This window comes from Methanococcoides vulcani, assembly GCF_900111645.1.
Taxonomy (GTDB): domain Archaea; phylum Halobacteriota; class Methanosarcinia; order Methanosarcinales; family Methanosarcinaceae; genus Methanococcoides; species Methanococcoides vulcani.
The window spans coordinates 115344-230686 of the sequence record NZ_FOHQ01000002.1 but is presented as its reverse complement, the minus strand read 5'-3'; the positions used below and the strand labels follow the sequence as shown (position 1 = coordinate 230686).

Sequence of the window (115343 nt, the reverse complement as noted above, 5' to 3'; positions counted from 1 at the left end):
GAAACCAATGCGGACCCCGGGAATTGCAAAATCCTTGGTCAGCGAGCGAAGTATGAACAGATGATCATTGTTGTCAATCGTATCAGCAATGCTCTGGGACGGATCATCGGCAAGTTCAATGAAAGCCTCATCAACGAAAAGAAGTGTGTGATTCAATGCACACCTTTCTGCAAGGTCCAGAAGGTCTTCTCTCTTGCGTAATTCACCGGTCGGGTTGTTTGGGTTGCACACAAAGAGGATCTTTGCACTTTCAAGAACATCGTCCGAAAGTCCCATGACCTCTTCCTGTTTTATGTAGCGCACATCTGCCCCTGCAACTTTGGATTGCTGCTCATATTCCCCGAAAGTGGGGTGGGGTATGAGCACAATATCGTCATGTTCCAGCACCGCTTCTGCTACGAGCCTTATGATCTCGCAGGAACCATTGCCCGGAACAATATTATCAACAGAAAGTCCGTTGCCCAGAAAATTGACCGCTGCAGAACGATATTCCAGATAGCGATTATCCGGATACTGGCCAAATCTTTGCGCTGCCCGTTCCATGACATCATCGAGGTCAAGACCGCCTGAAGGATGATCAAAGGGGCTTCCCAGAGGATTAAGGCTGGCGCTCATGTCCAGCATCTCCGATTCCGGAATGCCATAACGGCCAGCCATCTCGCGTATAAGGCCACCGTGAGCAGGACAGGCTAGTTCTACAACATGATCTTTAAGAGGGATTTGTTTTTTGTACGACACGCTTATCGAATAATGTAAAGAACAGCAAATATATTAAGTTATTCAATTTAGGTTTCTTTAAGGGAATCTGAGATTGAATTAAAACCGATGCCGTAACCAACAAATTTCTGAAGTAAACCAGAGGAAATAAGAACAAAGATAATCAGTTTGGTTTGATTCAAATACAGTAGACGTTCATCTCAACAACATTTCTTCACATTTGTGAAGACTTTCCACGGAATCGACACTGATAGCGATCTCAGGAATATCAACAAGGTAATCAGTATCTTTCTGTTCTACATCTATAGTTACTGAATCAAGGATATTGATCCCCACAGGAACAAGCATTTCACCCTTTTTGTTGAAAACGGTACCCGGCCTCAACCCAAGTTCACGATACAGACCAATGGGAGCATACACCGACATGGCAGGGAAGCCAACTTTATCATAGGCTTTTACCATCATATCTATATGTTCCGATGTTACCAGCGGGAGATCCGGCATCAACACCATCACAGGACCGGTGCTCCCGGAATCCCTTACGGCATTTACCATATCACCCACATAATTGTCGCCAGAGGTCCTGAGAATTAAGACCCTGCCCTGGTAGGTATCTTTCACACATCGTTCAGTGTCCGGGGAATAGGGAGACACCTGAACAAATACCCGGTCGATATGCATTGCACCAAGAAGGGAATCAAGAAGATAATTGATAAGTGGCCTATCCAGGAGCATGACACATGCTTTCTCCTCCATACCTAACCTCTGCGTCAGGCCACCTGCCATAATGATAGCATCCATTTCAATTCTCCATATTACAGGTGATCGGAAAATATGCTCTGATCAGAGAGCATGAAAACCGATCAAAGATTGGGAACAATTACTCTTTCCCAGGCTACTTTCAGGTTATCCTCGGTCTCAATATCACGCATGAGGATCTTCAGAACATCCTGTACAACTTCTTTCCTGTGGATTATAGTACAACCCTCACAGCTCCAGACCTTGCCGCCAGTGGTACTGTCTATCCAGCGCCCTCCTGTGCGGGAATCCTCACATGGATAGAACGGACAGAAGCAGAAAGTGCAGTCCTGACCCGGGAAGTGGCATGGATAATACTCACAGGTATTTCTGGATGCAGGTTCACCGGATGCCGCACACTCGATGGTCTGCTTTAATTTCTCCTCGGCATACTCTTTTCCAGACTCGGTCAGAACATCACCAATGGCCTGGATCAGAAGATCGGTCTCATCCCGGGTGCGAACTGCGATCCTTATGTAATCATTATCCAGCAGATAGAAAGAACTGCAATCCCTCACAAGGATACCATGGGATGCAAGCCGTTCTGTAAGCTCCACTGAATCCATCAGAAGTTGACTGATGTCAACAAGAACATAGTTCACAGTGCTTGGAAGGGGTTTAAAACCATAGATGCCAGAAAGACGCTCTACAAGATAGTCCCGCTCCTGCTCAATGAAACTGCGGGATAGTGCAAGGTATTTACTGTAACATCCGCCCTCCATCTCCAGAAGGGACGTACCAACAACATCAGGAACAGAACCAAGGTTCCATGAAAGTCTTGCAGTATTCAATGCAAGCGCCATCTTCTCAGATGCAACACCAAATCCCAGACGGATGCCCGGTATTGCAAAGTTCTTGGTGAGAGAACGAAGTACAAAGACATGATCATTTGTCGCAGCCACATCAGCCACGCTCTGGGAAGGGTCAGCAAGTTCGATGAAAGCTTCGTCGACGAACAGAAGAGTACCGTTTGCCTCACAACGCTTTGCAAGGTCAAGGATATCATCTCTGGGTATCAATTTGCCCGTAGGGTTGTTAGGATTGCAGACAAAGAGGATCTTTACGTCATCCAATGCCTCATCGGAGATATCCATCAGGCCTTCGTGCTCAAAATAACGGATGTTCGCACCCATTATCCTGCACTGCTGCTCATACTCATCAAAAGTTGGCTGTGGTATCCCCACAGTATCATTTGTATCAAGCATACATTCTGCAACAAGACGAATGGTCTCGCATGAACCATTACCGGGAACTATGTTCACGGCATTTATGCCATCACCCAAAAAGGATGCTGCAGCCTCCTTGTACTGGAGATAACGGTTATCAGGATAGTGATACATCCCCGGCTTCGAAGCGGCAAAGAGAGAAGACAGGTCAAGACCGTATTCCGGATGATCGAATGGGCTGCCTAAAGGGTTCAGGCTTGCGCTCATATCTATGATATCCGACTCAGATATCCCGTATTCCTGCGATGCCTTTCGCACAAGACCACCATGCGATGCAGGCACAAGATCTATGATATGTTTTTTGAGAGGTAAGCTTCTTTCAGCTTCCAGATTCATCGTCACATTAATCGTGCTATGATATGAACAAAAGCTATATTAATTTATGTAAATTTTTCTTTAGAAACTTCGACCTTACATTTCCGACCAGTTTCTTTTCCGAAGAGAAACGGCATCTATAGCAAGCCTACATCCAGATCCTAAAATTGACCAACTGCAAGTGTTCACAGATATGATTTGCAGAAAAAACAATTAATCCGAAATTCTTAAATATAGAACCCATCAATGAGAGTGTATCAGTGGTGTCACTGGATGTTATATCCACCAAATGTTCATCACGAATATGTAAGGAAAGCCAGAGTATCCATAAACATTTATCATACACAACATGGAGACTTGATCATGTAGATCGAACGGACTCTAAATCCGTTCAGCCGGGTTAGATTCCCGGAGTTTCCGCCAGATGGACATGGCTTTCCATTAAAACATATAGCGCCATGATGTGACAGACATCGGGTGTAAGTAAAGGATGATGATAATATGAAGTACTTCGCAATAGGAGCATAGGCCTATGGAAAAGCAATTACTGGATGTTCTGGTCGGGCTCAACGGAGTCTGGCTATCGCGAAGCGGATTACTTCATGGGATAAGAGACTTTGAGGTCACAAGGAATCACATCCATATTGAAACCGAGTGCGGGGCACGGTTTACAGTAAGGAATTCCAGATCCAGTCGTTCTGCAAGATCGCTCAGGAACAATAAGTACCGCAAGCCTTGCAAGCGTTGTCGTCCAAGTGACGAACAGATCGATCGTTTTGTCAAAAAGACCTTCAAAGAGAGAGGACAGACCGTTAGTGTGTTCTCCTCAAAGAAGCCGACTCCCAGGAAGCCAAAACAAGCTGTTGTTAAATCCGTTTCAGTTTCTACACCAACTCCGACAGATGCAAGTGAAGCAGCCCCTGCCACACCTGACAACAAAGGAGCAAAAGATAACAACAAACCGGAAGTGAAATATTCACCATCCCAGATCGAGAGGCTGAAGACATTGATGGCGCCTGATGACAAGATACCGGTGCAGGGCGAATTGCCGGAGTTCAAGGATCTTGAAAAGGAACTGATCCAAAGACGGCGCAAAGACCTCATATCGATGTATGAAGAGGACAGGGAAGATCGTCTTGGTAAGCTTGAAAGGACGATAACCGAGTTCTTCGTAGAAAGAGGTTTCCTTGAGATCAAATCCCCGATAATGATACCATTCGAGTATGTTGAAAGAATGGGGATCGATAAGGACGATCATCTCTACAAACAGATATTCCGTGTGGGAGACAACATGTGCCTGCGACCAATGCTGGCACCCTGCCTGTACAATTACCTGCGCAAGCTGGACAAAGTACTTCCAGACCCCATCAGGATATTCGAGATAGGACCATGCTACCGCAAGGAATCCGATGGCAGCAGACACCTGGAAGAGTTCACGATGTTGAACTTCTGCCAGATGGGATCCAACTGCACAAGGGAGAACCTTGAAGGGATCATCAGCGAGTTCCTCGAGCATCTGGGTATAGAGTATAAGATCGAGGCAGATGACTGCATGGTCTATGGAGATACCATCGACATTATGCATGGTGACCTGGAACTTTCCTCAGCAGTTGTCGGACCTATCCCGCTTGACAGGGAATGGGGTGTTGACAAACCATGGATCGGAGCAGGTTTCGGATTGGAAAGGTTGCTTAAGGTAAAGCACGACTACACCAACATACGCCGTGCAAGCAGGTCCGAACTGTACTACAATGGGATCAATACTAATCTGTGAGGTGAACATCTTGTTTAAGAACATGGATAATGAAGACCTTGACAACTATGCAGAGCAGATCATAGACGGGTCACAATTGTCCGATGATGATATCAGGAGCCTTCTTGAGACTGAAAGCCCTGATGAAATTGAAAAACTGCACTATGTGGCACGACACATCCGAGACAATTTCTTCGGAAATAAGGTGTTCATGTACAGCTTTGTGTACTTTTCTACATACTGCAAGAACAAATGCACATTCTGTTATTACAACAATGCCAACAAAATTGACAGATACCGTCTTAGCGTAGAGGACATCAGGAAGATCTGCCAGGTGATCAAGACCGAAAATGTACACATGGTCGACCTCACAATGGGAGAAGACCCATACTTCCACAACAAACCTGAACGACTGGCAGAATTTGTCAGGACCGTAAAGGAAGAAGTCGGAAAACCTATCATGATCTCCCCAGGAGTTGTTGACAACGATACCCTTGAAATGCTCAAGGACAACGGTGCCAACTTCCTTGCCCTGTATCAGGAAACCTATGACATGGAACTGTACAAGCAATTAAGGGTCGAGCAATCATTTGAAGGCAGGATCAATTCAAGGAACCATGCTAAAAAGATCGGCTATTGTGTTGAGGATGGTATCCTAACAGAAGTGGAACCGGATATTGAGTCCACGATCATATCATTGAGAGGATTAGCAACATCAAATCCAGATATGGTACGTGTGATGACATTCCTCCCGCAACAGGGAACGCCGCTGGAAGGAAAGGAAGTAAGGGACAGCTCATCAGAACTGAAGATCATCTCCATACTGCGCCTGCTCTACCCGGACAAGCTTATTCCGGCATCACTTGACCTTGAAGGGATCGATGGAATGGTCCACAGGTTAAATGCAGGAGCAAACGTCGTCACATCCATAATATCTTCCAATTCATCTCTTGAAGGTGTCGTGAACTACGACAGGGAACATGCCGAGAGGGACAGGGATGTTAAGAGCGTTATCGCCAGACTGAAGACAATGGGTATGGAACCCGCTGAACAAAGTGAGTTCGAGAAGTTGTTGGGGCGATAGGATGACGACGATCTGTTTAATAGGAGGCAAGCTTCAGGGATTCGAAGTGAGCTATCTTGCCAGGAAAGCGGGGATGAATGTTGTTCTGATAGACCGGAACGAGAAGCCCCTTATCCGCAATGTTGTTGACGGATTCTTCTGTTTTGACGTAATTCAGGAACCGGAAAGGTTTATCGGCATCTCAAGGAATGTCGATGCCATAATACCGGTAAATGAGAACCTTAATACCCTGAACTTCATAAGGAATATCAGCTGCAAGCTGGATTGTCCCGTTCTTTTTGATTTTGATGCATACCACATCAGCATGGACAAAAACAGGTCAAAGGAATATTTTGTATCCATAGGAGTACCAACTCCGGATGACAGACCATCCCAACCACCATATTTTGTCAAACCGCCATGTGAAAGCAGCAGCATCGGAACCAGTATCATTTACGATGACAGTGGACTTGAAGGGATCGACCCTACCATGATGATCGAAGAATATCTGGAAGGTGATGTTGTATCACTGGAGATCATCGGTGATGGTAAGCATTTTGCTGTGGTGAAGGAAACAAAGGTGCATATCGATGACACCTACGATTGTCATATGATAACGCCTATCGACCATGACCCGGAATTCAGGCAGATATCACACAGTCTTGCCGCGAATCTCAACCTGAAAGGGATCATGGATGTAGAGGCGATCGCTTCCGACAGGGGACTTAAAGTTCTCGAGATCGATGCCCGGTTCCCAAGCCAGACACCAACGGCGGTATACCATTCAAGTGGTATCAATCTTGTAGAAATGCTGATGCAGGCATTCACTGAAGGTGTAACTGAGATCGAAAAGGCACCTGAAAAAGGATACTGTATCTTTGAGCACTTATTGCTGAAAGATGGTGAACTTGTGCCCGTTGGAGAACACGTCCTGTCCATGGGAGACAGCTATGACCTGTTCCATGAGGAGAACGGACTTGAAATATTCAGGTCCGATGGGAAGGACACTGTATTCACCCTCATCTCAAGGGGCATCGATGAAAATGCAGCACAGATCGCACGTAACAGAGCAATTGCATATATCGGACAACATTATGGATTTTAAGAGGTAATCATTATGGCACTATTGACACCTGAAGACCTGGAAGACCTGTTGAACAAACTCAACATGAACAATAACATCATCAAAGAAGCCACCGGGATGGATATCGCACAGATATGCGAGGCCGTCTATGGTACTACCCCCGACTCCCGGAAGGTGGGGATCGTACCCATCACGTCCGGCAACGGTATCATCGGGAATTTCTCATCATCCCTGCTTGCAATAACCGAATATTTCGGACTTGAAGGTTTTATTACTGAGCATCCCGACATAACAGGATACCATCAGGCAGTAGCAAATGGTGCAGACATCATACTGATGGCAGATGACCACATCTTCGTTGCCCACAACCTGAGGAACGGTAAGATAGCAACCAACCATGTATGCACCGGCGTGATCTATTCGGAGATAGCTTCAAGATATAAGCACACCGATTCGAAGGATGTACTGGTGATAGGTCTTGGACGTGTAGGTTATGCCGGTGCGTCACACCTTGTAGAGAAGGGATTCAACGTATATGCATGCGATCCGAACACCGATTTCATGAACAAGGCAATAGAAGAACTTGGTGTGAAAGCCTTTGATATTGAGAGCCCGAGGAAGTTCTCGATGGTCTTTGAGGCAACACCCAATGCGAATACCATATCAGAAGGAATGATCGCAGAACGCTGTCTTGTATCAACCCCCGGCATCCCATGCGCCCTGCCGGATGAACTTGTCGAGAAGTATGACATCGACCTTGTAATGGAACCACTGGTAATTGGAGTAGCAGCAATGCTTTATTCAGTTTTATAAGATTAAAGTAAAAAAATATACGGTGTTTTGGCAGGAAGAAATGTTTGCTGAAACCATAACAAAAATCACCAAAATAAATCCATAATACTTGTCCAATGCGACTATTGCAAGTGATTTTTACCAAACAAAAAGGTATATATATTGCAAATACATAGCGTATGTACCTTTTTAGTGATTATAAAGGATCTAGTATAAAGGAGAATGTAAATGTCCGAATACACACCAAAGGAAAGATTAATCCGCGTAATGAATGGAGAGAAAGTCGACAGGATGCCAGCTGTCTGTGTCACACAGACCGGAACTGTAGACCAGATGGAAGCAGTAAACACCTTCTGGCCAGAAGCAAACTATGATGCTGCACAGCTTGCTGCACTTGCAGAAGCTGGACACACAGTTGTCGGATTCGAAGCGATCCGTGTCCCATTCGACATCACCGCAGAAGCAGAGTTCTTCGGCTGTGAAATCAAGGACGGTACAAAGGTACAGCAACCATCCGTCATCAAACACGTTGTAAACAGCCTGGATGACCTCAAGCCGTTCGAAGGATACGATGTCACAGACTCAAGCAAGAGAACCTCCGTCGTCCTCGAATCAATCAAGATCCTCGCTGACAAGTATGGAGAAGAGCTCCCAATCATCGGAAGTATGATCGGTCCTTTCTCACTTGCACAGCACATCACCGGCGACTCCTGGTTCATGGACATCATGACAAAGGAGGAATACGGTCTTGCGATAATGGATTTCACAACCGAATTCTCAATCAAATACGCACTCGCACAGGTCGACAGTGGAGCAAGTGTATTCTCCATCATTGACCCAACCGCAAGCTACTCACTTATCGGTGCAGACTTCTACGCAAAGTTCGTAGTACCATTCCACCAGAAGCTCATTGACGCACTCCACGAGCGTGGTGTACCAGCTGTACTCCACATCTGTGGTGACACAACCGAAGGTCTTGCACTCATGGAGACCTGTGGTGTAGACGCGATCAGTGTCGACCAGAACGTTAACGCAGCAACCGCTGTCAGCAAGGTAGAGAAGGCACTCATCGTCGGTAACCTCGACCCAGTCAACTGCCTCTGGAACACAGACGTAGCAAACGTCAAAGCAGAGTCCGAGAGAGTACTCAAGGAACTCGATGGCAAGGGACTTCTCTCACCTGGCTGTGGTATCGTAAGCCAGACCCCAACCGAGAACCTTCAGGCAATGATCGAAGCTGCAAAGAACTGGACATACTAATTGTCCAATTCTTTTTTCTTTAATTTCTTTTTTTAATTCATTTATGATCTGAACTTCATTCTGTCCTGGTTTTATCCCGTTCTGATTATTCTGTCCGGATTTTATTCTGTTCTGAACTTCACCCTGAGCTTATCCAGCATTCATTCCATTTTTATCTGCACCCTTCAAAATCAAAAAGGGACCATCTTCGGCATCCAGTCGGAACTAAAGAGCTTAAATGATCAAGATCAGAGGAAAAGTGCCAACACACTGAGGATGCCAAGACCAATGCAAAAGTAAGAGAAATCAACTATTTTTGCAACCTTAAGGAAAACATCTATTGTAATAAGCCCGAAAACGAACGAGAAGAACAGAGCTACCAGAGAATAGATGTCAAGTGTAACTGCACCCATAAGACCGATACCGATCTCCGCTGCCAGGACAGCCGGGATGCTCATTAGAAAGCTCAGTTTTATGGCATCTTCCGTATCGAACTTGCGCAGGAGGAGAGCAGACATTGTGATACCGGAACGACTAATACCCGGTACTGCTGCAAATCCCTGCAGGATACCCGTGATGAAAGAATCCGGATTACCAGGGATACTTTTTTTGTGACGCCACGTGACGCAGTCCTCTGAAGGACACCGGTCACGATCAGCATGACACCAATAAGAGCTGTTGCTGATGCACCACTTATCTCAGAATGGTCCGTTGCGAGCAGCACCAGAGGCAAGCCGACAATACCCGTAAGCATCGTAGAAATTATGAGGAAACTTATGATGGGGTCGCGTTGACCACCTGAAGAAAAGGTTTGAAAATAGCCAGGAAGCCCTGAAAGGATCTCAAACACATCCTTTTTGAAATATACCGTTGCTGCCAGCAAAGTTCCCAGATGCAGCCATATGGAAATAGGAATAGCTTCAGAAAGTGTTTTCCCAAAAAAATTGATCATTACAAGGGAGGTCATACCTTCACTGCTTATGGGCAGCCATTCCGCTGTCCCCTGAACAATACCAAGAACAACGGCTTCAAAGAAGGATAGCATACGTGTATATTATGAAACTTAACTACATAAATTCGTTGGCACCCTATTGAAGCTCTCGAAGATTAAAATGTACAAAAGAGAGTAAATATATCAATGTTTCCCATTAATTTTAAATACTTCATCGTATATGAGCATAATAAATCAAAATTGAACATATACGAGAGGTAAAAAAGATGAAAGTATGCGTACCTTCTGCAAAAAATGGTGGATTGGAAGATAATGTAGGACAGCACTTTGGAATGGTTCCGGTCTATACTGTACTGGATACAGAGACAGATGAAGTTATGATCGTAGAGAACACAAGCCAGCACAACGGAGGCGTTGGACTGCCACCGGAACTACTATCAGAGGCAGGTGTCAATATTATGCTTTGCGGAGGACTTGGACAAAAGGCTGTAACCATGTTCTCAAATTTTGATATAGAGGTCTTTGTCGGAGCACAGGGAACTGTGGAAACAGCCATTTTCGACTGGAAAGCAGGCAACCTTGCAAGCCCAAACAGTGAAAACGTCTGCCAGGACCATGGACATGACCACGACCACAATCAGCATTAATTGATATCATGAAGATCGCCATAGCAAGCGGAAAAGGCGGTACCGGCAAAACTACCGTAGCTGTGAACCTTGCCCTTTCCATTCAGGACGCACAGCTCATAGACTGTGATGTTGAAGAACCGAACTGCAACCTGTTCCTCAAAAAGGAACTTGAGCAGGTCACAGAAGTAACGTCCATGATCCCTGAAATTGTGGAAGAGAACTGCACATATTGTAAAAAATGTTCTGACTTCTGCCGTTTCAACGCAATTGCTACCCTCCCGAACAAGATCCTGACGTTCCCAACATTATGCCACAGCTGCGGAGGATGCATAATGGTCTGTCCCGAAGGAGCCATACAAAAGCATGAGACCATTACAGGGATCATCAGGAAAACTTCTGCAGACGATGAGAACGGGCCTGAACTCTACGAAGGATTACTGGACATAGGGCAGACAATGGCCTCACCTGTGATCAGTGAGCTCAAGAAGAACATAGACCCGGGCAGGACAGCCATCATTGACGCACCGCCGGGCACCGCATGCCCGGTCCTGACAACACTTGAGGATGTTGACTACTGTATCCTTGTTACAGAACCCACTCCTTTTGGATTGCATGACCTGAAACTGGCAGTGGAAGTAGTTCGAACACTTGAGATCCCACATGGGATCGTCATCAATCGAAGCGGTAGCGGTGATGATAGTGTTGAAGAATATTGCATGAACGAAGGTATCGAGATACTGATGAATATACCCCACGACACAAAGATCGCGCAGTTGTATTCGGAAGGGATACCATTTGTGCAGGAAATGGGACAGTGGAAAGAGAAGTTCATACATATCTACAGCTCGATCCAGGACAGATATGGCAGGGAGATAGAAGCATGAAACAGCTTGTCATCATCAGCGGCAAAGGAGGAACAGGGAAGACCACCATCACTGCTGCAATTGCATCAATGGCAGAGAATGCCATAATTGCGGACTGTGATGTGGATGCACCGAACCTGCATCTGGTCCTGGAGCCTGAGATAACAGAGGCCTCCGACTTCCACGGGATGGAAATCGCACATATCGATACTGAAAGATGTACCGGATGCAACATATGTATCGAGAATTGTAATTTTGATGCCATCTATACTGACCATTCCATAAACAGCTGCAAATGCGAAGGTTGCGGGGTCTGTGAATATGTATGCCCTGAAAATGCCATCAAAATGATAAACAACCCATCCGGAAGTGTCTTTGATTCCATGACCAGGTATGGTCCAATGGTACATGCAGAGCTCATGATCGGAGAAGAAGCAAGCGGCAAACTGGTCACTGCAGTAAAAGAACATGCATCGTCACTTGCCGGTGAGAACGGAGCCGAACTGATAATATGTGACGGACCACCCGGAACCGGATGCCCCGTAATAGCAGCCATTACCGGTGCAGACCTTGCCCTCATTGTCACAGAACCAAGCCTATCAGGGATACACGACCTGGAAAGGATAATACAGGTAACTGACCACTTCAGGATACCGGCTATCGTCTGTATTAACAAATATAGCATCAATGAAGAGAACACAAAGCAGATCGAGATCTCCTGTAAGGAAAACGGCATCATCGTAGCAGGAAAGTTACCATATGACACGATCCCGAACAAAGCGATGATCGGAAAAAAGACCGTCATTGAATATGCAGACAATGAGTTCTCAGAAAACCTCAGGGAAATCTGGAAAACTGTAAGGTCAGAGCTCTGTGAAAGTCCATGATCCAGAAAATAAATTAACTTTTAAGAGGTGAAGGCCATGAAATGTGCATCCTGTGATACAAAAAGGTGCAGGCAGGGAAAAGACTGTACTCCGGCAGAAGTACAGGCAGAATACAGGTCAGAAGACCTCGAGATGATGAAGGTAGCTTCAAAGATAGAGGCGAACTTCTACATGGAGAAGACAAGGCTTGAAGAGCTGATCCTTTTTGCAAAAGAGATGGGATATCGTAAGCTTGGGGTTGCTTTTTGTGTGGGACTGGAGAATGAGGCCAGGACCTTCTGCAGGATACTTGAGAAGGATTTTATCGTAGAGTCCGTATGCTGCAAGATCTGTGGCGTGGACAAGGAAGAATATGGACTTGACAAGATCAGGGATGGCAGGGAAACTACCTGCAATCCTATTGCCCAGGCAATGATGCTTAACAGGGCGGAGACCGACCTTAACATCATAGTCGGACTCTGCATGGGCCATGACATAATGTTCAACAAGTATTCTGAGGCTCCTGTTACGACGTTCATTGTAAAGGACAGGGTCCTTGCACACAATCCTGCAGGAGCACTCTATTCCGGATATTACCTGAAGAACCGTTTCGGCATGGAGAAGATGTGATGAATGTCACGATCGTCTATGACAACGAAGCTAAAGAAGGACTCCAGAAAGGCTGGGGGTTCTCCTGTTATATACAAACCGAAGATAGCAAAATAATGTTCGATACCGGCTGGGACGGATGTGCCTTAAAGCAAAATCTTTCAGCACTTAATATCCCTATCGAGGATATTGATATTCTTGTACTTTCACACCAGCACTGGGACCATATAGGCGGTGTTCCGGAAATACTGAATGCTAACAATAACCTTGATGTTTACGTCCCTGCATCATTTTCTGAAAAACTTAAAAATGAGATAGCCACCCATTCAACTTTGCACGAGGTCACCGAAAAATGCAGGATATGCAACAACGTCTTTTCTACAGGTGAACTTGGGAATAACCCGAAGGAACAGTCACTAATTCTTGAAACGGACAATGGGATATACGTAATTACAGGCTGTGCACACCCGGGTCTGGAAACAATAATCGGAACAGCAGCATCCACAGGAGATGTACGTGGCATCATCGGAGGATTACATGATAGCCAGGAATACGATCTGCTGGATGGACTGGAATTCATTGGTGCCGGACACTGCACATCGAATATTGAGACCATCAGAACAAGATTCCCGAATACTTTTGTACCTATTGCAGCAGGATCCCGTTTCAAGTTCTGAGTTGCTCGATCGCATACTTCCGGATGACTGAAAACGTACACAATGCAGAAGTATATCAAACAATGAGAACATATTCTTCCGGAGAAAAGGTGAGAATATGAAAATTGCTATACCCAGCACGGAAAAAGGTGGATTGGACGATGATATCGAACTTCATTTCGGAAAAGCTGCGACATACACGATCTATGACAGCGAAACAGAAGAAATTGAGATCATTGAGAACACAAGTGTCCATGTGGGAGGAAAGGGGCTTCCACATGAACTGCTGGTGAAAGTTGGAGTAGATGTAGTTCTCTGTTCAGGGGTCGGCCAGAGGATCGTTGACCTGCTGAACAAGAATAACATCGACATCTTTGTAGGCGCTGATGGCACGGTACAGGATGCCATCGATTCCTGGAAAGCAGGGGACCTCTACCGACCGAAGAGCATAAACCTGAGCAAGGATCGCGGATTCGGACTGACGCAGCATAGCCTTTGAAGGTTATGCAACTTTTTTATTCATCCTTCTTGCCTTTCCCGGAAGATATCCATGGAATGCACATAACGGGCAATCAGGACCAAATCCTGCAGCATTGTAACCGGTCATCCCGCCGGAAACATTGTAAACATCACTGAAGCCTTTCTGTTGCAGTATGCTTGCACCCATGCTCGAGCGATGCCTGCTTCCGCAGATGACCACGGTCTTTGCATCGGGATCAAGTTCCTTATACGAATCCCTGAGCTTGTGTACCGGGATGATAATGGCGTTTTGTATATGACCGCCAAGAAGGTATGAACTATGAGCGATTCCACTTGTAAATATCTGCTGAACGATCAAATTTAGGACATCCCATACTGTTTGAGCCATCTATTAAGCAAATTGTTATGCCAACTGCTAAATGTTGAATGCTAAATGCTAAAAGTGATGGCAATATCGCAAAGACTTCAAAAATACTATAAGGGGTCATGAGATATATTATTAATATAAAGTGATCGAACACAAAATTCCTATACCACTTCGGAGGACTGCGTTGTGCTAACTTTTGACCTTGGGCTGGACTCTGCATTATACGACTTTCTGACAAAAGCTATCCTGTCTCTGTTGATAGGGATACTGATAGGTATAGAAAGGGAGCATCGGCGTAAGGATCAGGAGATCTTCGCAGGTGTGCGCACGTTTGCAATAGTATGTCTTATCGGTATGCTTGCAACCTATGTTGCAGAGGTGATGGACATCGCCATATTGCAGATCACCACAGCACTGGTTGCAGCTTCCTGTTTTGTGCTCGTGTACAGGATATACACAGCCAGCGGGAAACTTGGAATGACAAGTTCCATTGCACTGTTCTCAACTTACCTGCTTGGGGTCCTGGTAGCCACAGGACGTTACCTCTTTGCGATAATCATAGCTGTGCTCATTACTTTACTGCTAATTGAGAAAAAACCGCTTCACTCCTTTGCACAACATCTCTCAGATGACGAAATAATCAATGCGGTCCAGTTCCTTGTGGTCGCTTTCATTCTTTATCCGCTGATGCCGGAAGAGCCTGTAATGGGAGTTCTGAACCTGAAATCAGCCATACTTATCGTGGTACTGGTCATGTTCATCGGTTTTGTCAGCTACATCTCCCTTAAGACAGATGGGACCCGTGGAGGAATATCATATTCCGGGCTTTTTGGCGGGTTCATAAGCAGTGAGGCAACCACCGTTGCGCTTGCAACCATGTCAAAGAACAGGTCCAGCCTGATGGATGCACTGTACATCGGGATACTGATGTCAAACGTCTCAATGATAATCAGCAACACCCTGATCGCATTGATAGTCGACCCCAGTGCAAGTACCATGCTGATGATGCTGCCTCCACAAATAGCAATGCTCATACTGACACTTGCCATCGTCATTATCCGAAGGAAAGAAAATGATGTTATGACCGAACCACTGGAGATCGGTTCACCATTTGCATTAAAACCTGCTTTCAGGTTCGGTGCGATCTTCACCATCCTGCTGGTCATCACCAGTATTTCAAGCGAATTCCTTGGTACTGCCGGGGTCTATGCATCGGCACTTGGAGGACTTGTCAGCAGTTCAGCTGTAACTGCATCCGTTGCTGCACTGGCTTTCACAGGGAACGTATCATATACGGTAGCTGCACAGACAGCAGTGATAGCAGGGGTCATCAGCACGCTCAACAAGCTGGTCCTTATAAGGGTATCCGGATCAAAGGAACTCTACTGCCGCTCAAGGAATACAATGTTACTGATAGCTATCGTGGGGATATCCACTTTATACCTGTGGAGCCGCTACGCCAATCATACCGGATTCTAAAGATAAGCGAAAGACTATATGCATTGGATGTGAACACCTTTCAAAACATCCCCTCATGAAGTGATATTAATGAATACACAGTACCGACCTCTTTTGCCACTGAAGAACTGGTGTTCCATGGCAATGAGAGCAATTCAGAAGGAAAAGCCCTTTATTTCCCTGTGCATCAGAGAAAGATACTGATCGATGCTGAAAGTCACCCTGATGAATATTTTTCATGCTATCCCAAAGAGCATATCCCCGACAGCACTGAAGTGATCTACATTGGAACACTATATGGTGTGCCATGTTACTGTTTTGAAACGGAGGAAGAGCTTGTTGAAGGCAATATGCAGTACTTTGGCCTTCATGACCTATATGGTACAATTGATGAGGAAATGCTCGGTATTGCTTCCCGGGCAGTTCAAATGGCTGATCTTTACCGCACTCACCGATACTGCGGGTTATGTGGAGGAAGTACCCACTACGTCCCGGAAGAGACCGGAATGCAATGCCATAATTGTGACCACATTGCATACCCGCGGATAAGCCCTGCTGTCATAGTGCTGATAGAGAGGGAAGATCACATTCTTATGACGCGATCAAAGCATTTCCCGGATGGTGTCTATGGGCTTGTGGCAGGCTTTGTGGAAGCCGGGGAAACCATCGAGCACGCAGCCCACAGGGAAATTAAGGAAGAGGTCGGCGTTTTCGTAAAGGACCTGAACTATTTTGCAAGCCAGCCCTGGCCATTCCCATCCTCGCTGATGTTAGGATTTACAGCGAACTTTGCAGAAGGGAAGATCGATGTCGACGTGAATGAAATAGAGGATGCCTGCTGGTTCCATGTGGATGACATTCCGAAGCTTCCGGGAAAGAAGAGCATCTCATGTGCCCTCATAGACCATTTCATAGACAAACACGGAAATTGTGAATGAAACTGGTGGATCTTTGGTACCCACGCAAATTTTAAATAAATCTTTGCATAATCCTCCATATGGATGATATAACAGGGTTGGAACTTTCGCCAAGGAAGATCGAATACCTGAAATACCTTTTTGAAAGGAGCGACAATGTACGCACCACCGAGATATCCAACCACATGAACGTGGACCCTTCCACCATTACCAAAGCAATCAATGAGCTTGCTTCATCAGGATATGTGAACCATGTTCCGTACAGGGGTTTCAGTCTTACGGAAAAAGGAAAGGATTATGCACATTTCCTGTTGAGAAGGCACAGGATACTGAGCCTGATGCTTAACCATTACGGGCTCACTGCAGAGGAATCATGTGCAGAGGTTGCAAGGTTTGAAGGTTATGTGTCAAAAAAGGCCATAAATGCCATTTGCGATTCAATGGGACATCCGGCTTTCGGGGTTTGCGGCAGGATCGAACATGACAGCTGTAACCTTAAACATGAACACCACGAAGAGAAGGAAGAATGAGCTTCATTCGCCTGTTTCCAGGATCTCTTTTACCTTCTGAAGCACCAATACTGCATCTTCCCTTTTTACATCTGAGGCATTGTTCCTGCAATATTCCAGCAGAGGCTCCCGGTCTTCCAGAAGTCCTCCCTCAACTGCTTTTTTGATTATACCAAGGTAGCTTCTTTGAGGATAGTGGATGCTCTTTGTTATCCTGATAAGACCTTCGCAGGTCCCACTATCAATAATGCCTTCATCGAGGGCTGCCCGGAAGGTCTCCCTTATGTTCACAAGCGGTGTTGAGACCTGTTCAAAGGTCTCGGGATTGGTTGTCACTGCAACCTCATCATCCGCTTCGATGATACCATCCCTGTACCAGCCATAGATCCTGCCTACACCGGTCATGCCATGACTGTCAAGCTCAGAAGCACGCAACGCACCCATACTGCATCCGCCAACTACCTTGATGCCCTTTTTAATCGCGCGGATTATCTCCTTGTGGGCTACTGCAGCCCTGTCAAAGAAAACACCATCGATGATGCCAATTACGTCATAACCCTGGCCGGCCACCTTATCGACGTCGCCTCTTGCCACAGGTGGCAGGTAAACGGCATCGAGGATAGCTTTTGAATCCTCGTGGCTGATACTCGTACCTGCAAAGATAACTGCTCTCATGGGATCACTTTCGTTTGCCGAACCTTCTTTTCCAGGGTTTCTCGGCAGATGCTGATTGTTTGCGCCCTTGTCTCACCCGATGGCCAACACGTTCACGGTCAAGTGTGTACTGCTCGAATCCGGGAACTATGACCCTTACGACCGGGACACCTACGCTCTTGCGGGAAAGATCGACCACAATGGTACTGTCCGTGATCTTGCGTAGTTCATCGAGCACAGCATCGATGTTCTCTGCAGGAGTTGACCTGGAGATATCATTCAATTGTCCGGTTGTGATGGTCTCTGCCCCGTCATACCAGAAATTGTTCATTCTCTTCATACGCTCATACCCGATCTGCCTGACAAAAGATTCCCTGTCAGTGTCCTCACGAGCACCGTGGATCTGCACGACCCTTGACTGGGCAGCCTCGGTGATGGCCCTTCTTATTGCGATCTCAGGTTTCAGGTGGGAACCTGCACCCATTACAAGCAAAGCAGGATCTTTCAGGTCCAGGTCATCTGTTGCTGCCACAACAGAGGTAATACCCGTATCGTGTGGAAGCAGCCATAGTTTGAGCTGTACTCCGTTAGATGCGAATTTCTTCATCAGCTCATAATTGGTACCATCATCTTCGGTAAGGACAATTTCCCTGCCCGGATTCCTGTTGAATTCGGCAATGCTCAGTGCATCACGCTCGATGACCTCCAGCAAACCGTGCAATATTGCTTCCTCTATGACATTTCCCGATGCAAGCCCGTTGGTATTGCTTCTGAAAAGCCTTGCGGACATGCCCGGGGAATCGTATGGATGATATACTGCATTTGAAGGGACATAGATCTCCTTCTCGCGTAAAAGGTCCCAGCCTTGAGTCCACTCCACCAGGCTTTCCGGAGGCAATGGTTCAGGTAGAAGAAGGCTATGCGGATCAAGAAGTTCATAGTCCTTCGCGGCATTTTCAACAGACTCAACGAACTCTTCTGCGACCACATCCTCGACAATATCAGCATTTACGCCTACACGCTCTGCAAGACATCTCTCAAAGCTTTCCATCATGGCCGAGATCCTTGCCTGTGACTCGGTAGAACCTTTACCGGAGTAGATAGAAATAGCACCTTCGGCAGCTGATGGCCTGATGGCAGAGAATACCGGAATGCCTATCCGGTCCAGATCGGTGATACTGGCTATCCTTGTAACCCCTATCTCTTTCAGGTGGGGTTTCGTGTTACCAAGAGTTGTCTCCTCGTCAAGAACTCGCTGCGTACCATCCATATACTGTAATGATCGGTCGATTGGGATATGGGACATGTTAATCGGAACTCTTTTGCAACTTATATTTCTTGCGACAAAACCGAGAAAGATGTTAGTCGAAAGGATTATATATTATAGAAACATGATGTTGTGTTTAAGCCCATTTTACAGGCTAAATTTTTAAGAACTCAATTGAAGAGACAGGAGGAAATATATGATGAGAAATATCACGAAAATAAGTGATGAATATAGACGGTGTGAAGAAGACGGGACATACCATTCAGTCGTAAGTGGCCAGACCACTGAAAATCTGGATGCTGAAGAACTGGAACTTTACAAGTTCATTCTCGGCGGAATGCTGGCAAAATAACGCCTGCAAAACATATTTTTAGCTATCTTGCGTAAGGAAGTGTATGTATGATATTCATTCCGTACGCAAAGATTTCCCCGTCCTTGATGAAGTGATCTATCTGGACAATGGCGCTACAACCCAGACGCCTGTCCCGGCAGTCAATGCCATGAACGATTACTTCTTCAAATACGCAGCAAATCATGGTCGTGGAGCTCACAGGCTCGCCAGGCAAACTACCGATAATTACGAGGATGCAAGGGATAAAGTTGCAGAGTTCCTGAACACCACTCCTGAAAGCACCGTCCTGACCAAAAATGCAACTGAAAGTATCAACATGGTCGCCCTTGGTATTCAATGGGAAGCAGGCGACCACGTTGTGACAACTCTTGTGGAGCATCACTCAAACTTCCTACCCTGGATGAGATTAAAAGAAAAAGGCGTAGAGGTCACCATCGTAGGATCCGACAGAGAAGGACGTGTGAACCCGAAAGATGTTGATGCTGCAATTACTGACAGAACAAAACTCGTTTCTGTCAACCACGTATCCAATGTTTTCGGCTCGATAAGAGATGTTGAGAAAATAACACAGATCGCACAGAAAGGCGGTGCAATGGTGCTAGTGGACGGATCCCAGTCGGCAGGACATATGCCAGTGGATATCAAAAAGATAGGATGCGACTTCTTTGCCACACCCGGGCACAAGGGACTGCTTGGCCCTCAGGGAACAGGAATACTCTGCATCAAAGATCCGGATGCCCTTGAACCGACCTACGTTGGCGGAGGCACTGTCCATGCTGTCACTACAGAAGGCTATGAGCTGGAACCTTCCCCTTCAAAGTTCGAAGCAGGCACCCCGAACATCCCGGGAGTTATCGGCCTTGGCAGAGCCGTTGAGTACGTACAGGAGATAGGTGTGGAGGATATCGAGAAACACGAGAAGGAACTAACCACAGATGCTGCAAAACGTCTTTCTGAGATCGAAGGCGTGGAGGTATACGGGCCAAAGGACAGGACGGTCGTCCCGTTCAATGTGGAAGGTATGAACCCGCACGATGTTGCCATGATACTGGACGAGACCAGGAAGATCTGTGTTCGCAGCGGTTACCACTGTGCAATGCCGTCCGTTGACATGCTGGGAGTTGAGGGCACTGTGCGGGCATCCTTTGCATTATATAATACAGAAGAAGAGGTTGATTCACTGATAGAGGGTGTCGAGCAGATAACAATGCTCGCATGATCTTTTTTTATTGAAGCTATACAAGGGGACGATCGTCTCTACAATTTAGCTAAAAGGGTCGAGAAAAAGATAAAAGAAGAAAGAAAAAAAGCAAGAAGATAATGGAAATTATTCCATCATCAATTTTGTGAGACTTGATCTTGCTTCTGCGATCTCTTTCATGGAAAGGGAGATATCAAATTCCCTTCCTTTGATATGTAAGTCCTCTCCGCCAACATTACCGATGACGGAATATGGGATATCACCAAGCATTTCGACAACCTTATCTTTCTCAGAGGTTACAAGGATAGCCCTTGCATGGGATTCTGAGAACAGGACATCATCAGGTCTGAGATCTTCACTGACATCTGAGATATCGATGTTTGCACCTATTTCGTTGCACATCTCAGCAAGAGCTGCGGCAAGTCCGCCGGCAGACACGTCATGAGCTGCTACGACATTTCCACTTCTGATGATATTTATGATGGAGTCCACTATATTGGGAGCGTCTTCACGTACCTTTGGCGCACGACCATTGCTCCTGAGTCCTTTTATGTTATAATATTCCGAACCGCCCAGTTCATCAAAGGTGCTTCCCACGAGGATCACAGAGCTACCCTCTCCTGCAAAGAAGGAACCAGGGACGGTCTCAATGTCATCGGTTATTCCGATAAGACCGATGGAGGGAGTTGGTACGATAGCTGTGCCGTATTCACCACTCTCATTGTAGAGGGAGACATTACCTCCGACAACCGGAATGGATAGATCCCTTGCAGCATCACCGAGACCAAGGATGGCCTGCTTGAACTGCCAGTAGATGTCCGGCCTTTCGGGGTTACCGAAGTTGAGGCAATCCACAAGGGCTATACCCTGTGCACCTTTTACAGCAAGGTTCATGCTGTTCTCAACGAGGGTTCCTTTTCCGCCTTCATACGGGTCAAGAAGGGTGTGTCCCGGATTGCAACCACAGGACATTGCAAGGCCCTTGCCGTCTGCAATGCGAAGGACCGCTGCATCTGAGCCGGGTTTGTCCACGGTACGGATCTGGACCTCATGGTCGTACTGCCTGTATATCCAGTCCTTTGATGCAATGTTATGAGATGAAAGAATGTCCAGTACTGCCTGTTTCAGGTCAGCTGGAAGTTCTGGCTTATCCCCTATGTCACGCTCCTGAGGAGCTGTTGAGGGGCGCTCAAAGGTCGGTGCACCTTCTGTGAGAAGCTTGACAGGCATATCTGCGACAACCTCGCCTTCGAACTCGACGGTGTAATAGAGACGCTCTGTAAGCTCACCGATCATGCTGGCGTGAAGGTCATACTTCTTTGCGATGTCGAGGACCTCATCCACATTCTCAGGTGCAACTTCAAAGAGGATACGTTCCTGGGACTCGGAGATCATGATCTCATAAGGGGTCATTCCGGACTCGCGAAGTATTACTTTGTCAGCTATCAGGCGCATTCCAAGATCGCCTTTGGATGCCATTTCAGAGCTGGCACCTGCAAGACCTGCGGCACCAAGGTCCCTGCATGAAAGCACATGCCCGGTACCTATTGTTTCAAGTGTTGCTTCGATCAGGAGCTTTTCAGTGAAAGGATCACCGATCTGGATGCTTGGACGGTCTTCTGCTTCTGCAGCTTCTGAAAGGTCACGGGAAGCAAATGAAGCACCACCAAGACCATCGCGTCCTGTGGTGGAACCCACAAGGACCAGTTTGCTGCCTGCCTTCTGTGCACAGGCGGTCACGATGTTCTCCTCGCGGGCCAGTCCGACACAGACAACGTTGACAAGCGGATTTCCGCTGTATGTCTCGTCAAAATATGCCTCTCCCCCGACAACAGGAACTCCGATACAGTTACCGTATCCTGCAATACCTTCCACGATATGTTCAAAGAGGTAGAGGTTCTTCGGTGTGTCCAGCGGACCGAAATAAAGAGGATCCATCAGTGCAATAGGTCTGGCACCCATGGAAATGATATCACGCACAATACCACCGACACCTGTTGCGGAGCCGTTGTAAGGGTCCACATATGAAGGATGGTTGTGGCTTTCCATACCAATGGCAAGTACCCAGCCATCACCAAAACGGATAATTGCGGCATCATCACCGGGTCCGATGATCACACGGTCGCCAACAGTGGTAAAGGTCTTCAGCAAAGGAGCACTGGAACGGTAGGAGCAATGCTCGCTCCATAGGTTCAAAAAGCATCCCTGTTCAACAAGGTTTGGTTCTCTGCCCATCTCTTCTGTTATGATCTTCAGGTCATTTTCCGGTAACATTTGTGCGCCTCATTATATAAGGAGTATGATTTAGGCTTAAATAAACCATAGATTAGATAAAGATTTCCAAAGGTAATAGGAGTTCACGATCCATCGAACATAACCTGATCACCGATCGAAAGATCATAACGGGAAATTGTGCCGGCGGGAAGCTCTATGATGTACTTTACCTTTTCACCGGAGTCCCCCAGGCCTACCCATGGTCGAAGATAAGTAGTCTTCACGATCCTTTTTTCATCATCCAGGAAAAGAACGTCCAGAGGGAAAGGAACAAAGAGCATGTGCAGGGAGATCTTCTTCGGGGAAGATAGCACAAAGATCATAGCATAGCTATCCGGAACAGAGCTTCTGAACATCAGGCCCTTTGCCTGACTGAACATGCTTTTGGCATATTCAACATCCGATGCAATGACATCACCATTAGATATTAATAACATTGTGAATTACATCTAATATCTGTTTATTGTTTATATAAATAGTATACAGGTGAGTAAATGATCGGAGGAAATACCAGAAGATGAGTTCAGAAATGTGCCCGGTTTGCGGTTTGCCATCAGAGCTATGTATATGCGAAGAAGTGGCAAAGGAGCAACAGCGAATTACAGTGAAAGTGAACAGAAGACGATACGGTAAAGAAGTTACAGTTGTGGAAGGATTCGATGCAAACGAGATCGACCTACATGAGCTATCCACATACCTAAAATCAAAGTTCGCATGTGGCGGAACTGTAAAAGGAAGTGCCGTTGAACTACAGGGCAACCATCTGACCCGTATGAAGGAAGTCCTTGTCCAGAAAGGTTTCTCTCCGGAACAGATCAAAGACTGACCAATTGATATGCACATTGTGCATCGCCAACTCATTTAACTTTTCGAATACAGAACATGGCCATACAGAATTGCCATGTTTCCTTTTTTAAATTTGAAGGTATCTGCACATACGGCTGAAATGCTCAAACTTGAACGACCTGACGAAAAGAACATATAGGACGAAAAAAGGAAATATAATAATGAAACCTACCTGCGAGATAATGGTACAGAAAGTATTGCCTGCCATACGTGCCGAGCTTGCACGTTCCATGATGGTCGATCATGGATGCACCCAACAGCAAGTCGCAGACATATTAGGCCTTTCAAGAGCAGCCGTCTCCCAGTACGTCAGTGCAAAACGAGGAGCAGAGGTTGGATTTTCAGAAGAGACCATCGAAGAGATCAGGACGTTTGCCACAAAACTTGTGAACGGATCATCTGACAAGGTATTAACCGAAGGGATGTGCAATGTATGCAAGTTCGTACAGCGTTCAGGTTGGTTATACAAGAACGTACCCGGAGCAGAATACTGTATCCTTTGCAAAAGTGACGAGGAAGATTGAGCAAAAGCCTTTGTATAAAATGTAAGGGAAAAGGACTTTGCGGGCGACCTTTATGTCCGATCCTTGAAAAATTCAGGTCAACCGAGAATACCACAGCGGCGATCTCGACAGACGGTTCTATTTTTGGTGCATCCCCACCAGCTGTTTTTGTGGGAAGATACGGCTATCCACAAGTTACGGCCGGCCCGATGATACCACCCCAGGTGGATGCAAAGGATGCAATGATGCTTGAAGACCCCAAGCAATGGCTATCCATGGATATCCAGGATGTGATATCCGCCCGCTGCCAGCTTGTCAGGGCAAACACGACCATCAATGTGAAAGATGCGATGAAGCCAGACAGATTGCTGGAAAGATCACAGGAGCTGGCCCTTTCCAGATCACCGGTAGACACAGAGGCATGGTTCACTAAACCCCTTCAACAGAAACTGAAGTTTGACAGTGTCCTGACACCCATGGGACCATCAGGAGCGGTAAAGGACTTCGATATAGCAGAGAACCCGAAGGTCCCGAAGAAGGTCGACTACCTGGCATATGACACCGATGCGCTTGCAAAGGATGTCGTATGCGAACTTTTCAGGAGCGATATACCTACCGAACACATCACCAGACTGCTTTCCATCGGTCTTCTGGGGCAGCAGCGCAAACTTGTGCCCACCCGATGGGCTATAACCGCAACCGATGATATGGCAGGAAAGGACATCATCGACCACGTACGGGACATGCCACTGGTAAGTGAGATATCCGTGTTCAGCGGCGGATGTTTCGGGAACTATTTTGAGATAATGCTCGTTCCACGGGTGTTCTCCTTCGAGCTTCTGGAGATCTGGATGAAACGGTCGGTCTGGTCAGGCGGATCCTCCTGGATAGGGCAGGATATGGAAGATATCAATGGAAAGAAAGGATATTCGAACCTTGCAGGAGGTTACTATGCAGCACGCATCGCTGCCCTGGAATATCTGGAAGACGCTGGCAGGCAGGCATCGGTGTTCATGATAAGGGAGATCACACCTGAGTACTGGGCACCACTGGGTGTCTGGGTCGTGCGGGAAGCTGCCCGAAATGCAATGTCATCCATTCCACGTACCTTTGAAACGATAGAGGAGGCGCTTGATGATATGGCGACGCGTGTCCGTACACCTGCACAGGAATGGAAAGCTAAGACCAAAATGCTTTCAGACGTCCGTTTCCAGAGAACACTGGACTCTTTTTTGTAAGCTTCCCGCAAGACATTAAAATGGTATGATACAATTGGGCATTATGTCTGAGAACCAAGACAATATGTCACCACAGGAACTGGCAGATTTCCTGCTTAACAAAGTACGTCTTCTGTGCAGGGAAAGGCAGCATGAGCAAGCGCTGGATGTTGTGGAACAGGCTATCGAACACGCCCCGGACCCCACAGTGGCCTGGCTCATCAAAGGACAGATACTCTTCGGGCTTCACCTTTTTGATGAAGCAATTGAAGCTGCCGAAGAGGCTCTGAAGCTGGGTGACGATGCGGAAGTGCTCAAACTGAAAGGCAATGTCCTTGCTACTAAAGGAGAGCTTGAAAGTGCACTTGAGACCTTCAATAAGCTTGCCGAGGTCGCTACTGATGATGCTGATACATATTTCTTAAGAGGCAGCATCCTCGCGGAAATGGGAAATACGGATGAAGCACTTGCAAACTTTGAACATGCCATTGAGCTTAAGCCCGACATGGGGCATGCATGGTACAACAATGCAATGGTGCTTTTCAACTTAGAGAGATATGGTGCAGCGATCGGTGCATTGGATTCTGCAATAGACCTGATGGAAGATGCCACTGAACCGATATTCATAAAAGGAGTGGCACATCGAAGGCTCGGACAATCAAAGGATGCACTTGAATGTTTCCTTACAGCTGCCGAGATATGGGAGATGAAAGCACTCGTTACCAATAGTCCGGATGCATATCTTGATGCTCTGAATGCAGTAGAGAGTGCCATTGAGATCGATGTGACCAACGTGGACCTCTGGAGACAGAGAGGTAAGTTACTATATAGGCTTGGACACAAAGAGGAAGCAAAGGATATACTTGCCAATGCCGCTGAACTTTGCGTACAGGAAGACAACATCGCCGATGCACTGAAAACCTATGAGCTCCTGCTTGAGCTTGAGCCGGATAATGAAGAGGCCCAAAAGGCAAGGGAAGAGATCACTTCCATCGCATGAACAAAAAAATGGATATTGATACATTTATCACAGATGCAAACTTAACGGCTCGAAGACTAAGATCAGGAAGAGGATTATGATAGAATTATTTAACCCTATTGTGGTTTTATTAGTGCTGGCCGGCCTTTACATGGCCTGGAACATAGGTGCCAATGACCTTGCTAATGCCATGGGAACGTCTGTTGGAAGTGGAGCGCTCTCGATCAAACAGGTCATCATCGTAGCAGCTGTCTTTGAGTTTGTCGGAGCGGTTTTCTTTGGAAAGAAGGTCACATCCACCATTGCAAAAGGAATTGTGCCTATTGATGCCATAAAGGCAATCGACCCGAACCTTGTGGCGATAGGGATGCTTGCAGCAATTCTAGCCGCGGGATTCTGGATCACATTTGCTACATTTTATAACCTACCAGTATCGACAACACATTCGATCGTAGGGGCAGTCCTTGGTTTTGGAATTGTTGCCGTATACCAGGACATTATTTTACTCTCAGACATCAACTGGGCCGTGCTTACAAAGATCGTAGGCAGCTGGCTGGTCTCCCCTATACTGGGAGCCGTACTCGCATATCTGATATTTTCTGTTATCCGGGTAACGCTATTGCAAAAAGCGGAGAACCCATATCACATCGAGAAGAAGTTCGTGTACCTGCAGATCGGAACTGCCTGTTTCATTGCGTTCGCACATGGTTCTAACGATGTCGCAAACGCCGTGGGACCGCTTTACGCAGGCCTTAATGCACTTAACCTTGCAGAAGCAACGGTACCGATATGGGTGCTTATTGTTGGTGGTATCGGAATGGTGATCGGACTTGCAACATGGGGATACCGTGTGATCGAGACCATTGGTACAAAGATAACCGAACTTACCCCTACAAGGGGATTCTCTGCAGAATTTGCAACTGCATCCGTTGTCGTTCTTCACAGCTATAGTTCCCTGCCCATCTCCACCACCCATACCCTTGTGGGTTCAGTAATTGGTGTTGGACTTGCAGGAGGTCTTGCTGCTGTTGATCTTAGTGTTATAGGAAAGATAGTGATGTCATGGATCATCACAGTGCCTATTGCAGCATTTACATCGGCACTTGTCTTCGTGGCATTATTGGGGGTTGGATTATGAAGAAAATGGAATACATACGTTCTGTACTTGACGTATTTGCAAGATCGCCTTTCAAACCACTGTACCTGCATGCATCCAAGGGAGTGGAGACCGTAAAGATACTGGACCAGGCAGTCAATGCATACTGCACTAACCAGCCACTTGTGGAAGAGCTAAGCCATCAGATAGACGGTATCGAACATGAGGCAGATATCATTAAGCAGACCATCCGGGCACAGCTGTCATCCTCGATCATGCTGCCTGTAAAAGCAGAGGACCTGCTCAATTTCCTTAAACCACAGGATTCCATTGCAAATGTGGCACAGGAAGCTGCTTATATGTTAACATTGAGACCCTGCGATATGCCGGATCCAATAAAGACAAACCTCTGTGAGCTATCAGCACTTACACTTGAGACAGTGGAGACATACGAGAAGCTGGTGGATTCATTAAGCGAGATCCTTGAGACGTCCTTCAGTAAACGTGAGGTCGACGAGTCTCTGGTACTGGTACCTACTATTGAAGAAATGGAGCACAGGGTAGACCTCATAGAGAAGGACCTGCTCAAAGAGATATATTCACATGAAGAAGAGCTGGGTGCTGTGGGAGTATTCCACCTTGTAGAACTTGTACGTACCATTGCGGATATCGCAGACAAGGCGGAGCATGCAGCCGACAGGATAAGGACAATGATCCTCAGACGGTGATCAGTGAAGATTACCGTCCTCGTTCAATACTTTTAACAATTCAATGACAGAATAAGCAGCCCGGGTCACACCCATGCTGCGCCTGTCAGTATCGGTCCCTGCAATGTACAGGTTCTTGACAGGGGAACGGATGTCAGCAAACTGACCATCGATGGTCACTGCTGCCTTTTCGGGTACAAGTAACTGGTCGTGGTTCATTTCCACGCGATCCTGTATAGAAGGAATGGCACTGTAGATGGTCTCATAAGCATTCTTTATTCCTTTTTTTACATCCTCATTCTCATCAAGGAAGAAAGCAAATCCAACAAGTTGTTTGTCCTTGGGAGCAAGAGACGCATCATAATTGCTGATGGGCATGGCCCAGTATGGTGTGTCCTTGAACCAGATCTCAGAGCCCATGTAATTGAACTCGTCCATGACCCTGTCAAGGCCCAGCCAGACAGTAAGGCTTTTGCTATGCACGACCCCATCCAGAAGTTCCAGATATGATGACGGCAGGTCATCCATAAGGGATGGCAAAGATGATGCAAAGCCGGTGTATACCACAAGGTCACTTTCATATATCGTGTCTGCTTCGACACCATATGCTTTCCCGTCCTTTGTAAGTATGCGTTCTACCTTGCACCCGGTCCTGATCTCCACAGATGAAGGCAGCGAATAAAGGATGGCATTCAGCAGTGATTTTAAACCCTTACGAGGATAGCCCTGGGAGAGATGAACCTTGTTCTTGGCAAGTCTTCCGAGACTGGAAACGTTGTTGATCCTTGAATAAAGGGATGTGTGCACGTTCGAAGACAGCACTGACTGGAGGATCGACTCCGGGCGTGGCACCTTCTCTTCTTTTATAAATTCCTCGAACTGCTCCTGTGTTACACTGTCCCTGACAAAACTGCTACCTGCAAGCACCCTCTGGGCAGAGGTCTCATGCATGGAGCGACCTGAAAGGAAATAGGAGATCGCATCTACAAATTCATAGGTCTCCTTTGAGAGGTTCGCCGGCAGGGATTCATAAACAGACTGTTTTGAGAGGTCGAACCCGAACGAGGAAAGAGTCAGGGCCTTTGTGATGGACTGGGTGATAGCAAGGCGATCAAGCCTGGGGAACACATCAAAGGTCACGAAGTCACGGATGGTGGATGGGACCTTAAGGAAACGGTCCTCGGTCCTCACATAATAGTGACCATAGTTCTCGAAGACCGGCTGGTAATCAAAATAATTATCCATCAGACGCCTGAGCGGTCCTTCTGCAAGATGGGTGATAGCATGGGGACCGGTGTCCACCTGATAGCCATCTACCGTATAGCTGTTGCAGTTTCCCCCCACATCATGCATCTTTTCAAGCACGAGCACTTTCTTGCCATGCTTGGATAATGTAAGTGCGGTCAGCAGCCCGCTTGCACCGGCTCCGACCACGATGACATCATATTTTTCCATTTACCCCTCAGAAGATCTCAGGGACAAGACGGCGTGCAACCTCTTCATATGCTTTTGAGAGGTCACCCTTATCGAACCTGAATATATCCTTATCCATGGACTTTCCGGTCTCGACATCCCAGAACCTGCAGGTATCACATGAGATCTCATCTGCAAGTACGATCTCACCGTCCACTCTTCCGAACTCCAGCTTGAAGTCAGGAAGCAGGAAACCTTTGCTTTCGAAGTAGCTCTTGAGGATCTCATTGATCTTAAAGGCCATACTGCGTATGTAATCGATCTCTTCGCGAGTTGCAATACCCATTGCGACTGCAATGTCGTCGTTGATCATCGGATCAGCGTACTCATCGCTCTTGTAATCGAACACCAGTACCGGCTCCTTGAAAACAGTACCCTCTTCTATTGGATACTTGCGTGTGATGGAACCTGCTGCGATGTTCCTTGGGATCACTTCTATGAGAACGATCTCCACTTTCTTAACGAGCATCTCTGTGTCGGATACCATGCCAAGATAATGTGTCTTGATGCCTTCTTCCTCAAGCATCTCGAAGATCTTCTTTGAGATCTGGGCGTTGTAATAACCTTTCTTTGCGGCCTCACTCTTCTTCTTACCGTCAAAAGCGGTGAGACTGTCCCTGAACTCTGAAATAAGCTCAGAGGGGTTGTCGGTCTTGTAAATGGTCTTAGCCTTGCCTGAGTAAAGTTCTTCCGTTTTCATGAAATTCATCTCCAGATCTTAGCTACTATATAGGAATGCTGAATATAAATACATGTGCTATGTGTACTTTTTAGGACAGGAACGCAACAAAAATAAGAAAAATGATACATAATCTTATTACCTTTTATGTCAATTACACGCTTAGGTGAAAAAAATGGAACAGGAACTTATGAGAATAGGAGTGTCCCTTCCGGACAACCTTCTGACCAAATTTGACTCGATCATCGAACGCAGAGGGTATTCATCCCGCTCCGAGGGAATCAGGGATGCCATTCGTAATTACATAAACCAGCATGAATGGATGAGTGACATAAAAGGACGCCGTGTTGGTACCATCACTCTGATCTATGACCACACAAAAAGAGGCCTTTCCAACACTATCGCAGACACCCAGCATGATTATTCAGACCTCATTAAATCCTCCGTACATATCCACCTTGACCATGACAACTGCCTTGAAGTGATAATATTCGACGGAGAAGGGGAGGAGATCAAAGAGATGGATGAGAGGCTCATGGCATTGAAAGGTGTCAAATACGTCAAACTCAATACAGCACCTCCGGCAGAAAAGATCTGAAGGTCTCTTCACTTTTTTACTCTTTTTTAATGAAGCAATAACCTGAGAGCAAAGTTCTCAAAAACAGAGGGGATGAGAGGGGGACTGGATATATCCCCCCCGATTCGGTCATAGAAATGACGAAATGAAAGAACGTTTTTCTCGTACGACAATACCACCAATAAAGTAGCATTGGTCGTACGCTAGCCTCACTACCTGACGATAATATATTAACTTAACGAATGGTTTTAGACAGTTATTAGCATTATCATTTCGACATATAACCATTCAGAATAATAAAGAAAGAAATAACAAAATCAGAAAACAGATATGGATCAGGCGGGCCACCCATTGGCCCACCGATCGGACATACCCTATGCCGCCCATACCACCAAGGTCGCACCACCACGACCTTTTGTTTTTCAGAACGTACTAATATAATCATGAAATTGTAGCATGTTTCCTAATATATAATAATCGAATGATAGCATATTAACTTTATGAATGAATTTGTAATGTGAGTATACTCATCATTATTATTCAAAGTGACCCACATCTCCCAAATAATTATAAACAAAGCACCCGTTGTAGATGTTATGCAAAGGATCCTCATAACAGGAGGCCTGGGACAGGTCGGAAGCTATCTTGTTGATCGATTCCATGAAGACAATGAAGTTGTTGTAGTGGACAATCATTCATCCACCACACGGGAAGATGTGCCTGAAAATGTGGAAGTGGTAAAGATCGACATCCAGGATGATGTTTCAGATCTCGTGAAGAATTCCGATATACTGATACACACTGCTGCCCAGATCAGCGTTGCAAGGTCCATGCAGGAACCTTTTTTCGATGCACAGAACAATGTCATGGGCACACTTAACCTGCTCGAGGCAGCAAGGGAAGCAGATCTTGAGAGGTTCGTTTATTTCAGTTCAGCTGCAGTATACGGAGACCCCATAGAAGTGCCGATCCGCGAGGAACACCCGCAGGACCCCCACTCCCCATATGGTGCCAGCAAGCTGGCAGGTGAGAAATACTGCCTCATGTACAACAGGGCATACGGGTTACCCACTGTATGCATACGACCATTCAATATATACAGTCCCAGACAGGACCCTTCCAATCCTTACTCCGGTGTGATCTCAAAGTTCATGGAGAGAGTGCGAAACAGCCAGAACCCGATCGCTTTCGGTGACGGGGAGCAGACAAGGGACTTTATCTCAGTGCATGATATTGTTGACATGGTGGAACTTGTCATTGACAAAGAAGAGGCTGTTGGAGAAGTGTTCAATGCAGCAACCGGCAAGAGCACCACGATCAATGAACTTGCGAGCATCGTAATCGAACTCTTTGGAAAGGATGTTGAGATCGAGCACAAAGAACCACTGGCAGGAGACATCCGACACAGTGTTGCGGACATTTCAAAGGCAGAGGAACTTGGTTTTGTACCAAAGGTGGGACTTAAGCAGGGGCTTGAAGAGTTCCTTAAGATATGATCAGAGACTGACCACGGGCATATGTATCAAAGGTCTTTTTATTTCCATGTTGCTGGCATACCAACACCTATGCCCGGATGTTCCGGAATGCAAAAACAGGGCATGGAACCATATATTATTTATGCATTGGACAGGATAAAATAGTAAAACAATTAAGGATGAGACCAATGGAAGAACTACAGATCAAAGTAGAAAAAGCACATCCGATAGATTTCGGGCGTGGAATCATAAGGCTTGATCCGAGCACTTTACTCAGCTTGCAGCTTTCACCAGGGGATATCGTAGAGATAGAAGGCAAGAAATCAACGGCTGCAAAGGTCTGGCGTGCAGACAGACAGGACTGGGGACAGGGAATTGGTCGCATCGACGGGTTCACCCGGCAGAATGCCGGAGTGGGCATAGGGGAAAGGGCCGTTATCAAAAGGGCAGAGGTCACCCCTGCGGAGAAGGTCGTGCTTGCACCTCCCGAAGGAATTAGCATGGAATTCGGGACCAACATCCAGGCCATTATCAAACATAATATCCTGAAACATCCCTTTGTTGCCGGAGATGTCATCCCTATCACAAGTTCGATGACACAGCCAACCCCGGGCAACCAGGCAATACCTCTTGTTGCTATCGAAGCAACGCCGGAAGAGGGAATACTGATCATTACTGAAAATACGGAGGTCGAACTGCGCCAGAAACCTGCAAAGGGTTATGAGGACGCTGCCCGCGGGATCGCCTATGAGGATATTGGCGGACTTGGTGATGAGATCCAGAGAGTACGCGAGATGATCGAGCTGCCTCTGAAGCACCATGAGATCTTCCAGCGTCTTAATGTCGAACCTCCAAAGGGAGTCATACTGTACGGCCCGCCGGGTACAGGAAAGACGCTTATTGCAAAGGCTGTTGCCGGTGAGTCAAGGGCGAACTTCCTCTACATTGCAGGACCGGAGATCATGGGAAGGTTCTACGGGGAAAGCGAGGAACGCCTGAGAAAGATATTCGAGGAAGCTGCAGAGAATGCACCTTCTATTATATTCATAGATGAGATCGACTCCATCGCACCAAAGCGTGAGAACGTGACAGGAGAAGTGGAGCGCAGGGTCGTCGCCCAGCTGCTGACACTTATGGACGGTATGGAAGAGAGGGGACAGATCGTAGTTATCGGTGCCACCAACCGTGTGGATTCCATTGACCCTGCACTGCGCAGGCCAGGAAGGTTCGACAGGGAGATCGAGATCGGCGTGCCGGACAGCGATGACCGTCTGGAGATCTTGCAGATCCATACCCGGGGAATGCCCCTTTCAGAGGATGTTGACCTTGAGTACCTGGCAGATCACACCCAGGGATTCGTTGGTGCAGACCTTCTTTCACTGGTACAGGAGGCATCCATGCGATCCTTAAGGAGGATCATCCCGGAGATCAACCTTGACGAGGACGAGATACCCGAGGAGGTGCTGGAGAAGCTCATAGTCCGGACAGATGACTTCGAGGCTGCACTGACAGAGGTCGAACCATCTGCAATGAGAGAGGTGCTGGTCGAGGTGCCTTCTGTTAAATGGGACGATGTCGGAGGTCTTGATGAGGCAAAGCAGGAGATCGTGGAGGCTGTGGAGTGGCCTATCAAACGTCCTGACAGGATAATGGAGATGGGTATCAAGGCACCAAAGGGAATTCTCCTGTATGGCCCGCCGGGAACCGGAAAGACACTGCTCGCACAGGCTGTGGCGAACGAGTCCAATGCGAACTTCATCAGTATCAAGGGACCACAGATGATCTCCAAGTTCGTGGGAGAGTCCGAGAAGGCCATCCGGGAAACTTTCAAGAAGGCAAGGCAGGTCTCACCATGTATCATTTTCTTCGATGAGATAGACTCCATTGCATCTACCCGTATGGCTGACAGCGAGACAGGAAGAGCTTCCCAGCAGGTGGTCAACCAGCTGCTGACCGAACTGGACGGACTGGAAGCCCTGAAGGAGGTAGTGGTCATTGCTGCCACCAACAGACCGGACATGCTCGATCCTGCACTGATGCGTTCAGGAAGGTTCGACAGGCTGGTGCTTGTGGGCAATTCCACCATGGAGGGAAGGGAGAGCATATTCAGGATACACGCACGCGACATCCCGCTGGACGGCGAGGTCAGCATTTCGGAGCTTGCAGCTATGACAGAGGGATATGTGGGTGCGGATATCGAGTCCGTGTGCAGGGAAGCCGTGATGCTTGCACTGCGTGAGGACTTCGAAGCAGAGCTTGTGAAGAACCGCCATTTCCTTGCAGCCATGGAAAAGGTCAAGCCTACTATTACCGAGGACATGACCACGTTCTACAACAAGATCCAGGAAAAGCTCAAGGGTGGTACACACCAGCAAGAAACAAGTTCTTATATGGGATATATGTAAATAATCTGTTAATTACTGAGGGAGACGAAAGATGGCAAAAGTGTTTGCAAAGAACCTGTCCAACAAACAGGTAATGGCTACTGACGGAACCGAGCTTGGCATATTGAACAACATCGTAATGGATGGAAAGACCGGAGAACTGGAAGACCTTATCATAAAGCCTGATATCGGTCTTGACACTTCCAAGTACCAGAAGGACGGTCAGTATCTCATTGTGCCTTTTGAAGCGGTAAGCGCGATCAAGGACTATATCGTGGTGGACAAGGTCCTGGCAAAGGGACTGCCATACGATCGTCAGTAAGGTCCTTTTTTTCTTTTATTCCAGAAGGTCATTGGAGAGAGCATATTCGATGGCCTCCAGCGCACCCTCGCCAAATGAGGCTTCCGTTATCATGGATGCCGCCTGCCTGGCCTCATCATCAGCATTGCCAACAGCTATGCCAAGGCCTGCCTCACGCATCATTTGGGCATCGTTGCAGGAATCCCCGATCGCCAGGAAATCAGAGGCCTGAATGCCCATCAGCCCGGCCACGGTGTGAAGCCCTGTGCCCTTGTTAATTTTCCCGTCCTTGATATGAACGGCATAGCCCGTGTCGATTACCTCCACATCCATACCGTTGTCCTCAACGATCCTGCGAAGCTGTGTAACATCCATGCCCCTGCGCAGTACGACCTCGGTCTTGCGGTATGCCGCATCGAGCTTTTCAAGATCAAAATACCGGGATAGCAGTTCATACGCCTCTTCACATTCTTCCATGCCATCGGCTATGATGGAAGGACTGTCAAAACCGGTGGAGACGACCCCACCGTTCTCTGCGATCACCATTCCGCTGATGCCGATGAGCCTGGCTACAGCATGGACGTAACAGAGAGGATTACCTGTGGACAGGATAACCGGAACCCTGAGCTCACGGAATTTCTTCGCGACCCGAAGATCCAGGGTCCTGTCGTGATTGGTTATAGTTCCGTCAATATCAACTACAAGGGCTTTGAAGACCATGCATTCAGATATGACGGAAGGTATCTTAAAGGTTGTCTCATGCGTCACTAAGTCCGTCCGTGGTGATGGACATGATAGCCTCGCCGTCCGGAAGGTTGGGTGAGTCTATCAGTTTGACGATCCTCTTGTCGCCCTTGGACTTCCTGATGTACAGCCTGAAGGTGGCCGTGTGACCAAGGATGTGACCGCCGATCGGCTTGGTAGGATCCCCGAAGAATGCATCCGGCTTGGACATGACCTGGTTGGTAACGACCACGCAGGAGTTGAAAAGATCACCAAAGCGCTGGATGTCGTGAAGATGCTTGTTAAGCTTCTGCTGCCTGTCGGCAAGCGTACCCCTGCCGATATACTCTGCCCTGAAGTGGGCTGTGAGGGAATCCACGATCAACAGACGGACAGGCATGTCGGAATCCTTAAGCTCGTTGGCAAGCTCGGAAGCTGAGTCCACAAGAAGTATCTGGTGATTGGAATTGTAAGCACGTGCCACATGGATGTTCTTGAGGAACTCCTCAGGATCATACTCCACGCCATGTTTCTCGGAAAGCCCCTTGACCATCTGTGTGATCCTCTCGGGCCTGAAGGTGTTCTCGGTATCGATGATAACAACCGATCCACCCAATCCACCCTGCTCCGGAGGCAGCTGCACGTTCACAGCCAGCTGATGGGCGACCTGTGTCTTACCACAGCCGAACTCGCCGTACATCTCTGTGATGGACTGGCTCTCAATGCCACCGCCCATCATCTCGTTGAACTCCTCACACCCGGTGGAGAGCTTGCCCACAAGTTTCCTGCGCTCAAGCACAAGGTCCCCGGTCTCGAACCCCCCGATATCCGCAGCCTGCCTGGCCGCATTGATGATCTTAGCCGCAGTTGACTCTCCTATCTCCGCACTGTTGGCAAGTTCTGCAGGGGATGCCACAGCGATGGCCTCGACCGTATTAAAACCGGCGTCCTTAAGTTTCTGCGCCGTAGCCGGCCCCACATGATCAAGATCTTCCAATAAAACTTCACTCATTTTGATAGCTCCTTATGGTGCACAGTTTTTCTCGTAGCGTGCACATTCGTTCTTCTTTATCTCCGCGGAGTATTTAAGCATGAGCTAAGCGGTGTGAAAGTATTTTATCTCTAAAAAGATCGAGTGCTTGAACCAAATAATTAATGTTATCAAAAATTCATTCAAATAAAATGTTTAATTTTATTTTTTTTACAATTTTATATGCACATATACAAGAAGCAATTGCCAAAGTTGTTACAAAATAAGGCATGATAAAATAATTGATGGAAAGTACATCTGTAATTAATCTGCTTAATATTGGTAATATTAGTGGCCAATGAAATAAATAAATTTGAAATGAATATTTTCCACAGATCAGTAATAATTGATTAATATAGTTAAAATTCAATAAATAGGATGATACGAATAGCATCGTCAGTGGGAAAGTAGATCCGTATATCAAAATATCATACTTTAATATTGTATTGTTTGGATATGCAACAGACAATAAAAAGATCACAATAAAAAACATTGAAAGTCCATGGAAGATATTTTTATTCATATGATCTATGAGATAACGACCACAAAAAATTCCAAAAATATAGATCGGCATATATGCCACAATCTTAAACAAGATCATGGAATGGAGCATTAAATAGTCCCAATAAATGATATCAAATATCATTAATGGGAATATGAATAAAAATAAAGTTTTGATATTAAAATAATAAATGATTGAAAAGCAAACAGATGTAATTGCAAGTAGAGCAACTAAATACCACAAATGAGCTGAAACAAAATTAGTTCCGATCAGAGTATTAAACAGGTCATTTACATTTAAGCTATTCCACCACTCATTGAAGTCTACAAAATTCAATTTCAGATAATATGTCGAGATATAAAGAACAGAAAAATAGGAAATAAATGCTAATAGAGTATATCCAATATAAGCTTTATACAGACGGATAAATCTTTTAATAAAATAATTGCTTAAAAAGGTTTTATCATTTATTTCATCAAAATGATTAAGACCCATTTTTAATCCAGAAGAAAAAGTAAATAAGACTAAGCCAAAGACTGCAAGATATTTGGTCAAAAACAAAGCGTCAGGTGTGTTTGTACCTTCTAATTCGTGGGCGAGTACAATGAAAAAAATAGCACACCCATCCATTAATGTAATTCTATTAACGATATTGTTTTTGAAATATGGCTCAGACCCCATTAAAAAAACATTGACTGGAAATTATAAAGTCATTGTGGAAACACTCCACACATCTTAGAGTATCAACAATCACCCAACACAAAGACTTATGTTACACAAACCCCATTTCAGAGAACAATGGGAAGAACAGCGGTAGGAGGAACTTTCGAATACCTCCACGACGGACACAAGCAACTGATAAGAAAAGCCTTCGAGACAGCCGGAGACGACATGTTGGACATCGGCCTCACATCCGACGACATGGCCGGAGAAAAGGACCGCGACATCCCTGACTACCCCACCCGCAAGAAGAACCTCACCGATTTTATCAAAGAGCTCGGCATCCCTGAAGAACGCTACCAGATCCAGATGCTCACCGACCCCTACGGAACCACCCTGGAAGACGACTACGATGCAATCGTGGTATCCCCCGAAACCTACCCCGTAGCCCTGAAGATCAACGAACTGAGAAAGGCCTCCGGCAAGCCGGAGATAAAGATCATCAGGATAGAATACGTCATGGCCGATGATGACATCCCCATCTCTTCCACAAGGATCGTACACGGGGAGATCGATGTACACGGGCATCTGAAGGGGTCACCGGACCAGCAGCCCGAATAATTTCAGAAACTTGCCCTTTTACCACACCGGTCAAAGACATAAGATCTACCAGGGTGTGATCGGATCATGCAGTGAGAGGAAGCTGTTGCAGATATACAAATGACCTGCATACATCTTATTAAGACACGTTTCTTTTTATAAGCACATGCTAACTTTTTCTAAGAATAAAAAAAGGTCAATCCAGATCATTAAGGATCAAGCTGATGGATGAGCCCAGAGATGGAAGATCCTGTTGTATCGTGTCCCATACAATTCGCGTATCGACACCAAAATAAGCATGAATGAGCCTGTCACGCATTGAGGCCATCTCCCTCCATGGAACAGAAGGGTACTGTGACCTTACATCGGAAGATACGTTCTTGGAAGCTTCACCAATCACTTCCAGAGCCCTTATGACAGCATACTGGGTCTTTTTGTCATCCTCAAAACGTTCATAGGTATATCCTTCCACAAATGTCAGAATATCATCTATGGAACTCCGGATATCCTCAAGGTGATCAACACTACTGCGGATCATGCTTCTACCACCTCTGCAAGGATATGCCGGCCAATGCGTGGTTTTAAGGCATTTTTGGATACGAGGTCCACACGCACGCCAAAAGCCTGTGAGAGCTCTTCTTCCAGACGTGCATAGCCAAGCAATGTTATGGTCCCATTGAACTCTACAAGAATATCAAGATCACTTGAAGAGGTCTGCTCCCCCCGTACAACAGATCCAAAGATCCCCATATAACTGACCGGATACCTTTTCTTCAGATCCGGGAGCATCTCATGTAATTTGTGCAGATATGTTCCAATTTCCTCATTCTTTTTCGGATCAACCATATTAATCAAATCTATGCTGATGCTGATATATAAAGAAAGCCTTCGAGACAGCCGGAGACGACATACTGGACATCGGCATCACATCCGACGACATGGCCGGAGAAAAGAACCGCGACATCCCCGACTACCCCACCCGCAAGAAGAACCTCACCGATTTTATCAAAGAGCTCGGCATCCCGAAAGAACGCTACCAGATCCAGATGCTCACCGACCCCTACGGAACCACCCTGGAAGACGACTACGATGCAATCGTGGTCTCCCCCGAAACCTACCCCGTAGCCCTGAAGATCAACGAACTGAGAAAGGAATCCGGCAAGCCGGAGATCAAGATCATCAGGATAGAATACGTCATGGCCGATGATGACATACCCATCTCTTCCACAAGGATCGTACGCGGGGAGATCGATGTACACGGCCATTTGAAGCTAAATTGAGATGTCGTTCTGGTGTGAAATATTACCCACACCTACAAAAATACTAATTTACACCAATATTTATGTTTCTATTTTAATATATAAAAGAGAATAGAACCATTTTGCTTAAATATTTTTAGAGCATTCTATATATCGAGTGTTAAGGTAGTAAGTATGACTAGTGTAGAGAATACTTGCTCTATATGTGGCAGTAATTTCATTGTGGATAAGAGCGTAGCCAAAAGTGATCTGTGTTGCACGCCAGGGGCTTGTTTGAAGAGCACGAGCAAGCAGTTTGCAGTGGAATTTAGTGCAGATCTGAGAAGATCAGCCCCTCGTTGTAGATTGCAGGAACGTGATCTAGCCTATAGATTAATTGATGTTTGGTTCATTTATCGAGAGATTATAAGAGGGGATGTTAGCTAAACATCTGAGGATATCATATGATACCAAATCACAAATTGGTCGAGAAATTGAAAGGACAAACGGAACTATGGGACCTTTTCACGAAAAAGGAGGAATACAACCCTTTATTTCTGGACGAGTATGAGCGGTTTCCACATTATTTGAGCAATAACCGGGATGTCTTTGAACCAAAGGTTTCCAGATATTTGGTAGATAATGGCTTCAAACCGGAATATCCGGATGGAAAGAAATTTGCAGTCTGCCTTACTCATGATATAGATGAAACCCATCAGGACCCCCTCGTTTGTGCATCTATTTCCATGAGATCTGCCATCAAAGGCAATATTAGAGATGCGGTTGATTACCTTACCTATACAGTTGACAAACGGAAGCATCCATTCCGGAACTTCCGTGAGATAATGGAACTGGAAGAAAAGTACGATGCCAAATCAAGTTTCTATTTTCTTGCACTTGAACCTGGAGAACAGGACTATAACTATGAGCTGCAGACAATCAGGGATGACATAAGATACATCGATTCCAGGGGATGGGAAGTAGGCCTTCATGGAGGCCATGCCTCGTATAACAATTACGAAGACATCCTCAAAAGGAAAGAGAAACTCGAAACCATCCTTGGAAAGAGCATAATAGGATATCGAAACCATTTCTTAAGGTTCAAGGTTCCTGAGACCTGGGATATGTTAAGTAAAGCCGGTTTTAAATACGATACAACATTCGGATATAACGATTGTGCAGGCTTCAGGAATGGAATGTGCCATCCATTCAGACCGATCGACCTGAAAACAGGAAAAGAGAGTGAGATCATAGAAATTCCCCTAACGATCATGGACTGTTGCCTTTCCAATAATTATATGAGATTAGATTTCAATGCCTCATGGAACCTCGCAAAGCAACTGATCGATACTGTCGAAAAGTACAATGGTGTTATCACAATACTCTGGCATAACATATACATGCAGGATGAGAATCTGGAATTATATAAGAAGATCTTAAAGTATTGTTATGAGAAAGATGCCTGGATGACAAGTGGGAAAGAGATGTATGAATGGTGGAGTAAGTTATGATCACACAATATCAATTTACCAGTGTTCATTAAATTTTGGGGAGAGACTTTGAAGATCGATAACTGCGCTCTGGTTTTGGGTGGATATGTCAACGGATATTCAATAATCCAGGAATTGCACGAAAAGGGTGTAAATGACATAATCCTTTTTGATGAGAGAAAAAGAGTTGGAGCACATAGTAATAAAATTAAAAATTTCATATTGATCGATAAAACGCCTGAGAGTTTATCCCAGGAAATAAAAAAATTACATGATATATATGAAAAAATTATTGTGTTTCCTACAAATGATCTGGAATTGGAGTATTTGCACGCGATATACCATGAGATCAGATCATTCTGTTTTTTACCTTTCAATTATGAAAATATCTTAGAATCTTCTGATAAATATGTTCAATACTCATACTGTGAAAAACTTGGAGTCCCATATCCAAAAACATTGAACATAGAAACTATTGACGATATAGAGAAAATATCATCAATACAATATCCAGTAATAATAAAGCCTCATAAAAGAGAAGATCTAAAAGTTCAGGTTTTCAGGAATTTACAATTAAATGATAAAAATGATCTTGAAGATAATAGAGAAAAATTACAGAATTATTTAAAGATGGGAATTTCATTTTTGGCATCTGAAGTAATACCCGGGAATGGATCAAATATCTATACTTATGTAGGATATCGAAGTCAAAGTGGAAAAATATCAAATGAATGGACCGGCAAAAAGTTATCCCAGTATCCAGATGATTTTGGGGTCTTTTCAAGTGCTTCCAATGAGGCTCCGGAAGAGGTATTGAATTTAGGAAGAACGTTGCTGGATGGAATGGACATAAAAGGAATAGCACAACCTGAGTTCAAGTATGATCACAGGGATAACAAATACAAGTTAATGGAAATAAATCTTCGCTCAATGATGTGGCACAGAGTTGGGAACCTCTCAGGAATAAATATACAATATACCCAATACTTAGACGCAATTGGAAAAGAAGTGCCAGAACAAATTCAAATAAAAGATAAAGATATTCATTTTGTTTATTTGAAGCATGAAGTAATAAATACACTTACAAGAAGAGGGTACTACCGTATATTTTTAAACAACGTATTCAAATCCGACAAAACTTATTTTGCACTATATGATATAAGAGACATCAAACCATTTCTAGTTGATTGTAAAGATATAATTTTAAATCTTGGGGCCATATGCTTAAAAGCATTAAAAATCATATGATCTTGATGCCGAAACCTACCCCGTAGCCCTGAAGATCAACGAACTAAGGAAAGGCCTCCGGCAAGCCCGAGATAAAGATCATCAGAATAGAACACGTCATGGCCGACGATGACATCCCTATTTCTTCCACAAAGATCGTACACGGGGAGATCGATGTACACGGGCATTTGAAGGGATCGAAGGAAAAACGTGAATGATGCTTCATTGATATGAGCTTAAAAGATGGCTTTGATAAAGGAAAACAACATTTACTACGAAGTTAACACTGAAAACCGACACAGCATACTGTATATACACACTCAAAAACCAAACCAATTAGCTTAAATATTTTTACTCCCATTGGATACCTCGGTACAAAACAAGTTAACTTTACATATCATTTATTCGGTGGGCAAAAATATCAAAGGGTGTAAAAATTGAGGTATGTTGAAAAAAGCTGCCCCGTATGCGGGAATAAGTTCATAGTAGATAAGATTGTGGCAGACAGGGAGTTGTACTGCACACTTGGATGTTGTTCCAAGGCTATGGGTGATGAGCCGGAAAGTGTAGTACTGGAAGTCTGACCTACTAAAGGTTTATCGTTACTAAAAAACGTCTTAGTATTATTTTTAACTCTGTTTTTTGGCTAGTAGAGACTATTTTTGTTGAAATTATTAATTTGATCAAAAAGCGAGATATTTACAATGATCCCCATAGCAAAACCCGACATTGGTAATGAAGAAAAAGATGCACAAAAGATATTAGTCACAGGTGGAGCGGGTTTCATTGGCAGCCATATCGTAGACCGATTGATAAAAGATGGAAACTCTGTTACTGTGTTTGACAACCTTAGCTCAGGGAAAATGGAGTTTTTGGAACAACATATAGATAATCCGAATTTTACATTTATCAAAGGTGACCTGCTAAACACAGATGAAATACAGAACGCCTGCAAAGAAAAAGACCTTGTTTTCCACGTGGCCGCTAATCCTGATGTCAGACTGGGTGCTTCAGATACAAAGGTACACTTTGACCAGAATATCACCGCAACCTACAATGTACTGGAAGCTATGCGCATCAATGAAGTTAAAAGGATCGCATTTACATCCACATCAACAGTCTATGGAGAAGCAACGATCATCCCAACACCTGAAAACTATGGTCCGCTTGCCCCAATATCTCTCTATGGTGCATCCAAACTGGCCTGTGAAGCTCTGATCACATCTTACTCACATACTTTTAGCATGCAATCATGGCTATTCCGTTTTGCCAATATAATTGGCAATAGAGGCACTCATGGCATAATTGTAGATTTTATTGAAAAACTCAAAAATGACCCAAACCATCTTGAGATACTTGGAGATGGAAAACAATCCAAATCATACCTATCAGTAAAAGAATGTGTGGATGCGATCACTTTTGCTATCGAAAAAAGTAACGATGAAGTGAACATCTTCAACATTGGATCAGAGGACACTACAAATCCAACGAGGATAGGAGAAATCATCGTTGAAGAAATGGGACTTAAAGATGTGAAATTCAGTTATACTGGCGGTAGTAGGGGATGGAAAGGAGATGTCCCAAAAATGATGCTTTCGATCGATAAGCTGAATGATCTCGGATGGGACCTCAACACAGGATCAGAAGATTTTGTGAAGGATACTGTGAACTCATTACTGAACTGTTCATAAAACTACTATTATAGCAGAAGCGAGGAATAAAATTGAAAGTTGCTATTGTCCTGGGTACAAGACCTGAGATCATCAAAATGAGCCCCATAATAAGGGAATGTGAAAAACAGGGACTTGACTATTACATACTACATACCGGCCAGCACTACAGCCATGAAATGGACAGGGTATTTTTCGAAGATCTTGAACTCCCACAACCAACCTACAATCTTGATGTCGGCTCCGGAATGCATGGCGAACAAACAGGAAAAATGCTTGCAGGTATTGAGCAGATCCTCCTGAAAGACACACCGGATGTCGTACTGGTTCAGGGAGATACCAACACCGTACTGGCAGGAGCACTGGCAGCATCAAAACTCCACATAAAAGTAGGACATGTGGAAGCAGGACTACGCAGTTTTAACAGAGATATGCCGGAAGAGATCAACCGGATCATGGCAGACCACATCTCAGACTATCTTTTTGCACCCACAGAGAACTCGAGACAATACCTGCTGAACGAAGGCATTCCTGACGAGAAGATACACATCACAGGCAACACCGTTGTAGATGCCGTTTTCCAGAACCTTGAGATAGCTAAACGAAAAACGAACGTGCTTGAGAAGTTCGGAGTGGAACAAAAAGGATACTTCCTGACAACTATCCACCGTGCAGAGAACGTGGACAACAAGGAACGCCTGCAAAGCATACTCAACGCATTCGAACAGATCCACTCAAAATATGAATTACCAATGATCTTCCCTGCACACCCCAGAACTGTCAAGATGATGGAAAACTTCGATCTGACAGCGCCAGAAGGCACACAGATCGTAGAACCCGTAGGATATCTGGATTTCCTTCAACTTGAGAACGGTGCAAAGCTCATAATCACCGACAGCGGAGGATTGCAGGAGGAAGCCTGCATCCACGGAGTGCCATGTGTGACACTCAGGGACAATACCGAGAGACCTGAAACCGTGGAAGTGGGATCAAATGTGGTCGCAGGTATCGGAGCAAACATCATGGATGCCGTAGAGACCATGATAAAGAAGAACAGCGACTGGACAAACCCATACGGAAATGGAACTGCCGGCGAACTTACCATTAAAAAATTACTATAACAAAATTATCAGAAGGGATTCAATGTCAAAGATCTGCGTACTTGGAATGGGATATATTGGACTGCCAACCGCCCTTTTGTTTGCCAACAACGGCCATGAAGTGGTCGGTGTTGATGTCAATCCAAAAGTTGTAGAGAGCCTCAAAAATGGAAAAATGCCCTTCGAAGAAGAAGGATTCCAGGAACTTCTGGACAATTCCATTGCAAATAATACATTCAGAGCTACAACCGAGGTCGAAGAAGCAAACACATTCCTTGTAGCAGTACCCACTCCATTCGATGCAGACCTGAAAATGGCCGATCTGAAATATGTGATCTCGGCCTGCGATATGATCCATCCTCACCTCAACAAAGGAAATCTGGTTATCATAGAATCCACGATCCCACCAAAGACCTGTGAGAACCGTGTCAGACAGACACTTCAAAGATCCGGCCTGAAAGCACCAGAAGATTTTCACATCAGCCACTGCCCCGAGAGAGCAATACCCGGAAATACACTCTACGAAATGGTACACAACGACCGGGTGATCGGTGGCATCGATAAACCATCAACAGAGATCACAAAAGAACTCTACTTATCTTTCGTAAAAGGAAATCTCTACCTCACCAACAACAACACCGCTGAAATGATCAAGCTTATGGAGAACACCTATCGTGATGTGAACATCGCCCTCGCCAATGAGCTTGCCAAGATCTCAGAGGACTGCGGCATAAACGTCTGGGAGGCGATTGATATTGCGAACAAGCATCCCAGGGTGAACATCCACAAACCAGGGCCCGGTGTTGGAGGACACTGCATTGCCATAGACCCCTGGTTCCTGACAGAAGATGCAAAGAGCAGCGGGCTCATCATGCTCTCTCGTCAGATCAATGACTCCATGCCAGTCCATGTACTGGGAATGGTCAAAGAGATGATCAATGGTATTGACAATCCTACAATAACCGTTTTCGGGGTGGCCTATAAAGGAGACATCGGAGATACCCGAGCAACCCCTGCAAGGAAGTTCATCAAGCTTGCAGAGAAGGAAGGGTATAATGTCAAAATCTATGACCCTTATGTGAAGGATTTTGATTATCCGATTTTGGGACTTAACGAGGCTGTGGAAGGAAGTGATTGTATTGTTATATTGACAGATCACAGTGTATTTAGAGAAATGGAACCGAAGAACTTCTATGAAAGTATGTCAAACCTAAATGTCTTGGATACACGGAATGTTATCAATACTTCATACTGGAGCCATTTTGATTTTAATATAAATCTCATTGGCAAAATTAATCAAAGGTAAATATTTACCTAGGCTATGCTGATCAAATCTGAAAAGCATATTGTTTCCACTTAATCTAAAACAAAAATAAACTTGCTTAGAATGGTTGTGGTGAGTTGTCCATTAGAACATTTATTTCAAACATGACTAAGAATTCATTTTCCGTTCTTTATGAAAGAATATATCATGAAAAAATGAGTAATGAAGTCATTCATTTCTTAGAAAATATGCTTTATGTTGCTACGGGGACAATTCTTGCCACAGGATTTTCATTTATATTTAATGTATTAGCAGGAAGAATTTTGGGACCCACTGAATATGGAAAATATGTCCTTGTTAACTCGGTTGCAATGTTGCTATATATCCCAATGCTTTTTGGGATTAGTACTGCGATGGTGAAATATAATTCAGAAAAAGGTGACTTTTTTAGACAGAAAAGCATCATATCAACGTCATACATTTTAGTATTGATCTTTACGATTGCTTCTACACTTATATATCTAGAATTTTCATCGGAATTGTCCCAGATTTTTTCAATTAGTGTTGATTTCTTATATTTGTCTATTGTTTTTGCATTTGTGTTTGTATTCCATACACTAACAATTAATACCCTACGCAGTTTGCATAAAATGAAGATTTTTTCTTTATTGAGATTTGCATATGGATTTCTTTTATTAGGTGTATTTATGCTTCTTATTTTTGGTAATTATTTTTCATTTAAATCGATGCTAATTTCTACATATCTTTCTTATGTTGTTACAAGTCTGCTCATATTAGTTCTAATTTATAAGTACGTTAGATTAAATTTTAATAAATTCTGGGCTAAAAAAATAATTAAGTACAGTGCTTTTGATATTTTTAGTTGTGTTTCATTTGTGCTATATACAAACATTGATAAAATATTAATAAATAGATATATGCTAGTAGAAGATATTGGCCTATATAATGCTTACATCTTTTCATCGATAAATGTCCTAGGTTTATTTTCTGGAATTCTAATTACAGTTTTATTTCCAACTATATCCAAATATAATGATAAAAGATCAATATTGAAAAAGATTAAAAAGATAATACCATTTATTATTCTTTTTGGTTTACCATTCTCAGCAATTGCACAATACATTATACTAAATTTGTACGGAGACAATTATCCAATCAATTTATCCTTGGTTTTGATTTTTGCAATTACATCAGTATTATTTGTAGTGTACGATATATACATATGGACATTTAATTCTATAGGTATTGAGGGCGTTAAATTAACGATGAGTGGAAGTGTCACAATAGCTATTGCTAATATATTTCTCAATTTGTATTTGATACCTAATTTTGGACTTCATGGAGCAATAGGGGCAACTGCATTATCATATTGCATTGGTATGTGCGTAATGTTCACTAACTGGAATTACAAACAGTATAAAGTAATAAATGAGGAGTGAGTGTATATACCCTTTGATGTTTAATCAAAATTCGTCCCACATATACTTAAAAAGAATAAATATTAACAAGCCAATTTTCATGCTCACCATTTGAATATATTACGCTTACAGATTTATCCATTTCGATATAACTTTTGTTGTACTTGCTAGCAATGTCCCAAACTTCTGTAGGCAATACTTTATAATTAATTTCCATATATGTATCATAAGTTGTATAAAAGGATTCATTGAGCTCTAATTCATTTATAACCGCATCATTAAATGATTCGTACTTTTCATAACCATAATTTGTAGGTAATTTGTTTCGATTCTTATTTATCGGATCTTTTAAACTTTCTCCATAACCTAAAATATAGAATCCATTTTTCCAAATGTTCGTGTTACTTACAAATTGCAAATCATTATTTCGATTCACTATTATCCATTCTAACCCTGAATATTCCATTTCAGTCATATGATAATTCGGAGATGATTGATGTGGTGATGAATATACATTGAAAACAAAAAAAGAACTTAAAAGAATTAGTATTATAAATGGAAAAATTATATATTTTTTATTAATTTTTATAAACTCTATTGAAAATAGTCCACAAGTAATTACGGATAATATAACTGCAAGTCTCGATACCCTTATAACTTCGAATTCTATAAAATAGCCAACCATAAAGCTAATTGAAATCAAAAATCCAATAAATTGGAAATATGAATATGAAATATTAACTAAAGGTAAATCTACTTTTTTGTGATGCTTGTACAGATTTGAAACGATGAATAATGTTGCAATCCCAAATAGTATTACTAAATATCCATAATTCCAAAATAAATATTTAATGGTATTGTATGCAGATAGTTGAGATGTTGAATATATATCCATATAGTAATTACTTATTGAAGTATCAGATTCGGATAACAATGAAGTATAGATTATTTTGAAATAGCGTAATATAGAGGAATAAGATAGGTACCAAGCAAAAAATGCTATTGAAATTAATAGAGCAAGATTTAATTCTTTTGCATCAGAGAAAGCAGATTTTTTATGAATTTTATTTATGAAGAAATACCCTACGATCAATATTAGTAAAAGAATTGTTGTAATTGGATGCATGAATGTTATTAAAAATGCTAGTATTAGGATTATTATTGAAAATTCTACAGGTTTTTTATTCGCCCACGATTTATATTGATAAGAGCCTAATATCAAAGGCAACATGATGGCTGACAAAACAGAAGGATGCACCCTTAAATTGAATACTGAAAAAATCAATAAAGTTGAATATCCTACAATTATAATCTTTTTCCAAACTTTCTCAGTTATTGATGATGCTAAAAAGTAAACATATAATGAAAAGCACAAAGTAAACATTATGCTGATTAGAGTTGTTATATTTTCAAAAGAAATGTTTGTGACATAAAATATTGTAGTCCCTAGTAAATGTAATATTGGGTAAAAAACCTCATTATGTACGTGTCCAGTTTGAACTATGTCCTTCATAACTCCGATATGAAACAAAACATCTCCTTCACCTCTTCCATAAAGCCAGTATCCATGTAAATTGCTTAATGATAAAAGAATAGTATTTGCCATTAAGATAAGGAGAAAAGCAAAAACAAAGTACATAATTGTTTCATTTTTTCCCTTTAATGATCCAAATATAACTGAATATCCAAAAAAATATGCAACTATAAATAAAAAGAAAAAATATCCAGGAAAAGCATCATAAATAGTTAGTTCATATCCTGCAGCATTCGGTGTGCTATAGATCACATATAATATGCCACACAACGTAAGGAATCCAAGACTCAAAAAAATGCTGGATAAACGATTCATATTCACTGTTTTACCCCTAATATTTTCTTGTACATTTCCAGTGTTTGCTCGACAATTATATCTGAATTGTATTTATTTTGTGCTATGTGTCTAGCACATTCACCCATTTTCACTCTTTTTTCTTTATTTGCAAGCAATTCAACTGTGCATTCGGCTATCTTTTCTGGGTCGTTTTGATCCATGAGATAACCATTTACTCCATTTTCAACCAGATATTTATTACTGTTTATTTTAGATACTATTACAGGAGTTCCTGTTGCCATCGACTCTATTATTGACATTGGTTGTGTTTCTTGATTTGAGAGGAGATAAACAATTGATGCTTTTTGGTATAATTCAAGAATTTTATCTCTTGACACCTTTCCCAAATACTCCACATTTTGAGTTAAATTGTTTTTTATAATTGACTCATTTACTTTTTCTAAATATGTTTTATCAGAACCACCCGTTAAAATAAGTTTTACATCGGGCACCTTTTCTTTTACTAGCTTTATTACTTCTATCGCTGCTAATTGGTTTTTTCGTTCTGTAATTCTGGCAGGATAAATAATAAAATTCGATTTATCCTTTTTAGTTGAAGAAATTGAGAAAAATAACTCATCTATTGGATTATTTATTTGGAAGATCCCATTCATTTTGTCATATGTATTCATTTCTTTAAGTATATCTATCACATAAGGACTGATGGCCACGAAACCATCCAGTTTTGACAAGATTTTTTTCAACATATATGTATTGTAATCATGGTAAAGTAAACGTGTTAATGGATTTTTAACAAATTTTTTTTCAATATGGAATATTCCATGTAAAGTCAATATTTTAGGAATGTCCATATCCATAATTTTTGCTAATGCTATAGGATAATGTGCATGTATTAAATCGAAGTCATTCTCTTCTATAAATTTCCTAATTTTAATTGGATCTCCAAAACTTCTAGGTAACAACTTAAAACTTGGTATATAATGCACAGGAACGTTTGAAAAATATTCATGTGTGAAAGGATTTGTCACATCATTACGGATAGTAACTATACTTACATCTATATTATTATTAGATTTGCAAATACCTTTTACAAGATTATACAATACATTTTCAGGTCCCGCTCCTGGAGAATGATTTGGCAATGGGAATTCACCGATATAACATACTTTCATAGTACCAACCATAATTTTTTATATAAGTTTTTGATTCATTCCAATAGCTTATTGTACTCATCAGAAATTTGATTCGCAATGATTTTCCAATCATAGTTATTTCGAATTTTTTCTTGATTAAATTCACCCATCATCATTCTTAATTTCAGACTTCCGATTAGTTCAATGATTTTATTTGCTAATTCAAGAGAATCGCCCGGAGTGATAAGAAAACCATTTTCTCCATCCACAATCACCTCTGGAATCCCACCAACAGGTGTAGAAATTATCGGTAACCCTGCAGCCATTGCTTCCAATATTGAAATTGGTAACCCTTCAATATATGAAGGCAATATGAATATATTTGATTTTTTGTATGTATCAACCATTTCCTGCTTAGAAAGCATTCCTAAGAAGAAAGTATTGTTATCAATATTTAGTTCACTTGCATATTTTTTGATCTTGTCAAATTCACCCAGCTTTTCTTCTATACCAGCGAAAACAAATCGAGCATTATTATGTTTTTGCAAAACGTGTGGAATGGAATCCAAGATATCATATATCCCCTTTTCCTTTGCTAGGTATCCAGCAAATAATATATGAATAAATCCATTTTTCGATTTTAGTACATTGTCAGGAAGGTACAAATCGGAATAAACGCCATTCGGAATGACTATAATTTTATTCTTATTTACAATCTCTGCGAAAAAATCATTCCAACCATTAGATAATACAATTATTCTATCAGATATATTTAAAAAGAATCTAATCAATGATTTAGTAAGGGGAATTCGAGTATTTTGATAAAATTCACTGAAGCCTCCACCATGTATGTGCATTATAACTTTAGTGAAAAAAAGTTTTGAAACAATCAAAAATATAGATTTTTCCCAGAATGCCATATAGGAGGAAGTATGAATATGTACTATTTTTGGGCGCTTAAAAGATAGTAAATATATTAATTTAAATTTGTTTTTTAAAAATAACAATAGATTTTTTATTAAAGATTTTTTTATAGAATAATCTCTTGTTGTATCGAGATATAAAACATTGTACTCATCGTTAATACCCGATTTTAGCAGATCCCCTACATAAGTTGCAATTCCCCCCATCGGAGGAGGCGTAGGTCCCAAAATCAAGACAGTATTTTTATTAGTCATATTAATGCCATATCATTTTTCAAGATCGTTGGTAACTTTCGAAATTATCCATCTATATTTTCCAGCCTTTGTCCGAGAGATTTCATCAACGAACTCCAGATTGATACCCATATTAGGACCAACCCTTGAACGAAACTCATTTAGCAATAATTCACTATCTTTTTCAGAATATTCAGGTCTTTTTACAATTTTAATTATGATCCTATCTATAGATTCTTGGATGATCTGGGATCTTTCAATGTTTACCAGTGGCTTAAATGGGTGCGTCATGACAGATGATGATAAGACGTTTCCCTCGGGAGTCATAATCATGTCCTCTAATTTTGTTTCTACGGCTTCCATAAGAGGTAGACTTCTTCCACACTCACATTCCCCTTCCTTTAATCTAGTAACATCTCCTGTTTTGTATCTAATTAGGGGCATTCCATAGTTATTCAAACCCGTTGAAACAATTTCACCAATTTCATCATAGTTGTCTATGATTTTATCATCTTTTGTTAATTCAACAATACCGTACTCAGAATAGATGTGGTAATTTCCATGCGAACACTGTCCTGAAGCTAGTGTACGCTCAGACAGACCGTATAGATCATATATTTTGCACTGGAACTGTTTTTCAATCGTCTCCCTTTGAACAGAGTATATGGGCTCAGATGATGTGAAAACAGCATCTACTGGAATTACAACATCATTATCAAGCATGTATCTAGCCAAAGTGTAAATTGTTGAAGGGTATCCCTGTATTGCTTTTGGAGATATTTTTCTAATTTTTTCCACGTAATCTGGAAGTGTTTCATTATTCATATGAAATGATGAAAAAAACACCTGCTTTTCAGGGAGATTATATCTCCAGAAAGGTTTCTTCTTTTTGGACAATGGAACGATCACGTTCCCCCTTAGAGTGACACGCTGATCATTGATACCAAAACCTGCCCATCCCCAGTGTCTTCGAATAAATGCATTCTCCATTTCCATTAGATTTTTATCCCAGTAGAATTTTAATGGAGAGCCAGTTGTTCCGCTTGTATGCACCAGTTGCAATTCCTTGATGTCATAATTCTTTGCGATGAGATCTTGGAAATTATGACGAATATCATCTTTTGTTAGATATGGTAATTTCACCAGATCATCTTTAGTCCTTATATCATCAGGAGTCAGATTGTTAGCCTTGAATATTCTATGATAATATGGGACATTTTCATAAGCGTGTTTTACCAATGACCTTAATTTTTTATTTTGGTATTCTTCTAAGTCTGATCTGTTGTAGTATTGGGTTTTTTCCAATTCATTTAGGTGGCTAAAAACACGCTCATTTAAGTTTTGTTTCCTATAATAATAGCCATATGCAGACACTGCAAGGTTATGAAGATAGTATGGGCAATTGTCATATGCTGAAGCCAGTATTTTCTCTAATTTAGGAAATTTTGCTAATTCTGGGATCATATCAATCAACCACCATATGATCTAATGAATAACTTAAACAATCCAGTATCTCAGATGTCATGAAAATATCCGGGAAGTTGTTATCCGGTTCTATAGTTGATGTTTCGATCCCCATTACCGATGATAATAAGTTGAATAATTTCGGGTCCACTGTATCTGCGAATCTGCGTCTTGCATACTGCCTATACATCCCGTAACCAAACCTGAAGGCTCTGTGTTTGATAGGGTAATCTCCTAGATTGGCAGTTCTGATCGAGGTGATCAATGAGGATGGAAGGCTTTTCATTGATGCACTTTCCCATCTGTTTGCAATGTCCCTGATATTGTTCTCCAGGACGTCCATTGCCTTCTCTGAATTTTGTATGTATCTGCTGTCCCATTTGTTTCCATATAGGAAGCAGGGGATTGCAAATGCGTAGGCACCGCTTAGGTAATAGGCAAACATCAATCCGCTTTTGGACCAATCGAATCGTCCATCATTGTATTGTACGGATGCCAGCCATTCGATCCCTTTCTTAAGCTCCTGGTCAAGCCAGTTGCTTTCAAGCGCATCGATGATCTTCAAAAGGTAGTAGATCGTCACGCCCTGGTAATGGATGCAGGGGATCTCAAGACCGTATTGATAGTTCCCGTGGTTTTCATTGGTATAAGGATAAGCTCCATCAGGGAACTGGTATTTGCAGATATGCTCAGCGGTTTTCTTTGCGATCTCAATGCACTCTTCATCGGAGAACACCTTGCCATATTTTGCAATAAATGCTCCGCAGGTGGCATCCACATTAAGGTGGTCCGCAACATATACGGAAGATTTTTTGAAATATCCCGGAGAGGTATAGTTTGCAAGTACGAAATCCTTTGCAAGCTGGATCGTTCTTTCGAGGTCTTTTCTCCGGAGGGCGACATATCCATCAAGAAGTGCTTCACCAACAATGGATGTAATAAGTGCTGAAGGCTCATCGTATTTGACATGGATCTCGTTCCAGCAACCATCAGGACTCTGCTTTTTAACAAGCTGGTTCAGGAGTTTCTCTATGATCTCGGTATGGTCTTTTCCATCCATTCCATTGATCCTTATCAGTGTCTTGACACATTCGGCATTGACCCTGTTCCTTGCAATTCCATAAACCGGGTCTATAGTATAGGCTACATCGTCCTCTATCTTCAGATTTGGATAGATCCCATTCTCAATTATATGGGATATTGTTCTGTAGATGCGATTATTCAGATCCTGCATATCCTATACCATCACTGTAATCGATGTTCATTTTTTCAGTACCGATGTTGTGGAGGTTCTCTTTTAATCCGGCAGCAATTTGCTTACGACTGTAGTTCTTTTCAACAAAAGCACGCCCTTTTTTCCCCATCTCATCCATCTTCTGGGGATCTTCCAATAAATCCAATATAGTAGCAGCAATGTCATCTGCAGAGTTCTCTGCAATGACTCCTCCACCAGAGGTTTCTGCAAGTTTTCTGATCTCGCCTTCTCCACAACCCACAAAGGGAATTCCACATGCCATGCACTCATATGCCTTTGTAGGCACTGCATATTCAAGTGTCTTCAACTTCTTCAGTGGTGCAAGACCGATCAGTGATTCAGAGAACATTTTAGGGACGGATTCCCTTGGGACCATGCCAGGGAATTCGACCAGATCATCAAGTCCGTTCTCAGATGTTACCTTCATAAGATCCTCTTTGATGTCTCCATCACCAGCAATTATAAGCTTCAGATCGAACTTTTCATTGATCTTCTTCAAAGAAAGTATCACGTTTTCCAGATCCTGTGCATGACCGATATTCCCTGCATAGATCATCTGGTTCTTCTTTGGAACATCAACAGGATAGAAAAGCTCAATATCAACTCCATTGGGAGTTACTTTCACCTTGTTCTCATCAATATTCCTGTAAGTTCGTAAAATGTCTTCACCGAGTTCCTGGGTAGTACCACTGATAAGATCTGCTCTTGAATAACAGCCCTGTTCATACATCCGGCTGATCTTTTCAAAAAAACTGCCTTCTTTCAGGAAGCCCAGTGATATAGATGCATTTATCCATAGATCCCTTACGTCCATAACCCATTTTTTCCTGAAAAGGACCTTGGAAAATAATCCCCCAAATCCTGTGAATATCGGAGGTGCAGAAGTGATAATTACATCAAATTTACGATGATGGAGAAGAATCCATAAAATCGTATGCATTGGGAACGATAGATAGTATGCCATCCTGCTAACGAAACCAGGATCCTTGGCATTTGGCTGCCATGCCAAAAGATTTACTAAATTTATTTCATTGACCTTCTTTGATTCAGAAAAGGACCATTTCCTATTAAATGAACCATGAGGAAAGTTAGGATGAGGAGAAAGCACAGTAACATCTTCACCTGATTTTTGAAGATGATTTGACATATCGAATATGCGAGAAGCATTCCCTGAACGCTCTGGCGGAAAATGCTGAGATATTATAAGGATCCTCATCTGACCTACCTGAATTTAAACTATTACAGTAATTAATTATTGGACTATATACACAAAAATCATATTTCCGTATCAAGTCGGTATTTCAATTCACAAAGCTTTTTTGATAATTTTTATCAAAAACCACTCACCGCTGCACATCCGCAGCAACCTTCACCTCACCAGCCTTCTTCACTGCCACAGCCTCAACCTCTTCCTCTTCAGCATCCTCGTCCACACTCACATGTTCAGGATTGGGATGAGCGAACGAAGGCTTTGGAACAAGCATGTGAATGGTCCTTGCGATCGAGTGCAGGATAAGTCCTGTGAATGCCATGAAAGTGCCTACGATGGTCAGCATTACCATTAGCATCGTTGGGCCGAAATTGAGGCTCCCACCAAGATAGAAGGTCTGCAGGGATCTCATTCCGAAATACAGGCCGGTCAGGCCAATTACCATGCCGGGAACTGTGAAATAGTACAGGGGTTTGTTGAACTCCATGTCCCTGAGAATCTTTACAAGAACTCCTATGCCATGTTTTACGGGGTGTTCGGTGGAGCAGTCCACGTCGTAGCGGACATCTATATCCACTTCTTTTATTCGCAGACCTGCTTTGGAGGCATCTGCGAGCATCTCGCTTTCGATGGCGAGGTTGTCGGCTTTGAAGCGGAAGGCATCGTATGTGTGGCCTGAGAAGGCCCTGAAACCGCTCTGGGTGTCGGTGATGTGTATTCCGCTGTTAAGCTTGGTAGCATGATCGAGCACTGTCTGGCCGACCCTCCTGTATGAGGGGGTGTCGGTCTCCTTGCCGTGCAGGTATCTGCTGCCGTTCACCATGTCAGCCTGGCCTGAAAGGATAGGAGCTACAAGGCAGGGGATCTGCTGGGGGTCGTGCTGGCCGTCAGTGTCCAGGGTCACGATCACGCGGGAGTTCTTTGCAGCGTCAAAGCCTGTTCGCAGTGCTGCACCTTTCCCCATGTTCCGGGAATGCACGATGACCCTTGCACCGGCCATTTCAGCGATCTTCGCAGTATTGTCACTGCTGCCGTCATCGACCACTATTACCTCGTCAACGTAGTGTCTTGTAAGGAGCACCACACTCCCGATGGAGACACCTTCGTTGAACGCAGGCAGTACAGCGGTTATGCCGGTCCTGCTGTAACAGCTGTAATCCTATGTACCCTGAACGGATCCACTTTCGTCGCTCATATTATCCACCCTAATTGTACTAACTGCACACCATTAGATACCCTATAAGAAGTGCAGAGAACAGAAACATATTATATAAATATACTTGTTTTAGATAATACTCTCTTAGAAAGTTGCAATAAGTAAAGGACATTGGATGCGTTTTCAATCATTTGACAAATCTATATCGTATTTCGCATATACACATATTCGTACTATTTTTGCATCATAATTATTCGAAAAATAAAATAATAGACACCGGTCGCATGTGTTCAACCATTCCAGATGAACGAAATATCATATACACTTCCAGAAACACATATAATCCAAGATACACAAATACACATCCTCACCAAAAACCCTCACAAATTCATACCACCCCCACATACACAAATCCCTGGGACGAGAAGATCGAGGCCAGTATCGAGCGCATCTGCCAGTCGGTCCGCATCGGTGCACTCTGCGGTGCATCATCCATTATTCCATCCTGCCTGCCACCACAAGCAGGGCAGTGAGGAAGTGCTTGAAAGGGTCAGCGGGCTGCTTGGCAGGCTTGCATCACGACTTGAGGACGAGGGCATCGACGCTGTGCTTCGCCCGAAAGACCACCGGCAAACCGACGCAATTCGGCAGCCGGGAGGAGACCCTGATGATGGCGTTAGCCATCGAGGGGGTCATGCCCTGTATCGATTTCTCGCATCTGCACGCACGAAGCAGCGGGGAGTATAACACACTGGAAGAGTTCAGGGGCGTGCACGGGAAGGTGGAGGAATATCCCGGCCGGGAAGGGCTTGAGGATATGCACTGGCACGTTTCCGGCATTGCGTATGGGGATAAGGGGGAGAAGAACCACCTGGTGCTCCGGGAGTCAGATTATAATTGTGCTGATATGATGGCAGCGTTTCGGGAGCAATGAATTGAGAGAGGAAAAAAGTAAAAAAAGCCTGACATAAAGAAAAAGAAGAAAAAAGAGATGCAGAATCTGCATCTCACTCTATCGTTTCACCGAAGTAATGTGCTACAATGGTGAGATCCTGGATGTTTACTTCGCCATCCTGATTTACATCCCAGCTTGGATGTGGTTTGTCAGTACCGAGGTTCTGAGCTACTATGGTGACGTCCAGAATGTTCACCACACCATCCTTATTTACATCCCAGCGTGGGAGGATCTTGATCACAGTGAGCACGTGTTGGGATGTCACCTGATCGGTTCCATCACTTACAACTGCTTCGATGGTATGAGTTCCGTCATGGGATTTATCAGTGGTCCATACATAACTGGAAGTTGTGCTGACAATAACTCCATCGATCTTCAGGAGATAAGTTAATTCCTGTCCATCTACATCAGAGGCGGTTACTCCAATATTGATGACATCTCCTTCCTCAAAGACTGCATCATTAGCAGGTGAGAATGCGGTTATTACCGGAAGATTATTCAAAGGATCATTGCTGATCGCATTCACGTTAATGAAGATAGCCTTTGAATCAGCAAGTTCCCCATCAGTAACTTCGAACCGTACACCATAAGTTCCTGCCGGAACATCTGATGGCGTCCAGGTGAACTCACCTGAAGTGGTATCAAAGGTTGCGCCGACCGGGAGACCTGTGGCTGAGTATGTGAGACTGTCACCATCTGCATCAGAGGCAGTTACGATGAAGTTCAGAGTTGATCCTTCATCGATCGTCTTGTCGCCAATAGGGTCCATCACAGGAGCAAGATTGCTAGTGGTTGAATGGGTTACTTTCAGTTTTGGTTTCTTGACCTCATTGACGGAACCGGTACCATCGAAAGCAATGTAGTTGTCATGCTCATTACGTGCCTTGATGAAGAAACCGGTGTTTGCATGTTCACCACTGACATAATCCTGTACCAGTTCTGTGACATCGAACTCATAGTTGCCGTTGTCAGGAACATCACTGCCACTAAAGGTTATTGATGCGTAAGGTACGCTTCCCTGAGCTGCACCATTCCTGTCGAACCAGTCTCCACCAGCATTATCCCATGGCCTACCGGAAGATTTCTCATTCCAGCTTACCTCTGAATGCTCCCAATCTGCTGCCCTGTAGACCTCAACAACTGTGTCTTGGTTGCGTGGAGCATTTTGTGGATAATACCAGGACAATGAGAGAGTTGCACTGGTCACAGTGTCTGTTTGCTCGTAATCGCTTAGGTCAAACCACATGACATCCCTGTAGCTGCCTACACCATCAATATTTCCGACATCCACATAGCCGTCTGCTGTGATCACAGTTTCAGGAGTGGATTCACGTAAACGATTGATGTACACAGTATCGACCATGTTTCCAGAAGAGCCTTCTGGGCTTACAATAATGGATATGATCTCAGAATCGGTAAATTCTCCATCGGTAACTTCAAAAGTTACACCATAAGTGCCTGCCTGACCTACATCCGGAGTCCAGCTGAATGTTCTGGATGCACCATTAAATGTTGCACCGGTTGGCAAACCTGATGCAGAGTACATAAGGCTGTCACCATCAGCATCTGAAGCAGTAATTACAAAGCTTAGGGCACTTCCTTCAGTAGCGGTCTTACCACCAATTGAACTCAGCACAGGTGCTGCGTTACTTGGTGTAGGTGGTGTAGATGGCGTAGATGGTGTAAAGTCACCATCTGCATACGGACCTATACCTGCATTAATTAGCGGTGAATCCGACCTTAGATGGTAATCATGATTTGCACGATCAACGAACAATGGATCAACATTGAAATCAGATGAAGACGAGCCGACATTGCGGTAATTACCTTTTTCGTTGTTCCATATATTGTTGTTATCCAGGATAAGATCATGTCTTGAGGCAAGATAATTATTGATCCCATACCCACTTGATGAGAAACCACTGTTATAATTTGTGCCGGTGATGATATTGTTTCTGATGTATATTTTGTAGCCGGTTGTGGTACCCATTCCAAATCTGTTACGGGTGATGATCCCATCTCCCTCACTACTATCGATCACATTATTTTCAATTACTGTGTTGTCCCAACCATTGATCTGGATCCCACCACTGTATGAGCCGTAACCTGTCGAGTCGTAGATCAGGTTATGATGAATATACAGATCACTTGCTTTATCGAGTGCAGGAGTTCCGGTCACACGGTTACAAACAACCACACCAAATTCTTGATGGGTTTTTATTTCATTATATGAAATATCATAATTCTGGCATGTGTATGAAGCTCCAGTAAGGGATAGATAGATCGCAGACAAACCATGTAATGCAGATGGGTCGGTCTGCATCACATTGTTAGTGATCACAACATTATCGGTGTTTTCTATTCTGAAACCACAATCACCATTCAAAACTGAAACGAGATTATCATGAATGAATACACCATCAGCTCCATGTATATAGATGTCATCATGACCTGTCCAATAGAATTCATTGTCATGGATGTTCATATTAGCTGGTTTTCCATCGCCGTTGATCTTAAGTCCATCATTTGCGATATGATGCATTTCCATGTTATAGATCTCGAAATCATACGGGTCACTAAGATCGCCATTAGGGCCATTATGCCGAAATCCGATCCCATCCATAAAACTCCGCCCGTGAATAGCAGGCTCACCATACACAGTCCTTACATACGTTTGTGAAAAGTAGTTCCCATCGATTTGAAAATCATGGATCTTAAAATTGTGTGCTGCACGCGTAGCAGGCTCAAACAATGATTGGTATTGCGGAAACCCACATTCATCCACCAATGTTATGATGGTCTTATCTACACCTGCACCCTGCAGGTCCATATTTGAATAGAATCTGACAGTATCGGCTATTTCGTAATTACCAGCTTTGATGTACACAGTATCATATTCAGGATGAGCATTCACAAACGCAGTTGCCTGATTGATCTGAACTTCGTCTGCTGTCCCATCACAGTTATAGTCACCACTTCCATCTGTGGCAACATATACGATCGGGGCAGTACTACCCAACGCAGTTGGGATGATAATTAACGAAACGAATGACAGTATTAACAATAACTTTAGTTTCTTCATGATGACCACTGAATATTATAATGGATTTTTATATTGTAATTAGATATATGTTCTGGGGAGTTCACGGTTATTATTACATATAAATGTTGTTAATTAATATTTTGGAGTTGTAAAGCAAAGTTGTGCTTTCCTCGACATAACATCCACTAAATAACGGTTTTAATGTACACTAATATGAGTACTGTGTCTACATTTCTTGTATTTGTGAACACAGAGTCCCGACGTGTGCCAGTTATGGTCAAAAGACATCCATGTCATCAAATAATATGAAGAATCGTGATAAATAGCACATAGTTACAGAACTCGATCAAAAATATACCAGTGATAGAACCAGCAGAATGAGATCACTTCGTATTTAAATTCGACAAGTGCAGGTAGTTGATATTGTCCAAAACCATTAGCAATAAGTCAAAAAACTCCTTAACCGAAGAACAATGGAGTTCATCACATACACTCATGCATTATATAACCATTTATACACAAAGCTGTATTAAGGGGAAAACCTTAACTTCTAAAAATATAAATTGTTACTTAATAATATGTATCATAAACCGTTATTCATATTTGCTCATCTTTTAGGAGAGTCTAGCTTTTATTCTACCTATAAACGTGTGGTTCACTCGCAGTGGAACCCCTACTCCGAGCTAAAAAAAGATCAGGAAAAACAACTGCGTCACATGATTAGTTTTGCCTGCGACAATGTTCCATACTATCACAAACTATTCAATGAACTGAGACTGACACCATCTGACATTAAGACGATCGAAGACCTTGAAAAGATCCCGACCCTTACCAAAGACACTATCAAAGATAACTGGGAGGATTTCAAACCAGTCGGTCTGGACACAATGAAATACTACATCTATTCAACAGGTGGATCCACAGGAACTCCCTTTCAATACAGGCAGTCGAAATATGATCGTTTTTTATCAGGTGCAATGCTCTATCGTGGATGGGGGTATGGTGGTTACGAACTTGGAGATCGGATGGTATTTCTGGCAGGTACCTCTTTGGATGTCGGGTCCAGATCCATCATAATCAACAAAGCTCATGAGATCTCAAGGAATATTCGAAGACTGTCTTCGTTTGATATGGGCCCCAAAGATATGCATCAATATGCAAAGATCATCAATTCATTCAAACCTAGATCTATAAGGGGTTATGCTTCATCGGTCAATTTTTTTGCTAATTTCATTGATGAGAACAATATTGACATTCCCCCCCTTCAGGCAGTTTTCACGACTGCAGAGAAACTGATGCCCCATATGCGGAAAAATATTGAAGATCTGCTCGGATGTGAGGTCTATGATGCCTATGGTCTGAACGATGGAGGCGTGGGTGCTTACGAATGTGCAGAACACAATGGACTGCACATCGATACTGAAAGAAGTATTATGGAAATTGTGGATGATGATAGCAAGCAACTGGAAGAAGGTGTTGGAAGGATACTGGCAACTAGTCTTCATAATTATTCGATGCCTTTCATCAGGTATGAAACGGGAGACATAGGACATCTCCTTAATGAAGAATGTGGTTGTGGAAGAAAATCCAAGTTGTTGAAAGAAGTCATGGGGCGGACTGCTGATATTCTGGTGACTCCTGACGGAAGGTATGTTCATGGATATTTCCTAATATATATTTTCTGGGATTATGGAAAAGGTGTAAGGGAATACCAAGTAGTACAGAAAAAAGTCGATAAGCTTGTCATCAAGATCGTACCAGAAGATAATTTTGATGAAAAACAACTGGACATGATCAGAGAGATCATTAAAAGTAAGTCCAGCGAATGGGACGTTGAATTCAGGTTCGTTGATGAGATCGAAAGGACAAAAGCTGGAAAGTACAAGTTTATCATCTCTGAGCTGGTATGATGTCAGATAATGATACTGTAACACTTATGGCCGTTGGAGATGTTATGCTGGGAGACCATTCCATCTGCATTGGTCACGGTGTGGGAAGTCTCATCAAAAAAAAACGATCCGAGTTTATATTTGAGAATGTTTCTGATATATTAAAAAAAGCAGACATTACATTTGGGAATTTAGAGTCTGTCCTGTCAGATATTGAAATAGATCCCGCTAACATCAGATCGGTACAATTAAGGGGCTCAGAAAGCTCGGTAGATGGTCTCGTGTCTGCGGGCTTTGACGTGATGTCTGTAGCGAATAACCACTGTCTGGAACATGGCGAGAGATCACTGATAAGAACTCAGGAATTACTATCTGATAGTAACATCAAGACAGTAGGTGTATCTGAAAATAAAATGAGATCCAGGGATCTGGTCATTTTAGATCGAAATGGAATTTCTTTTGGTTTCCTGGCTTATTGTCTCGTGCGTGATGAAACCGCTTATTGCTCTGTTGAAGACCCTCATGATATTGTCAGTGATATCAAAAAAGTCAAAGATGATGTGGACATTTTGATCGTTTCACTTCATTGGGGTAATGAATTTGTTAGAAAACCATCACCTGACGAATTTTCTCTTGCTCATGACATAATTGATGCAGGTGCAGATCTTATTCTGGGACATCATCCACATGTGTTACAGGGTGTCGAGAGTTATAATAAAGGAGTTATAGTCTATAGCATGGGTAATTTTGTTTTTGATATGTGGCAAAGGAAAATGAGGGAATCCATGATATTTTCATGTAAATTCTCTAAGAATGGTATTGCAGATCTCGAGATCATTCCCATATATATCAATGAGCATTACCAACCCACTCCTCTGTATGGGAAAGATAAAGATGTGCTCTTGTCGAAAATTAATAATGAGTTCTTAGAACGTGTTGGTGACGATACGTATCAAAAGGAAGTAAGGAATTGTAGAAGGCAATATCGTTTGGCCCTTGTTAAGCACTTAATTACAAATTTCTATCGATATAGACCCATGTACCTGTACCAGATACTTGGAAATTTTATCAAAAAATGATGTTGGTTTTATGAAATTATTAATTACATTGAAATTGGCCGATAGAAACATGATGCACCATATTTATCCAATAACATTATTGGATGAAGTAGATAAGTTGATAGTTGTGCGAGATGTAAAAGGTCCGGATATTGACAAAGTTCAGTACCATTGCCCCCCGCATTGGACTTTAAAGATCCCCATAGTTGCTTTATTGTATAAATTTGTGCTAATGTTCATTCTATCCATTCGGGAAAAACCGGAGTTGATCCATGGTTATCTTATGTTCCCACATGGTATTTTAGCATTTGTAGCAGGCAAATTAACAAGGAAGAAAGTGGGAATATCGTTACTTGCAGGACCTGTAGAACTATATGCCCCGGGAAGGAGTCCGATAGGTAAATACTCATACTGCAGACCACTACCACCTTTGAATTTTTCAGCAAAGATGCTATTGCCCATATTAAATAAATGCGATATTATAACGGTCACCGGAACCTATACCAAAAAATATCTGGAGGGCAAAGGCATCAAAAATGATAAAATATCTGTACTTCCCCATGCAGTAGATAATAAATTTAAGTATGTGAATTCTATTAAAGAATATGACATTGTGTTCGTTGGAAGATTGGCTGGCGTAAAACATGTTGAGACACTAATAAAGTCAATTGACATCGTAAGACGTACGCATGAGGAGGTAAGGGTTGCAATAGTAGGGGATGGCGAGTGTAAAACAGAGCTAGAAGAACTTACTAGAGAACTTGGTATAATGGAAAACATATTTTTTGCGGGGTATCAATCTAATGTATGGAATTGGTACAACAAGGGAAAAATGTCGATATTAACATCCGAAAGGGAGGGTTTTCCTTATTCAGTTGTTGAAGCTCTTAGCTGTGGCTTACCGGTCATCGCCTCTAATTGTGGAAATGTTTCAGATATTATAAAACATGGATATAACGGATTTATTATTGATGATTACCAAGATCACAGTTCATTTGCTGAAGCAATTCTTGAATTTTTGCGAGATCCTGAAACTTTATTGGAATATTCAAATAATGCAGCAAAAAGTGTTCGCCACCTGAATGAAAAAAGTGTAACAAACGTGTGGAGTGCCATCATTAATGCAATCTCGAAATAAGCATTTAGGAACAAATTTGAAATTGGAATAAAATGAGGCACATTTACGAGTTTATTAGAGTTTATAGGTGCCAATCTACACGATCACATGCTCATCTGGATGAATGCTTGTGATGTGTTTGCATTGCCGAGTATTGAGGGACTAGTTTGGTTCAGATCGAAGCAATGGGTTGTGAGAAGCCTGTGGGGTTGCAACTTATAATGGTGGGAGTGAAGAAATTATTATATCAGATAATTACGGATTGTTATGTGGATCGGCGTAGTCAATGAAACTAGCCGATGATATTTTGTTAGTATTGGATCAAGAGTTGGATGTCAAGAAAATATAAGCTTGTTTTGCTTAATTTATTTTGGATGCCACATCCAGAAAAACTCTAAATATTTATTCAACTGGTGGTCCCAAAACTCCACATTCTGCGAATTTGCCTTATTTTTGATTCAAATGCGTAAATAACTCACTTTCCGCAGGTGCCATATAAGATGGCACTAGACGTCAACAAAAAAGATTTATACTACAGAAATTATATTTATATTACAGGATTTATATATGAACGATCAGGAAAGTCGAATCTCGGAGTTTAGAGCACCTAATTGTATCATGTGGGGCGAAACAGAATGCTTAGAAAAATACCATTCCTTTTGTTGCGGCTAACAGGGATACCATTCTTCATCAGAGAAGTCATCCAGAGAAAAAAAGTAACAATAGTGAATTTTCATGATATAAGTCCTGACAGAGCAGACATGCATCTAAGAGCGCTAAGATCTAAATACAATATTATCCCCCTGCAGGATTATGTCAGAGCAAAAGAAGCAGGAACAGTTGATGAACTGCCACCAAGATCATTGATCATAACACTGGATGATGGACATAAGAGCAACTATGACCTCAAACCCCTGCTGGAAAGATATGAGATACCCGTCACGATTTTCCTGTGCAGCGGCATAGTAGACACAAAACGCCATTTCTGGTGGTCCCACAATATAGGAAATGATTATAGTCGTGAGGAACTGAAAAATATTCCCAATAAAGATCGATTGGAGATCTTGAGAGGATTTGGGTTCGAGGAAACAAAAGAGTTCGATGACAGACAGGCATTATCAAAAAATGAGATCGAAGATATGAAGGTCATGGCAGACTTCCAGTCCCATACTGTATTCCACCCGGTCCTGCCGAACTGTACCACGGAGGAAGCATACAAGGAGATCTCGCAGTCAAAGAAGGACCTTGAGGAGAAATATGGACTCAAAATATATGCATTGTCCTATCCAAATGGTGACTACTCGGACCGGGAGATCTCAATCGCTAAAAAAGAGGGTTATACGTGTGGGATCACCGTTGATGTGGGATTCAATTCCCAGGATACGGATATATTCAAACTGAAACGCTTCAGTATTCGGGATGGTGCAGACATCAACGAACTATTAGTCAAAGCAAGTGGACTATGGTGGTATCTCAAAAAAACATCCATACGATAAAATAACACTGTATCGAGCCGAACTGTCCTGCCGCAAAGAACATCAAAATATCTCAGAGGGAGGGGGGACATTCATGGATTATCATATTGAAAATAAACATCAACCTGGAATGTAACGAAACATGGACCTGACCGACAAAACCAGTCCCCCAACAGTAAGCAGTAATATCGATCAAGGTACCATTGAACTGTTCAGGCAGGACTATCCAGAGAACAAAAATGTCCCTGCTAACATGTTCAGCGCAAATCCGTACCAGAATAGCCGATCTGGTAATATAGACATACATAGCCGCATGCGATCAGGCATAATCGATCTGACGTGCACTATAATAAATGGCACCTATAGGAACCAGCTTAGGTTCAATGACGTGTCAAAAGATGTTGAATCTGCAACTCGTAAAGGATTCAGAGGACTCTATAATATTGTTCCACCGATTCTGGATCATATTACTGGCGATAAGCGAAAACACCGCCTGGAAGATATAACATACAGGATGCAGAGGCTTAAAACAGAATGTTGCTATGTGTGTGGACTCGTACCCATGCACCGTTGCAATTACCAGATAACGATCGGTATCGAAAGGGATGATCCTGACAACTATGTTCAGATAAATAGCCCCGGAGCAAAGATAACTTGCCGGATACCGGACAACAATACATGGGTGATAACGAGCTACTATCAGAACCCGCAATCAGTGACACCGATGTTCAAAGAACTGCTCATCCCGGATGTTACAGAGAGATTGACATTGAATATTACTTTTGATGGAGTGAATAAAACAAACACCATCTATTGCAGTGGGGACAGTTCTATAACCACTCCATTTTATGCCATAAATCGAAGAAATCTGCCATATCCTGATTTTGCCTGCGGATGGATCAAGTTTGCAAATTATGTTGTCGGAAGAGGCACTTTTATCAACACGAAAATATTTGAAATAACACAAACTGCACAAAGAAGTTTCATCACTGCGATAGGAGACAAGAAGATTACCCCATATGGAATTGACGGACCACATAATTACGAGACGGTCAATAAGGGGATTTCGTATCTGGAAAAGAACGACAACAAAGGAACGATCTGGTTCGATGTTAAATATCTGGATGATGAAGCATATATTGAGTACCTCCGTGACCTGGTACACAACGAATCGTGGGAGGTTGGCATACATTACAGTGAATCTTTGAACAGTATGCCACTGGAACGATCACATGAACTCATGGAAAATGAATACAAGATCATCAGCCAGAAGATTGGATCCAGTCCAACAACATGGTGTTCATTGCGCAATGGTGATGAACTGGCGCATGCGACATACGCATATGATAAATTCGGTATGATCTGGAGGAATGGTGATGCAGGCATTCATGCTGAACACAATGTGGGAAACCTTAAAGATATATCCTGGGAATGGTGGAAAAGGGCATCTTGTGTTGGGATGATCTTCCCTGCATTTACCCATCGAACTGACGAGGATCCAGCTATACCCTGGTCGATCAGCTATCCCAATTTTTTAACATGGGTGGACAATTACAACGCCAGGGATATTAAGATAGTACCATTTGGTAGATGGTGGGCCATTAACAGCAATACAAACCAGGCAACTTTCAATGAGATCGAGTCTAACGGGAACATAACCACATTCAGAGCATCTTCAAACGGTGCTTATGCACTTGCTAATGTCAATATCAGCACCAGCAGGAACACCGACGTTTATGATGATACCGCAGGAGAGGGTGTCAAATGGGAGCAGCAACCGGACGGTTCCATAACATTCAAGGTGGAGAATAAACATCGTTATAAAATAATCACAGAGTGAACCACTCCACCCTTACGGGCGGAGCTTCCTGCTTCATTCTTTGAACCATCGTTCACAAGTCCACAGGCTCTTCCCCTCGTTCCGAGGGTGTCAAATGATTAGTAAATTTTGATTTTGAAGTGCAAACTTCTTGATGTTGATTGCGGCATTGATGTCTCTATCATGTTTTGTGCTACAATCTGGACATTCCCATTTTCTATCTGCAAGTGTCATTTCACCGTTATGGTATCCACAAACATTGCATATTTTCGAAGATGGTTCGAACTGACCAATCTTTAGCAATGTCTTTTCATACCATTGTGCTTTATATTCAAGTAGTTGAGAAAATTCATACCATGAAACATCACCAATTGCTTGTGCAAGACGATGATTCTTCAGCATACTAGATACATTCAGACTTTCCACGGCTATTGCTTGGTTCTCACTTATGAGTTTAGAAGAGGTTTTGTGTAGAAAATCGTTTCTTTGGTTTCGTATCTTTTCGTGAATTTTTGCTACTTTTTGCCTTGCTTTATCCCGATTGGCAGAACCTTTTTGCTTTTTGCTCAATCTTTTTTGCAAGACACCTAATCTCTTGATGCTGTTTTTAAGATGTTTTGGGTTTTCAATCTTCTTGCCATTGGAGAGAGTAGCAAAATGAGTTATGCCTACATCTATACCCAATGTTGTTTCATCGTCGAAAGCTTGTGCTTTTGGAAGCTCTTTTCCATCTTCGACAAGAATACTGATGTAAAACTTTCCAGTCTTTGTAAATGATACTGTTGCGGTTTTCATTTTTCCATCAAACTTCCTATGTAATTTTGCCATGATTGGTTGTTTTATCTTAGGGAGCTTGATTGCATTGTTCTCAAAATCCACGACATAATGTTGTGGAATATGGAACGATTGCATTGGGTTCTTCTTTGATTTGAATTTTGGAAAAACTTTCTTTTCTCTGAAAAACCGAGTGAAAGCAGATTCAAGGTTGATGAGTGTATTCAACAATGCTTGTGAATTAACTTCCTTGAGCCATGTGTTCCCTGGTTTCAGCTCATGAACAAGACGACTTTGCAATTCGAACCTTGATAAATGCTTTTTATCAGTTTCGTATGCTTTGATTTTCTGTTCCAATGCCCAATTATAGGTAAACCTACATGCACCGATATGTTTTAGAAGAATCTCTTTTTGAGGTTCCGTGGGGTATAAACGGTATTTGTAAGCTTTCAGCATCAATTCACCCGATGTTTTAACAATACATATATGTTTCGTAAAAAATGAATTAAATAGTACGGCTTTCATCCCCTATCTTACGAAAGGGGACTTCACGCCTTATGAGTTAAACTGGCATTTTTGAAGTTTGAAGAACTTAAAGCTTTTACTTTGCACCTGAATCAGACAATTTATAAATACTCATCACATTAATAATAACTCGGGATACCATGCAATCAACAAAGATACGCACTCTGGAGGAAAAGGATTTTTCAGAACTGGCCGATTTCTTGAGAGAGGGGTTACAGATCCCACCTGAGATCTGGCAGCTTCATTTCGAGATGTGGTGGATTAACAATCCCTGGATGGATCGATCCATCCCGTATGGCTGGGTCATTGAAGACGAGAAATCGGAAATTGTTGGTTTTCTGGGGAATATCCCTGTAAAATATCAGATAAAAGGAAGAGATGATATCGCTGCAGCCGGTACATCACTATATGTGCGACCTTCAGTGCGAGGAGTTAACAGCCTTCAGCCGATACTGGCATTTGCCAGACAGAAAAATATTAAACTCCTGCTCAACACCACGGCAAATTAGACTGTGGCAAAAATATTCTCCAAATTCGGGTTTTCTGATCTCGATGTCCCGTTTAAGAATCTAGAATACTGGTATATTCGAGATTATGGAAAAATGTATGATTTATATATACGAACGAACATTAAATCTCACAGGCTGCTACCTTTAATAAAAATTTCATTGGTGCCCATAAAGTTGATCTCACCTTTTGTTCAATGGTTCAAGGATAAAAGAACATTTAAGTTACAACCGAATCATTACAAATGTTCTCTATGCACAGATTGTGATGATTCGTTCACAGAATTGTGGAAAAACAGCAGAAAAGAAAATGCAACAACACTGTGCAGAGATGCAGAGACACTTAAATGGCTATACTTCTCAAAAGCTGTCGCCGAGAAGCGATATGTGATCAAGTGTATCGATACCCGAAATGATAAACTGGTTGGATATTTTGTATTTGATATTGCATGTTCTGAAAAAGACATTAAGACCATGCAGTTGAAAGATGCATACATACCACAGTTCGAAGAGGAGATCGTTCTATCATTAATTGCGTTCTCAATGGATCTGGCAAAAATACATAATGTTGCTGCATCAGTATTCTGGCCGATCGATCAGAAAATGGAGGAAATACTGAAAAAACTAATTAAGATTAAAAGAAAGCACAAACATGCATATCTGTACAATTTTGTCAATGAGGATGATGAATTGGATTTGGAGGGACATGAGGATCACGAATTTATCCCTTCGCCCATTGATCCCGATAGAGGAGTACTATAAGAAACTGGCATTGACGTTAAAAGTTTAAAGATCATACACTATTTTTTGGAACATTGACAAAAGCTCAGACTGGTACATTGGACATTATTGTTATATGAGAACTTTCAAGATAAGGAATTTATCTAGAATATATCTCATTTTTTGTGTACGATTGTTTTACAGCAGAGTCCCATGACATTTTTGCTAAATTGTTATTGTTTACACTTGTTCGGGCATACAGTTGATCATTATTCAAAAATATCTCGATAATATCATCAAGGTGCAGACCATCCATCTCAGCCAGACCCTCTGCCTAGAGGTCTTTATCAGTCACATCGAAAGCGAAGTAAATGTATGCATCCCAAGTTTGACAGTCAAAATTATTACAAGTGTTCTTAGTTCTATTTGAATCGACGAAAATGCAAACAAAACTAAGAACATACGAAATCGTTCCTAACAACAATATATCTTTCCGATCGGAACCATCTAGCCGTTGAAAAAATCTATGATGTCCTTGATTTCCCCTTTTTTCGGCAAACACAAAAAGAACGGGATTAATATCAACAGTCTATTGAAAGCTCTTGTGAGCTATAAGCTCACAGATAATTTTAGCATCAAAAAAGCACATGAATGGATAAACCGTGATGAAGTGCTTGACCTTTTTGATCTTGATACATTCAGCGAAAGAACTCTTTATCGAGTTCTGGAAACGATTGGTGCAAATAAAGAAGAGATTATTTCATACATCCAGATAGCTTATTCAAAAGGTATGATTTCGAACATACCAATATCAATATGGACTGGACAAGCATTGTTCTTCATGGAGATAAAGCTCCACTTGGGAAATATGGCTATAGTCGTGATCATAGACCAGATAAGAAGCAAATAACCATAGGGATCCGCGAACTCACTGATCCTATCAACCTTCCTAGGGATCACTGTAAAGAAAGGTAACCTGAACGATCAGACATATTTCAAGAAAATGTATCATCAGGTAAACAAGAGACTAAGAAAAGGTTCTCTTGTTGTCTTTGATAAAGGTGCTGTATTGACCGAATTCACGTTGATGATGATGGCTTCTGAATCAGTAAGTTCACCATCGGTAACTTCGAACATCACCACCATAGGTACCTCCCTGGCCCTCGATGGTGTCCAGATGAAAGCACCTGTGGAACTGTCAATGCTTGCACCGGAAGGGAGATCCGTGGCAGAGTAGGCGAGGGTATCATCGTCAGCATCCGGGCACTGACAGTAAAGCTTAGAGTGCTTCCTTCATTCACGGTCCTGCTATCGATGGGAGTCAGACAGGCGCTGTGTTGTTTATACCTGTAATGATCGCATCCCCCCAGTCTTCAGGTACAGCGTAGGAACCTGTTAGATTGCACCAATTAAAGAAATATATATCACCTGCATTATCCAAGTCATTTATGGCAAGGAACAAACCAACAATGTCGTTAGAGGGTTGTCCACCGATGTCACTCCATGGTATTGCAACCTCGATCATGTAGCCTGTATCCGTGTCACTGGCATCGTTCTTGCTGCCCTGCAACCTCACGCTTTTGAGAATATTGCTGGTGTAATTGTAATCCTTCTCACTACCGGTGCCCACATCATCCACTACTGCACCATTCAGGTTTATGATAAAGTGGTAGTCATCTGCCTGCATTACGGCCCCATTGTTGTCTAAAGTGTCAAGATATATCTCAACGCTGTCATCTAAATATAGACTAGTGTCATCACGTACCATATTTGCCCGGAGGGTGGTGTCTGTCACATCATATCCAAAGTAAAGGTACGTGTCATCATACATTGCCTTTACTGTTGCTGTATTGTCTTCTTCTGGATTTCTGTCGGAAGCTCCGTAAATTGTGATCCCTGCTGTGTTTTGCCAATCACTTAGATCACCATCGATTGTAGCTGTGCCGCGTACTATGTCTAAATTTCCGCAGCCAGTGTCCGATGGAATTTCCTGTACTGTTACAAGAACAGTGTCCGAATCGATGAACGGACTTTTTATGGAGTCGATTACCCATCTACTGATATCGCTTATCCATCTACTGACCACAAAGCTTAAGCTGCTTCCTTCATCCGCTGTCCTGCCACCGTTCGTGTTCAGAATGGGTGCTGGTGTAGAACCAGCACTTACATACACACCCATACCTGCATCAATGATCGGTGAATTCGGTTTTAGATGGTAATCATGATTTGCCCGATCAACGAACAATGGATCGACGTTGAGATCGGACGCATGTGAGTCGACATTGCGGTAATTACCTTTTTCGTTGTTCCATACATTGTTGTTTTCCAGGATAAGATCATGCCTTGAGTCAAGGTAATTATTGATACCATGCCCACTTGATGAGAAACCGCTATAATAACCTGTGTTAGTGATGACATTGTTTCTGATGTATATCTTGTAGCCAGTCGTGTCACCCATTTCAAACCTGTTTCTGGTAACGATCCCATCGCCATTACAGCCATCGATCACATTGTTTTCGATCACAGTATTATTCCAGCCATTTACCTGGATTCCACCACCGTATCCACGATTACCGATTGCATTATAGATCAAATTGTGATGAATATACAGATCTTTGGCTTTGTCAAGGCCAGGTGTTCCTGCCACACGATTACAAACTACAATGCCCATTTCCTGAACATCTCTTATTGTATTGTACGCAACGGTATAATTGTGACATGTGTGCACATTATGAGTAAGGGATAAATAAATTCCGGAGATTCCACGAGGATCAGACGTTTTTGTATACAGAGTATTGTTTGTGATGACAACATCATCTGTGTTCTCTATTCGCACTCCACAATCGCCATAAATCCATGTGAAATCATTATCATAGATATGTACATCCTTTGATAACGTAATGAATATATCATCATGACCTGTCCGAGAAAATGTATTATCGTGAATTTTCATACCAGCAGATGTTTTATCCCCTTTGATTTTGATACCATCATTTGCACCATCATGGAAGTACATATTATATATCTCAAAATCGTATGGAGCACTCTGGTCTCCATTCTCACCACTGGACGCAAAGAACATATCAAGGTATCCCCGACCATGTATGCTTGGCTCACCCATCTGGGTTACTACATATGTTTGCCTGTCAAGGTTCCCATCCACTTCAAAATCATGGATTTTAAAACTATGGGCACCCTCACCAGATGGTTCGATTAAACCTTTTTGGCTAGGCCATCCACATTCATCTTCTAATTTGACAACAGTACCAGACTCACCTTCAAGTATGGTATCACTATGAATGAAGATCGTATCGCCTATAATGTAAGTACCACTTTTTAGATGAACAGTCGTATATTCAGAATGGCTTGCTACGAAGTCCATTGCCTGGTTAATTTGAACCTGGTCATCTGTACCATCACAATTGTAGTCACCGCTGCCATCTGTAGCAACATATACTGTTGCTGCAGCCGGTGAACTACGTAAAGTGGTTGTGATGCCCAGTAACAGAACAAATATTAGTAGACTACACAATAATGTTATAGTTGTTTTTCTCATTATACCATCTTGCTACAATAACATTGAAATATGACTCAAGACTTTGTAGATCCATACTTTGCTTCTTTGATTGAACTATTGATTTTCATAGCAAATTCATAACTTGTTCTTAATAGTCTTTAATGTACCATATAAGTGATCCCTCAGTATAGGATCTTTATACATAACTACCAGATAATAAGCAAACGTAACTGCAAATGCAACAATGAAGATGACATATATCGACAAAGAGAGGTACTTCACCACAATTAAAGGAAGAGAAATTGCAAATGCTATTGCCAGGTATTCTATTAGATTTTTAATTTCATCGATACATCGAACATCAGACATTCTTAATATATAGAGATCGGCAGCTCCCCACAACAGCACCGCAGTAGCCGAAAGTAAAGTAAGTGCTATCATTGGGTCCCCATAGGTACCCCCAATATAGAGCACAAGAAAAATCGAAATAACAAAGACAAAATTAAAACCTAATGCTATATTTTGTTTTTCAAGTATATTGAAAGCAGATGATATCGGGGCGTATATAAATCGCAAAAAGATCCACGGTGCCAATATCTTGGCATAGGTTCCGGCAGTATACCAGTTTGATCCCAAAAAAAAGCTGAACAGCTCTTCACCGATGATCATGAATATCATCATCGGAAATACGCCAATCGAGATCAATCTCCTATGAACATCAGTTAGTATGTTCTTTAAATTCCCGGAAATGTTTTTCACTTCACTGGCCTTCTGGAAAAATACCTGACTGGTGGCACCTCCTACCAGTGTCAGAGGTAGAACTAACAATTGACTTGCCATTGAATAGTATCCAACTACGGTAGAACTAAAGAAATATACGAGCATGAACGGAGTTAATTGAAGGGAGATCACATTTGTAAGTTGAGACCACATCGAAAATATTGGAAATCGTTTATACCTGATAGCCAACCTCCGTATGTTTTTAAGAGAAATATTATTGAAAAGATGTAGATCGGATCTTATTTTTATTAACATAAGGAGATCTGCCAGCAAATAACCGAAACAATAACCAGAGATCAATCCGATCGGTGATGCTCTGACTACCCCAATCCCAATTTGCGTAACCCGGGATGATAATGAATTAACGACCCTTGCTGTTGCAATGACTCCATACCTGACTCTCCGGGATGTCCAAAAATTCAACACAAAAAAAAGGGCATTTAAGAATACAACAAGAGGCACAAATATAAGATAATCAGAAAGTTGTGGGGCATTCAGGAGACTGCCTATCTGCTCCGGGATAAGGACAAATATAGAACCGACAATAATAGATACAAATGTTAGAAGAATTATGCAAAGTGCAACAATATTGGCAGAATCTTCATCATTTTTTGGGAGCATAATAGAAAGCTCATAAGAAAAACAAGTGAATATTGTAACAATCGTTGAGATCGATAGAAAAAGTTGAAAGACCCCAAAATCAGCCGGAGAGTATATCCTGGCAATGACTGGATATAGCATAATCCCAAACATCTGCGCCAGCAAACTCCCAGATACCAATTTTAATACGTTGTTGATGAAACTTGACATTATAATATCTCGCTTTTGCGTATCTATATTTGATAATGGTCAAAACAATACTGTTTTTTTGTAAGAATATCTCACAGCTTGATGCTGGACAGGAGGTCAGGTGAGATAAAACTCCACTACAGTCATAGTTGAATAGGTGCAGGCTATTGAGTCATACTTAGCGAAATTTAGGGAGCCAGAGATTACGGTTTTTATGATTCAGCGTCAGGTGTCAACATATATATATTAAAGTTTACCTGAATATAATCTTTTTTATACGTATGGATCTACAGGGCAAACAACGTTCATTTTTATAATCTCGAAGTCATACATGGGATTTTTCCGTACTTGAGTGCACCTTCCACCACTCAGAGGCATCTTGATTACTACTACATGGCTTTCTGAGTCCACAGCCAGATATTTTCGGTGAACTACTCCACGCTTACGCATGGAGCTTCTTGCTTCATCCTTTGAACCATCGTTCACAAGTCCACAAGCCCTTCCCCTCGTTCCGAAGGTGCTTAAATTCCTATTAAGTTTTGTTTATCAAGTGCAAATTTCATGATATTGATAGCGGCATTGATGTCCCTATCATGATTTGTATTACAATCTGGACAATCCCATTTTCGATCTGCAAGTGTAATGTTCTTGTTGTAATATCCACAAATATTACATATTTTGGTAGATGGCTCAAACTGTCCGATACGCAAAATAGTCTTTCCATACCATTCTGCTTTATACTCCAATTTCTCCACGATTGAACTCCATGAAGCATCACCGATATGTTGTGCAAGACAATGGTTTTTCATCATTCCTTCAACATTCAATGTTTCCAACGCCACAGCTTGATTCTCGCTTATTAATTTAAAAGATAATTTGTGTTGGAAATCATTACGTTGATTACTGATTTTTTCATGAAGTTTTGCTACTGCTAATTTTGCTTTTTGCCTATTTGCAGAACCCTTTTGTTTTCGGGATAATCTTTTCTGCAACACCTTCATTCGTTTCATTGAGTTTTTAAGATACTTCGGATTATCAATTTTCTCACCATTGGAAAGAATAGCGTGTGAATAGCACCATGGAGTTTTTCTGCCCTGTTTTTGGATGAGTGACTGTGGACTTCTATTCTGAGACCGTGCTTGATTATTTTCTTAATATGGTAAGGAATTGCTGTGTTCCGCTCCTCCAGAATTTTACCTCTAAATTTATTGGATCTATCAGAGTTTACTAATATTATACACATGTGATAAAAAAAATATAAATACGTACAGTCCAATAATAATATAAGAAAGCTGATCCCATGGAACAAAAAAAAGGCATAATTATATTGATGAGTGCGAAATTTTCATTCAGCATTGTTCAATCTTCAAGGGCCCTATACATATTCCGGAAACTGAAAGAGGAGTTTCCAGACACATATATAATTATGCAAAAAAATGAGGACGAACAGATTGGATTGGGAAATTTAATCCAAGTTAAACCCATAATACCAATATCAGGAAAATTTCGACTTTTGAAAGGCATGATATTTAAGCTTCAGATGACTCTTCTTTCACTATGGCACATCGTTTCAAAAAGAGTTGATTATGTAATTATCAGAGGATATGATACCATCTTGCTGTATCCATTTCTAAAGATACTTAACATAAAAATATATACGGATTATCATGGGAAGTATAAAAATGAATTAATTCAGCAAGATCGACATTTAAGAGCCTTCTTTGTTGACCATATTGAAAGACTGTCACTATATTTGGCAGACAGGATCATTGTAGTAAGTGGAGGAGTTATTGCCCAGATAGAAGAATACAAGGATAAATGCATATACATGCCCAATGGTATTGACATAGATAAAATAAATGAAACTGATCATACATGTTCAATAAAATTACCCGGCAATAAAAGGATAATCGGATTTATTGGTAACTGGGAACAATTTATGAAAATAGAAGATGTGTGCGAATGTGTGAAATATGCAAATAATTGTGTAGGAGTGATTATTGGGATGGGGTATAAAGCCGACCACATCATGGACAAATATTGTGACACTGAAAACATAATTTTTACCGGGAGACTTCAGCGGGAAGATGTTTATGCATTAATACACAAATTTGATGTTTGCATACTACCGTATGACAAAGATGACAAGCATTCTCTTTATCCAGATTATTTCTCTTCAAGAAAAGCAAAAGAATATATTGCAGCCGGGAAACCGATCATAGTGTCAGACGTCGAGGGACGGGAGTCCTGGTTGATCGAGAATCAAAACTGTCTATTATACGAGTCTGGTAATCCAAAAGACCTGGCTGAAAAGATCGATATGCTCCTAAACGATGAAGAACTATATGACAAAATGTGCACAAACAACAGAGACCTCTCCAAAAATTTTACATGGGATGCTATCATTGATCAATCGGGACTAATCGATGATATTCGTGGCACAAACATGTGATTAGTATAGAAGATACATATGAAATCATATGAGTTTTAATTTATGACTAAAGATAATAAGATACACTCTTTTGCGCTTGCATTACCTGTATTGATACTTCTGACGGTAGTAAGTGGATTTTTGTTAGCTTTTGCCATAGATAGGCCTGATTATGCAATAAGGGGCCTGGCAACAGGACTCCCAGCCATTTTAGCATCATTATTTTTAGTACTGATATATCATAAAAGAGAGATCGAATTAACTTCTTCTTCAAATACATTAATAATTAATCAAAGGACATTGAGTGCGCTTTTTGGCATATTGTTCAATGTATCCATATTGATATTATTGTTAATTCCATTTAGACCATGGTATTATTTTGTGCTAATTTTGATATTATATTCCCTGATATTTACGCAGATCTTCTCAAGAGATGCAAATACATTGATAATATTGTCTGAAATAATACTCCTTATGGCCAGTGTTATCGGCGGGATGACATTAAAGTATCCACTATATTTCGGTTGGACTGATATTTTACCGCACTTATTTTTCGCTAAGATAACATATCTATCCGGGTACACACTCCCAATAGATTACTTTTTAGAATATGCGAACTTCCCATTATACCATATACTGATCGCTGAAAGTTCTTATTTATTGGGTTTAGATCTCAAAAACACTCTTTTCTTGATAGCAATTCCCCTTTATGTGATTCTAATTGTTTTTATTTACAAATTATTTAATTTAACCACACGTAATTCACAAATGTCGCTCCTTACATGTTTAATATACTCAGTGACTTCTGTGGTAATACTCTATGGCGCATATGTGGTAACCAGAACTGTAGCCTATGTCGGATTTCTCATAATGATATATCTAACATATAAAGGTCACAGTGATAAAAATAAAGCTGTTTACAGGTTCCTTGCAATACTTTTATGTATATTCGTCATACTTGTACATCAGGTCTCAATAATTCAAATGGTTATATTGATACTTCTTCTATTTGTCTGCGAACGAATTGCAGGTAATAAACAGTATTTAAGCAACAATTTTTTGTTATTGGTCAATGTCACATTTATTGGGTACTGGTTTTTTTATGCATATTCATTTACTCGAGGTTTGATGGAATCGCATATCAGGCCAGAACATTTCGAAACCCCGGTGGTGAAAGCTACTGTTCAATCTGGTAACGAATGGTCATTCTTAGTAAACCACATTGATACCTCAATTTTTTTATTTTTTGCTTTGATCGGAATCGGGTATATACTATGGAAAGAAAATAAGAAATATGCCCGTGTGTTTAGTTTATTTGCTTTATTCACACTCGTCCTATACACACCGAACCCGATTCAATTGTTATGGCAATCTATGGTTTTGTTCAGGTTTGATAGATTTATGCTAATTCTTGCTCCCTTTATGTCGTTCGTGATGAGCGCGGGAATTTTTGCTTTTTTATATTATTTAATGTCTAAAAATCTCAAAATACGTTCTGCTTTTATGATAGTATTGGTTTTATTTAGCATATTTTCATTTTATTCCATAATATCAAATGCAGAAGATTCTAATTATTTTGGATCGACTACAAATCGCAAGTATTTCATTGATGAAGAATTGACAGGATATGACCATGTTTCCGGTCATGTTCCGTTTGGATCTAACCTACATTCAGATTATGAGACATCGAGATATTTTACACAACGAGAATTTAATGGATCAGATGCGCTGGAGCTTCCTTATTATAGGAGTTATATGATAAACGCCTACGATGGTATCCCGGATTACGAAGGTTACATACTGATCAGAGAAAAGCAATTTTTAGATACAAAGCTGGCATTTGAAGAAGGGGATTATTTCCCAACATCTGAAAATCAAATTCAACTGTACACTTACCTGCAAAGGAACAACAAGATCTACTCAAATACTGCTGTGGATTTATACCATAATTCCTGAACTTGTGCCAACACAATTGGGGTTATGCGCTTAAAGGTGTAGAAGTTAGGTTACTAAAATTCTCTATATACCGGACCATAAATGCAGTTACATCAATTTTGTCGCGCAAGAGTTGTTCACGCTTCTTATTCCATTCCTCTTTGATGCTTGGATCCTGGATTAGTTCAACTGCTTTATTCAGGGCTTTGTTAGAATCGTTATAATTGAAAAGCAATCCATATTTTTCTTCAAGCTCAGTAAAATTACCCATTGTTCCAACAAGAGATGAAACATAAATAGAAGGGGTCCCCAGTATTGCACTTTCAACAGCAGTGGTTCCTCCATCCCCCACATACAGACTTGCATAATATAACAGATCATGCAGTTTTTCCGGAGAAACGTTAATACGGTGTTTTTTTAGTGCATTGTCCATCTCACCTTCAGACGTGATCAACACACGCCCGTGTTTCTCGAGTTCATTCACGAATTCGATCTTGTTCTGGATACCATGCTGTCCAATATCATGATCTGCGTCCCACTTAACAAAGCGTAGAATTATAAAAGTGTCATCTTCATTTAACCCGAGTTCAGATAGAACTTCTGGATTGGGAGTGAAGTAATCTGGATGAAGATACGCCAGTTCATGATACCCATCGTATCGTACCTGTTTTTTTCCAAGATCGACCTGATAGCAAGACGGAGTGCAGATAACAGATGCAAAAGGATCAGTTAATATGTGTTCAATTTTTGCATGTTCAGTATCATCAAAAACGACGGAAGGTTTTCGGATGATCTTACCTACATGAGCAACATAGGCATTACCAACGCCACCAACCAGAATATCGGGTTTAAATGATTTTGCGATCCTGTACAGATTATATTCTATTTTCAGCAACTCTGTGGCTTTTGAAAATAAGGAAGGTTTTGCACTTCCAACAACATCATATTCAAATCCATATGCTCCAAGTAAATTCAAAGAAACATCCTTGTCAACCGTGGTGATTTTACAATCGTGTCCTCGTTTTTCCAGAGCCCATATCGCATTTTTGAATAAGTGAATCTGTCCGGGATGTGCCATATTGAATAAGACCCTCATGTTCTCACCGCAGCTATAACCTTCTTCACCACATTGACAGCCATATCCATACCACAATACAATCCCCAGTCAATTAGATTCAATGACCAGCGTTCCGGATGCGTAAGAATATAGAAATTATCCAGTTCGCCACCCTCGATCAGGTCGATCAGGTCATCCGTTGTGTCGGCGGTGAAACCTTCGGTCTTGTTGGGAATGAAATCTCTCAAACTGTTCTTTTTATTCCAGCTTCTGCCTGTATCTGAAAAATAATTTAATTCATATCCCACAGAGAGATAGGCTTCACCAACGATATCATAATCTTTAAAATCGTAAGTCTTCCACAAATCCCTGTTATCGTATTTTGAGAGGGGTTTTCCATGCATGCATATTGTTTTCACTTTACAGACATCATTGAAATTCTCGAGATGAGATTGGAACAATTCGATTCCCTTTTCCGGGTCGCCATTTGCCTCGCTTAATGTCTCGTAGTGGTAACCGATCTCATGACCCATATCCAGGATCTGCTTCATTATCTCAGGCTTGAACACGCTTTTGATCGATCTGAAATAGTATGTTGCCTTGATGCCCAGTTCATGCTCGATCCGCGCAGTTTCCAGTGCATGTCCTGGCATCCTGTCAACATCATGGCGCATCAGCACGAACCTGACAGAATGCTCCTTATTCATGTATTCTGCCATTGTGATCGTTGGATACGTTGTGGCTATTGCATCACAGAGGCGGTGAAACTTATGGATCGTAAAATCATGATCATCAATACTCAGCATCAGGGATCACCACACAGCGAGCTCTTACGAATGTGAAGTTTTTTAAATGTATAACCCCTACTAGACTCATAATGTTCATCCTTGGCCATATAGGAGTCACGCTTACCGTATTCTTCCTTGCAAGCCTTGCTTTTCCGTCCCTCAAACGTCATCTTGATTACCGATTCATTGCACTGGGAGCCCTGCTGCCGGACCTGATCGATAAGGCCATAGGCAGGGTTTTGTTTGAAGATGTTTTTGCAAGTGGAAGGCTTTTTGCACACACTCTTGTTTTTGTTATTGTAATTCTGGTTGCCGGATATGTTTATTTCAGGCAGCGAGGGGATTCCCGGATCATGCTTGTGGCCGGAGCCAGTTTCCTGCATCTGCTGGAAGACCGGATGTGGATGACTCCGCAGACATTCTTCTGGCCGATCTTTGGGTGGGAGTTTGCTCAGGGATGCTCTTGTGGGAGCTTTCTGGATTATTTCATGAATATCGTGAAACATGTTTATAGTCCTGACTTATCTTTTGCCCTGGTTTCTGAAGTTATTGGCCTGTTAGCGATTCTGTTCCTTGTGTACGAGCACAGGAAATGAACGGATCGGTTTTCGGCCTTTTTGGATTTTATATGAATTTTTCTTTTGTCAGTCTTCGTGATACAACCTGTTCTCGCCTCGTATGTCCTTATCTGACTCCTGCATATCGAAAAGCATGGCGAACAGCAGGAACTGGGCACCTGATATAAGAATCAAAGCGTCCAGTATTGCCAGGTTCGCAGATACTGGCCACTGCATTAGCGTGGCTATGAGTATTGCCATACCAAACAGCACACCTGCAGGAAGGAAGGCCATGGAGAGGATGTAGAACAAGACGAGCGGATGGAAGCTGAGTATCATGTACTTCATCTTCAGCCTCCAGAGGAACTTCTTGAACAGCATGATCGACACCTTGCTCATGTACGGACCGTACTTGATCGTTGACTTCTCCTGTCCGTATCTGGCAGGCATGACCACGTCAAGGGTTCTGAAACCAAAGGCGTTCAACCTCACAAGCATGTGGTTGCAGTAACCGTAGTACGTGTAGATCTCATCCAGACCTATCTCTGCCAGTGCTTCCTTTGAGATGGCAGTATAGCCGTTCTGGGGATCCATGATATTCCAGTACCCGCTTCCAATCTTCGTGATGAACGTGAGCATCGAGTTACCTAACAGGCGCAATCTGCTCATGTCTTCACGGAACTCCGTACTGAACAGGCGGTTGCCTTTGGTATAATCTGCCCTGCCCTCGATAATGGGCATCAGCAGCTTTGGCAGCTGGGCAGGGTTCATCTGGTTATCCCCTGCCATGACCGCAACGACATCCATCTCTTCTTTCAGTGACTGCTTGTAGCCATTGACAATTGCAGCACCCACACCTTTATTGGTCTCGTGCGTTATCACGAACACCCTCGGATCATTCAGTGTCTCAATGTCCTTTGCAGTATTATCAGTGCTCGCATCATTTATCACATAGATTCGGTCAACGTACTGGGGAATGCCCTCAACGGTAGCTTTTATAAGCTTCTCTTCATTGTACGCAGGCACTACCACACCTATGCGTTTGCTTGCCAACAACTCTCTCTTGACCGGATCGATTATCTTGATAGGCACCTCACGCACCTTAAAACCGGACTTGATAGCATCATTTATCAACTCCACCTCAATAGCATCGTCGCCCTTTGTGAACTTGAAAACATCGAGTGTCTTTGAAGAATACGCACGGAACCCACTGGCCATGAAAAACTGGCCCTTGCTTGTAGCCTCCACATCCTCGAACGTAGTATCAAGGCCAGTGCCCGATGAAGTAACATAAACACCGTTCACAACATCTGCATCCTCAGAAAGCACAGGATTCAATATTGCAGGGATGTCATCAGGATTGTGAAAACCGTTCGCATAGATGGTCACAAGTACAGATGGGTTTAGTTTTTTCACTTCTTCAAAAGCTGTTGCCAATGCAGCAGCCTTGCCCAGATGATCCCCGTGCCTGATCACCTGTGCACCCATATTCTTAGCAATACAGGCTGTCGCATCGCTGCTCCCATCATCAACAAGAACGACATGATCTACATAGAGCTTCGTTCTTTTAATGATATTCTTGATATAAACCTCGGCATTATACGCAGGAATGGCTGCCACCACAGTCATTGGCACACCTCATACTCAATTTAATAATTACACATATGCACATCACCCACAACCTCCCAAAGTAAATATTGATAAATCATATTATATAAAGGCGTATGATAACAGAATGAATTTATTGATTTAACTACAAAAAGAAGTAGCCTCATGCTATCAATTATGAAAGAAATATACTCTATAATTAGAAGTATGCATATATACCAAACCAAGCGGAAGCAAACCTCAGAATAAATAAGTTCGTATACACAACAATTAATTTAAGATTTTTTTATAAAAGCATACAAACTATATTCATACATACACAAATACACATCCCCAAAAAAAAGACATAATTTTATACCACCCCCCACATAATCAAATCCCATGGGACGAGAATTTTCAGACAAGGATAAGGAGATCTTCAACAAGCTTGCACCGGAGAACGGCGGAACGCATATGTCAGAAATGGGACACCCATATCCGTTCATACTAAGGCCGATATCCCACAAGATCGCAGAGGATTCGGATGACTTCAGGGAGAGGCTTGAGAGGCTTGACGCTGAGGAACTGGAATACCTTGCAAGACTTGCAATGGAGGGCAAGGAGGATATCAGGTCCCTTGATCCAGAGGATATCGATTCGTTCTTTGAGCTGTTAGGCGAGAAGGTATCGGAAGAGCGAGTAAAAGAGCTCAGGATCCACTTGGGGATATTATGAAAGAGCTGCTCTTCGGAACAGCAGGGACCCCCGTCAGTGCAAAGAAGAGGGGCAGCGTCGAAGGGATACAGCGTATCCGTGAGCTTGGCCTGGGGTGCATGGAACTGGAATTCGTGCGCGGAGTGCGCATGAAGGAAGGCATGGCTGAAAGGGTCAGGGCAACAGCGGAAGCAGAGGGTGTGACACTCAGCGTGCACGCACCGTATTACATCAATCTAAACTCCGCAGAGGATGAGAAGATCGAGGCCAGCATCGAGCGCATCTACCAGTCGGCACGCATCGGTGCACTTTGCGGTGCATCGTCCATTGTGTTCCATCCTGCTTACTACCTCAAGCAGAGCAGTGAGGAAGTGCTTGAAAGGGTCAGCGGGCTGCTTGGCAGGCTTGCATCAAGGCTTGAGGACGAGGGCATCAACGCTGTGCTTCGCCCGGAGACCACCGGCAAACCGACCCAGTTCGGCGATCTGGAGGAGACCCTGATGATAGCTTCAGCCATCGAGGGGGTCATGCCCTGTATCGATTTCTCGCATCTGCACGCACGAAGCAGCGGAGAGTATAACACTATCGAGGAGTTCCGGGATGTGCTCGTGAAGGTGGAGGAATATCTCGGGCGGGAAGGGCTTGAGGACATGCACTGTCACGTTTCCGGCATCGAGTATGGGAATAAGGGGGAGAAGAACCACCTGGTGCTCCGGGAGTCGGATTACAATTATACTGACCTGATGGCAGCGTTTCGGGAATTCGATGTGAAGGGGCTTGTGATATGTGAAAGTCCCAATCTCGAAGGGGATGCCCTGCTGCTGCAGGATACGTTCAGGAAAGCTGAAATGTAAAAAAGAGGATAAGAAGGTTTTAGCTCCTGCTTTGCGATAAGGCAGGAGTTAAGGCTTCAGTAGTTCTCACAAACTTCAAAGAAGTTCATGAAAAGCTCTTCACCCTTATCGGTGTGAGCAACTTCAGGATGCCACTGCACCCCGTAGATCGGCCTTTCTGGATGGCGCATTGCCTCGATCTCACACACGTCCGAGCGTGCAAGGTGCAGGAATCCTTCCGGAAGGACAGTGACCTCATCGGCATGTGAAGCCCATACGGATGTCCTTGGACCAAGCCCTTTCAGGATGTCATCCTCGTCCAGTATCTCCACATCGATCTCTGCATAGCCGCCGTAGTCGCCTGAACCGGTCTGTCCACCGAAGGTTCTGGCTATAAGCTGATGTCCCAGGCAGATGCCCAGAATAGGCCTGTCTATGCTCTCGACATATTCCTGACAGAGGCCGATGCGGTCCATTGACGGACCACCGCTTAAGATGATGCCGTCCGGCTCCTGCTCAAGGAGGTCTTCCACAGAGGTCGTGTTCGCTACGATCTTCGTCTCCATGTCGAGATCGCGTACGGTTCTGTGAATAAGGTGACAGAACTGGCCATAATTATTGATAACAAGGATCTTTAACTCTCTCATGATGAAAATCACACCGGGTTGAGTCGATATTGCCAGTAATGATGAATCTATATATAAGACTATTCCAGATTTTAAGAAAGGGAGAAAATAACAAGCTTTAAATAGTTGTTTGTGCTACTATGTCACATACTAACACGATTTGACAAAACCGCAATAATGAGAGTGATAAAATGGCTGAAATAGGTAAAAGGATTCGAATTGAAAGGATCATGCACAGGGAAAGCAGGAACATGCTCATCATTCCAATGGACCACGGGATCTCTGACGGACCCATCAGGGGAGTGATAGACATTGCAGACTCCATCAACAAGGTCGCTGAAGGCGGTGCAGATGCAGTTCTCATGCAGAAAGGAATGATCTACCACGGCCACCGCGGATACGGTCATGACGTCGGACTAATCGTCCACATGAGCGCCTCCACATCCCTCGGACCTGACCCCAACGACAAGGTCCTTGTCTGCAAGGTCGAGGAAGCCATGAAAATGGGTGCCGATGCCGTATCCATCCACGTGAACATAGGTTCTGATACCGAATCCGACCAGCTTAAGAAGCTCGGATATGTCGCAGAACAGTGTGACGAATGGGGAATTCCCCTCCTTTCCATGATGTACCCAAGAGGCAGGAAGATCACAGACCCGCACGATCCGGAAATGGTCGCACACGCGGCCAGGGTCGGTGCAGAACTTGGGGCAGACATCATCAAGACCGTCTACACCGGAGATGTCGACAGCTTCAGGGACGTTGTAAAGGGATGTCCCGTACCTTTAGTAATTGCCGGCGGACCAAAGACCGACACCGACGAGCAGTTCCTTGAAATGATCAGCGGCGCCATGGAATCCGGAGCAAGGGGAGTTGCCATTGGCAGGAACGTGTTCCAGCATCCTGACCCTATAAAGATGACACAGGCCATCACACAGATCGTCCACAAAGGCCGCAGTGTCGAGGAAGCACTACAAACACTTAAATGATGAAGGCAAATGGCGTATACATATGAAAGGCAAGACAATTTGGATCAAAGCTGACAAAGGCGACTGGGAAGATCACAAGGACAGGATAACCACCGGGCTGGAATCCGGTGCTAACTATGTTCTGGTAAACGCTGGCGAAGTGGAAAAAGTGAGAGAACTTGGCGATATCAAGGTCGCTGCCTTTGCCAATGATGACAGGTCAGGCGCTGACGTTGTGGTCGTCGGAAAAGGAGGAGAAGGCGACGGTACGAGGCCTCTGTCCCCCGACCCCATCGGATCCCTTGACATGAGCACGGCCATCCGATTAAAGGAAAAAGGCCTCACCGTAGGTGCATATGTGGTCATACAGAACAAGGCCTACGAGGAATTTGCAGCACATATCGGAAAGGAATGTGATTTCCTGATCATCGTCGGTACTGACTGGAAGGTCATTCCTCTTGAGAACCTCATTGCAGGTCTTCAGGACAGCAATGTGAAGATCATTGCAGGTGTCCGTGATGCTGATGAAGCAAAGCTCGCCCTTGAGACCATGGAGCACGGCTCTGACGGTGTCCTCCTTGACACTGAAGACCCTAACGCCATCAAGTCCACTGTTACAGTAGGCGAAAGCTCAGGTGTGGAAGCACTGGAACTCATCGCTGCAAAGGTCACAAAGGTCGAACCTGTGGGAATGGGTGACCGCGTCTGTGTCGATACATGCAACATGATGACACGCGGCGAAGGAATGCTCGTTGGTTCCCAGGCAAGCGGCATGTTCCTTGTTCACTCCGAATCCGAGGAAAGCCCGTACGTGGCGTCCAGGCCGTTCAGGGTCAATGCAGGAGCAGTCCATGCCTACGTGAAGGTCGGCGACAAGACCAGATACCTCTCCGAACTGAAATCCGGTGATGATGTAACCATAGTTGATGCACAGGGCAACCAGCGTGCAGGTATCGTCGGCAGGGTCAAGATAGAAAGGCGCCCACTCATGCTTGTTGAAGCAGAGGTAGATGGCAACATCATTAAGAACATACTCCAGAATGCCGAGACCATCAAGCTCGTAGATACCAAAGGGGAGCCTATCTCAATTGCCGAGCTTAAGCCCGGAGATGAGATACTGGTCAACTACGAGGGAGGCGCACGCCACTTCGGCATGAAGGTGGAAGAGACCATCATCGAGAAATGAGACATGGTCAGCATAGGTAATTTCGATCTGGATAAGAGGGCAGCCCTTGTTGCAGCTATCAACGAGGACCCTCTGATACAGGCAAAGGCCGCTGCATACCTGGGAGCAGACATCCTTGAGATCAGGCTTGACCTGCTCGGGATAAAGACCCCTGGAGAAGTAACAGATATCCTCAAAAAGCTTCGATCTGACACAGGACTTCCGTGTATTGCAACCAACAGGTTACAAACTGAAGGAGGTAACTGGGAAGGCTCAGAAGATGACAGGATAACTTTACTTGAAGAGATCCTGCCCCTCACAGACGCAATCGATGTAGAGCTCAGTGCAGACCCGCAGCTTCGTGACAGGCTTGTAAAAAAGGCAAAGGAAGCGGGCAAAGCTGTCATCATATCATCCCATGATTTTGAGAGCACGCCTGACAAAGCTATCATCAGGGATATCCTTGAACGTTCAAGACAGGCAGGAGCCGATATTGCAAAGCTTGCAGTGATGCCAAATAGCATGCAGGATGTTCTTGACCTGCTTGAGGTCACATTAAATGAGGATAACGTCTGCACCATCGCAATGGGCCAGCTTGGAAAGCACAGCCGGATCATCGGGCCATGCTACGGTTCAAAACTGACCTACGCCAGCATATCAAGCGCCGTGGCCCCCGGACAGTTGAAGGTACACGAACTGAAAAAAGCACTGGAGATGCTTCAATGAAACAGGTATTCGGAGTTATGGGAGACCCGATCGCCCATTCACTCTCACCCATCATGCACAATGCAGCCTTCGAAGCACTTGGAATGGACTGCACATTCCACGCGTTCAGGGTAAAGCAGGAGGACCTTGGCGATGCGTTAAAAGGCGCAAAGGCCATGGGATTTGGAGGACTGAACATCACTGTCCCGCTGAAAGAGACTGCCATCGGACTTATTGAGACCGACCCCCTGGCTGCAAGGATAGGAGCCGTCAATACCATCGACTTCAGGGATGGTATCAAAGGTTACAACACGGATGGTATCGGCGCACAGAAGACACTGGAAGATGCCGGGGTCGATATTCAGGACAGGAACGTACTGATACTCGGAGCCGGAGGCGCCGCCAGAGCAATCGCCTTCACGTTCACAGAAGCCGGTGCAAAGGTGAACATTGCAAACAGGACCCCTGAAAGGGCCATGACCCTTGCAGCAGAGGTCGGCAATGTCAACGGCTTCGGGCTGGATGTACTGGACAGATGCCTGAAGGACACGGACATACTTATCAACACTACAACAGTGGGAATGGACCCCTGCATAGGCGATACGATCGTCACCGCCGACCAGATGCATTCCGACCTCACCGTTTTTGACGTCGTTTACAATCCATTGAAGACAAGATTGCTTCAGGAAGCCGAAGCTGCCGGAGCAAAACCGGTCACAGGGATCATGATGCTGGTCTACCAGGGTGCAGAAGCATTCCGCATCTGGACCGGCGTGGAACCTCCTGTGGATGTAATGAAAAAGGCTGTAATGGAGGCCCTGTAATTATGAAGATGCTCATAATCGGCGGTACCGGAGGAATGGGGCAGTGGTTCACCAGATTCTTCCTCAGGCACGGTTATGAGGTGATCGTATGGGGAAGCAGCGGCAAGACCGAGATCGCAGACCAGATGGGAGTGGAATTCGCCACCGACCTTGACAGGGAGATCCGGGAAGCTGATGTAGTGATCATTACCGTACCCATAGACATCACTGCAAGGGTAATCAAGGAAACCGCTCCGAAAATGAAGCAGGGAAGCCTGATAATGGACCTGACATCCATCAAGGCAGAACCCGTCAACGCAATGAGAAAATACGCACCTGAAGGCGTGGAGATCCTGGGAACACACCCCATGTTCGGCCCCTCGATCCCGACATTACAGGGACAGATCGTCATAATGAGCCCAACAGAAGGACGCTGTGACAAATGGTTCCCGATCATGCATGAACTCTTCGAAGAAAGCGGTGCACATATTGAGATCATCGACCCGCAGGAGCACGATCAGTTCGTCTCCGTTGTCCAGGGTCTGACACATTTTGCATACATCACCATTGGGACCACGTTCAAAAGCCTTGATTTCGACGTGAGCAAGTCACGCCGTTTCATGAGCCCGGTATATGAGATAATGGTCGACTTCGTGGGAAGGATACTGGGACAGAACCCATACCTGTACGCCCATATCCAGATGAAGAACGACCAGGTGCTCAAGGTCCATGAGGCATTCATCAACGAATGCAATGTACTCTCGGACATCGTCCGGGAAGAGGACACCGAAGCTTTCTGTAAAAAGATGACAGAAGCAGCAGCCCATTTCAAGGATACGGCATCCGCACTACACAGATCTGATAAGCTGATCAATGCAAAGATAGCCGAATTCGAGGAAATGATAGCATCCGTCGGGAGAGAAAGGGGACTTCTGCATAACTACTCCGGCGTGACACATGTGGGCATCATCGAAAAGGTCACACCCCGGACAGTAACGCTGTCAAAGGGAGACAGGACCGTATCTCTGAGAACCGAGAACATCAGATTGCTTAACGATGTAGAACTGAATAAATGGAAGATCGATAACCTCGCACATCCTATCAGGGACATCTCGGTCCTGATACCTGTCGGAGCGGACCCACAGACCATTGAGAAGGTCATCGACTGCGATGAAAGGATTGTCTCCGTCAGCATTATTGACACATACTCAGGCATATCCGATGATAGGCTTAGTGTCACATACCGCATTACCATACTCGGAGACCTGCCTGCTGCAGAGGTGCAGGAAGACATCGAGAAACTCTTTGTTGGGCTTGGTTGCGGAATAAGGGGTCAGAATTCCATCTGATATTTATGCAATGAAAACAAATTTAATATTCCGTTTAAACACTGATCGTGGTGATCTTTTGAAAAAGACTGAAAATTTGCAAACTGCCAATATGCTTCCCGGAGGTGTCGAAAAATACCTTCGATTCTACAAAATGGGACTTTTGATAATCTCCATTTTCGGGATATATCTGGGAATTTCGGGACTCTACCTCATTATTGTGGAAAACAATTACATATCAGGCATCTCATTGTTCCTGGCAGCACTCCTGCTATCACCACCGCCCATCGGAATATCCAACATGGTTGCACGCAACCTTCACCTGGAACTTACCATGGGAATAAAAGTAGGATTCTCATCCATGTTGTTGCTTATCGCATGGTATTTCCTTTAAGGAACAATAAATTTAAAAAAAGGATGCCAGAAGGCATCACTTACTTCTTTTTAGTATAACTTCTATTAAAGGATCAGATCAGGCTTACCAGATCCTCAAGCGCTGCCTTTGGATCTTTGGCCTTGACAATACCGGATGCAAGGAGCACTCCAACAGAACCGAGTTCCATTGCAGCCTTAAGGTCCTCTCCTTTTGAGATACCTGCACCGCAGAGCACCTTCACATCAGCATCGATGCGCTCAACGGCAGTGACTGAACCCCTTACGACCTCAGGATCTGCCTTTGAAACAGGAATGCCCGAACCGATAAGTTCCGGTGGCTCCACTGCAACAAAATCAGGCCCTAGTGCAGCTGCTGCTGCTGTTGTAGCGATGTTATTGGTACACACTATCGTGCGAAGACCCTCTCCTTTTGCAGCAGTAACGGATGACTCGATGTCCGCAAGGTTTACGCGGCGCTCGGAGTGATTGATAAGTGTACCCACTGCACCGGCATCCTTGACGCATCTGGCAAACACATGACCTGTGAAACTTCCGGCACCGACACCATCAAGATGCTGTGAGTACACCGGCACATCCACCTGGGATGCAACCCTGTAGACATCGCACAGCTGTGGTGCCACTGCGATCTCGATCCCACTTTCCTCGCCTACGGCCCTGCAGGCCTCAGCGATCCTGACAGCACCTTCCCCGGTACCTTCAAGATAGGTCTTCAGATTCAATACGATCAATGGTTTCATACATACCCCTCCATAAAAAAGGGAACGTGCGAAAATCGCACGCTTAGAAATCGGTCATTACTCTGAACTGGTCGATCTCTGGCTTGTTCAGGCCTTCGATGAACTGGTCAGCTGCCTGCTTGACATCCTTGGAGTTGGTGATAGCCCTTCCGACAACGAGGATATCAGCTCCTGCACCAAGTGCATCAGGGATAGTTTCAACACGTACACCGCCTGCAACTGCCACAAGGATCTTCTTGTTGCGCTTCTCGCCAACTGCCTTGATACCATCAATGCTGCCCCATGCGTGAGCGGTTTCCTCGATATCGATAGCACGGTGAAGCTCGACCACATCAGGAAGCTCATCCAGCTGTTCAAGTACAGCTACAGGATCTGGCTGGTTCAGTGTGTCCATGACAGCATAGATACCGGTCTTGTGTGCCTCTGCGATCGCCTTGTTGAGCGTTGCAATAGGCGCAAGTGCGGAAACGACAATAGCATCTGCGGTTGCATCTGCCACCATACGTGCCTCAAGGTTACCTGTATCAAGTGTCTTAAGATCGGCAACGATGAACGCATCAGGTTTGATCTCACGCAGCTTGCTGATAACATCCACACCATAGCGCTTGATAAGAGGTGTACCTGCTTCCAGGATCAGGTGGTCGCTCTTTGGAAGCTGCTTGACCACATTGGTGATAGCACCGATGTTGGGGTTGTCAAGTGCAACCTGCAGGTATGGGGCATCCCAGAGCCTTGAGACCTTGAATCCCATGATAGCGTGTGCGGACTTGTCCTTCTCCTCGAGCACAGTGTCGATATCCGGGAAATTGTCCAGTGCGCGCTTAAGAGCAAGTTTTGTAGCACCATAGTTGTACCTGAAGATACGGTTGTAGTCAACAGCCTGTGGGTGGATGAATACGCTTGCGATGATCACAAGGTCCTCTACCTGTTCTGTCGGGACAATTCCTTCTTCCACAGCATCAGCGACCGCCTTAGCAACAGCTGCCTGGGCAGGACCGAATATCTGTGCGGCCTGGTCCATGTTCTTCACTGTCACTTTTGGAACGATCAGTGTAGATGGCTTTGTGGGTAAGTTCGGGCGGATGACGGAAAGAAGAGGAGTGTGCCCTGCTGAAAGCTGGGTCATGCCTGTTGCGAATGCCTGTCCAACAGGTCCCTCCTTGTCCCCGATCATAAGATCGACGTGTGCGAGTTCTGGTTCCTCGCCGATTAATGCTTCTCCAATAAACATCATAGTTATCAATCCGCTAAATTGCCATGACTATATATATCATTTCTGATGAGAATAATGGAGTCACCTGTAAAAAAAGGCAGATGTTTCATCAAAGTATTATATAATAATGGAAACAATATAGCATTGTGATCATTGATATATACAACCAGCTTATCAAAAAAAGGAACCTTACAGCATTGTATGTTCTTTCAGCCATTATAATAACATACTTTGCAAGCTGGTTTCCGGATTTCGAGAACCTCATCGGCATAGAGGGAGCAAGGATAAGTTCGGTAGTATCTTTCGGTGCATTGAATGGGATGCTCCTTGGTCCGTTCTGGGGTACGATCGTATCCTTTACCGGTGTTATGGGGCACACCTTAGTAAGAGGAGGAGGTAGCCCGGACACATTCCATCTGCTTACCCCTTTCTTTGTAGCAATGTCCTCTGTAGTAGCAGGTCTTTGTATCACAAGGAAAGAAAAAGCTGCAATGGCAGTCTTTGGAATTCTTATACTGCTCTGGTATATCACGCCTACAGGAAGGACAATATACTACTACCCATGGTTCCATGTGGTCACACTTGGCGCCTTCCTCGTATTTAACTACAAATTGAAGGACAGGGAAGGAAACCTGTTCAAATTTACATTCCTGCTTCTTGCAGCACTGATAGCAATCCTGGCAGACCATCTTGCAGGTAGCATAAGTGCAGCAATTCTTTTTGACCTACCGCCTCAGATGTTTGCATCGGTCATCACTATTTACCCCATTGAAAGGATCACACTTGCGTTTGCAGCAGCTTCGATCATATTTTTATTGATAGTGACACTTCAGAACACGCTCATGGAATCGGACACATTCCATGATAAAGTGAAAGAGGCAAAGAAGGAAAATGTCCTCGACTATGTGAGTGATGTAAAGGACATGCTTGAAAAAGATGATGATCAGTAACTCACTTATTGGAAAGACAATCTTCGATAGTCCTGACCACTGTGAAAACAGCTTTTGAGAAAGGATGTTCCGGATCAGCGACTGTCAGCACTTCTGAATCACTCCTGGTAGCAATATCACAAAGGCAGGGTATTGATGCTACAACAGGAATATCCGGATCGACCAAACCGGGTATTGCGATCGGCTTATTATCATGGCACTTATTCATAATGACACCGTAATCCTTACCAAGCGGAATATAAATACCATCAATGATCTGCTCCATATATTTCTGGTGAGATCTGGCAGGTTTGGTCACCATTATAACATAATCAGCTGCAGCTATTGCATTAACCGATGTGAAATCCACACCAGGACCGGTATCGATGATAAGCACATCTATGCCGGAGGAGAACAATTTCTTCTTTACACCCATTATATTTTGTAGAGCTTTTGATTGCCATTTGCGATCCTTACCCGACATTTCACGAACTGCATCGATATCAGGGTTGCAATATCCCACATATAACTTGCCAGGGGCTACTGTGTCATCAGCAACCTCAACGATCGCATCCATGATGTCGCATTTGCCATCAAGGACATCGTTCAGCCAGCGATCAGAATCAGGGAACATGTAATTAAAAAGACTCGGAGCCTTAAAATCAGCATCGAGAAGGCATACGCTCTTCCCGGCAGATGTATATGCAAATGCAAGATTGATAGAAAAGGAGGTCTTACCAGACCCGCCTTTTGATGAGTGCACCGCGATACTTATTCCCATTTATATCCCCATAGAGTAGATATTAGTCCTTAGGAGATAGATGACAAACTCCTATATAAGAGTATTTCACAGAATATTTGCGTTGAAATCAAGTATACTTTATCTATTCTGATTTGAGACATTTGTTGATCAACGATGTACAGAAATATACACCATATATAGCTTATATACGATTCAAGTAAAGATAAGGCCTATTACTTGCCAAGACCTTCCCCTATACTAAAGTAAACTTTTCTGCCTGAACGCCCCTTTACAACATGCCCCATCCTCACAAGCTGGTTCAGGTAATTGCTCTCCACAGCACGTTCCTTATGGGTCTTCTCTGCAAGATCTTCAGCGGTTGCCGACCCCAACTCGAAAAGCGCTGTTGCTGTAGCACGCAGATGATCGGGTAGTGTGAGCAGTGTCATCACATCCAGTACATCAAAGATACCTTCATCCGACTCTTTCGTAGATGTACCCTGCATCAGGATACGATCCAGTTTCCCGCTGATCTCCTTCAAAAGATTAACGATCTCTTCATTGGAATCATCAATTGTCATTCTGGTCTCCCCGAGTATTTTTTACAAAATTCTCGATCGAACATCATAATAGTAGATTTATAGGGAATACATCCAACTACACTATAAATGTATTGAAGAGATACAGTAATACAACAACTTACAACTTGCCTTAGGATCTGCCAGATAAATATCAAAGTTTTTTTGACATATAGACACCATCGCGAGAGTATCCGAATTTGCGGTAGTACTCCCTCACACCTATCCCGCTGATGATGGATATCTTTGAATAACCTGCCTCTGAAGCCATTTTCTCCGCATTCCCCAGAAGTTCCGCGCCATACCCGCGATGCTGCCAGTCGGTCCTGCTTGCATCCCTGCCCACCGGCACCATGGAACCATAGACATGCAACTCCCTCACAAGGGCAGCATCCTGTAACTCCGCCCTGTGCGGAGAGTTCGGGAAACGCAACCTCAGGAAACCTATCAGGATATCGTTCGTCATATCTTCAAATGAGAGGAAATATTCCTTCCCGCCACAGGAGTCGTAGGTCTCTACTGTGAGTTCAATACTATCCGGATCCGGTTCATTGCCCCTGAGGACATTGTGACCGACCTCCCTGCAACGGATACACCTGCACCTGCCACCCCTTGATTCCAGCCTCTCCTTTGCAAGCTGGCGGATATTGCTCTTTCTAACCCCTGCAAGGATCTGCGGGGAAGGAATGTCCCTCTGTATGCGCTGCATCCTCACCCATTTGGGAAGTATGGCCTTGATATCTGCAAGCAGCTCCGTAGCAGCCTCGTCATCCAGTGCCTCATACTCACCCTTTAGCCACATCTCGTGAAGCTGTGTGCCCTCTGTGACAAGAGTGGGGTATATCTTCAGGTAGTCAGGCATGAACCTGCTGTCCGTAAAAAGCTTCTTAAAACCCCGAAGGTCCCTTGCAGAATCCATCCCGGGAAGATGTGGCATCATATGGAAACCAACTTTAAGCGCACTGTCCCTGAGGATCCGGTTGGACTCCACGGTCTCCTGCACCGTATGCCCCCGCCTCATCCTCTCAAGCACGAAATCATATACGCTCTGGACACCGATCTCGACCTTTGTGGCACCCAGTGCCAGCATACGGTCCACGTGTCCGACATCCGTCCAGTCCGGACGCGTCTCAAAAGTGATACCCGTGTTCCTTATGGCTGCAGTCTCATTGGCCTTCTGCACATCCTCCACCGTCACATAAGGGCGGGATGTACCGATAAGCTGCACATCATCGCGCCACTCGGTTCCGGAAAAATCGTTCATTGCCTCAAGGCAGCGCTTTGTGAACCATTCCTGATAATCGATGGCCCGGGCAGAAAAAGTACCACCCATGACGATAAGCTCTGCTTTATCCACCTCATGCCCGATCTGCTTTAGCTGGGACAGGCGACCTGAGACTATCCGATAGGGATCATACTCATACTGCATGGCCCGCATTGTAGCCGGTTCCCTTCCCATGTAGCTCTGAGGAGAATTAAATGTAGAATTCGGACCTCCCGGACACGGCACACATACACCATGAGGACAGGCACAGGGTGAGGTCATTGCAGCGATCACCGCAACACCTGATATCGTACGGACCGGTTTGCGGCGAAGGGAATCACGCACCTTTTTTTGCTCCTCTTCAGTCCCCACCATAATTATATCCGGGTTCTTTGGAAGTGTGGAAAGCCTGAACTCCTTGCTGACAGCTTTTTTTGCCTCATTGAGCTGGAGGTTGCCAGATACCTTACCCTCAAGTACCATATCCAGCAACTTTCGGCATGCAGCCCTGAAATTCTCATCAGCTTCAGACGTCATCATAAATACCCGATATCAGTAGAGTTCCGTAACAAGTGATTCCAGATGGATCCTTGCATTCGCACTGTCGATGATCATTGCATCTGCATCAGCTATCCTGTAGACCGCTTTTGCGATCTCATCTTCGGTACGGTCCGATCTCACAACTACCGAATGTAACTGCTGCAGGACCTCATCGCCGGTGAAACCTTCCTCAATGAGAAGAGTGTCGATCAGCTTCCTCGCTTTCAAGAACTCGTGCCCAATGGCTGCAGCATGAAGTTCGGTCACGTTGTCAGACACTTCGCAGAGAGATTCCTCGTAGAGCAGGTCACCTGTGATCTTTGCATCCGGATTGTTCATATTAGCAAATTGAAGTGTCAGTAGAGCCCTTGAAACATTGCCTCCGGCATAGTACATAAGAGCATCAAGGCCATCTTCAGAAATAGAAATGCCCTCTTGCTCTGCAATTGAGACAATATATGGCCTTAGCAGATCATCCGGAACATAAGTGAAGAAAAGCTCCAGTCCCCTTGAACGCAGGGGTGAGATCAGCTTGGAAGGCTGGGTAGTGGACAGGATGAACCTGCAGGTGCGGGTATACTTCTCCATTATACGACGCAGGGCATGCTGTGCACTGGTATCCAGTGACTCAACATTATCGATGAAGATGATCTTGAAATCCGCATCAATTGAACCCATTCCGGCAAACTCATTTATCACGGTCTTGAAGATAGAGATGACACTTGAGTAGATCTTCTTCGGGTCATCCGTCCCTATAATGTGGGTAAAACGCTTATCACGAACAAGATAGCGCTTCCCCTGATCAAAGAAATCTGATGCATTGAAGTATGTGAAATTGCCCTCATAGTCCTCCCCGTACAGTTCACGTGCCAGGGCAAAGGCAGTTGAGGATTTGCCGGAGTTCACCGGACCGTGGAACACAAGATGGGGCAGGTTGCCTGAATGGACAAGCTTGTCAAGGGCATTGAGGGAATTATCATTGCCCAGGATATCCTTAAGCATCTCTGGCCGGTATTTCACAGTCCACATATCCTTCATCATTAACACCTCTTAAGGAACAGATCACTGCGCTTCATCAAGCACTACCTTTATGACCTTACCATATACCGGCCTTGCGATAAGCACACCGATGAGCACACCGATGATGGTGGTAATGGCAAAGCCCTTGAGTGCACCGAATCCCATCACGACCAATGGTGACATTGCAATGGTAGTTGTAGCAGCTGCTGCGAAGATTATACCAAATGCTTTTGCGATCCTCTCAAGATATACTTTTTTGGAAGGTAGTTTTCCTTCGTACAATACCTCATCAGTAATGATCACAAGGTGGTCGATACCGGTACCTATTGCAGCAATTATACCTGCGATCGCCGGCAGGTCAAGCTGCCAGTTGATCGTCGCTGCAACTCCAAGGATCATGATAAGTTCACATATGGATGTTCCCACCATTGGAAGCAGGATCTCTTTCTTTCCGTATCGTCTGAACACGACCAAAGCCACTGCAAGAAGTGCAAAAAGTCCGGCAAATAAAGTCTGTTTCTTGAACTGTGCACCCAAAGCTGCGTCCACCTGTCCGGACCCCATGAGAACCACGTTCACAGGTAACGCACCTGCACGCAGGTGTATCTGGAGTTGCTCCGCCTCTGACTTGCTGTCGTCATCAGGACCGCTTGAAGCTTCCCATGAGTAGATCGGAACCTCTGTGAGCCTTGTAGCTGCTGAATAACTTAACGGGGCTCCATATATCTCATTGTCATCAAGATACATGTAGAGCCAGTGTGAATTCGGATCGTTGGTTGCACCGGTCTCGATTGCGATCTTCTGCAAGGCAAGAGCACCTTCTTCGTTAAGAGTGAAAGGTGTATGCCACTGGCCGTCATGGAAGGTCACAACACCGACCTTCTCGATCCCATCACCATATAGCACATGAGCGGTCTCATTGCCCTGCGTCTGCACCCGTATCTCGAACTTACCAGGTCTTTCAACGATCTCCTTTGCCGTTGTAAGATCAGTTCCTGCAAAGTCAATAAGGATGTAATCCTCACCCACGGTACGCACAGGTATGTCCTTAAGACCAAGTGAGTTCAGCTTGTCACTGAGAATATCACGGGTCAGATCACGGGTCTCGGTCCTGACACCTTCACGGTATATCGGAGTACCATCGGCTTCTGTTAGAATGGACCCGTCTACTGCACTCATCAGGACCTGAAGGTCCTCCTGTGAGATCTCTTTACGTATCTCGTACTCAACAGAATCACCAAGAGAGAGAGGAATTACCTCAGCATCAAGTGAATCGGAAAGATACTGAGTGATAAGCGTCTGCTTGTTAGTATAAAGAATGATCTCGGAGGTGTTCCCTGAATAACTAATATCGGATTCACCGATGCCTGCAAGGTCCATCTGGAGATCTGAAACATATGCATCAGTTGTAAAGACAACAGTAGTACCAACGGAAGAATAACCGCTTCCCGTATGCCCTGTAACACTTTTCACATCAATGGATGATCCGATGACAGATTCAATAATGGCAGGCACCGTCTGTGAAATATCAGCATCTAACTGGGCCACAGCACCCTGCAGTCTTATCTGGAGCCATGAACCACCTTCAAGGTCAAGTCCATAATTAAGATCGGTGGTAGCACCCTCTTCAGAGGAGTACCACGGATGAATCATGACGACTGAGAACAAAACTGCTGCTATCAGTAACCATACACGAAGATCGCTTTTGAGGCCTTTGTTCACTTCTTCTTCCCTCATGCCCTTCGCCCCCTTGGATTGCTGCGGTTCACATGCCATCTCAGTATACCTGTGTTAAGCAGCCAGGTGTTCATGATATCGGCCACCAGACCGAATATCAGCACAATGGAGATATCGGAAAGCAGGTTGACCTGGGAAGCGGACGATGTCACAAGGTAGGAGAATGTGGATACAATGTACATCACCACAAGAGCTGCAAGTGTTGTGGTGGTCATGGTAAGACCCGTATGCATTGCACGCCCGATGTTCTCATTGACAGTACCTCTTCTCTTCAGCACACGTGTTGTCAGCAGTATGTCACTGTCAACTGAATAACCAATGAGCATCAACAAAGCTGCCACGGTGCCCAGGGAAAGTTCAATTCCTACTATGTTCATGAAACCGATAGCAATAGCAATATCAGAGACTGCAGAAAGCACTACTGCAATGGATGGGACAGCGGTCCTGAAGATCAGGAACACGACTATAGCCATTCCGATGAATGAAAGTACCATTGCTTTCAATGCCTGTGATTGAAGCTCTTTTCCGTATAATGCACCGATCTGCTTGATCTCAACGTTCGAATACTTTGAAATTATATCCTTTTCGAGTTCTTTCTGATCTTCATTGTCCATGGGACCAAACTGCAGGATCGCACGATCTCCTGCCTTACGGGCATCATCCAATGAATAATCGGAATATGCCTGCTCAAGAACACCTGCTGTTTCCTGCGTCTCGAACGCTATCATAGTACCACCCTCAAACTCAAGTCCGAGCTTTACAGGTGCACCTGTACTTGAAAATACGACCAGTGACACTAAAAGTGAGAGTGCCAGAACTACAAGGGGAATGGTGATAAGCTGCTTGTCATCACGCCCCCTTATGAATGAATCAAGATATTCTGTTAGAATGGATCCCATTTTTTGATACTCCGTTATCAGAAAAGATGTCAACTATCAATATCTGGTTTATGTCCAATTCATACACTACAACTTATATATACTACTTGCTGTTTTCTTTTCATATATGACTGAAAGACCATCAATTGATGAATATTTCCTGGAGATCGCTGAGGTGGTCGCAAAGCGTTCCACCTGCCTGAGGAACAAGGTAGGAGCTGTCATTGTCCGTGATAAAAGGATACTTTCAACCGGTTACAACGGTGCTCCCAGCAACATGGAACATTGCCTTGAGATTGGTTGTATGAGGCAGCAGAACAATATTGCATCCGGGACCAGGCATGAGAAATGCCGTGCAGTGCACGCAGAGCAAAATGCTATCATACAGGCAGCACTTCATGGGGTCGGCATCGGAGGAGCAACTGTCTACTGCACACACCAGCCCTGCATACTGTGCGCAAAAATGATAATAAATTCCAACATCAAGCGAGTTGTCTTCAGCACACAATACCCCGACATCGACACCCCGGAGTTCTTCGCTGCTGCCGGTGTTGAAATGGTGAACCTTCAGTCAGAGGACTGACGAAGGCACCTCAACCCTTTTCTGATTATATCCTCATTATCAGGACGGTACATTTCCTTCACACTGACATCGTCCCTTGTATGAAGGTCAAAACCACGTACTATCACCACAGGATTCCCCCCTGCAGCTTCGCCCATCAACAGGTTCGCAGCCGATGCGATCTCATCTGCAACCGCTTCCTCGGTGATCTCAAGCTCATTTCCGAAGAGGTCATTCTCCCCTCGCCAGTCCAGGATAGGGTGCATCCGGTAGACACCCACTGCAACGCCGGTCTGTCCGATCTTGAAAGCCCTTCCGTTCGTATCCGTGATGATCACACTGACATCCTTGCCACACCGATCGGCTATTCTCTCACCTATGGCCTTTGCTGAACCATCCGGATCATGTGGAAGTTCCAGAAAGTAATTATCCTCCACATTGGAATCATCAATGCCGGCATTGATGCTCACATGCCCGTTGAGGTTCTCCACAAGCAACAAAGGATATTTTACGAGTTCTTCCACACTCCTATCGAGGACCACCTGTACAAGTGCAGGATCTTTACCTATCCTCTTTGCAATGTTTATGGCACGTTCGGATGGCACCACATCACTTTTCAGTACCATTGCCCCTTCGGCCTTTGCCACAATAGTGGAAGCGATCACCACAGCATCGTGGTCCTCAAGTTCCGTGCGCTCGCATATCATAGCCGCCAGGTCATCTCCTTTTTTGATAAGCGGCAAACCATCTACGGTAAACAGTTCCATCCTCAATATGACACCTCTGACAGGAGAAATGGCATCAAAAATAAATAATACTATCTATATAGACAAACTCGCGGCGATGATGAGAGTTACCCCGACCGAGCAAAATATGACGAAACACTCTGACTGATGCCGCAAACAAACCAATGATCGGGATTTAAAAAGAAGAATGATCGATCACTCGATCATTATCTTCGGCTTTTCTTCGATCTTTGTCTTTGGAAGTGTGATCGTCAGCACACCATTCTCAAGTTTTGCCTTTGCACCATCATCAGTAACGTTCGATGGAAGAACAGCAGATCTTGAGAAGCGGCTATAGGTACGTTCCCTTTGAGTGTATCCTTCGTCCTCAGACTCACTTTCCTTTCTGCATTCTGCGCTGATCTCAATGATGTTGTCTTTCACACTTACATCGATATCTTTCTTGTCAACACCTGGCAGGTCAGTAGTAACTATGACATTGTCGCCCTCTTCCCTGATATCCATCAGGGGAGCAATTGACTTTCCCTCTGGCCAGCCTCCGAACGGGGAAACCTCCCTGAATAACTGGTTGAGATGTTCCTGTGTCTGCCTTATTTCTTCAAATGGATCCCAGCGGGATAATCCAGAGGGACCCCTACGAGTTAAACCAAATTTCATATATTCCACTCCTTAAAATTTAAGCAATAGAATGTATGACAAATAAAGTTAAAAAAGTAACGATATCAAAAACAGAGGAAAGCAGGAGAATTATGCCTGCTTTGCCTTATCGATCAGCATCTGGACGATATCGCATCCCCGGACAACACCAAGGGAACCTTCTTTCATGGAATCCTCGTCGAATGCTTCCACACTGTCAACCTCGTTCTCCAGAGTTGAATAAATGAGGAACGGGACCGGATCAGATGTATGCGTCCTGAGCACGATAGGTGTCGGATGGTCCGGAAGCACGACTATCATGCAATCCTCATCATCCTCTTTTGCAGCACGCAGAACGGTGCCCACGACTTTCTCATCGAAATCCTCGATAGCCTGCAGCTTGGCTTTCAGGTCACCCATATGACCTGCTTCGTCAGGAGCTTCAACATGGACCACAACAATGTCCCTCTCATTCAGGGATGCCATTGCATATTCCGCCTTACCCACATAATTGGTGTCAAGGTATCCGGTTGCACCCGGAACATCGATAATGTCAAGACCGGCATATATACCAAGACCCTTTATCAGGTCCACAGCAGAGATAACAGACCCTGTGAGTCCGTAGAGCTCATCAAATGTGCGGAAGGAGGGTGCATATCCCTGTCCCCAGAACCAGATGGCGTTTGCAGGACTCTTGCCTTCTTTTATTCTCTTTTCATTGACAGAATGGTTCTCAAGTATTGGCATCGACTCTTCTATCAGCCTGCAGAGGACATCACTGCCTTCACCCTTTGGCATATGGTCCATCATCTCCCCGCCTATCACGTCATGAGGTGGAGTACAGTCTGCTTTAGCACCAAGATCATTGGACGCAACAAGCAAATGCCTGTAACTGATACCCGGATAGAATCTCAGCTCATCGGTCCCAAGCTCACGATCAATGGTTTCCATAAGCTCCCGAGCTTCTTCGCTTGTTATGTGGCCTGCACTATGGTCTGCAATATTGCCATCATCTATTGTGATAAGGTTGCACCTGAACGCAACATCGTTCTTCTCCAGCGGAATACCCATACTGGCAGCCTCAAGCGGAGCGCGACCTGAATAATAGACATCCGGGTCATAACCCATAACTGACATGTTAGCAACATCACTTCCCGGAGGCAGGCCTTCGGGAACATTGATAGCAAGTCCGGCCAGCCCGTTCCTGGTCATATAGTCCATGTTCGGAGTATTAGCCTTCTGAAGAACCGTCTTACCGCCCAGCTCATCCAGGGAAAAATCTGCCATTCCGTCGCCGATGAGAATAATATATTTCAATGATACACCTCTTTTTGTAATAAACACGGAACCTTCAAATGAAGGTATCGACAAAACTATAAAGACAATATGCTCATTTCAACAATGTTTAAATGTGCTTCGTGAATGGTGAGGTTTAATGAAATATATATATTTTGTACTTCTAGCAATATTTGTCATGCTGTTTGCAGCAACCCCGGCAGCATCCCTTGATCCGAACGAACCGATAATACATTACTCGGACAGTGTGGTGGAAAGGGATACAAAACTCTCGTTAGCCCAGGGATATACACTCCACATCGTTGACATCAATGAGGACAACGGGGATGTCTGGGTAGAGATCCTTCACAATGGGATACTGGTTGAGGATGGTGCTGGAACAGGAAAAGAGAACAGTTCTTTCGAATACATACTGACCATCGAAGCAGAGGACGACGATGATGAGGATGAGGAATACCTGATCTTCCGCGTTACTCCTAAAGAGCTTGTAACCAGTGGGAAAGACACAGCTACAAAGATAAGGATAGAGCAGTATCTGGACCCGACCAGAGACACAAAGGATTTCCTGATATATGACCGATCAGATTCAGTGAACATAGGCGAGGAAATGGATCTGGAAGAAGGCTATACCCTGTCAGCATCCGACCTTGATGTGGATGAAGAGACCATCACAGTGACACTGAAAAAGAACGGACATGTGGTGAAAGAAGTAAAGGAAATGGAGCCCGGAGATATTTTCAGCTACTACAAGAACGTAAACGGAGAAGTCCGTACGATCTTCATTACAACTGTTTACGACTTCTTTGAAAGCAGTGAATCACATATACTATTCCTGAAGGAGATCTCACAAAGGGAAGATGTGAACGTTGAGAGTACTGTTGAGATCAGCATCCAGGGACTGTCAGGAAATCAGATCAAAGAGGGCGAGAGGGGCATCATATCCTATGAGCTTGAAAATGATGCATCCAAAGTAACGATCTACCTTGATGATGAGAGCATAGACATCCGCAATGATGTGGATGCGGGAACCTATGAAAAAATTACCGAAGAGCTGGACACGGGAGCGCATGATGTGATCATCGAAACCGTTTCAACAGATGGAAGTGTATCTTCAAAAGAGACATCGTTCACAGTTGATGGAACGAGTTCGATAGTGGATAGTGTTCCTGAGGATGGTGTATCTGTACCAGACCAGATCGAGGATATCATCCAGGATGGAGAAAATGTCACCGGCGATGTTTCCGATTCAGCTGGAGACATAACAAAATCCACGGCATTCACCTATATTGTAGTTGCGGCCCTGCTTGCACTTACCGCATTCTTCTTCAAGAGAGAGTTTAGCTGATCAACTCTTTCTTTTAAATTTCACAAAGGAAAATAGATACATTGGTTCCACCGTTCATAATCTTTATATTACACTGCCGTGTTTATAGCCACATTCCAAATCAAGCCTAATACAGAACGTGATCAGACTATGAGATATGTAATGAAATTTGGCGGTACATCCATTGCTGATGGGAAGAAGATACGTCATGTTGCACAGCTTTTGATCGGCTACAGGGAAGCCGGGGATCAGGTAGTTGCCATAACTTCGGCCCTTGGAGGTGTTACTGACGGGCTGCTCACCAACGCAGCTGAAGCATCACAAAAAGGAAAGGTCTCCCAGATAAAGGAGTTCATGACAGACCTTGCCAAAAAACACTATGATGCTATCGGCTATGCAATTGATGATGAGAGGATCGCCGACGATGTCATCGAGACCATCGACAGCCGCATAGATGAACTTGAAAAGGCGCTTATCGGCATCTGCTATCTCGGTGAGCTGACACCACGTTCCATTGATTATATCTCATCCTATGGAGAGCGCCTGGCAGTGCCGATCATCAGTGGAGCGATACGCTCGCTTGGAACGGACTCAATGCCGTTTACCGGTGGAGAGGCAGGTATTGTCACAACAAGTGATTACGGAAGTGCCCAGCCTCTGGAGAAAAGCTATGATCAGATACAGAACAATATATCGGCTCTTGTGGAAACCTCGATCCCCGTGATAACCGGTTTCATTGCAGAGGATAAGAAAGGTATTATCACGACCCTTGGACGCGGCGGTTCTGACTTTACCGCATCTCTTGTGGGTGCTGCTATCCGGGCAGATGAGATCTGGCTCTGGAAAGAAGTACACGGCATTATGACTACTGATCCGAAGATAGTTCCTGAAGCATCACCCATTCCGCAGATATCTTACATCGAAGCAATGGAATTGTCATATTTCGGTGCCAAGGTACTTCACCCACGTGCCATCGAACCTGCCATAAAGCATGGCATACCGGTTCGTGTTAAGAATACTTTTGATATAGAATATCCAGGCACACTTATCGTCGCAGACCAGACACGGAAGGAAGATGTGGTAAAAGCAGTGACGCTGATCAGGAAAGTGGCTGCCGTCAACATATCAGGAGCCGGGATGGTAGGAGCTATCGGTACAGCAGCAAGGATCTTTTCCGCACTGGCAAAAGCCGGTGTCAATATCATCATGATCAGTCAGAGCTCATCCGAAGCCAACATGTCCCTTGTTGTCGAGGAAGCTCACCTTAAGAAAGCTGTTAAAGCATTAAGGTCCGAGTTCAACAAAGGTGTTGTTGGGGAAGTAGCCTATGACAAAGATGTCTGTGTGGTCGCCGTGGTAGGTGCCGGAATGGACGGGATCCCCGGCGTTGCAGGAAAGGTATTCGGAGCCCTCGGAAAGGGCAAGATCAACGTAATAATGATCAGCCAGGGTTCATCCCAGCACAATATCTCCTTCGCGATCAGTGAGAAGGATGCAGAAGAGGCAGTAAGGGTGCTGCACCAGAAATTCGGTCTCGGATCAAAGAAACGGTCCGGACAGTAAAGGAGGCCTTTAAAATTGAGTGATAAACATCTTACATACGCAGATTCCGGAGTGGACATCGAGAAAGAGGAATCCACCATCAAAGCACTGACAAGTGGAATGACATACAGACGCGAGGGTCTTGGAGCTCCGCTCACGGACATTGGCCACTATGCAGGACTCATCGAGTTCGGGGAGTATGCACTGGCAATGGCCACGGATGGTGTCGGTTCAAAGGTGCTCATCGCAAATGAGATGAAGCGCTGGAACACAGTTGGTATCGACTGTATCGCCATGAACGTTAACGACCTGCTGGCCATAGGTGCAGAACCGATCAGTTTCGTAGATTACCTTGCACTTGAAGAGCACACTGACGAGTTCGCACGCCAGATCGGTGAAGGACTTACCCGGGGTGCAGAAATATCAAAGATGACCATCGTCGGCGGGGAAACAGCAACCCTCCCGGAGATCATAAATGGCTTCGACCTTGCAGGAACCTGTCTTGGAATGGTAAAGAAGGATGAGATCATCACCGGTGAAAAAGTGCAGCTTGGTGATGTCCTGGTAGGCATTCCAAGTAGCGGCGTTCACAGCAATGGTTACACCCTTGTCAGGAATATAGTCGATCGCTCAGAACACTCATACCATGATAAGTTCCCCTACAACCCTGAGACCACCATTGGTGACGAGCTGCTGATCCCAACTCGCATTTACATGGAAGTCCTCGATGTAATAAAAGAATGTGACGTCCACGGACTTGCACATATTACCGGAAGCGGACTCCTGAAGCTCAAAAGAGTTACCGATCTTGGATTTGATTTTACAGACCCTATCGAGCCAAATGACATCTTTAAGTTCCTTCAGGAAGAAGGTAATGTTGACGAACTTGAAATGTACCGTACCTTCAACATGGGAATGGGCTTTTTGATAGTTCTTCCGGAAGAGGATGCCAGGAAGGCTGCAGAGATGACAGGCGGAAAGATCGTCGGAAAGATCGTCGAAAGCGGCATTCGTGTTGGAGAACTTGAGATCGTTTAACATGGCATGTATAAACGATATACCCTATGAGATCCTCCTGAAAGGAGCAACACCACAGCAATGTGAGGACTTCGTCCAAAAAGAATGTGATGAGGTCTATCACGTTAAAGGTGGTTACAAGATACGGGGAGTACTCCTCCGTGGCGGGGATTCCATCCCCATAGGAGTCAAAGGTAACGACCTCATATTCCAGTTCATAAAACCCTGCAGCGGTCTTTTCATCCTGAGAATTCCGGATGCACAGGATGAGATCGAAAAGATACGCATGCAATGAAATGATCAGATCTTTGATCTTCTGGCATTGTCCGTGACACAACCGAGGAAACCCGGGGAAGGGAACTCGTGAACTGTAGTGGCAATTATCATTCCATCCCCTACTTTTTTTACCACCATTACAGCCTGGCCATCATCGTTCCTTAAGATGACATTCCCATCTGTCGCAGAGAAATATCCATCACATTCCACAGCCAGACCAGGATCCTCGACTATGCACTGTGCCTCATGCACCCCCACTCTGTGAAGATGTGTTTTCCCGTGTTTTTCTATGTATGTAAGCTGCATCGGTAACCAGCTGTGATCATATTTTGTGACAAGTGCTCCGAAGACAACGAGTGAACCACCGGCACTTACGAACTTCTCAAATGCCTTGCTGTTCCTTTCAATGCCCGGAAGTATCTTTGTATATGCTGAATTGGCAAACCCCGTCGGGACGATGACACATTTACATGCAGGAAGAAAAGGCGTACCAATGGCTGTGGAAAGGACACGCTGGCATTTCAGACCATTTTCCTCAAACAGTTTTTCAAAAAGCAACGGATTATCCCAGATCAGCATCACATCTGTCATGAGAGGAACTAAACATTAAAGGCTCTTAAATTTTCCTGCCCGCTTGAGTGTAATAAATATCAATTACCCCGGACCCTGCAAGGATACTGCCCTGTCATAAATTAAAAAGTAACAGCAAAAGAAACAAACATACAGGCTGAAAACAAAAAGGAAAAAAGAAACAAAAAGAGAAGGATGAGAGTTCAAAACCCTCATATAGTGTTAAGATACCTTTCGACTTCCCAGTCGTGTACCTGAATACGATATGCATCCCAGTCAGCTCTTGCAAGCCTGAGGACGTTCTTGTGGACGTGCTCACCAAGAGCCTCACGCAGTAGGTCGTTCTCAGCAAGATAATTTGCAGAATCTTTCAGGGTAGGTGGAAGTGTCTCAATGCCAAGATCACTTAAGCCCTTGTCAGAAAGCTCAAAGATGTTTTCTTCCCGGGACTCTCCCGGATCGATCTTGTTCCTGATACCATCCAGCCCTGCTGCAAGGACAGCAGCGAAGGTAAGGTATGGATTACAGGATGGGTCAGGACTTCTAAGCTCCACGCGGGTACCCTTGCCTCTTGCAGCAGGGATACGGATAAGTGAGCTTCTGTTGGCACCGGACCATGCAATGTATACCGGAGCCTCATAGCCTGGCACGAGACGTTTGTATGAGTTAACAAGTGGATTGCAGATAGCTGTAATAGCCTTTACGTGTTTGAGCAAACCGCCAATAAAATAGCGTGCCTCGTCACTGATCTGCATGTCAGCATCCTGATCATAGAACGCATTCTCCCCGTTCTTTGAAAGGGAAAGGTTCACATGCATACCGGAACCGTTCTCACCAAAAATAGGCTTTGGCATGAAAGTTGCATGTAATCCGTTGAGCTTTGCAATGGTACGGGTAACATACTTGAAGGTCATGACATTGTCAGCAGTGGCAAGTGCATCGCCATACTTGAAATCGATCTCATGCTGACCAAAAGCGACCTCGTGGTGAGATGCCTCGATATCAAACCCGAGCTCCATGAGTGTCAGTACAATATCACGGCGTATATCCTCTGCAAGATCAGCAGGTGCGAACTCAAAGTACCTGCCATAATCATGAGGTACTGTGGTTGCTTTTCCATTCTCTTTTTCGAACAGGAAGAACTCAAGTTCAGGACCTACATTAAGTGTAAAGCCCATATCCTCAGCTTCCTTCATAACTTTTTTGAGAACAAAACGGGGATCGCCTGCAAAAGGAGTTCCGTCAGGCAGATAGATATCACACACCACCCTTGCAACAACGCCCTTGGACTGGTTCCATGGAAGTATCGCAAATGAGGAGACATCCGGTTTCAGGACCATGTCCGATTCATTGATACGGACAAAGCCTTCAATAGATGAGCCATCAAATGATATTCCCGCACTAAGAGCTTTTTCTACCTGTGTCACCGGGATCTCAACGTCTTTCACGACACCCTGGATGTCCGTGAACTGCAACCTGATAAACTTAACATTGTTTGCCTCAATGGCCTTGAGTACATCTTCTTTAGTATTGATATTCATTGCATCGCCCACATCAATGGATTGATTTGTACCTAATTACTTTACAGATATATATGATATTATTGTTTAAAACCTACCTTTCATATATCATGTTTTTGGTAAAAATTGGCAACTACTTTGATATAAAAATTGATGCATCCTTTGATAATAGACCTGTAAAAGGATAAGGTAAAGGAAGGAAACTGGAGATCCCTGTTTGAGGGGATATTTCTTGAAATCCAAATTATATTGACGGACGGAATCTTTCAGTTTCCCTTATCAGAAGCCAACCTATAATAGGATGGAGTAGGATATATAGTCACTGGTGAAAAGCTATCAGCTTTTGCACCCTGACCACTGTTTTAGGATCATTTTAAACAAAGCGAATACCTACATCATGCATCTTGTTGCGTATGGCAATGTTTATCACCAGAGGAGTCAGTGACTCCACCATGCCAGATGTCTCAATAGGACCAGTATCAAGAGGACGCATGTTTGGGATATCCCTTACAAGATCGAAGACTATTTTCTTGGAGTGCATGCAGTTTCCACAGACCGCTATATCATAATCAAGATCAAGGTCAAGATCTGCAAGCTTCTTTGCAGGAACATTGTGGAAAGCCGACACCAGCTCGATGTTTTCTGGCAAGAGACGGACCATCTCCTCGGCCGCACTACCTGCTTCAGGAGTCGTATAACAGAAATAATCGGCATTGTATTTTGAATCCTTAGCATCAATGGTCACAGGGATATTGTCACTACCAGCCTGCCGGATATAACAGCGGTCCTTCTCCATAGGCACTACCACAGAAACTACGATCTGATCCTTCAGAACAGGAGTTATCAGCTCAACGACAGATGGTACCTGTTCATAGCGTATTGCAAAGAGAATAATATCTGCATCCTCTGCTGCGGACCTATTGTCCATTCCCTCGATAGTTGCATCAATGCCCCTATCACGCAGGATCTGAGTATATTCAGCTGCCACGTCCATGGCTTTTTCTGAACTTCTGGAACCCACTATCACATCATGTTTCTGACCCCAGCGTAAAGCAAATCCTTTACCAATATTACCAGTTCCACCAAGTATTGCGATCTTCATAACAATCCCATTAATCTCCCACGTTAGTTATATCTGTTTTGACAAGCAGAAAAGTAATACGGGCTAAAAAGGGAAGGGGGGAAACCCCTGTCCCTTCAAAACCCAAGAGGTATTTTTGAATTCTTAAGCAATACTCAGAACCATCCACGGTCTGCCATTGATTCAACAACACGGTTGATAGCGACGACGTATGCAGCGGTCCTCATGTTGATGTTGTATTCCCTGGAAGCCTCGAGGACAGCGTGGTATGCGTTTGTCATCTTAGCATCAAGACGGTTGTAGACACGCTCTTCGCTCCAGCGGTACATGTAGAAGTTCTGGACCATTTCGAAGTAGGACACAGTAACTCCACCACCATTACAGAGGAAGTCTGGGATAAGGTGTACACCTTTCTGGAAGAGGATCTCATCAGCTTCAGGTGTTGTTGGACCGTTTGCAAGCTCAGCGACGATCTTTGCTTTGATCTTGTCTGCGTTCTCTTCTGTTATGACGTGCTCGAGAGCTGCTGGGATAAGTACATCGACATCAAGCTCAAGGAGGTCTTCGTTGGAGATTGGCTCTGTTCCTGCGAGGCCGACAACTGAACCGGTTTCCATCTTGTGTGCCTGTGCTGCTTCTGCACTGAGGCCGTTCATGTTCACAACACCGCCCCTGCTGTCACTGACAGCAACGACCTTGCATCCAAAGAGCTCTTCACAGAGAGCAGCTGCGAAGTAACCTGCGTTACCGTATCCCTGAATAGCTACGGTTGCGTCTTTGAGGTCAAGACCGATATCTACTGCTGCTTCACGGACAGTGTAGAGACCACCACGAGCTGTTGCGTCGCCACGACCGAGTGAACCACCGATGCTGAGTGGCTTACCGGTGATGACACCAGCCTGGTTCTTACCGGAGAACTTGGAGAACTCGTCCATCATCCATGCCATCATCTGTGGGTTGGTGTAGACATCAGGTGCAGGTACATCTTTGTCAGGACCTACGATCATTGAAATGCTTGAAATGTACTTCCTTGAAAGGCGCTCGAGTTCACCAGCGGACATTTCCTTAGGGTTGCAGATAACTCCTCCCTTACCGCCACCGAGTGGGATGTCCATAACTGCACATTTCCAGGTCATCCATGCTGCAAGTGCCTTGACTGTGTCAACGGTCTCTTCTGGGTGGAAGCGGATACCACCTTTGGTTGGACCCCTTGCATCATTGTACTGTACCCTGAATCCCTGGAATACCTTGATGGAACCATCGTCCATGCGGATAGGAATGGACACGTGCATCTCTCTCATTGGGTTTCTAAGAATCTCGTGGATACCTTCATCCATCTCAAGGATGTCTGCGCATTTCTTTAACTGCTTTCTTGAATTTTCAAATGGGTTCTGTTCTGCCATATGATTTACCTCACATTTAATTTTAGATAATAATTCTATTTTTAAAAAGACCATGGAAAATATATAGCCTTTTTTGTTAACAATTTTTAATGATCATCTCATTGGTAGTTATAAAGATGTTATCACCAGTATGACGACTAGGCTAGCTATTACCGATAGGTAGTATATAGCATTGACGGTATTCCGGGACATTAAAATGAATTAAAATAAGAACAGAAAAACGTAGGATAAGGCTTGATTTTTAGATAAATGCCATTAAAATACCCACATTTTTTTCGAATTCGACATTTTTTCCACGATTTTTTCCGATAACTTTTTCAAGGCCATTATCAGGATGTGAAAATTTACTGACCTGCATGCAGTATCCATCAACCCACAACCTCTCGGAAAAGGATCTAAACGTTTCTCACAGACCAGGGATCAAGGAATAAAGACCAATACAGAATTAGTATCACAGTACGTTATCTTTATATTGCACTACCATGTAGTACCCTTGGCGCATTGTAAGGTCCTTGCACGAGAATATGGCAGAGCCTTTCAGTGAATGTACAGACAACCTCAATGCGGCACAGACGATAATGCGACATACGCCTGACACGAGGGAAACCGGAAGGGACAGCGGGGATCCCAATAGGATGATCTTTCGGAGTTAGTGGGCCGGGCTACAGCATTATCGACATCTTCTCAATCATATCAAATAAAGGTCACAGACATGTCTTTTGAAAATGCGCTAATGGATAAAGGAGATGGCATAACCATCGATCTGGAAGTGACACCGGGCTCAAAAAAAGTCAGTTTCCCCGGAGGTTACAACCAGTGGCGAGAGCGCATAGAGATAAAGCTCAGATCCGCTGCACAAAAAGGTAAGGCCAACGATGAACTTATAGAAAGCCTTGCAGACTTCTTTACAGTAAATACTTCCCGTGTCAGTATAAGGTCAGGTGCAAGAAGTACAAAAAAGACAATTGAGATAGACGGTCTTGATTATGGTAAAGCAGTCAGGATGCTAAGAGAAGCTTTGAATATATAACACGGACCCTGTCGAAAAAACGAAACCATTACAAATATATACAATGCCCCGTACATAAATAAGAATGACACTAATTCAAGTTCTTACAAACCCAAACGGCTTTTTTGAAGAGAAGATGAAGACCGAAGTGGAAATGAAAACCCCGCTCCTGATCGTACTTCTCATTGCAGTTCTCGGCGCGATAAACGCTGTAATAGTGACGCAGAAAATCATGGAGATACTGCCCCCTGAAGCAGCAGCATTTGCAAGCATAGGGGCAATTGCAGGAGGAATCGGTGCATTTATCGGTGCGATCATCATGTGGGTGATCTATTCAGGAGTATTCTATGCGATCTCATCCATCCTTGGCGGAGAAGGAACGTTCAAGCGCGTACTCGAAGTTGTTGCCTACGGATTCATCCCATCCATTGCAAGC

109 protein-coding genes and 3 pseudogenes (2 of these 112 cut by a window edge) are annotated in these 115343 nt (G+C 43.8%); 64 read left to right on the top strand and 48 right to left on the bottom strand.

From position 1 onward, the window contains the following. The 3 genes from cobD (BMX02_RS04420) to cobD (BMX02_RS04410) form a co-directional block, all read right to left on the bottom strand. Positions 1–738 carry the beginning of a threonine-phosphate decarboxylase CobD gene (gene cobD / locus BMX02_RS04420; protein ID WP_091689489.1) on the bottom strand. 759 nt of this gene lie to the left of the window's left edge, so only the first 738 of its 1497 coding nucleotides appear in the window; the start codon lies at positions 736–738; its stop codon lies beyond the left edge, outside the window. Positions 739–912: 174 nt separating this feature from the next. Continuing rightward, on the bottom strand, positions 913–1518 hold the full coding sequence (locus BMX02_RS04415) for an NTP transferase domain-containing protein (RefSeq protein WP_091689488.1): 606 nt from the start codon (positions 1516–1518) through the stop codon (positions 913–915). A gap of 62 nt (positions 1519–1580) precedes the next feature. Next, on the bottom strand, positions 1581–3077 hold the full coding sequence (gene cobD, locus BMX02_RS04410; RefSeq protein ID WP_177165248.1) for a threonine-phosphate decarboxylase CobD: 1497 nt from the start codon (positions 3075–3077) through the stop codon (positions 1581–1583). Between the two features lie 511 nt (positions 3078–3588). On the opposite strand from cobD (BMX02_RS04410), the gene pylS reads away from it, so the two are divergent. From pylS to mtbA, 5 genes are all read left to right on the top strand, one after another. Beyond that, positions 3589–4830 carry a pyrrolysine--tRNA(Pyl) ligase gene (pylS, locus tag BMX02_RS04405; protein ID WP_091689487.1) on the top strand — a complete coding sequence of 414 codons (1242 nt, stop codon included), beginning with the start codon at positions 3589–3591 and terminating at the stop codon, positions 4828–4830. A 10-nt stretch (positions 4831–4840) separates the two neighbouring features. Continuing rightward, positions 4841–5893, top strand: a complete 1053-nt coding sequence (gene pylB / locus BMX02_RS04400) for a methylornithine synthase PylB (RefSeq protein WP_394328883.1) — start codon at positions 4841–4843, stop codon at positions 5891–5893. 1 nt (position 5894) lies between these two features. Continuing rightward, the gene (gene pylC / locus BMX02_RS04395; RefSeq protein ID WP_091689486.1) at positions 5895–6977 is read left to right on the top strand and encodes a 3-methylornithine--L-lysine ligase PylC; all 1083 of its coding nucleotides are present in this window, start codon (positions 5895–5897) and stop codon (positions 6975–6977) included. 12 nt (positions 6978–6989) lie between these two features. Continuing rightward, positions 6990–7769, top strand: a complete 780-nt coding sequence (gene pylD / locus BMX02_RS04390) for a 3-methylornithyl-N6-L-lysine dehydrogenase PylD (protein ID WP_091689485.1) — start codon at positions 6990–6992, stop codon at positions 7767–7769. Between the two features lie 207 nt (positions 7770–7976). Beyond that, complete coding sequence (gene mtbA / locus BMX02_RS04385) at positions 7977–9008, top strand: methylcobamide:CoM methyltransferase MtbA (protein ID WP_091689484.1); 1032 nt, start codon at positions 7977–7979, stop codon at positions 9006–9008. A 227-nt stretch (positions 9009–9235) separates the two neighbouring features. On the opposite strand, the pseudogene BMX02_RS04380 reads toward mtbA, so the two are convergent. Continuing rightward, positions 9236–9954 (bottom strand): annotated as a pseudogene (locus BMX02_RS04380) (undecaprenyl-diphosphate phosphatase). A 251-nt stretch (positions 9955–10205) separates the two neighbouring features. Between BMX02_RS04380 and BMX02_RS04375 the strand changes: the two are divergent. The 6 genes from BMX02_RS04375 (at position 10206) to BMX02_RS04350 (ending at position 14061) form a co-directional block, all read left to right on the top strand. Beyond that, positions 10206–10586 (top strand): NifB/NifX family molybdenum-iron cluster-binding protein, encoded by a 381-nt coding sequence (locus BMX02_RS04375; protein ID WP_091689483.1) that lies wholly within the window; start codon positions 10206–10208, stop codon positions 10584–10586. An 8-nt stretch (positions 10587–10594) separates the two neighbouring features. Beyond that, positions 10595–11452, top strand: a complete 858-nt coding sequence (locus BMX02_RS04370) for an ATP-binding protein (protein ID WP_091689482.1) — start codon at positions 10595–10597, stop codon at positions 11450–11452. Further along, positions 11449–12318 carry a nucleotide-binding protein gene (locus BMX02_RS04365; RefSeq protein WP_091689481.1) on the top strand — a complete coding sequence of 290 codons (870 nt, stop codon included), beginning with the start codon at positions 11449–11451 and terminating at the stop codon, positions 12316–12318. Before BMX02_RS04370 ends, BMX02_RS04365 begins: the two co-directional genes overlap by 4 nt. A 36-nt stretch (positions 12319–12354) precedes the next feature. Next, a complete protein-coding gene (locus BMX02_RS04360; RefSeq protein ID WP_091689480.1) occupies positions 12355–12927 on the top strand; it encodes a DUF1847 domain-containing protein in 573 nt (190 codons plus the stop codon). Beyond that, the gene (locus tag BMX02_RS04355; RefSeq protein WP_091689479.1) at positions 12927–13583 is read left to right on the top strand and encodes an MBL fold metallo-hydrolase; all 657 of its coding nucleotides are present in this window, start codon (positions 12927–12929) and stop codon (positions 13581–13583) included. The genes BMX02_RS04360 and BMX02_RS04355 overlap by 1 nt, the downstream gene beginning before the upstream one ends. Before the next feature lie 97 nt (positions 13584–13680). Then, complete coding sequence (locus BMX02_RS04350; RefSeq protein ID WP_091689478.1) at positions 13681–14061, top strand: NifB/NifX family molybdenum-iron cluster-binding protein; 381 nt, start codon at positions 13681–13683, stop codon at positions 14059–14061. A 3-nt stretch (positions 14062–14064) separates the two neighbouring features. On the opposite strand, the gene BMX02_RS04345 is transcribed toward BMX02_RS04350, so the two are convergent. Next, the gene (locus tag BMX02_RS04345; protein ID WP_091689477.1) at positions 14065–14430 is read right to left on the bottom strand and encodes a rhodanese-like domain-containing protein; all 366 of its coding nucleotides are present in this window, start codon (positions 14428–14430) and stop codon (positions 14065–14067) included. Positions 14431–14595: 165 nt separating this feature from the next. Here BMX02_RS04345 and BMX02_RS04340 point away from each other — a divergent pair, with 165 nt between their 5' ends. The 3 genes from BMX02_RS04340 (at position 14596) to BMX02_RS04330 (ending at position 17314) form a co-directional block, all read left to right on the top strand. After that, entirely contained in the window at positions 14596–15888 is a 1293-nt protein-coding gene (locus tag BMX02_RS04340) for an MgtC/SapB family protein (RefSeq protein WP_244624819.1), read from the top strand. A gap of 110 nt (positions 15889–15998) precedes the next feature. Next, positions 15999–16805, top strand: a complete 807-nt coding sequence (gene nudC, locus BMX02_RS04335; protein WP_167879245.1) for an NAD(+) diphosphatase — start codon at positions 15999–16001, stop codon at positions 16803–16805. Positions 16806–16864: 59 nt separating this feature from the next. Next, positions 16865–17314 carry a metal-dependent transcriptional regulator gene (locus BMX02_RS04330; protein ID WP_091689475.1) on the top strand — a complete coding sequence of 150 codons (450 nt, stop codon included), beginning with the start codon at positions 16865–16867 and terminating at the stop codon, positions 17312–17314. A 3-nt stretch (positions 17315–17317) separates the two neighbouring features. Here BMX02_RS04330 and BMX02_RS04325 read toward each other — a convergent pair whose 3' ends face one another. Then, on the bottom strand, positions 17318–17968 hold the full coding sequence (locus BMX02_RS04325; protein ID WP_091689474.1) for a TfuA-related McrA-glycine thioamidation protein: 651 nt from the start codon (positions 17966–17968) through the stop codon (positions 17318–17320). A 4-nt stretch (positions 17969–17972) separates the two neighbouring features. Beyond that, the gene (locus BMX02_RS04320; protein WP_091689473.1) at positions 17973–19253 is read right to left on the bottom strand and encodes a YcaO-related McrA-glycine thioamidation protein; all 1281 of its coding nucleotides are present in this window, start codon (positions 19251–19253) and stop codon (positions 17973–17975) included. A gap of 157 nt (positions 19254–19410) precedes the next feature. Here BMX02_RS04320 and BMX02_RS11810 point away from each other — a divergent pair, with 157 nt between their 5' ends. Then, complete coding sequence (locus BMX02_RS11810; RefSeq protein ID WP_167879244.1) at positions 19411–19566, top strand: hypothetical protein; 156 nt, start codon at positions 19411–19413, stop codon at positions 19564–19566. A gap of 43 nt (positions 19567–19609) precedes the next feature. Continuing rightward, on the top strand, positions 19610–20785 hold the full coding sequence (locus BMX02_RS04315) for a cysteine desulfurase (protein ID WP_091689472.1): 1176 nt from the start codon (positions 19610–19612) through the stop codon (positions 20783–20785). A gap of 108 nt (positions 20786–20893) precedes the next feature. Here the strand turns inward: BMX02_RS04315 and purL are convergent, their stop codons facing one another. Together purL and BMX02_RS04305 are read right to left on the bottom strand one after the other, a co-directional pair. Beyond that, the gene (gene purL, locus BMX02_RS04310) at positions 20894–23041 is read right to left on the bottom strand and encodes a phosphoribosylformylglycinamidine synthase subunit PurL (protein ID WP_091689471.1); all 2148 of its coding nucleotides are present in this window, start codon (positions 23039–23041) and stop codon (positions 20894–20896) included. Between the two features lie 83 nt (positions 23042–23124). Beyond that, a complete protein-coding gene (locus BMX02_RS04305; RefSeq protein ID WP_091689470.1) occupies positions 23125–23478 on the bottom strand; it encodes a DUF192 domain-containing protein in 354 nt (117 codons plus the stop codon). Between the two features lie 80 nt (positions 23479–23558). Here BMX02_RS04305 and yciH point away from each other — a divergent pair, with 80 nt between their 5' ends. From yciH to BMX02_RS04275, 6 genes are all read left to right on the top strand, one after another. Further along, on the top strand, positions 23559–23867 hold the full coding sequence (yciH, locus tag BMX02_RS04300; protein WP_048193589.1) for a stress response translation initiation inhibitor YciH: 309 nt from the start codon (positions 23559–23561) through the stop codon (positions 23865–23867). 181 nt (positions 23868–24048) lie between these two features. Next, a complete protein-coding gene (locus BMX02_RS04295) occupies positions 24049–24411 on the top strand; it encodes a transcriptional regulator (protein ID WP_091689469.1) in 363 nt (120 codons plus the stop codon). Then, positions 24408–25628: an Nre family DNA repair protein gene (locus BMX02_RS04290; protein ID WP_091689468.1), complete on the top strand. Its 1221-nt coding sequence runs from the start codon at positions 24408–24410 to the stop codon at positions 25626–25628. Before BMX02_RS04295 ends, BMX02_RS04290 begins: the two co-directional genes overlap by 4 nt. Before the next feature lie 43 nt (positions 25629–25671). Beyond that, the gene (locus BMX02_RS04285) at positions 25672–26607 is read left to right on the top strand and encodes a tetratricopeptide repeat protein (protein ID WP_167879243.1); all 936 of its coding nucleotides are present in this window, start codon (positions 25672–25674) and stop codon (positions 26605–26607) included. Positions 26608–26683: 76 nt separating this feature from the next. Then, a complete protein-coding gene (locus tag BMX02_RS04280; protein WP_091689466.1) occupies positions 26684–27724 on the top strand; it encodes an inorganic phosphate transporter in 1041 nt (346 codons plus the stop codon). Beyond that, positions 27721–28410 carry a TIGR00153 family protein gene (locus tag BMX02_RS04275; RefSeq protein WP_091689465.1) on the top strand — a complete coding sequence of 230 codons (690 nt, stop codon included), beginning with the start codon at positions 27721–27723 and terminating at the stop codon, positions 28408–28410. Before BMX02_RS04280 ends, BMX02_RS04275 begins: the two co-directional genes overlap by 4 nt. Here the strand turns inward: BMX02_RS04275 and BMX02_RS04270 are convergent, their stop codons facing one another. Beyond that, complete coding sequence (locus BMX02_RS04270; protein WP_091689464.1) at positions 28411–29844, bottom strand: phytoene desaturase family protein; 1434 nt, start codon at positions 29842–29844, stop codon at positions 28411–28413. It abuts the gene before it with no gap. Positions 29845–29851: 7 nt separating this feature from the next. After that, the gene (gene purC, locus BMX02_RS04265) at positions 29852–30562 is read right to left on the bottom strand and encodes a phosphoribosylaminoimidazolesuccinocarboxamide synthase (RefSeq protein WP_091689463.1); all 711 of its coding nucleotides are present in this window, start codon (positions 30560–30562) and stop codon (positions 29852–29854) included. A gap of 154 nt (positions 30563–30716) precedes the next feature. Here purC and nikR point away from each other — a divergent pair, with 154 nt between their 5' ends. From nikR to BMX02_RS04245, 4 genes are all read left to right on the top strand, one after another. Then, positions 30717–31139 carry a nickel-responsive transcriptional regulator NikR gene (nikR, locus tag BMX02_RS04260; protein ID WP_091689462.1) on the top strand — a complete coding sequence of 141 codons (423 nt, stop codon included), beginning with the start codon at positions 30717–30719 and terminating at the stop codon, positions 31137–31139. Between the two features lie 575 nt (positions 31140–31714). After that, on the top strand, positions 31715–32614 hold the full coding sequence (locus BMX02_RS04255; protein WP_091689461.1) for a GDP-mannose 4,6-dehydratase: 900 nt from the start codon (positions 31715–31717) through the stop codon (positions 32612–32614). Between the two features lie 167 nt (positions 32615–32781). Continuing rightward, positions 32782–34998: a CDC48 family AAA ATPase gene (locus BMX02_RS04250; protein ID WP_091689460.1), complete on the top strand. Its 2217-nt coding sequence runs from the start codon at positions 32782–32784 to the stop codon at positions 34996–34998. Between the two features lie 31 nt (positions 34999–35029). After that, positions 35030–35299, top strand: a complete 270-nt coding sequence (locus tag BMX02_RS04245) for a PRC-barrel domain-containing protein (protein ID WP_091689459.1) — start codon at positions 35030–35032, stop codon at positions 35297–35299. A 15-nt stretch (positions 35300–35314) separates the two neighbouring features. Here BMX02_RS04245 and BMX02_RS04240 read toward each other — a convergent pair whose 3' ends face one another. From BMX02_RS04240 to BMX02_RS04230, 3 genes are all read right to left on the bottom strand, one after another. After that, a complete protein-coding gene (locus BMX02_RS04240) occupies positions 35315–35998 on the bottom strand; it encodes a phosphoglycolate phosphatase (RefSeq protein WP_091689458.1) in 684 nt (227 codons plus the stop codon). Between the two features lie 37 nt (positions 35999–36035). Next, positions 36036–37013: a DNA repair and recombination protein RadA gene (gene radA / locus BMX02_RS04235; RefSeq protein ID WP_091689457.1), complete on the bottom strand. Its 978-nt coding sequence runs from the start codon at positions 37011–37013 to the stop codon at positions 36036–36038. Between the two features lie 157 nt (positions 37014–37170). Then, on the bottom strand, positions 37171–38214 hold the full coding sequence (locus BMX02_RS04230) for an acyltransferase family protein (protein ID WP_091689456.1): 1044 nt from the start codon (positions 38212–38214) through the stop codon (positions 37171–37173). 117 nt (positions 38215–38331) lie between these two features. Here BMX02_RS04230 and BMX02_RS04225 point away from each other — a divergent pair, with 117 nt between their 5' ends. After that, positions 38332–38814 carry a phosphopantetheine adenylyltransferase gene (locus BMX02_RS04225; protein WP_091689455.1) on the top strand — a complete coding sequence of 161 codons (483 nt, stop codon included), beginning with the start codon at positions 38332–38334 and terminating at the stop codon, positions 38812–38814. Between the two features lie 175 nt (positions 38815–38989). On the opposite strand, the gene BMX02_RS04220 is transcribed toward BMX02_RS04225, so the two are convergent. Together BMX02_RS04220 and BMX02_RS04215 are read right to left on the bottom strand one after the other, a co-directional pair. Next, positions 38990–39331, bottom strand: a complete 342-nt coding sequence (locus BMX02_RS04220; RefSeq protein ID WP_091689453.1) for a HepT-like ribonuclease domain-containing protein — start codon at positions 39329–39331, stop codon at positions 38990–38992. Next, positions 39328–39639 (bottom strand): nucleotidyltransferase family protein, encoded by a 312-nt coding sequence (locus BMX02_RS04215; protein WP_091689451.1) that lies wholly within the window; start codon positions 39637–39639, stop codon positions 39328–39330. The genes BMX02_RS04220 and BMX02_RS04215 overlap by 4 nt, the downstream gene beginning before the upstream one ends. Before the next feature lie 29 nt (positions 39640–39668). On the opposite strand from BMX02_RS04215, the gene BMX02_RS04210 reads away from it, so the two are divergent. From BMX02_RS04210 to BMX02_RS04180, 8 genes and pseudogenes are all read left to right on the top strand, one after another. Continuing rightward, positions 39669–40073 (top strand): phosphopantetheine adenylyltransferase, encoded by a 405-nt coding sequence (locus tag BMX02_RS04210; protein ID WP_091689449.1) that lies wholly within the window; start codon positions 39669–39671, stop codon positions 40071–40073. Positions 40074–40495: 422 nt separating this feature from the next. Next, positions 40496–41542, top strand: a complete 1047-nt coding sequence (locus BMX02_RS04205) for a polysaccharide deacetylase family protein (RefSeq protein WP_244624818.1) — start codon at positions 40496–40498, stop codon at positions 41540–41542. Positions 41543–41590: 48 nt separating this feature from the next. Next, positions 41591–42769: a carboxylate--amine ligase gene (locus BMX02_RS04200; RefSeq protein WP_135643927.1), complete on the top strand. Its 1179-nt coding sequence runs from the start codon at positions 41591–41593 to the stop codon at positions 42767–42769. A 10-nt stretch (positions 42770–42779) separates the two neighbouring features. Next, a pseudogene (locus BMX02_RS12110) lies at positions 42780–42966 on the top strand (hypothetical protein); the annotation flags it as partial. Between the two features lie 486 nt (positions 42967–43452). Then, entirely contained in the window at positions 43453–44439 is a 987-nt protein-coding gene (locus BMX02_RS04195) for an NAD-dependent epimerase/dehydratase family protein (protein ID WP_091689445.1), read from the top strand. A gap of 32 nt (positions 44440–44471) precedes the next feature. Beyond that, positions 44472–45539, top strand: coding sequence for a non-hydrolyzing UDP-N-acetylglucosamine 2-epimerase (gene wecB, locus BMX02_RS04190; RefSeq protein ID WP_091689444.1), 1068 nt, complete (start codon positions 44472–44474; stop codon positions 45537–45539). Positions 45540–45561: 22 nt separating this feature from the next. Continuing rightward, on the top strand, positions 45562–46824 hold the full coding sequence (locus BMX02_RS04185) for a nucleotide sugar dehydrogenase (RefSeq protein ID WP_091689442.1): 1263 nt from the start codon (positions 45562–45564) through the stop codon (positions 46822–46824). A 95-nt stretch (positions 46825–46919) separates the two neighbouring features. Next, positions 46920–48242, top strand: coding sequence for an oligosaccharide flippase family protein (locus tag BMX02_RS04180; protein ID WP_135643922.1), 1323 nt, complete (start codon positions 46920–46922; stop codon positions 48240–48242). A 46-nt stretch (positions 48243–48288) separates the two neighbouring features. Here the strand turns inward: BMX02_RS04180 and BMX02_RS04175 are convergent, their stop codons facing one another. The 7 genes from BMX02_RS04175 to BMX02_RS04145 form a co-directional block, all read right to left on the bottom strand. Continuing rightward, positions 48289–50046: a hypothetical protein gene (locus BMX02_RS04175; RefSeq protein WP_143052420.1), complete on the bottom strand. Its 1758-nt coding sequence runs from the start codon at positions 50044–50046 to the stop codon at positions 48289–48291. Positions 50047–50072: 26 nt separating this feature from the next. Beyond that, on the bottom strand, positions 50073–51224 hold the full coding sequence (locus BMX02_RS04170; RefSeq protein WP_177165247.1) for a glycosyltransferase family 4 protein: 1152 nt from the start codon (positions 51222–51224) through the stop codon (positions 50073–50075). Between the two features lie 35 nt (positions 51225–51259). After that, positions 51260–52363, bottom strand: coding sequence for a glycosyltransferase family 4 protein (locus BMX02_RS04165; RefSeq protein ID WP_091689434.1), 1104 nt, complete (start codon positions 52361–52363; stop codon positions 51260–51262). 12 nt (positions 52364–52375) lie between these two features. Next, positions 52376–53806, bottom strand: a complete 1431-nt coding sequence (locus tag BMX02_RS04160) for a phenylacetate--CoA ligase family protein (protein ID WP_091689432.1) — start codon at positions 53804–53806, stop codon at positions 52376–52378. A 1-nt stretch (position 53807) separates the two neighbouring features. Next, positions 53808–55040, bottom strand: coding sequence for a prenyltransferase/squalene oxidase repeat-containing protein (locus tag BMX02_RS04155; RefSeq protein ID WP_244624817.1), 1233 nt, complete (start codon positions 55038–55040; stop codon positions 53808–53810). Next, entirely contained in the window at positions 55024–56277 is a 1254-nt protein-coding gene (locus BMX02_RS04150) for a glycosyltransferase family 4 protein (protein ID WP_091689430.1), read from the bottom strand. Before BMX02_RS04150 ends, BMX02_RS04155 begins: the two co-directional genes overlap by 17 nt. 127 nt (positions 56278–56404) lie before the next feature. Further along, positions 56405–57352 (bottom strand): glycosyltransferase family 2 protein, encoded by a 948-nt coding sequence (locus BMX02_RS04145; protein WP_244624815.1) that lies wholly within the window; start codon positions 57350–57352, stop codon positions 56405–56407. Positions 57353–57711: 359 nt separating this feature from the next. Here BMX02_RS04145 and BMX02_RS11805 point away from each other — a divergent pair, with 359 nt between their 5' ends. Beyond that, positions 57712–57960 carry a hypothetical protein gene (locus BMX02_RS11805; RefSeq protein ID WP_177165246.1) on the top strand — a complete coding sequence of 83 codons (249 nt, stop codon included), beginning with the start codon at positions 57712–57714 and terminating at the stop codon, positions 57958–57960. Positions 57961–58094: 134 nt separating this feature from the next. Beyond that, entirely contained in the window at positions 58095–58361 is a 267-nt protein-coding gene (locus BMX02_RS11800) for an apurinic/apyrimidinic endonuclease family protein (protein WP_177165245.1), read from the top strand. Positions 58362–58434: 73 nt separating this feature from the next. On the opposite strand, the gene BMX02_RS04135 is transcribed toward BMX02_RS11800, so the two are convergent. After that, positions 58435–61464 carry a disaggregatase related repeat-containing protein gene (locus BMX02_RS04135; protein ID WP_091689425.1) on the bottom strand — a complete coding sequence of 1010 codons (3030 nt, stop codon included), beginning with the start codon at positions 61462–61464 and terminating at the stop codon, positions 58435–58437. A 677-nt stretch (positions 61465–62141) separates the two neighbouring features. Here BMX02_RS04135 and BMX02_RS04130 point away from each other — a divergent pair. The 5 genes from BMX02_RS04130 (at position 62142) to BMX02_RS04110 (ending at position 68804) form a co-directional block, all read left to right on the top strand. Next, positions 62142–63335, top strand: coding sequence for a phenylacetate--CoA ligase family protein (locus tag BMX02_RS04130; protein ID WP_244624814.1), 1194 nt, complete (start codon positions 62142–62144; stop codon positions 63333–63335). After that, complete coding sequence (locus BMX02_RS04125) at positions 63332–64393, top strand: CapA family protein (protein ID WP_091689421.1); 1062 nt, start codon at positions 63332–63334, stop codon at positions 64391–64393. The genes BMX02_RS04130 and BMX02_RS04125 overlap by 4 nt, the downstream gene beginning before the upstream one ends. Positions 64394–64472: 79 nt before the next feature. After that, positions 64473–65510, top strand: a complete 1038-nt coding sequence (locus BMX02_RS04120; RefSeq protein WP_167879242.1) for a glycosyltransferase family 1 protein — start codon at positions 64473–64475, stop codon at positions 65508–65510. A 614-nt stretch (positions 65511–66124) separates the two neighbouring features. After that, entirely contained in the window at positions 66125–66985 is an 861-nt protein-coding gene (locus tag BMX02_RS04115; protein WP_091689417.1) for a polysaccharide deacetylase family protein, read from the top strand. A gap of 121 nt (positions 66986–67106) precedes the next feature. After that, complete coding sequence (locus BMX02_RS04110; RefSeq protein ID WP_091689415.1) at positions 67107–68804, top strand: hypothetical protein; 1698 nt, start codon at positions 67107–67109, stop codon at positions 68802–68804. Positions 68805–68894: 90 nt separating this feature from the next. Here the strand turns inward: BMX02_RS04110 and tnpB are convergent, their stop codons facing one another. Beyond that, positions 68895–70013 carry an IS200/IS605 family element RNA-guided endonuclease TnpB gene (gene tnpB / locus BMX02_RS04105; protein WP_091689413.1) on the bottom strand — a complete coding sequence of 373 codons (1119 nt, stop codon included), beginning with the start codon at positions 70011–70013 and terminating at the stop codon, positions 68895–68897. A gap of 209 nt (positions 70014–70222) precedes the next feature. Between tnpB and BMX02_RS04100 the strand changes: the two genes are divergently transcribed. The 3 genes from BMX02_RS04100 to BMX02_RS11795 all read left to right on the top strand — a co-directional run bounded on the left by BMX02_RS04100 (position 70223) and on the right by BMX02_RS11795 (position 72218). Continuing rightward, positions 70223–70591: a GNAT family N-acetyltransferase gene (locus tag BMX02_RS04100; RefSeq protein WP_091689411.1), complete on the top strand. Its 369-nt coding sequence runs from the start codon at positions 70223–70225 to the stop codon at positions 70589–70591. A gap of 3 nt (positions 70592–70594) precedes the next feature. Beyond that, the gene (locus BMX02_RS04095; protein WP_091689409.1) at positions 70595–71350 is read left to right on the top strand and encodes a hypothetical protein; all 756 of its coding nucleotides are present in this window, start codon (positions 70595–70597) and stop codon (positions 71348–71350) included. A gap of 472 nt (positions 71351–71822) precedes the next feature. Beyond that, complete coding sequence (locus BMX02_RS11795; RefSeq protein WP_218138494.1) at positions 71823–72218, top strand: hypothetical protein; 396 nt, start codon at positions 71823–71825, stop codon at positions 72216–72218. A 101-nt stretch (positions 72219–72319) separates the two neighbouring features. Here the strand turns inward: BMX02_RS11795 and BMX02_RS12360 are convergent, their stop codons facing one another. From BMX02_RS12360 to BMX02_RS04070, 4 genes and pseudogenes are all read right to left on the bottom strand, one after another. Further along, on the bottom strand, positions 72320–72511 hold the full coding sequence (locus tag BMX02_RS12360) for a hypothetical protein (protein WP_091689667.1): 192 nt from the start codon (positions 72509–72511) through the stop codon (positions 72320–72322). Between the two features lie 118 nt (positions 72512–72629). Continuing rightward, positions 72630–74864, bottom strand: a complete 2235-nt coding sequence (locus BMX02_RS04080) for a sugar-binding protein (RefSeq protein ID WP_091689407.1) — start codon at positions 74862–74864, stop codon at positions 72630–72632. Between the two features lie 96 nt (positions 74865–74960). Next, positions 74961–76415: an oligosaccharide flippase family protein gene (locus BMX02_RS04075; protein WP_091689405.1), complete on the bottom strand. Its 1455-nt coding sequence runs from the start codon at positions 76413–76415 to the stop codon at positions 74961–74963. A gap of 500 nt (positions 76416–76915) precedes the next feature. After that, positions 76916–77458: pseudogene (locus BMX02_RS04070) on the bottom strand (RNA-guided endonuclease TnpB family protein); the annotation flags it as partial. Positions 77459–77694: 236 nt separating this feature from the next. On the opposite strand from BMX02_RS04070, the gene BMX02_RS04065 reads away from it, so the two are divergent. Both BMX02_RS04065 and BMX02_RS04060 read left to right on the top strand, forming a co-directional pair. Then, entirely contained in the window at positions 77695–78846 is a 1152-nt protein-coding gene (locus tag BMX02_RS04065) for a glycosyltransferase family 4 protein (protein WP_091689403.1), read from the top strand. 42 nt (positions 78847–78888) lie between these two features. Next, positions 78889–80781, top strand: a complete 1893-nt coding sequence (locus tag BMX02_RS04060; RefSeq protein WP_091689401.1) for a hypothetical protein — start codon at positions 78889–78891, stop codon at positions 80779–80781. Positions 80782–80803: 22 nt separating this feature from the next. On the opposite strand, the gene BMX02_RS04055 is transcribed toward BMX02_RS04060, so the two are convergent. Further along, positions 80804–81856, bottom strand: a complete 1053-nt coding sequence (locus tag BMX02_RS04055; protein ID WP_091689399.1) for a DUF354 domain-containing protein — start codon at positions 81854–81856, stop codon at positions 80804–80806. Then, the gene (locus BMX02_RS04050) at positions 81853–82623 is read right to left on the bottom strand and encodes a polysaccharide deacetylase family protein (protein WP_091689397.1); all 771 of its coding nucleotides are present in this window, start codon (positions 82621–82623) and stop codon (positions 81853–81855) included. Before BMX02_RS04050 ends, BMX02_RS04055 begins: the two co-directional genes overlap by 4 nt. Before the next feature lie 71 nt (positions 82624–82694). On the opposite strand from BMX02_RS04050, the gene BMX02_RS04045 reads away from it, so the two are divergent. Continuing rightward, positions 82695–83201, top strand: a complete 507-nt coding sequence (locus BMX02_RS04045) for a metal-dependent hydrolase (RefSeq protein ID WP_091689395.1) — start codon at positions 82695–82697, stop codon at positions 83199–83201. A 48-nt stretch (positions 83202–83249) separates the two neighbouring features. Here the strand turns inward: BMX02_RS04045 and BMX02_RS04040 are convergent, their stop codons facing one another. Further along, positions 83250–84791, bottom strand: coding sequence for a glycosyltransferase family 2 protein (locus BMX02_RS04040; RefSeq protein ID WP_091689393.1), 1542 nt, complete (start codon positions 84789–84791; stop codon positions 83250–83252). A gap of 360 nt (positions 84792–85151) precedes the next feature. On the opposite strand from BMX02_RS04040, the gene BMX02_RS04035 reads away from it, so the two are divergent. Both BMX02_RS04035 and BMX02_RS04030 read left to right on the top strand, forming a co-directional pair. Continuing rightward, the gene (locus BMX02_RS04035) at positions 85152–85484 is read left to right on the top strand and encodes a hypothetical protein (protein WP_091689391.1); all 333 of its coding nucleotides are present in this window, start codon (positions 85152–85154) and stop codon (positions 85482–85484) included. Beyond that, positions 85481–86317, top strand: coding sequence for a TIM barrel protein (locus BMX02_RS04030; RefSeq protein WP_091689389.1), 837 nt, complete (start codon positions 85481–85483; stop codon positions 86315–86317). The genes BMX02_RS04035 and BMX02_RS04030 overlap by 4 nt, the downstream gene beginning before the upstream one ends. A 56-nt stretch (positions 86318–86373) precedes the next feature. Here the strand turns inward: BMX02_RS04030 and BMX02_RS04025 are convergent, their stop codons facing one another. Continuing rightward, entirely contained in the window at positions 86374–86943 is a 570-nt protein-coding gene (locus BMX02_RS04025; protein ID WP_091689387.1) for a GMP synthase subunit A, read from the bottom strand. Positions 86944–87113: 170 nt separating this feature from the next. Between BMX02_RS04025 and BMX02_RS04020 the strand changes: the two genes are divergently transcribed. From BMX02_RS04020 to BMX02_RS03995, 6 genes are read left to right on the top strand one after another with little or no spacing between them, the layout of a single operon-like run. Next, entirely contained in the window at positions 87114–87911 is a 798-nt protein-coding gene (locus BMX02_RS04020; RefSeq protein ID WP_091689385.1) for a 2-amino-3,7-dideoxy-D-threo-hept-6-ulosonate synthase, read from the top strand. A gap of 22 nt (positions 87912–87933) precedes the next feature. Further along, entirely contained in the window at positions 87934–89076 is a 1143-nt protein-coding gene (locus tag BMX02_RS04015) for a 3-dehydroquinate synthase II (protein WP_091689383.1), read from the top strand. A 3-nt stretch (positions 89077–89079) separates the two neighbouring features. Next, a complete protein-coding gene (aroD, locus tag BMX02_RS04010; RefSeq protein WP_091689381.1) occupies positions 89080–89781 on the top strand; it encodes a type I 3-dehydroquinate dehydratase in 702 nt (233 codons plus the stop codon). Next, positions 89778–90584, top strand: a complete 807-nt coding sequence (locus BMX02_RS04005) for a shikimate dehydrogenase (RefSeq protein ID WP_091689379.1) — start codon at positions 89778–89780, stop codon at positions 90582–90584. Before aroD ends, BMX02_RS04005 begins: the two co-directional genes overlap by 4 nt. Before the next feature lie 2 nt (positions 90585–90586). Beyond that, the gene (locus tag BMX02_RS04000; RefSeq protein WP_091689377.1) at positions 90587–91912 is read left to right on the top strand and encodes a prephenate dehydrogenase; all 1326 of its coding nucleotides are present in this window, start codon (positions 90587–90589) and stop codon (positions 91910–91912) included. 58 nt (positions 91913–91970) lie between these two features. Further along, entirely contained in the window at positions 91971–92285 is a 315-nt protein-coding gene (locus BMX02_RS03995; RefSeq protein WP_244624812.1) for a hypothetical protein, read from the top strand. A 73-nt stretch (positions 92286–92358) separates the two neighbouring features. On the opposite strand, the gene tpiA is transcribed toward BMX02_RS03995, so the two are convergent. Together tpiA and BMX02_RS03985 are read right to left on the bottom strand one after the other, a co-directional pair. Further along, positions 92359–93024, bottom strand: a complete 666-nt coding sequence (gene tpiA, locus BMX02_RS03990; protein ID WP_091689375.1) for a triose-phosphate isomerase — start codon at positions 93022–93024, stop codon at positions 92359–92361. Positions 93025–93067: 43 nt separating this feature from the next. After that, positions 93068–94258, bottom strand: coding sequence for a bifunctional 5,6,7,8-tetrahydromethanopterin hydro-lyase/3-hexulose-6-phosphate synthase (locus tag BMX02_RS03985; RefSeq protein WP_091689372.1), 1191 nt, complete (start codon positions 94256–94258; stop codon positions 93068–93070). Positions 94259–94383: 125 nt separating this feature from the next. Between BMX02_RS03985 and BMX02_RS03980 the strand changes: the two genes are divergently transcribed. Beyond that, positions 94384–95187 (top strand): hypothetical protein, encoded by an 804-nt coding sequence (locus BMX02_RS03980; protein WP_091689370.1) that lies wholly within the window; start codon positions 94384–94386, stop codon positions 95185–95187. 1 nt (position 95188) lies between these two features. Here BMX02_RS03980 and BMX02_RS03975 read toward each other — a convergent pair whose 3' ends face one another. The 6 genes from BMX02_RS03975 to BMX02_RS03950 all read right to left on the bottom strand — a co-directional run bounded on the left by BMX02_RS03975 (position 95189) and on the right by BMX02_RS03950 (position 101946). Next, entirely contained in the window at positions 95189–95947 is a 759-nt protein-coding gene (locus BMX02_RS03975; protein ID WP_091689369.1) for a MinD/ParA family ATP-binding protein, read from the bottom strand. 194 nt (positions 95948–96141) lie between these two features. Further along, complete coding sequence (locus BMX02_RS03970; RefSeq protein WP_091689367.1) at positions 96142–96489, bottom strand: transcriptional regulator; 348 nt, start codon at positions 96487–96489, stop codon at positions 96142–96144. Between the two features lie 151 nt (positions 96490–96640). Beyond that, a complete protein-coding gene (locus tag BMX02_RS03965; protein WP_091689665.1) occupies positions 96641–98287 on the bottom strand; it encodes a tRNA uridine(34) 5-carboxymethylaminomethyl modification radical SAM/GNAT enzyme Elp3 in 1647 nt (548 codons plus the stop codon). A gap of 15 nt (positions 98288–98302) precedes the next feature. Continuing rightward, on the bottom strand, positions 98303–99331 hold the full coding sequence (locus tag BMX02_RS03960; RefSeq protein ID WP_342210514.1) for an AAA family ATPase: 1029 nt from the start codon (positions 99329–99331) through the stop codon (positions 98303–98305). A 21-nt stretch (positions 99332–99352) separates the two neighbouring features. Continuing rightward, positions 99353–101047, bottom strand: a complete 1695-nt coding sequence (locus BMX02_RS03955; protein ID WP_091689365.1) for a preprotein translocase subunit SecD — start codon at positions 101045–101047, stop codon at positions 99353–99355. Continuing rightward, entirely contained in the window at positions 101044–101946 is a 903-nt protein-coding gene (locus BMX02_RS03950; protein WP_091689363.1) for a protein translocase subunit SecF, read from the bottom strand. The genes BMX02_RS03955 and BMX02_RS03950 overlap by 4 nt, the downstream gene beginning before the upstream one ends. A 106-nt stretch (positions 101947–102052) precedes the next feature. On the opposite strand from BMX02_RS03950, the gene BMX02_RS03945 reads away from it, so the two are divergent. Then, the gene (locus tag BMX02_RS03945) at positions 102053–102508 is read left to right on the top strand and encodes a deoxycytidylate deaminase (RefSeq protein ID WP_091689361.1); all 456 of its coding nucleotides are present in this window, start codon (positions 102053–102055) and stop codon (positions 102506–102508) included. Here BMX02_RS03945 and BMX02_RS03940 read toward each other — a convergent pair. The 3 genes from BMX02_RS03940 to BMX02_RS03930 form a co-directional block, all read right to left on the bottom strand. Beyond that, positions 102493–103260 carry a coenzyme F420-0:L-glutamate ligase gene (locus BMX02_RS03940; protein WP_394328882.1) on the bottom strand — a complete coding sequence of 256 codons (768 nt, stop codon included), beginning with the start codon at positions 103258–103260 and terminating at the stop codon, positions 102493–102495. The two genes, BMX02_RS03945 and BMX02_RS03940, sit on opposite strands and share 16 nt — an antisense overlap. A gap of 168 nt (positions 103261–103428) precedes the next feature. Beyond that, complete coding sequence (locus BMX02_RS03935; RefSeq protein WP_091689357.1) at positions 103429–103890, bottom strand: Hsp20/alpha crystallin family protein; 462 nt, start codon at positions 103888–103890, stop codon at positions 103429–103431. A 90-nt stretch (positions 103891–103980) separates the two neighbouring features. Then, positions 103981–105186: a cofactor-independent phosphoglycerate mutase gene (locus BMX02_RS03930; RefSeq protein WP_091689356.1), complete on the bottom strand. Its 1206-nt coding sequence runs from the start codon at positions 105184–105186 to the stop codon at positions 103981–103983. Positions 105187–105343: 157 nt separating this feature from the next. On the opposite strand from BMX02_RS03930, the gene BMX02_RS03925 reads away from it, so the two are divergent. The 4 genes from BMX02_RS03925 (at position 105344) to BMX02_RS03910 (ending at position 109343) form a co-directional block, all read left to right on the top strand. Further along, a complete protein-coding gene (locus BMX02_RS03925; RefSeq protein ID WP_177165243.1) occupies positions 105344–106510 on the top strand; it encodes an S-layer protein domain-containing protein in 1167 nt (388 codons plus the stop codon). A 141-nt stretch (positions 106511–106651) separates the two neighbouring features. Further along, positions 106652–108052, top strand: coding sequence for an aspartate kinase (locus BMX02_RS03920; protein ID WP_244624811.1), 1401 nt, complete (start codon positions 106652–106654; stop codon positions 108050–108052). 15 nt (positions 108053–108067) lie between these two features. Then, positions 108068–109069, top strand: coding sequence for a phosphoribosylformylglycinamidine cyclo-ligase (gene purM, locus BMX02_RS03915; RefSeq protein ID WP_091689350.1), 1002 nt, complete (start codon positions 108068–108070; stop codon positions 109067–109069). Between the two features lies 1 nt (position 109070). Then, positions 109071–109343: a DUF1894 domain-containing protein gene (locus BMX02_RS03910; RefSeq protein WP_091689348.1), complete on the top strand. Its 273-nt coding sequence runs from the start codon at positions 109071–109073 to the stop codon at positions 109341–109343. Positions 109344–109348: 5 nt separating this feature from the next. On the opposite strand, the gene BMX02_RS03905 is transcribed toward BMX02_RS03910, so the two are convergent. The 4 genes from BMX02_RS03905 to BMX02_RS03890 form a co-directional block, all read right to left on the bottom strand. Next, complete coding sequence (locus BMX02_RS03905) at positions 109349–109915, bottom strand: hypothetical protein (RefSeq protein WP_091689346.1); 567 nt, start codon at positions 109913–109915, stop codon at positions 109349–109351. Positions 109916–110106: 191 nt separating this feature from the next. Beyond that, the gene (gene glnA, locus BMX02_RS03900) at positions 110107–111435 is read right to left on the bottom strand and encodes a type I glutamate--ammonia ligase (protein WP_091689344.1); all 1329 of its coding nucleotides are present in this window, start codon (positions 111433–111435) and stop codon (positions 110107–110109) included. A 352-nt stretch (positions 111436–111787) separates the two neighbouring features. Next, positions 111788–112516, bottom strand: coding sequence for an NADPH-dependent F420 reductase (gene npdG, locus BMX02_RS03895; protein WP_091689343.1), 729 nt, complete (start codon positions 112514–112516; stop codon positions 111788–111790). 134 nt (positions 112517–112650) lie between these two features. Continuing rightward, positions 112651–113898 (bottom strand): Glu/Leu/Phe/Val family dehydrogenase, encoded by a 1248-nt coding sequence (locus BMX02_RS03890; protein ID WP_091689341.1) that lies wholly within the window; start codon positions 113896–113898, stop codon positions 112651–112653. A 712-nt stretch (positions 113899–114610) separates the two neighbouring features. Between BMX02_RS03890 and BMX02_RS03885 the strand changes: the two genes are divergently transcribed. Further along, complete coding sequence (locus BMX02_RS03885) at positions 114611–114928, top strand: DUF167 domain-containing protein (RefSeq protein WP_091689339.1); 318 nt, start codon at positions 114611–114613, stop codon at positions 114926–114928. Between the two features lie 64 nt (positions 114929–114992). Then, a protein-coding gene (locus BMX02_RS03880) for a YIP1 family protein (protein ID WP_091689337.1) crosses the window boundary here: on the top strand, positions 114993–115343 show its 5' portion. It continues 273 nt past the right edge of the window; only the first 351 of its 624 coding nucleotides appear in the window; its start codon is at positions 114993–114995; its stop codon lies beyond the right edge, outside the window.

Bases quoted from the DNA above. Each gene is read 5' to 3' on its own strand.
- BMX02_RS04415 (WP_091689488.1), bottom strand. From the start codon at position 1,518: ATGGATGCTATCATTATGGCAGGTGGCCTGACGCAGAGGTTAGGTATG.
- cobD (WP_177165248.1), bottom strand. From the start codon at position 3,077: ATGAATCTGGAAGCTGAAAGAAGCTTACCTCTCAAAAAACATATCATA.
- pylS (WP_091689487.1), top strand. From the start codon at position 3,589: ATGGAAAAGCAATTACTGGATGTTCTGGTCGGGCTCAACGGAGTCTGG.
- pylC (WP_091689486.1), top strand. From the start codon at position 5,895: ATGACGACGATCTGTTTAATAGGAGGCAAGCTTCAGGGATTCGAAGTG.
- pylD (WP_091689485.1), top strand. From the start codon at position 6,990: ATGGCACTATTGACACCTGAAGACCTGGAAGACCTGTTGAACAAACTC.
- mtbA (WP_091689484.1), top strand. From the start codon at position 7,977: ATGTCCGAATACACACCAAAGGAAAGATTAATCCGCGTAATGAATGGA.
- BMX02_RS04375 (WP_091689483.1), top strand. From the start codon at position 10,206: ATGAAAGTATGCGTACCTTCTGCAAAAAATGGTGGATTGGAAGATAAT.
- BMX02_RS04370 (WP_091689482.1), top strand. From the start codon at position 10,595: ATGAAGATCGCCATAGCAAGCGGAAAAGGCGGTACCGGCAAAACTACC.
- BMX02_RS04365 (WP_091689481.1), top strand. From the start codon at position 11,449: ATGAAACAGCTTGTCATCATCAGCGGCAAAGGAGGAACAGGGAAGACC.
- BMX02_RS04360 (WP_091689480.1), top strand. From the start codon at position 12,355: ATGAAATGTGCATCCTGTGATACAAAAAGGTGCAGGCAGGGAAAAGAC.
- BMX02_RS04355 (WP_091689479.1), top strand. From the start codon at position 12,927: ATGAATGTCACGATCGTCTATGACAACGAAGCTAAAGAAGGACTCCAG.
- BMX02_RS04350 (WP_091689478.1), top strand. From the start codon at position 13,681: ATGAAAATTGCTATACCCAGCACGGAAAAAGGTGGATTGGACGATGAT.
- BMX02_RS04345 (WP_091689477.1), bottom strand. From the start codon at position 14,430: ATGGCTCAAACAGTATGGGATGTCCTAAATTTGATCGTTCAGCAGATA.
- BMX02_RS04330 (WP_091689475.1), top strand. From the start codon at position 16,865: ATGGATGATATAACAGGGTTGGAACTTTCGCCAAGGAAGATCGAATAC.
- BMX02_RS04325 (WP_091689474.1), bottom strand. From the start codon at position 17,968: ATGAGAGCAGTTATCTTTGCAGGTACGAGTATCAGCCACGAGGATTCA.
- BMX02_RS04320 (WP_091689473.1), bottom strand. From the start codon at position 19,253: ATGTCCCATATCCCAATCGACCGATCATTACAGTATATGGATGGTACG.
- BMX02_RS11810 (WP_167879244.1), top strand. From the start codon at position 19,411: ATGATGAGAAATATCACGAAAATAAGTGATGAATATAGACGGTGTGAA.
- BMX02_RS04315 (WP_091689472.1), top strand. From the start codon at position 19,610: ATGTATGATATTCATTCCGTACGCAAAGATTTCCCCGTCCTTGATGAA.
- purL (WP_091689471.1), bottom strand. From the start codon at position 23,041: ATGTTACCGGAAAATGACCTGAAGATCATAACAGAAGAGATGGGCAGA.
- BMX02_RS04305 (WP_091689470.1), bottom strand. From the start codon at position 23,478: ATGTTATTAATATCTAATGGTGATGTCATTGCATCGGATGTTGAATAT.
- yciH (WP_048193589.1), top strand. From the start codon at position 23,559: ATGAGTTCAGAAATGTGCCCGGTTTGCGGTTTGCCATCAGAGCTATGT.
- BMX02_RS04295 (WP_091689469.1), top strand. From the start codon at position 24,049: ATGAAACCTACCTGCGAGATAATGGTACAGAAAGTATTGCCTGCCATA.
- BMX02_RS04285 (WP_167879243.1), top strand. From the start codon at position 25,672: ATGTCTGAGAACCAAGACAATATGTCACCACAGGAACTGGCAGATTTC.
- BMX02_RS04280 (WP_091689466.1), top strand. From the start codon at position 26,684: ATGATAGAATTATTTAACCCTATTGTGGTTTTATTAGTGCTGGCCGGC.
- BMX02_RS04275 (WP_091689465.1), top strand. From the start codon at position 27,721: ATGAAGAAAATGGAATACATACGTTCTGTACTTGACGTATTTGCAAGA.
- BMX02_RS04270 (WP_091689464.1), bottom strand. From the start codon at position 29,844: ATGGAAAAATATGATGTCATCGTGGTCGGAGCCGGTGCAAGCGGGCTG.
- purC (WP_091689463.1), bottom strand. From the start codon at position 30,562: ATGAAAACGGAAGAACTTTACTCAGGCAAGGCTAAGACCATTTACAAG.
- nikR (WP_091689462.1), top strand. From the start codon at position 30,717: ATGGAACAGGAACTTATGAGAATAGGAGTGTCCCTTCCGGACAACCTT.
- BMX02_RS04255 (WP_091689461.1), top strand. From the start codon at position 31,715: ATGCAAAGGATCCTCATAACAGGAGGCCTGGGACAGGTCGGAAGCTAT.
- BMX02_RS04250 (WP_091689460.1), top strand. From the start codon at position 32,782: ATGGAAGAACTACAGATCAAAGTAGAAAAAGCACATCCGATAGATTTC.
- BMX02_RS04245 (WP_091689459.1), top strand. From the start codon at position 35,030: ATGGCAAAAGTGTTTGCAAAGAACCTGTCCAACAAACAGGTAATGGCT.
- BMX02_RS04240 (WP_091689458.1), bottom strand. From the start codon at position 35,998: ATGGTCTTCAAAGCCCTTGTAGTTGATATTGACGGAACTATAACCAAT.
- radA (WP_091689457.1), bottom strand. From the start codon at position 37,013: ATGAGTGAAGTTTTATTGGAAGATCTTGATCATGTGGGGCCGGCTACG.
- BMX02_RS04230 (WP_091689456.1), bottom strand. From the start codon at position 38,214: ATGGGGTCTGAGCCATATTTCAAAAACAATATCGTTAATAGAATTACA.
- BMX02_RS04225 (WP_091689455.1), top strand. From the start codon at position 38,332: ATGGGAAGAACAGCGGTAGGAGGAACTTTCGAATACCTCCACGACGGA.
- BMX02_RS04220 (WP_091689453.1), bottom strand. From the start codon at position 39,331: ATGATCCGCAGTAGTGTTGATCACCTTGAGGATATCCGGAGTTCCATA.
- BMX02_RS04215 (WP_091689451.1), bottom strand. From the start codon at position 39,639: ATGGTTGATCCGAAAAAGAATGAGGAAATTGGAACATATCTGCACAAA.
- BMX02_RS04205 (WP_244624818.1), top strand. From the start codon at position 40,496: ATGATACCAAATCACAAATTGGTCGAGAAATTGAAAGGACAAACGGAA.
- BMX02_RS04195 (WP_091689445.1), top strand. From the start codon at position 43,453: ATGATCCCCATAGCAAAACCCGACATTGGTAATGAAGAAAAAGATGCA.
- BMX02_RS04185 (WP_091689442.1), top strand. From the start codon at position 45,562: ATGTCAAAGATCTGCGTACTTGGAATGGGATATATTGGACTGCCAACC.
- BMX02_RS04170 (WP_177165247.1), bottom strand. From the start codon at position 51,224: ATGAAAGTATGTTATATCGGTGAATTCCCATTGCCAAATCATTCTCCA.
- BMX02_RS04165 (WP_091689434.1), bottom strand. From the start codon at position 52,363: ATGACTAATAAAAATACTGTCTTGATTTTGGGACCTACGCCTCCTCCG.
- BMX02_RS04160 (WP_091689432.1), bottom strand. From the start codon at position 53,806: ATGATCCCAGAATTAGCAAAATTTCCTAAATTAGAGAAAATACTGGCT.
- BMX02_RS04155 (WP_244624817.1), bottom strand. From the start codon at position 55,040: ATGCAGGATCTGAATAATCGCATCTACAGAACAATATCCCATATAATT.
- BMX02_RS04150 (WP_091689430.1), bottom strand. From the start codon at position 56,277: ATGAGGATCCTTATAATATCTCAGCATTTTCCGCCAGAGCGTTCAGGG.
- BMX02_RS11805 (WP_177165246.1), top strand. From the start codon at position 57,712: ATGTGTTCAACCATTCCAGATGAACGAAATATCATATACACTTCCAGA.
- BMX02_RS11800 (WP_177165245.1), top strand. From the start codon at position 58,095: ATGATGGCGTTAGCCATCGAGGGGGTCATGCCCTGTATCGATTTCTCG.
- BMX02_RS04135 (WP_091689425.1), bottom strand. From the start codon at position 61,464: ATGAAGAAACTAAAGTTATTGTTAATACTGTCATTCGTTTCGTTAATT.
- BMX02_RS04130 (WP_244624814.1), top strand. From the start codon at position 62,142: ATGATTAGTTTTGCCTGCGACAATGTTCCATACTATCACAAACTATTC.
- BMX02_RS04125 (WP_091689421.1), top strand. From the start codon at position 63,332: ATGATGTCAGATAATGATACTGTAACACTTATGGCCGTTGGAGATGTT.
- BMX02_RS04115 (WP_091689417.1), top strand. From the start codon at position 66,125: ATGCTTAGAAAAATACCATTCCTTTTGTTGCGGCTAACAGGGATACCA.
- BMX02_RS04110 (WP_091689415.1), top strand. From the start codon at position 67,107: ATGGACCTGACCGACAAAACCAGTCCCCCAACAGTAAGCAGTAATATC.
- tnpB (WP_091689413.1), bottom strand. From the start codon at position 70,013: ATGCTGAAAGCTTACAAATACCGTTTATACCCCACGGAACCTCAAAAA.
- BMX02_RS04100 (WP_091689411.1), top strand. From the start codon at position 70,223: ATGCAATCAACAAAGATACGCACTCTGGAGGAAAAGGATTTTTCAGAA.
- BMX02_RS04080 (WP_091689407.1), bottom strand. From the start codon at position 74,864: ATGAGAAAAACAACTATAACATTATTGTGTAGTCTACTAATATTTGTT.
- BMX02_RS04075 (WP_091689405.1), bottom strand. From the start codon at position 76,415: ATGTCAAGTTTCATCAACAACGTATTAAAATTGGTATCTGGGAGTTTG.
- BMX02_RS04065 (WP_091689403.1), top strand. From the start codon at position 77,695: ATGGAACAAAAAAAAGGCATAATTATATTGATGAGTGCGAAATTTTCA.
- BMX02_RS04060 (WP_091689401.1), top strand. From the start codon at position 78,889: ATGACTAAAGATAATAAGATACACTCTTTTGCGCTTGCATTACCTGTA.
- BMX02_RS04055 (WP_091689399.1), bottom strand. From the start codon at position 81,856: ATGAGGGTCTTATTCAATATGGCACATCCCGGACAGATTCACTTATTC.
- BMX02_RS04050 (WP_091689397.1), bottom strand. From the start codon at position 82,623: ATGCTGAGTATTGATGATCATGATTTTACGATCCATAAGTTTCACCGC.
- BMX02_RS04045 (WP_091689395.1), top strand. From the start codon at position 82,695: ATGTTCATCCTTGGCCATATAGGAGTCACGCTTACCGTATTCTTCCTT.
- BMX02_RS04040 (WP_091689393.1), bottom strand. From the start codon at position 84,791: ATGACTGTGGTGGCAGCCATTCCTGCGTATAATGCCGAGGTTTATATC.
- BMX02_RS04035 (WP_091689391.1), top strand. From the start codon at position 85,152: ATGGGACGAGAATTTTCAGACAAGGATAAGGAGATCTTCAACAAGCTT.
- BMX02_RS04030 (WP_091689389.1), top strand. From the start codon at position 85,481: ATGAAAGAGCTGCTCTTCGGAACAGCAGGGACCCCCGTCAGTGCAAAG.
- BMX02_RS04025 (WP_091689387.1), bottom strand. From the start codon at position 86,943: ATGAGAGAGTTAAAGATCCTTGTTATCAATAATTATGGCCAGTTCTGT.
- BMX02_RS04020 (WP_091689385.1), top strand. From the start codon at position 87,114: ATGGCTGAAATAGGTAAAAGGATTCGAATTGAAAGGATCATGCACAGG.
- BMX02_RS04015 (WP_091689383.1), top strand. From the start codon at position 87,934: ATGAAAGGCAAGACAATTTGGATCAAAGCTGACAAAGGCGACTGGGAA.
- aroD (WP_091689381.1), top strand. From the start codon at position 89,080: ATGGTCAGCATAGGTAATTTCGATCTGGATAAGAGGGCAGCCCTTGTT.
- BMX02_RS04005 (WP_091689379.1), top strand. From the start codon at position 89,778: ATGAAACAGGTATTCGGAGTTATGGGAGACCCGATCGCCCATTCACTC.
- BMX02_RS04000 (WP_091689377.1), top strand. From the start codon at position 90,587: ATGAAGATGCTCATAATCGGCGGTACCGGAGGAATGGGGCAGTGGTTC.
- tpiA (WP_091689375.1), bottom strand. From the start codon at position 93,024: ATGAAACCATTGATCGTATTGAATCTGAAGACCTATCTTGAAGGTACC.
- BMX02_RS03985 (WP_091689372.1), bottom strand. From the start codon at position 94,258: ATGATGTTTATTGGAGAAGCATTAATCGGCGAGGAACCAGAACTCGCA.
- BMX02_RS03975 (WP_091689369.1), bottom strand. From the start codon at position 95,947: ATGGGAATAAGTATCGCGGTGCACTCATCAAAAGGCGGGTCTGGTAAG.
- BMX02_RS03970 (WP_091689367.1), bottom strand. From the start codon at position 96,489: ATGACAATTGATGATTCCAATGAAGAGATCGTTAATCTTTTGAAGGAG.
- BMX02_RS03965 (WP_091689665.1), bottom strand. From the start codon at position 98,287: ATGACGTCTGAAGCTGATGAGAATTTCAGGGCTGCATGCCGAAAGTTG.
- BMX02_RS03960 (WP_342210514.1), bottom strand. From the start codon at position 99,331: ATGATGAAGGATATGTGGACTGTGAAATACCGGCCAGAGATGCTTAAG.
- BMX02_RS03955 (WP_091689365.1), bottom strand. From the start codon at position 101,047: ATGAGGGAAGAAGAAGTGAACAAAGGCCTCAAAAGCGATCTTCGTGTA.
- BMX02_RS03950 (WP_091689363.1), bottom strand. From the start codon at position 101,946: ATGGGATCCATTCTAACAGAATATCTTGATTCATTCATAAGGGGGCGT.
- BMX02_RS03945 (WP_091689361.1), top strand. From the start codon at position 102,053: ATGACTGAAAGACCATCAATTGATGAATATTTCCTGGAGATCGCTGAG.
- BMX02_RS03935 (WP_091689357.1), bottom strand. From the start codon at position 103,890: ATGAAATTTGGTTTAACTCGTAGGGGTCCCTCTGGATTATCCCGCTGG.
- BMX02_RS03925 (WP_177165243.1), top strand. From the start codon at position 105,344: ATGCTGTTTGCAGCAACCCCGGCAGCATCCCTTGATCCGAACGAACCG.
- BMX02_RS03920 (WP_244624811.1), top strand. From the start codon at position 106,652: ATGAAATTTGGCGGTACATCCATTGCTGATGGGAAGAAGATACGTCAT.
- BMX02_RS03910 (WP_091689348.1), top strand. From the start codon at position 109,071: ATGGCATGTATAAACGATATACCCTATGAGATCCTCCTGAAAGGAGCA.
- BMX02_RS03905 (WP_091689346.1), bottom strand. From the start codon at position 109,915: ATGACAGATGTGATGCTGATCTGGGATAATCCGTTGCTTTTTGAAAAA.
- glnA (WP_091689344.1), bottom strand. From the start codon at position 111,435: ATGAATATCAATACTAAAGAAGATGTACTCAAGGCCATTGAGGCAAAC.
- npdG (WP_091689343.1), bottom strand. From the start codon at position 112,516: ATGAAGATCGCAATACTTGGTGGAACTGGTAATATTGGTAAAGGATTT.
- BMX02_RS03890 (WP_091689341.1), bottom strand. From the start codon at position 113,898: ATGGCAGAACAGAACCCATTTGAAAATTCAAGAAAGCAGTTAAAGAAA.
- BMX02_RS03885 (WP_091689339.1), top strand. From the start codon at position 114,611: ATGTCTTTTGAAAATGCGCTAATGGATAAAGGAGATGGCATAACCATC.